At 70.3% G+C, this 115,343-nt stretch carries 71 protein-coding genes (2 of these 71 running past the window's edge); 37 read left to right on the forward strand and 34 right to left on the reverse strand.

The genetic code is table 11. The features are described from left to right. Window positions 1-377, reverse strand: the 5' end (the start) of a protein-coding gene (locus OV427_RS44270; protein WP_267862273.1) for an ADYC domain-containing protein. The gene continues 859 nt to the left of window position 1, outside the view; 377 of the gene's 1,236 nt are visible here — the first part of the coding sequence; it begins with the start codon at window positions 375-377; its stop codon lies beyond the left edge, outside the window. Between the two features lie 59 nt (window positions 378-436). Then, window positions 437-2,236, reverse strand: a complete 1,800-nt coding sequence (locus OV427_RS44275; RefSeq protein ID WP_267862274.1) for a sigma 54-interacting transcriptional regulator — start codon at window positions 2,234-2,236, stop codon at window positions 437-439. A gap of 209 nt (window positions 2,237-2,445) precedes the next feature. On the opposite strand from OV427_RS44275, the gene OV427_RS44280 reads away from it, so the two are divergent. Next, on the forward strand, window positions 2,446-3,540 hold the full coding sequence (locus OV427_RS44280) for a hypothetical protein (protein WP_267862275.1): 1,095 nt from the start codon (window positions 2,446-2,448) through the stop codon (window positions 3,538-3,540). An 18-nt stretch (window positions 3,541-3,558) separates the two neighbouring features. Continuing rightward, on the forward strand, window positions 3,559-4,374 hold the full coding sequence (locus tag OV427_RS44285) for a hypothetical protein (protein ID WP_267862276.1): 816 nt from the start codon (window positions 3,559-3,561) through the stop codon (window positions 4,372-4,374). A 104-nt stretch (window positions 4,375-4,478) separates the two neighbouring features. Here OV427_RS44285 and OV427_RS44290 read toward each other — a convergent pair whose 3' ends face one another. Then, complete coding sequence (locus OV427_RS44290; RefSeq protein ID WP_267862277.1) at window positions 4,479-5,444, reverse strand: bifunctional helix-turn-helix transcriptional regulator/GNAT family N-acetyltransferase; 966 nt, start codon at window positions 5,442-5,444, stop codon at window positions 4,479-4,481. A gap of 548 nt (window positions 5,445-5,992) precedes the next feature. On the opposite strand from OV427_RS44290, the gene OV427_RS44295 reads away from it, so the two are divergent. Further along, complete coding sequence (locus tag OV427_RS44295; protein ID WP_267862278.1) at window positions 5,993-6,568, forward strand: PepSY domain-containing protein; 576 nt, start codon at window positions 5,993-5,995, stop codon at window positions 6,566-6,568. Between the two features lie 102 nt (window positions 6,569-6,670). Here OV427_RS44295 and OV427_RS44300 read toward each other — a convergent pair whose 3' ends face one another. Both OV427_RS44300 and OV427_RS44305 read right to left on the reverse strand, forming a co-directional pair. Next, window positions 6,671-6,868: a DUF6289 family protein gene (locus OV427_RS44300; protein ID WP_267862279.1), complete on the reverse strand. Its 198-nt coding sequence runs from the start codon at window positions 6,866-6,868 to the stop codon at window positions 6,671-6,673. Window positions 6,869-7,020: 152 nt separating this feature from the next. Continuing rightward, window positions 7,021-8,142, reverse strand: a complete 1,122-nt coding sequence (locus OV427_RS44305; protein WP_267862280.1) for a hypothetical protein — start codon at window positions 8,140-8,142, stop codon at window positions 7,021-7,023. Between the two features lie 415 nt (window positions 8,143-8,557). Between OV427_RS44305 and OV427_RS50665 the strand changes: the two genes are divergently transcribed. Together OV427_RS50665 and OV427_RS44320 are read left to right on the forward strand one after the other, a co-directional pair. Further along, the gene (locus OV427_RS50665) at window positions 8,558-9,481 is read left to right on the forward strand and encodes a response regulator (RefSeq protein WP_324290033.1); all 924 of its coding nucleotides are present in this window, start codon (window positions 8,558-8,560) and stop codon (window positions 9,479-9,481) included. 123 nt (window positions 9,482-9,604) lie between these two features. Then, window positions 9,605-11,413, forward strand: a complete 1,809-nt coding sequence (locus tag OV427_RS44320; protein WP_267862281.1) for an invertase recombinase-like protein — start codon at window positions 9,605-9,607, stop codon at window positions 11,411-11,413. A gap of 33 nt (window positions 11,414-11,446) precedes the next feature. On the opposite strand, the gene OV427_RS44325 is transcribed toward OV427_RS44320, so the two are convergent. The 5 genes from OV427_RS44325 to OV427_RS44345 form a co-directional block, all read right to left on the reverse strand. Further along, window positions 11,447-12,466, reverse strand: coding sequence for an RNA polymerase sigma factor (locus OV427_RS44325; protein ID WP_267862282.1), 1,020 nt, complete (start codon window positions 12,464-12,466; stop codon window positions 11,447-11,449). Next, window positions 12,463-13,014 (reverse strand): dihydrofolate reductase family protein, encoded by a 552-nt coding sequence (locus OV427_RS44330; protein ID WP_267862283.1) that lies wholly within the window; start codon window positions 13,012-13,014, stop codon window positions 12,463-12,465. Before OV427_RS44330 ends, OV427_RS44325 begins: the two co-directional genes overlap by 4 nt. A 239-nt stretch (window positions 13,015-13,253) precedes the next feature. Then, window positions 13,254-14,099 carry a fatty acid desaturase family protein gene (locus OV427_RS44335; RefSeq protein WP_267862284.1) on the reverse strand — a complete coding sequence of 282 codons (846 nt, stop codon included), beginning with the start codon at window positions 14,097-14,099 and terminating at the stop codon, window positions 13,254-13,256. Further along, complete coding sequence (locus tag OV427_RS44340) at window positions 14,096-15,529, reverse strand: cytochrome P450 (RefSeq protein ID WP_267862285.1); 1,434 nt, start codon at window positions 15,527-15,529, stop codon at window positions 14,096-14,098. The genes OV427_RS44335 and OV427_RS44340 overlap by 4 nt, the downstream gene beginning before the upstream one ends. Window positions 15,530-15,540: 11 nt before the next feature. Further along, window positions 15,541-17,568, reverse strand: coding sequence for a lipoxygenase family protein (locus OV427_RS44345; RefSeq protein ID WP_267862286.1), 2,028 nt, complete (start codon window positions 17,566-17,568; stop codon window positions 15,541-15,543). Window positions 17,569-17,645: 77 nt separating this feature from the next. On the opposite strand from OV427_RS44345, the gene OV427_RS44350 reads away from it, so the two are divergent. The 4 genes from OV427_RS44350 to OV427_RS44365 all read left to right on the forward strand — a co-directional run bounded on the left by OV427_RS44350 (window position 17,646) and on the right by OV427_RS44365 (window position 30,390). Beyond that, window positions 17,646-19,709 (forward strand): lipoxygenase family protein, encoded by a 2,064-nt coding sequence (locus tag OV427_RS44350; protein WP_267862287.1) that lies wholly within the window; start codon window positions 17,646-17,648, stop codon window positions 19,707-19,709. Between the two features lie 117 nt (window positions 19,710-19,826). Continuing rightward, complete coding sequence (locus OV427_RS44355) at window positions 19,827-21,608, forward strand: RCC1 domain-containing protein (protein WP_267862288.1); 1,782 nt, start codon at window positions 19,827-19,829, stop codon at window positions 21,606-21,608. A gap of 379 nt (window positions 21,609-21,987) precedes the next feature. Next, window positions 21,988-23,190 carry a sensor histidine kinase gene (locus tag OV427_RS44360; RefSeq protein ID WP_267862289.1) on the forward strand — a complete coding sequence of 401 codons (1,203 nt, stop codon included), beginning with the start codon at window positions 21,988-21,990 and terminating at the stop codon, window positions 23,188-23,190. Window positions 23,191-23,406: 216 nt separating this feature from the next. Next, window positions 23,407-30,390, forward strand: coding sequence for a non-ribosomal peptide synthetase/type I polyketide synthase (locus OV427_RS44365; RefSeq protein WP_267862290.1), 6,984 nt, complete (start codon window positions 23,407-23,409; stop codon window positions 30,388-30,390). Between the two features lie 25 nt (window positions 30,391-30,415). On the opposite strand, the gene OV427_RS44370 is transcribed toward OV427_RS44365, so the two are convergent. From OV427_RS44370 to OV427_RS44385, 4 genes are read right to left on the reverse strand one after another with little or no spacing between them, the layout of a single operon-like run. Further along, window positions 30,416-31,816: a DHA2 family efflux MFS transporter permease subunit gene (locus OV427_RS44370; protein WP_267862291.1), complete on the reverse strand. Its 1,401-nt coding sequence runs from the start codon at window positions 31,814-31,816 to the stop codon at window positions 30,416-30,418. Between the two features lie 14 nt (window positions 31,817-31,830). Then, entirely contained in the window at window positions 31,831-35,028 is a 3,198-nt protein-coding gene (locus tag OV427_RS44375; protein ID WP_267862292.1) for a DUF4215 domain-containing protein, read from the reverse strand. 8 nt (window positions 35,029-35,036) lie between these two features. Next, window positions 35,037-36,335 carry a hypothetical protein gene (locus OV427_RS44380; protein ID WP_267862293.1) on the reverse strand — a complete coding sequence of 433 codons (1,299 nt, stop codon included), beginning with the start codon at window positions 36,333-36,335 and terminating at the stop codon, window positions 35,037-35,039. A 17-nt stretch (window positions 36,336-36,352) separates the two neighbouring features. Continuing rightward, the gene (locus OV427_RS44385; protein WP_267862294.1) at window positions 36,353-39,250 is read right to left on the reverse strand and encodes a serine/threonine protein kinase; all 2,898 of its coding nucleotides are present in this window, start codon (window positions 39,248-39,250) and stop codon (window positions 36,353-36,355) included. A gap of 300 nt (window positions 39,251-39,550) precedes the next feature. Here OV427_RS44385 and OV427_RS44390 point away from each other — a divergent pair, with 300 nt between their 5' ends. Further along, entirely contained in the window at window positions 39,551-40,066 is a 516-nt protein-coding gene (locus OV427_RS44390) for a hypothetical protein (protein ID WP_267862295.1), read from the forward strand. 59 nt (window positions 40,067-40,125) lie between these two features. After that, a complete protein-coding gene (locus OV427_RS44395; protein ID WP_015349436.1) occupies window positions 40,126-40,290 on the forward strand; it encodes a ribbon-helix-helix domain-containing protein in 165 nt (54 codons plus the stop codon). A gap of 27 nt (window positions 40,291-40,317) precedes the next feature. Here OV427_RS44395 and OV427_RS44400 read toward each other — a convergent pair whose 3' ends face one another. Then, window positions 40,318-41,166, reverse strand: a complete 849-nt coding sequence (locus OV427_RS44400) for a tRNA pseudouridine synthase A (RefSeq protein WP_267862296.1) — start codon at window positions 41,164-41,166, stop codon at window positions 40,318-40,320. Between the two features lie 44 nt (window positions 41,167-41,210). Here OV427_RS44400 and OV427_RS44405 point away from each other — a divergent pair, with 44 nt between their 5' ends. The 3 genes from OV427_RS44405 (at window position 41,211) to clpX (ending at window position 44,334) form a co-directional block, all read left to right on the forward strand. Continuing rightward, on the forward strand, window positions 41,211-42,149 hold the full coding sequence (locus OV427_RS44405; protein WP_420718331.1) for an AgmX/PglI C-terminal domain-containing protein: 939 nt from the start codon (window positions 41,211-41,213) through the stop codon (window positions 42,147-42,149). Window positions 42,150-42,176: 27 nt separating this feature from the next. Next, the gene (locus OV427_RS44410) at window positions 42,177-42,833 is read left to right on the forward strand and encodes a hypothetical protein (protein WP_164001921.1); all 657 of its coding nucleotides are present in this window, start codon (window positions 42,177-42,179) and stop codon (window positions 42,831-42,833) included. Between the two features lie 223 nt (window positions 42,834-43,056). After that, complete coding sequence (clpX, locus tag OV427_RS44415; protein WP_164001923.1) at window positions 43,057-44,334, forward strand: ATP-dependent Clp protease ATP-binding subunit ClpX; 1,278 nt, start codon at window positions 43,057-43,059, stop codon at window positions 44,332-44,334. A gap of 66 nt (window positions 44,335-44,400) precedes the next feature. Here clpX and OV427_RS44420 read toward each other — a convergent pair whose 3' ends face one another. Beyond that, on the reverse strand, window positions 44,401-45,777 hold the full coding sequence (locus OV427_RS44420) for a sensor histidine kinase (RefSeq protein WP_267862298.1): 1,377 nt from the start codon (window positions 45,775-45,777) through the stop codon (window positions 44,401-44,403). A 365-nt stretch (window positions 45,778-46,142) separates the two neighbouring features. On the opposite strand from OV427_RS44420, the gene OV427_RS44425 reads away from it, so the two are divergent. Continuing rightward, the gene (locus tag OV427_RS44425) at window positions 46,143-48,146 is read left to right on the forward strand and encodes a protein kinase domain-containing protein (RefSeq protein ID WP_267862299.1); all 2,004 of its coding nucleotides are present in this window, start codon (window positions 46,143-46,145) and stop codon (window positions 48,144-48,146) included. A gap of 22 nt (window positions 48,147-48,168) precedes the next feature. Here the strand turns inward: OV427_RS44425 and OV427_RS44430 are convergent, their stop codons facing one another. Next, window positions 48,169-49,689: an Hsp70 family protein gene (locus OV427_RS44430; protein ID WP_267862300.1), complete on the reverse strand. Its 1,521-nt coding sequence runs from the start codon at window positions 49,687-49,689 to the stop codon at window positions 48,169-48,171. A 276-nt stretch (window positions 49,690-49,965) separates the two neighbouring features. Here OV427_RS44430 and OV427_RS44435 point away from each other — a divergent pair, with 276 nt between their 5' ends. From OV427_RS44435 to OV427_RS44460, 6 genes are all read left to right on the forward strand, one after another. After that, a complete protein-coding gene (locus OV427_RS44435) occupies window positions 49,966-52,212 on the forward strand; it encodes a PrkA family serine protein kinase (protein WP_267862301.1) in 2,247 nt (748 codons plus the stop codon). 139 nt (window positions 52,213-52,351) lie between these two features. Then, window positions 52,352-53,230 (forward strand): S1 family peptidase, encoded by an 879-nt coding sequence (locus tag OV427_RS44440; protein ID WP_267862302.1) that lies wholly within the window; start codon window positions 52,352-52,354, stop codon window positions 53,228-53,230. Window positions 53,231-53,323: 93 nt separating this feature from the next. Then, window positions 53,324-53,776, forward strand: a complete 453-nt coding sequence (locus tag OV427_RS44445; RefSeq protein ID WP_267862303.1) for a deoxycytidylate deaminase — start codon at window positions 53,324-53,326, stop codon at window positions 53,774-53,776. A 295-nt stretch (window positions 53,777-54,071) separates the two neighbouring features. Next, window positions 54,072-54,689, forward strand: a complete 618-nt coding sequence (locus OV427_RS44450; protein WP_267862304.1) for a histidine kinase dimerization/phospho-acceptor domain-containing protein — start codon at window positions 54,072-54,074, stop codon at window positions 54,687-54,689. Window positions 54,690-54,770: 81 nt separating this feature from the next. Beyond that, on the forward strand, window positions 54,771-56,210 hold the full coding sequence (gene nla6 / locus OV427_RS44455) for an enhancer binding protein Nla6 (protein ID WP_267862305.1): 1,440 nt from the start codon (window positions 54,771-54,773) through the stop codon (window positions 56,208-56,210). Window positions 56,211-56,485: 275 nt separating this feature from the next. Next, window positions 56,486-58,453: an ArsA family ATPase gene (locus OV427_RS44460; protein ID WP_267862306.1), complete on the forward strand. Its 1,968-nt coding sequence runs from the start codon at window positions 56,486-56,488 to the stop codon at window positions 58,451-58,453. 207 nt (window positions 58,454-58,660) lie between these two features. Here OV427_RS44460 and OV427_RS44465 read toward each other — a convergent pair whose 3' ends face one another. Further along, window positions 58,661-59,347 carry a tetratricopeptide repeat protein gene (locus OV427_RS44465; protein WP_267862307.1) on the reverse strand — a complete coding sequence of 229 codons (687 nt, stop codon included), beginning with the start codon at window positions 59,345-59,347 and terminating at the stop codon, window positions 58,661-58,663. A 93-nt stretch (window positions 59,348-59,440) separates the two neighbouring features. On the opposite strand from OV427_RS44465, the gene OV427_RS44470 reads away from it, so the two are divergent. From OV427_RS44470 to cmk, 3 genes are read left to right on the forward strand one after another with little or no spacing between them, the layout of a single operon-like run. Next, window positions 59,441-60,409, forward strand: a complete 969-nt coding sequence (locus OV427_RS44470; RefSeq protein ID WP_267862308.1) for an acetyl-CoA carboxylase carboxyltransferase subunit alpha — start codon at window positions 59,441-59,443, stop codon at window positions 60,407-60,409. Window positions 60,410-60,432: 23 nt separating this feature from the next. Further along, on the forward strand, window positions 60,433-61,524 hold the full coding sequence (hisC, locus tag OV427_RS44475) for a histidinol-phosphate transaminase (protein ID WP_267862309.1): 1,092 nt from the start codon (window positions 60,433-60,435) through the stop codon (window positions 61,522-61,524). After that, entirely contained in the window at window positions 61,521-62,213 is a 693-nt protein-coding gene (gene cmk / locus OV427_RS44480) for a (d)CMP kinase (protein WP_267862310.1), read from the forward strand. The genes hisC and cmk overlap by 4 nt, the downstream gene beginning before the upstream one ends. A 21-nt stretch (window positions 62,214-62,234) precedes the next feature. On the opposite strand, the gene OV427_RS44485 is transcribed toward cmk, so the two are convergent. Further along, window positions 62,235-64,373, reverse strand: coding sequence for a transglycosylase SLT domain-containing protein (locus OV427_RS44485; RefSeq protein ID WP_267862311.1), 2,139 nt, complete (start codon window positions 64,371-64,373; stop codon window positions 62,235-62,237). 354 nt (window positions 64,374-64,727) lie between these two features. Here OV427_RS44485 and OV427_RS44490 point away from each other — a divergent pair, with 354 nt between their 5' ends. Next, a complete protein-coding gene (locus OV427_RS44490; protein ID WP_164001952.1) occupies window positions 64,728-64,961 on the forward strand; it encodes a hypothetical protein in 234 nt (77 codons plus the stop codon). A gap of 84 nt (window positions 64,962-65,045) precedes the next feature. Here OV427_RS44490 and OV427_RS44495 read toward each other — a convergent pair whose 3' ends face one another. Together OV427_RS44495 and OV427_RS44500 are read right to left on the reverse strand one after the other, a co-directional pair. After that, a complete protein-coding gene (locus OV427_RS44495) occupies window positions 65,046-66,563 on the reverse strand; it encodes a CAP domain-containing protein (protein ID WP_267862312.1) in 1,518 nt (505 codons plus the stop codon). Continuing rightward, window positions 66,560-66,859 carry a DUF721 domain-containing protein gene (locus OV427_RS44500; protein ID WP_267862313.1) on the reverse strand — a complete coding sequence of 100 codons (300 nt, stop codon included), beginning with the start codon at window positions 66,857-66,859 and terminating at the stop codon, window positions 66,560-66,562. The genes OV427_RS44495 and OV427_RS44500 overlap by 4 nt, the downstream gene beginning before the upstream one ends. 178 nt (window positions 66,860-67,037) lie before the next feature. Between OV427_RS44500 and OV427_RS44505 the strand changes: the two genes are divergently transcribed. Then, on the forward strand, window positions 67,038-69,650 hold the full coding sequence (locus OV427_RS44505; protein ID WP_267862314.1) for a carboxypeptidase-like regulatory domain-containing protein: 2,613 nt from the start codon (window positions 67,038-67,040) through the stop codon (window positions 69,648-69,650). 117 nt (window positions 69,651-69,767) lie between these two features. Next, window positions 69,768-70,643 carry a GGDEF domain-containing protein gene (locus tag OV427_RS44510; RefSeq protein WP_267862315.1) on the forward strand — a complete coding sequence of 292 codons (876 nt, stop codon included), beginning with the start codon at window positions 69,768-69,770 and terminating at the stop codon, window positions 70,641-70,643. A 47-nt stretch (window positions 70,644-70,690) separates the two neighbouring features. Here the strand turns inward: OV427_RS44510 and OV427_RS44515 are convergent, their stop codons facing one another. Together OV427_RS44515 and OV427_RS44520 are read right to left on the reverse strand one after the other, a co-directional pair. Then, the gene (locus OV427_RS44515) at window positions 70,691-72,937 is read right to left on the reverse strand and encodes a lysophospholipid acyltransferase family protein (RefSeq protein WP_267862316.1); all 2,247 of its coding nucleotides are present in this window, start codon (window positions 72,935-72,937) and stop codon (window positions 70,691-70,693) included. A 2-nt stretch (window positions 72,938-72,939) separates the two neighbouring features. Next, window positions 72,940-73,902, reverse strand: a complete 963-nt coding sequence (locus OV427_RS44520; RefSeq protein WP_267862317.1) for an SDR family oxidoreductase — start codon at window positions 73,900-73,902, stop codon at window positions 72,940-72,942. A gap of 102 nt (window positions 73,903-74,004) precedes the next feature. On the opposite strand from OV427_RS44520, the gene mutL reads away from it, so the two are divergent. From mutL to OV427_RS44545, 5 genes are all read left to right on the forward strand, one after another. After that, window positions 74,005-75,885, forward strand: a complete 1,881-nt coding sequence (gene mutL / locus OV427_RS44525; protein WP_267862318.1) for a DNA mismatch repair endonuclease MutL — start codon at window positions 74,005-74,007, stop codon at window positions 75,883-75,885. Between the two features lie 162 nt (window positions 75,886-76,047). Further along, window positions 76,048-76,203 carry a hypothetical protein gene (locus tag OV427_RS44530; protein WP_267862319.1) on the forward strand — a complete coding sequence of 52 codons (156 nt, stop codon included), beginning with the start codon at window positions 76,048-76,050 and terminating at the stop codon, window positions 76,201-76,203. Window positions 76,204-76,240: 37 nt separating this feature from the next. Continuing rightward, window positions 76,241-76,957: an outer membrane beta-barrel protein gene (locus OV427_RS44535; protein ID WP_267862320.1), complete on the forward strand. Its 717-nt coding sequence runs from the start codon at window positions 76,241-76,243 to the stop codon at window positions 76,955-76,957. 109 nt (window positions 76,958-77,066) lie between these two features. Continuing rightward, complete coding sequence (locus tag OV427_RS44540; RefSeq protein WP_164001966.1) at window positions 77,067-78,065, forward strand: tetratricopeptide repeat protein; 999 nt, start codon at window positions 77,067-77,069, stop codon at window positions 78,063-78,065. Between the two features lie 112 nt (window positions 78,066-78,177). Beyond that, complete coding sequence (locus OV427_RS44545; RefSeq protein WP_267862321.1) at window positions 78,178-78,690, forward strand: hypothetical protein; 513 nt, start codon at window positions 78,178-78,180, stop codon at window positions 78,688-78,690. Between the two features lie 6 nt (window positions 78,691-78,696). Here OV427_RS44545 and OV427_RS44550 read toward each other — a convergent pair whose 3' ends face one another. From OV427_RS44550 to OV427_RS44585, 8 genes are all read right to left on the reverse strand, one after another. Then, on the reverse strand, window positions 78,697-80,328 hold the full coding sequence (locus OV427_RS44550) for a carboxypeptidase-like regulatory domain-containing protein (RefSeq protein ID WP_267862322.1): 1,632 nt from the start codon (window positions 80,326-80,328) through the stop codon (window positions 78,697-78,699). Then, window positions 80,325-80,885 (reverse strand): hypothetical protein, encoded by a 561-nt coding sequence (locus OV427_RS44555; protein WP_267862323.1) that lies wholly within the window; start codon window positions 80,883-80,885, stop codon window positions 80,325-80,327. The genes OV427_RS44550 and OV427_RS44555 overlap by 4 nt, the downstream gene beginning before the upstream one ends. A gap of 26 nt (window positions 80,886-80,911) precedes the next feature. Continuing rightward, entirely contained in the window at window positions 80,912-82,801 is a 1,890-nt protein-coding gene (locus OV427_RS44560) for a sigma 54-interacting transcriptional regulator (RefSeq protein ID WP_267862324.1), read from the reverse strand. 22 nt (window positions 82,802-82,823) lie between these two features. After that, window positions 82,824-83,831: a tetratricopeptide repeat protein gene (locus OV427_RS44565; RefSeq protein ID WP_267862325.1), complete on the reverse strand. Its 1,008-nt coding sequence runs from the start codon at window positions 83,829-83,831 to the stop codon at window positions 82,824-82,826. Continuing rightward, window positions 83,828-85,795 (reverse strand): serine/threonine-protein kinase, encoded by a 1,968-nt coding sequence (locus OV427_RS44570; protein WP_267862326.1) that lies wholly within the window; start codon window positions 85,793-85,795, stop codon window positions 83,828-83,830. Before OV427_RS44570 ends, OV427_RS44565 begins: the two co-directional genes overlap by 4 nt. 21 nt (window positions 85,796-85,816) lie before the next feature. Beyond that, on the reverse strand, window positions 85,817-86,914 hold the full coding sequence (locus tag OV427_RS44575; RefSeq protein ID WP_267862327.1) for a 6-phosphofructokinase: 1,098 nt from the start codon (window positions 86,912-86,914) through the stop codon (window positions 85,817-85,819). Between the two features lie 140 nt (window positions 86,915-87,054). Beyond that, window positions 87,055-87,540 (reverse strand): hypothetical protein, encoded by a 486-nt coding sequence (locus OV427_RS44580; protein ID WP_267862328.1) that lies wholly within the window; start codon window positions 87,538-87,540, stop codon window positions 87,055-87,057. Between the two features lie 116 nt (window positions 87,541-87,656). After that, window positions 87,657-88,211 carry a hypothetical protein gene (locus tag OV427_RS44585; protein ID WP_267862329.1) on the reverse strand — a complete coding sequence of 185 codons (555 nt, stop codon included), beginning with the start codon at window positions 88,209-88,211 and terminating at the stop codon, window positions 87,657-87,659. Between the two features lie 106 nt (window positions 88,212-88,317). On the opposite strand from OV427_RS44585, the gene OV427_RS44590 reads away from it, so the two are divergent. Next, the gene (locus OV427_RS44590; protein ID WP_267862330.1) at window positions 88,318-88,998 is read left to right on the forward strand and encodes a hypothetical protein; all 681 of its coding nucleotides are present in this window, start codon (window positions 88,318-88,320) and stop codon (window positions 88,996-88,998) included. A 1-nt stretch (window position 88,999) separates the two neighbouring features. On the opposite strand, the gene OV427_RS44595 is transcribed toward OV427_RS44590, so the two are convergent. After that, a complete protein-coding gene (locus OV427_RS44595) occupies window positions 89,000-89,554 on the reverse strand; it encodes a hypothetical protein (protein ID WP_267862331.1) in 555 nt (184 codons plus the stop codon). A gap of 357 nt (window positions 89,555-89,911) precedes the next feature. On the opposite strand from OV427_RS44595, the gene OV427_RS44600 reads away from it, so the two are divergent. The 4 genes from OV427_RS44600 to OV427_RS44615 all read left to right on the forward strand — a co-directional run bounded on the left by OV427_RS44600 (window position 89,912) and on the right by OV427_RS44615 (window position 93,282). After that, window positions 89,912-90,220, forward strand: a complete 309-nt coding sequence (locus tag OV427_RS44600) for a hypothetical protein (RefSeq protein WP_267862332.1) — start codon at window positions 89,912-89,914, stop codon at window positions 90,218-90,220. A 143-nt stretch (window positions 90,221-90,363) separates the two neighbouring features. Further along, the gene (locus tag OV427_RS44605; RefSeq protein WP_267862333.1) at window positions 90,364-91,689 is read left to right on the forward strand and encodes a S1C family serine protease; all 1,326 of its coding nucleotides are present in this window, start codon (window positions 90,364-90,366) and stop codon (window positions 91,687-91,689) included. Beyond that, window positions 91,677-92,645: an FHA domain-containing protein gene (locus tag OV427_RS44610; RefSeq protein ID WP_267862334.1), complete on the forward strand. Its 969-nt coding sequence runs from the start codon at window positions 91,677-91,679 to the stop codon at window positions 92,643-92,645. The genes OV427_RS44605 and OV427_RS44610 overlap by 13 nt, the downstream gene beginning before the upstream one ends. A 106-nt stretch (window positions 92,646-92,751) precedes the next feature. After that, on the forward strand, window positions 92,752-93,282 hold the full coding sequence (locus tag OV427_RS44615; protein WP_267862335.1) for a hypothetical protein: 531 nt from the start codon (window positions 92,752-92,754) through the stop codon (window positions 93,280-93,282). 53 nt (window positions 93,283-93,335) lie between these two features. Here OV427_RS44615 and OV427_RS44620 read toward each other — a convergent pair whose 3' ends face one another. Then, on the reverse strand, window positions 93,336-94,979 hold the full coding sequence (locus OV427_RS44620; RefSeq protein WP_267862336.1) for a cyclic peptide export ABC transporter: 1,644 nt from the start codon (window positions 94,977-94,979) through the stop codon (window positions 93,336-93,338). 28 nt (window positions 94,980-95,007) lie between these two features. Beyond that, window positions 95,008-115,343, reverse strand: the 3' portion of a protein-coding gene (locus OV427_RS44625) for a non-ribosomal peptide synthase/polyketide synthase (RefSeq protein ID WP_267862337.1). Its footprint extends 13,558 nt past the window's final position; 20,336 of the gene's 33,894 nt are visible here — the last part of the coding sequence; its start codon lies off the right edge, out of view; its stop codon occupies window positions 95,008-95,010.

Below are 115,343 nucleotides of genomic sequence, written 5' to 3' on the forward strand. Positions count from 1 at the left end.
TCGTAGCGGACCTGGATGGGGGTGCTGAGGACCACCGTGTCCTCGGCTCCGGACCAGAGCCGCCCCTTGAGCCGCACGCTGCTCACACCGTCCCCCCTCGCCGGTTGGTTCTCGAAGGACTCCGGGCAGAAGCGCAGGTTGCTCGCGGGGTAGAGCCAGAGGCAGTAGCTGCCGGTGTCGGAGACGTAGATGCCGGGACCGTTGCCGTCGCCCGGGCAGGTCGTCCCTCCGGGACAGTGCGTGGCGAGCTCGCTGACCTCCGGAGTCCCGCCGTCCGTCGCCGTGCTCGTGATGCTTCCGTGGGCCGTGCACCCCACGAGTGAAACCAGGATGGCCATCAGCGCCACCGCGCTCCGCTGGTCGATTCCGTCCTTCATGACCGTTCGCCCTTTCGTGCTGTTCGCGGAGGCGGATTGCATGAGGCGTGCCTGCGTCATCACTCGCGAGCCGCGCGAGGGCGCGGGAGCTGGTAGCGCCGGGCCTTGAACTTGAAGGTCCGCAGCGGCATGCCGATGAGCTGCGCGGCGCGCGTCTGTACGCCGCCGGCGGCCTCCAGGGCCTCTCGCATCCGGCGGTCCTCCAGCTCGCGGACCTCCTCGGCGATGGGGCGGAAGCTCGCGGGGGCCGTGTCCGGGGCGGGCGCCGTGGGCGGTAGGGGAGGGGCTTCCTCTCCCGGGGGACGCTGGAGGGAGTCCGGCAGGTGGGAGGCCTCCAGCAGGGGGCCGGTGGCGGTGGTGGCGGCGTACTCCATGACGTTCTTCAATTCGCGCACGTTGCCCGGCCACGGGTGTGCCCGGAGCACGTCCATGGCGGCGGCGGAGATGCGCGGCGCCGTCCTGCCCGCGCGGGCCAGGGCCTCCTGGAGGAAGCGGGTGGCCAGCAGCGGCAGCTCGCGGGGACGGTTTCGCAGGGGCGGCAGCACGACGACGGAGGCCGACAGGCGGAAGAAGAGGTCCTGGCGGAAGCGGCCGGCCTTCACCTCGTCCGCGAGCACGCGGTGGGTGGCGGCGACGATGCGCAGGTCCACCGGGCGCTCGCGCGAGTCTCCCAGGCGGGTGATGCGCTGCTGGTCCAGCGCGCGCAGCAGCTTGGCCTGCACGGACAGAGGCAGCTCCGCCACCTCGTCGAGGAAGAGCGTGCCCCCGCTGGCCCGCTCCAGCAGGCCGGCCCGCGAGGCCACCGCGCCGGAGAAGGCGCCCCGCTCGGCGCCGAACAGCTCGCTCTCCACGAGGCTCTCCGGCAGGGCCGCGCAGTTGAGGGAGATGAACGGCCGCTGCGCGCGCGGCGACCAGTGGTGGACGGCCCAGGCGGCGTTCTCCTTGCCCGCGCCCGTCTCGCCATGGATGAGGACGGGGATGGGGCTCGAGGCCAGCCGTCGGAGCAGCTCGAAGAGGCGCACCATGGCCTCGTCCGCCACCATCACCGAGCGATCTCCGAGCGCGAGCTGGTACAGGTCCGGGCCGCTGATGCGAAGGCCGCCGGAGGGCGCTGTCAGTGCCACCGCCCGTGCCGCGGAGATGAGGGTGTCCGCGTCCAGCCCGTCCTGCGGGGCACAGGCCACGCCCGCCCGCACCTCGGGCGCCAGCGGGACGAGGCTCTCCAGCATGGGCTGGACGACCTCCTCCGCCTCCTCCGCCGTCAGCTCGGGCAGCAGGACGAAGAGCTGCGTGGGCCCGCCCCGTCCCACCAGGTCCATCAGCCGCAGGCCGCCGCCGAGCGCCCGGACCAGCTCCTCCAGGGGGACATCCGTGGGTCCCAGGGCCAGCGCGACGACGCTCAGCGCGCGCTCGTAGCGCAGCACCCGCTCCAGCTCCTCCGCCAACCTGTCCCGCAGCGGGGCGGCGCCCAGCAGGAGCCGCTGTGGCGGGGGGATGTCCCTCCGGTGGAAGACGAGCGTGACGTCTCCCAGCATCACCACGTCTCCGCTGCGCAGCACCTGCTCGCCGGAGATGAGCTCGCCGTTGACGCGGACGCCGTTGTGGCTGTCGAGGTCGGTGATTCGGGCCTCGCCTTCCACCACGCTCAGCCGGGCGTGGCGCCGGCTCACCGAGGCGTCCTGTACGAGGAGCTCGACGCCCGCGCCGCGGCCGATGGTGAGCGCGCCGTCGCGAGGCAGGGGCACAATCGAGGACGAGCTTCCCTCCATCACCAGCAGGGAGAGGCGTTCCGGCTCGCCGGGAGAGGCGCGGCGCTGCTGGCCCGCATCCACGGTTTCTTTCGCGCTGGGGGGCTCCATGGGGGAAGCAAACCACGGCGGGCCCCCTGGGCGGGGCAATGGTTGCCCCATGGGCAAGACCTGCCTCGCGCGGGGGCTACGCGAAGGGCCGTTATTGCCTCTCCTGCACGAGCGGGATGGCGCTCCAGGGGGCACGAGCCACTGGCAGGCCGGCTGCAATGGCCCTCCCCGCGGGCGACCTGCCGCCCGGCTTCGCAAAGGACACACACATGAAGGCACATTCCTCCAGCCGCCCCGCGTCCCGGAAGTGGGTCGTGGGGCTCGCGCTGGCCGCGGTTCCTCTCTTCGGCTTCGACCGGGGCTGCGTCACCCAGCCCCAGACGGACATCCTGGTCACCAGCTCCTCGGTGAACGTCCAGGGCTACATCCAGCGGTTCGACGACAACACGCTCCAGTGGCAGGAAAACATGGCCGGCTGGGCCCACCTGCGCGTCAACGGGGGCGGATTCATGGTGTGGGACCAGACGGACGCCAACAACGTGTGGCAGCAGTCGGGGGTGCCGCTCTCGCTCGGCGTCAACGTGGTGGACGGCGAGACCTGGCGCGCGACGCCCAACGGTAACGTCGTCGGCAGCATCGATGCCTTCATCCTCGAGCGGAAGAACGACCTCGCCGCCAACGGCAGCCAGCCGGTGTTCCTCGACTGGTCCGCGTCCGGCCTCGACGCCGAGCTCAAGGCGATTGCCACGGGCACGCTCAACGGGCCGCTCACCGCCGCGCAGCAGACCGCCTTCGTCAACGACGTGAAGGCGGGCGTGGCGAGCTTCTTCGCCAACGCCTACGCCGGCACGGCCATCACCCTCGTCAGTGCCCCGGGCACGGGCGTGCACACGGTGAAGTTCCTCATCGGCAACAAGCCCGGCCTCTTCGGCGTGTCACCGGGGGACTACAAGAACACCAACAAGACGCAGACGTCGCAGGTCTACATCGACACGTTCCGCTCCGTGCTGGTGGACCGCCTCGTCTCCACCACTCCCGCGGAGCTCACCGACACGCTCGCCATGCGCGTGAAGGATGTGTCGACGGCCATCGGCCGCACCGCGGCGCACGAGGCGGGCCACAGCTTCGGCCTGGTCTCCATGGGCCCGACGCGGCTGCAGGGCTGCGAGGATTCACACAACTGCGAGGCCTATGACGACGCGAACCCGTCGGACCGCTTCGACGTGGGCCACCACATCATGGACCCCGGCGGCAAGTCGCTGCTCTACGCCCGCATCGGCCAGGCGAACCCGACCACCCGCGCCACGAAGACGCCGTACTTCGAGCGCTACGGCAAGAGCTACCTGAAGATCATCCACCCCTGATTCCAGACGAGGCATTCCATGAAGAAGCAATTCCTGTTCAGCTTCATTCTCTGCATGACCCTTCTGCTGGGCGCGGGCAAGGCGCTCGCGTTGGACATCCCTCCCGGAGGCGATGCGCTCGGCCTCCAGCTGGTGGCCTCCCAGTCCGCGGTCATCGCGCAGCTGACGTCCAACAGCGGCACGGCGATGGGCTTCACGACGTCGGTACAGCTCACCGGCCAGACGCCCACCCAGTTCCAGCTCACGCATGACACGTACACCGCGGACAGGCAGCTCGTGCCGGGCAGCTCCTACCTGCTCTTCCTCTCGAGGGACGCGGCGGGCGCGCTCCAGCTGGCGGCCAGCGCGCACTCCATCGTGGCCGCCGACCCGCAGGAGGCCGCGAGCTACAGCGCGGCGATTGCCAACTACCAGCAGACTTGGAGGGACCCGCAGGCGTTCAAGCCGGTGGCGCTCGCGCAGCTCGACGCGTCCGTGCCCTACCTGCGCTACAGCGCGATGGCGGACCTGACGCACCGCGGCCTCTTCACCGCCGCCGACGGCGCGCTCCTCTCCCGGCTCGCGGCCTCCAGCACCTCCTCGCAGCCGGAGGTGCGCAAGCTCGCGCTGATGCAGCTCGGCGGCCTGGGGCTCGTCGCGTACGCGGAGCAGCTCGGCGCCGTGCTGGGCAACGCGGCGGAGCCCACCTCCATCCGGCTGGCCGCGCTGGACGGACTGCGCTTCATGGGCCGCACCGATGTGATTCAGCGTCAGGCGGCCTCGGTGGGGGACAGCCCGAGCCCCAAGCTGAAGGTGCGCATGCTGGAGGCGCTGGAGCAACCGCAGCCGCAGTAGCCCCCGTGCTCCGGTCGCGCCAGCTGCCAGGGTATGAAGACAAACGCCCTCTGCCCTCGTCCGGTGGGGCAGGGGGCGCACTGGCAGATGGGGGTACCGCATCGTCACCCACGACAGGGGCTCCGCCGATACGCCATCGCCACGTCGCATCGCTCGTACCGCGCGCCGAACAGACGCATGATCTCGGCGTCGTGGACGAAGCCCAGCTTCTCGTAGAGGTGGATGGCCGGCCCGCACTTCTTGTTGGTCAGCAGGTAGACCTTGTCCATGCCCAGGCTGGCGGCCCGCTCGAGCGTCTTGGCCAGCAGGAACTCGCCGACCTTCAGGCCCCGGGCGCTCTTCAGGACCCCCATCTTGGTCAGCTCGACCCAGCCGTCCTTGGAGACCATCAGGGCGCAGGTCCCGACCACGCCCAGTTCCGGCGTTTCGGCGAACAGCACCACCCCGCCCTTGTCGAGGATCAGTTCGCGCGGCCGCGACAGCAGGGCGATGTCGTTCTCCTCGAGAACGAACATGTCCTGAATCCATTCGGCGTTGATCCGGTAGAAGGCCTCGGCCAGGTCGTCGGAGAAGTCGCGCGCCCACATCCTGGGCGGACCGGCGGACTCGATCCGGCGCAGCAGCGATTTCTCGGCCAGCCGCGCCTCCACCTTGGCCAGGTCCTGCATGAAGCCGCCGGACAGCCCTTCAACCAGTTCGGCGGCGGCGGGCTCGATGCGCGGCATCAGCACGGTCTGGATACGGACCACCAGGGCCTCGCCCTTCGCCGTCAGGGCCAGTCGTTTCGTGCGCTGGTCGCCCGGCGAGCGGCGCGCCTCGACGAAGTCCCCCAGCGTGCCGAGTGCACGAGTGACGGTGGGCTGGGCCAGTTGCAGGCGTTCGGCCAGTTCGCCCACCGTGATCGGCCCGTGCAGGCGGATCGTCATCAAGAGCGACACCTGGGCCGGCTGCACCGGCAGGTCCAGCGACCGTGCCACCTCGGCCGCGTCGGCCTGCATCCGCTCGGCCAGTCGCTTGAGTCGGCTGCCCAGGAACCCGACGCCAAACCCCGCCAGAAGATCGACTTCCATGCTCGCGCCTCCGTTCTATAGCGCGCTATATAGCTAACTATGGAGTGGGGTCGGGCGCAAGGGGGAGCGGGGGCCAGGGTGAACGAGCTTCCCTACGGAGCTTCGCGACGAAGCAGTCGGGCAGTACGCCGCGAGATCGGGGCGCGTGGACAGCGAGCGACGCTCGCGCCGATAGACGTCGAGAGGCGCCGCATCGCGGAGCGCGAGAAGCGGGGGATGCCCCTCCCCGTCCCGGCGGCCTGGCAGCCCCCGCGACGAACAGCGTGGGTGACCCAATTGCATTCACGCCACACAATGTCTATAGCAACGCAATTCATGAAGTTCCAGCCATCCCGAATAATTCTCACGAGAAAGACTTTCACCAAATCCTCTCGCGAGGCTGTTGTGTTTGGCGTTACGCGCCGCTTCGGATTGTGGCCTCTTTGGTCACTGCCTCGCGGGGAACCCGAGGAAATTCCAGACACCCGGCGCCGGCATGGCGCTTGCGATTGAGAAGCGTGCCGCTCACATCAGGGGCGGTTGCAATCTCTTACAATTCGAGGTGTCCCGTGAACGGTCCCAAGTCTCTTTCCAAAGTTGTGGTTGCCTTGGTCTGTCTGAGCGCCAGCACGGCCCTGGCCCTCCCCCGCATCAGGGCCTGCTCGGCCTACAAGAGCTGGGCCACCGGCATCATTCAGCTCTCGGAGCTCAGTCCCCAGAACGACCAGGCCGCGTATGGCCTCGCGCTGAACCGCTGCTACAACCTCTGGCGGGACAAGGGCGGAAACGACCTGACCTGGGCCAATGCTGGAAACACCGCGAAAGCGTGGCGGTCGTCGTCGAGTGCCACCTACGAATACCAGTGCCTGATCTGCCTGGACGCGGGGGGCCCGCCCATGGCGCGATGGCCGGGGATCGAGCTGATGGAGGCAGTCGAGAAGGTCCGGACGCGCCTCGGGGGACGCATCGTCTCCGTGACTCCCCGGATTCCAGAGGAGAGCGAAGGGCTGGAGGCGTACTACGAGGTGAGTGTGGTCGTCGGAGATCACCAGACGCAGGTGTTCGTGGACGGCAGCACGGGCGAGGTGCTCGTTCCCGAGGTCACCACCTCAATCGAGGAAGTCCCCGAGAACGTCTGCAGGTAGCGCGAGAAGCCACGCATGCTCGAACGCCCCCGTCGGACTCCTCCTGCCGAGGGGGGCGCTCCTCGCGTTGGCCGCTGCACTGGCGTAGCGGCGCTGCAATGGCTAGCACTCCAGGATGTACTCGATGTACTGCGTGCCGGTGCCCCAGTAGTACAACCCGCCGCACCAGCACCCCCATTGCCCGACCAGGTTCGTGTGGGCAGCGTCGCTGTAATAGTTGCGCAGATTGTCCGGGCTGACGGAGCAGTCGGGAAGCGGGGCCTTCTGCGACTCCAGGTCCAGGGCGTCCTCCTGCTCCATGGTTCCGCCACATCCCACCGACATCAAAGCCGTCGCAAGCAGACCACCGAATTGCATTGTTCGCATGAGTCCTCCGTGAGGGGTACTGCCCAAATCATACGCGGAGAGTGTCTGCCGTGGGTATGCCTCACGGAACCTCGCGCAGACGAACTTCAGAACTTCGGATCTACGGCCGCGGGGTTGCGACGCACGGAGTCGATGGCCTGCGCGCGATCCAGGCCGCCGCTGTCCATGAGGAAGAGTACGGTGGGCTGTCCCAGCCACGAATAGGGCAGGAAGGCCTTCGCGAAGCTGCGCTCCGCCGACGGCTGCTTCTCCATATATTGGACCGACTCTTCGATCTCTCGCACCACCTCCGCCAGCGAGTCATCGAAGGCCTTGCGCAGCAGCGGTTCCCCGGGGGAGGCACAGTAGTGCCTGGCCTCGAACTTCTTGATGATGCGGGCACGGGTCAGCTGATCGTTGAAGAGGCGCACCGGGTTGTCGTCGACGATGATCACCTTGTCCGAGACCGCGTCGTCCTTCTCGGGATTGTCGACATTGAAGATGCGCAGATCCTTGGACGGCCCGATGACGGGATTGCCCGTCTTCGGCCCCTCGGCCTTGTCCTGCAGGATGAGGTGGCTGTTGGTGAGGATGCCGGCGATCTCGGGGGACTGGGTGAGCGGGGTACCGTGGAACTTCCACTGCGCCAGCCGCGCGAGGGTGGGATCGTCCAGGTTGGCGGAGAAGAGGACCACGGCGCCGCCCAGCGCCCGGATGCGCTCGAAGGCCTGCTGCCAGCCGGGGATGAGCTTCACGTTCGGCGTGCCGGCGGCCAGGGGCTCCTGAATGACGAAGTCGGCGCAGGTGACGGGCACCTTGTCCGGGTGGTACTGGCTCCAGAGCGTCTCATCCAGGTCGAACACGACGATGAACTTCGCCTGGCGGAGCTGCTCCACATCCAGGCGGCGTTCGAACTCGTTGCTGCGCACCCGCTCCAGGGCCACGTCGAAGGCCTGCTTCGGCTCGGTGTTGGGCCTGGCGCGCAGCTGGTCCCGGTAGTGATTCTGCAGCTCGACGGCCTGCGCGCGGGTGAGCGAGTAGCGCTCCATGAGCCGGCGGATGGCGAAGGACGGCGGAGGAGGCGTGTCGGAGTTGGAGTACTTGTCGGTCCACAGCGGCAGCGGCTGCAGGACGAGATCTCCGAGCGGATCGCAGTGGCAGGCCGCAGGGGTCGCGGGCCGTTGGGTTTCGGCGCCTGCCACGCAGCCAGCGAGCGGAGCGGCAGACATGAGGGCAACGAGCAGCGGCATCGACAGCGCGGGGAGCCGGTTCAGGGTACCTCCCGGGGTTGAGGGAGCCGCCGTTTTATGTCCGCTCGGAGTATGTGTATAGATTCCCTCCGCCTCCAGTGCCTGGGAGATGCCGGGCGCGACCCAGGCCGCGTCCGCCTCCCAGGTCGAGATTCTGTTACTGTTGTTTCAACGATACGGAAATGTCTGGAATGACTTACCGTTGGTGGAGGCCACGTAGCCGTAGGGACGCGCCTTGGGCAGTTTGGTTCGCGTCCAGCCCTTGCCGTCGTGGGTCAGCAGGCGGTTTCAGCGCGAGGCATACTCGAGCGCACGGGAAGGCGGCCGCTCCCCTGGCTGCTCAGCGGACGTGGGGCCCGGCCCTGCGATGTACGGAGTGCCTACCCTTTGGGGCATGACACGCTCAGACACGGAGACAGCCAGCATCCTGCTGGTGGATGACATCCCGGCCAACCTCGTGGCGCTGGAGGCCATCCTGGCGCCGCTGGGTCAGCGCCTGGTGCTGGCTCGCTCGGGGCGGGAGGCGCTGGCGGCGCTGTTGCAGCAGGACTTCGCCTGCATCCTGCTCGACGTGCAGATGCCTGAGATGGACGGCTTCGAGACGGCCCGGCTCATCAAGGGGCGGGAGCGCACGCGCCACGTGCCCATCCTCTTCATCACCGCCTTTTCCGGCGAGGATTCGCTGATTCAGCGGGGCTATGCGCAAGGAGCGGTCGACTACATCGTGAAGCCCTTCAACCCGGACATGCTGCGCACCAAGGTGGCGGTGTTCGTGGACCTCTACATCCAGTCGCAGCACCTGATCCGGCACGCGGGGCTGTTGCGCGACCGGGAGCGTGAGGTGATGGGGCGCGAGGCCGAGGAGCGGCTCAGGGCCGCGGCGCTGGACGAGCTGCAACTGGCCCCCGAGCCGCTGGTGCTCACCGATGCGCTCATGGCCGCCGCCCCGGTGCCGATGGCCATCCTCTCCCCGGAGCTGCGCGTGCTGCGCGTCAACGACGCCTGGGCCCACCTGTGGGAGACCAGCGCCGCCATCCTCGCCGGACGCCGGGTGAGTGAGGTGGCGCCTGTTCTGGCCCAGGACCTCGAGGTCCCCGTATTCCAGGTCCTCTCCTCGGGGCGGCCCCTGACCGACCTCCACCTGGTGCCCGCGCAGCGCGACGGCGCCCGCCGCAACGACCGCCTGCTGGCGAGCTACTTCCCGCTCTCGGCGCGCGAGGGCGCCCCGTCCGCGGTCGGCGTGCTCTTGCGCTCGGAGTCCGGCGAGCTCGCGCAGCCCTTCCACCCCGAGGCCCACCCCTCGCGCAGCGTGCACTGAGGCTGCCGGGGGCGGGGTCGAGGCCTTCAGCTACGCTGGGCGCGCAGCAAGGCTTCGGCACGGCCCCCCGCTCGAAGGAGAGTGTGGTACGAAAGATCCGTTTCTGTGAAACGGAGGCTCGTGGTGACGTTGTTTCGAGTGTATCTGGCTTCGCTGCTGGTCCTGGTGGCCGCCTGCGGTGATTCGAATCCTGATGTGACGCCTGACGCTGGACAGACCCTTTCGGACGCAGGCTCCGAGACGGTGGACGCGGGCGACAAGACACCGGACGCAGGCTCCGAGACGGTGGACGCGGGCGACAAGACGCCGGATGCAGGCGAAGTGACGCCGGACGCGGGAGTCGAGATTCCCGACGCAGGCGACGTGACTCCGGACGCAGGAAACGAGACGCCGGACGCAGGCGACGTGACTCCGGATGCCGGAAGCGAGACGCCGGATGCAGGCGAAGTGACTCCGGACGCCGGAAGCGAGACGCCGGATGCAGGCGAAGTGACGCCGGACGCAGGCGACCAGACGCCGGACGCGGGAGACCAGACGCCCGACGCAGGCTCCGGGACGCCCGACGCAGGCTCCGAGACGCCGGACGCGGGCCCGCATCCCGAGGTGAGCGTCATCGACAACTGGGGCTTCGAGGAATGGCCCGGTGCGCTTCCGGAGAAGTGGTTCGGGAGCACGTCGAATATCGACATCGGCGGAGTGCAGAAGGTGACGACGAACGCCTTCGAAGGCGTGAACGCGGTCCGGCTGGCCAACTCTTCGACCACGCACAAGCGCTTCAGCACCCTGGCGAAGTCGATGCCCGCCGGCCACTACTCCTGCACCTACCAGGCGCGGGGCACCGGTGACGTTCGAAACGCCTTCTTCGACGACGACTACTCCACGTACTCGGGCTACACCACGGTCGACTCCGCGCAGTGGAAGAAGCTGGCGTACAACTTCAACCTCGCCGCCGACGTCTTCGACACCTTCGAGATCATCTTCAGCGTCCGCAATACCAGCGGCGAGAATCTGCTCATCGACGACGTGCGCTGCGTGCGGGCCGCCGAGCCGTGTGACGCGGTCAATTGCGAGGCCTGGGAGCGTTGCGAGAATGCCACCGCCACCTGCGAGCCGCTCTCCGGTCGCTGCAACGACGCTGCTGACTGCAGCGAGTGGCAGGCCTGCGATGATACCCACACCTGTGTTGTCGCTGAGGGGCGCTGCACCCGCCACGCGGATTGCGCGAGTACCCCGGAGACACCGGTCTGCGAATCCGCCACGCACCTCTGCGTCGAGGGCGACCCCTGCGCCGGTGTCATCTGCAGCAACCCGGCGACGACCTGCAACCCCACGAGTGGCGTGTGCGAGCTGGCCGAAGGGGCCTGCAACACCACCTACGACTGCCTCGGTGCGCTGCCTGCCTGCGACCCGGCAACCCGGCGCTGCGTTTCCGCCACTCACTCCTCGAACATCATCCGCAACGGTGGATTCGAGGACTGGGACACCTATTACATCCCCTACTACGGGGACAACTACATCCCCGACTACTGGTACGGCATCGACAACGGCGTCAGCGACCCGGGCACCGAGATCAAGCCCTCGCGCCTCGTGCACTACACGAACGTGGTGCACGGCGGCTCGACGGCGCTGCAGTTCGTTGTCCCGATCCAGGTGGCCGAGCGCTTCACTTCCGAGAAGTTCGACGTCCCGAGCGGCAACTACTTCTGTTCGTATCGGGTGCGAGGCCACGGCAGCATCCGGCATCGCAGCTATTCGAGTGCTGGCTGGAGCCCGCAGACCGACTTCCTCGTCGTCGACAGCGACGAGTGGCAGCCGGTGTTCTTCCGCTTCACCGGCAACGTGCACGACTGGCGCTTGTTCTTCTATCCGAGCCGCAGCGAGGCCGACCGCGACCACCTTCAGGTCGACGACGTCGTCTGCACGAAGGGCTAGGAACACCGCTCCCAGCCGCGCTCCGTCCCTCTCCTACGGGAGAGGGGCGGGCGTAGGCGCCGCTCCCGGCCAGTACCGATAGCCGTTCACCTGGAAGGGGACGTCGAGCTCGGCGCAGATTTCCGCAATCACGTCCGGGGTGAAGAAGTAGTTGCGGACCCGGGCGATGCGGTCGCCATCCGTCTCCATGGTCATCACCGTGCGGACCCTGGGACCCTGCGAGTGCTCGTACCAGAAGAGCAGGACCCAGGCGTCGCGATGCCGGCGCACCTCGCAGCGCGGGATGGTGCCGAGGTAGCCCGCGAGCAGCTCGGCCGGGACGCCGCCGCGCTCGTCGTAGGTGATGGGGGACATCGTCCCCGCGAAGGAACCGGTGCGCGGGTCCTTGGGCGCCTCGGGCCCGTATTCGGTGACCACGCCCACGATTTCCACGGTCGCGCTGTCGAGCAGTAGCGCCGTGAGGCGCTCCATGTCCCGGGCGTTGAAGGCGTCGCAGAACGCGTCCAGGGCTCCGGGCGTGGGCTCGCGGGTGGGCGCTTCGTCCAGCGGTGCCGCCAGCCGCCCCCGCCCGCGGTGGAGTGCGGCCTTCACCGCACCCACCGTCGTGGAGAGCGTGTCCGCGATTTCCTCGAGCGAGAAGTCGAAGACGTCCTTGAGCACCACCGCCGCGCGCTCCTGGGGTGGGAGCCGCACGAGCAACGTGCCGGCTGACTCGCGCGACGCGCGGGGCTCCTGGCCGGGCTCGACGACTGGATGCGCCGCGGCGGTCAGCTCGAGTCGCGAGCGGCGCACGCGGTCAATCCAGAGGTTCGACGCCGTCCGGAACAGCCAGGCCCTGGGCCGTGGGACGTCGCTGAACACAGTCCCAAGTGTCACGAAGGCGCGCATGAGCGCCTCCTGCACCAGGTCCTCCGCGTCCCACGCGTTCCGGGTGAGGTGGCGGCAATAGCGGTAGAGCTCGGGCCGGAGCGTCTCCACGAGGTCGAGGAAGCGCTGCCATGACGTCTTCACGTCGTCCCTGAGCGCGTCGATGGTGGGCGGGGGCTTGTTCATGTCCGGTGAGGCTCGTAACAAAGCACGACGAGGTTGCGGCCCAGTTGGGTCGTGCGGACCAGGTCCAATTTCTGACGGAGCCCCGTGGGAGGAAAGAGCGGCGTTCCCGAGCCGAGCAGCACGGGATGCACGATGAGTCGGTACTCGTCGATGAGGTCGTGCCGCGCGAGAGTGGAAACCAGCCCTGCGCCGGCCCACGCCACGAGCGGCTTGCCGGGCTGACGCTTGAGCTCGGTGATGGTCTCCGCGACACGGTCGCGGACGATGCGGGTGTTGTTCCACGCCGCCTGCTCGAGCGTCCGTGACAGGACGAGCTTCGGCAGGGCATTCATCTTGCGGGCGAACGCGAGGTCTGCCGCCGAGCGGGGGTTCACTTCGGCGTTCGGCCAGTAGCCCAGCATCAACTCATACGCACGTCGGCCATAGAGCGCGAGGCCGACGGAGTCGATCATCTCGTCGCAGTACTGCTCGAACTGAGGGTTGCCATCGTCGAACCAGTCCAGCTCGCGGTTCGGCCCCTCGATGTAGCCATCGAGCGACACGATCATCGAAACGAAGAGGCGCCTGACAGGGGATTGGGTGGTCGTCATGCAGGGGAGACGAACCAGGGCGCGGAAAAGATACGGCGCCGTGTTTCCTCGGGCACCCGGAGCGCGCGCTGGACGCGCGCTGCCCCAGCCCCTCGACATTCGAAGCAGGCGCCCGGTGTCCGCCTGCCGGCCTGGCCGGCGTCCCCACCCCGGGCGCCCCCCCGCGAGTTGCGCCTTCCAATTCGTGCAGCGGAGCCTCAGCGAGCCAGGGGCTCGACCTCTCCGGGGCTCAGTTCGATCTGCGCCTCCGCGCCGGACCACACGAACGGAATGCCGGGCTGGCGGTAGAGCGTGACGGGAATGTCCCGCGAGAGCTGCGCGTGGAGCGCGGGGAGCTGGGACCAGTGCAGGCCATGCCGCGCGTGGTGGGCGGTGTGGTAGCCCAGGTTGCCCGTCACCAGGTTGTAGCCCCGATGCACGATGTTGTACGAGGCGTGGGTGTGCTCCGCGGCGTCGAGCCCCGCGTGGTGGAAGTACGTGGCCCAGACCGTCACGTAGAGGGACACGCACATGGGGAGCAGGAACACCCAGAGCGCGTTGTACCAGTCATGCCAGAAGAGCAGGCCGAGCAGCGCCACCTGCAGCGCGCCCATCCCCAGGAAGATGCGGAAGGCCCGCGGGTGCTCCCGCCCCACGCTGAACGCGCGAGGATAGGCCGTGAGCGTCGTGATGATGGAGAACTCCTGCTCGCCCATCGCTGTCCCGTCGCGGCGCTTCCAACGGGCCTCGTCCTTCTCCTGGTCGAGGTAGTTGCGATGGTGGCCGAGCACATGGTGCAGGAACCATCCATGTGACGTCGCCCCGGTCTGGAAGCCGAACACGATCTCCAGGAGCCGGTTGGGAAGGGCGTGGCGGAACATCGACACGTGCTGGTGGTGGTGGTTCCACGCGCAGATCCACCCCTTGGGAATCACCCACAGGGCGAGCCACAGGATGGGGAGCCACCAGCTTCGCGCGGTGAAGTACACCGTCAGGTCCAGCGCGAAGGCAGTGAAGAACAGCAGGACGGGGATGCGGTCTCGGGGATGTCGGAACAGGGTCATGCGCTCTTCGATGCGGGGGATGGACGGGCTCGGATGGAATGTTGATCGTACTCGGACTGCCGGGATCTCAACCTCCCGGTGACGCCCTTGGGAAGGACGACGCCGAAGAAGAAGCCCTCCTCGAAGGGCTCCGTCGAGTCGACTTGGACCTGGACGCGGGAGGCAATCGTCGTCAGCGCCGTCTGGAGGTACAGCATGGCGAAGTCCCCGGCCACACAGGCGCGGGGGCCACGGCCGAACGGGAAGAAGTGGCCGCTGCCGAGCGGATCCCTTGCGGCGCCGCCGTCCAGCCAGCGCGCCGGCTCGAAGACCTCCGGGTTCGCCCAGTGGGACGGATCCCGGTGCAGGTGCTGGTTCGAAATCATGAGCGTCGTGCCAGCGGGCCACGTTACTCCCGCCAGCTGCGTCTCGGCGGACGGCGTCCGGAGGAAGATGCGGACCGCGGGCAGGATTCGCAGGGCCTCGTAGGCGACGGCCTCGGACCACGGCGCTCCGCGCAGCCGCTCGACGCTCAGGGGCGCGTCCGCGAGCGAGGTGGCCTCGGCGGCCAGTCGCGCCTCGGCCTCGGGGTACTTCTGGAGCTGGTGGAAGGCGCCGACCAGGGTGGTGCTCGAGGAGAAGACGCCCCCGAAGAAGAACCCGCCGAGCAGGTGGGCATGCACCGTGTCGTCGAGCTCCGGCATCTCGCGCAGCGTCCACGACATCAGGTCCACCCGATGGGGGGCCGGAGCCGCGCGCGCCGCGCGAATCTTCTCGGCGAACAGCCCGTAGAAGCGCTCCCGGGCCGCTGCGAAGCCCTTGGGCGGAGAGATGAACTTCAGTGGGAGCTTTGCCTGGATGCGCGCGTCGGCGGCCGCGGCCAGGAGCATGAAGTCGTCGTAGACCGGGGTGGGGATCTTCTCTCCCACGGTGGCCACGCAGAAGGCATCGAAGGTCAGCCGGCGCAGCGCGGGCGTCAGGTCGATGGACGGCTCGCTCAGCAGGGCCTCCACCGATTCGGCCACGGCGGCCCGCAGCGGTTCCACCTGGGCGGCCCGCCAGGCGTGGGTCCAGGGCTGTGCCAGCGGGTCCATCCCATGCTTGCGCGACCAGTCCTCGCCCTGCTTCGCGATGAAGGGCGTGTCGTCCGTGGTGGAGTGACGGATCTGCTCGCCGATGTTGCCCTTCTCGAACTCCAGCCGGCGGGTTTCCAGCACCTCCTCGATGAGCGCGGGGTCGTTGAGCACCAGCGCCGGGCCAGGCCCCATCCAGATGAGGGTGCGGCCTCCGTACGTGCGCCCGTAGCGCGCGCAGACGTCCCACGGCGGGGCGCCGAGGAAGTCTCCGATGTTGCCCAGCAGGCCGGGTGGGGGCCCGGGCAGGCTCGCGTAGGCCTTGCGCCGCGCGCCGAAGAACAGGTTGAACAGACCGCGGGAAAGCAGGTTGGGCAAGGGCGTGCGCCTCAGACGGTGATGCCGCAGGGAATCCTGTCGGGACGCAGGACGGTGTAGGGGACCTCTGACTTCGCGTTGCGCGCCTTCACCACCTCGAGCTGGGTGCGCAGCCGATCCTGGAACCTGTTGCGGATGGCCGCGAGCTCCGGCTCCTGGAAGTAGTCCTCACGCCAGCCGCTCTCGTGGAGGAGGTACTCCTCGTCGTCACCGAAGCTGGACAGCGCCCGGCCGATGGCGACCTGCCAGAGCGTCTGGGACTTGCTGGGAATCATCGCCGCGATGTCCTCCGGGCCGATGACGCCCTTCTGCCTCGGCGGCTCCCGGCGCAGGCAGAGCGGGGCGTTGGGCACGAAGGCGTAGTGCTCGTACTGGAGGTAGTTCACCGCGGCGTGGTGGACGCTGACCGTGAAGAGGACCGTGGTCAGGATGTCCACGAGGTCATCGACGCGCCGGAGCTCCCGGCAGGGCAGCTTGTCGACAGGCAGCCCCCGCTCGGTGAGGTCCGTCCACCAGTGCCGCAGCTCGGCGTCAGCCGCGAGGTCCGCGTCGGACCGGTAGAAGTGCCGGAGCGTGCCACCGACATACTCCTCGAAGGCGTCCCACAGCGGCAGGGCGTCGTCCCGGTAGGGGTAGTAGGGGAGGACGGCGGGGTCGAGGACGCCGCGGCGCTCGAGGTCCAGGCGGGGCTTGTTGTCGGACAGCTTCCAGCGCTGGAAGCCCTTCTTGCCCAGCTGCAGGTGCCCCTTGTCGGGGCCGCCGGTGGCGATGAAGTCGTCGAAGACGCCGCCCTCGGAGAGCAGGCCCTTTCGCGCGCCCTCGTTGATGGCGAGCGTGTAGCGGAAGTGGCGGCGGAGCAGCTTGTAGACGGGGTGCGGGTCCGGGAGGTTTCGCATCGTCGCCATGACGAACGGCTCCGCCACGAAGTGGGTCCGCAGCGCGTGCCCCACCATCTGGTGGGTGTTCCCCTCGCTGCAACGGACGGAGACCTTCGCCGCCAGCCAGTCGTATTCGCCGTCATTGGGCGTGAAGACCGGGGCGGTCTCCGCGTCCCTCCCGAGCTGGATGGCGATGGGCCGCAATTGGCGCGTGTCGTCCAGGTACAGCAGGCACCGGGACGCGGGCGCCCAGCGCCGCTCCTCGACGCCGTCCTCGCCAACCTTCCGGAACATCCGGATGCCCTCGAGGATTTCGAAGTCGATCAGGAACAGGCGCTTCGCCTCGAAGGCGCGCGCCAGCGTGTCGCCCGGTGCCAGCACGCCGTGGACGTCCGCCTCTGACAGGGGCATGCCCGCTGGCAGGTGGGTGATGGACTGGATGTGGAGGGGATTGATGCCCTGGACGGCCTGCCGCGCGAACTCCAGGTCGTCCTTCCAGCGCTGGGCGAGCTGGGGCATCTCGATGCCCTTGAAGAAGTCGAAGATGTCGACGAGCCCGTTCCACGCCTTGGACAGCACGGGCAGGTGCAGCTTGATGGACGCCAGCGTCTTGGCGATGACGACCTCGTAGCTGCCCTCGCTCAGGCCCCGGTACAGCTCGTCCTTCGGAAGTGGTCGCTCCTTGCTGATGTCGAGCGCGCCGGGAAGCCCGGCGGTCGCCTCGGCGGGGCGCCAGGGGTACATGCGCTGGCGGGCCTGGAGTTGCTCGTGACGGGCCCGGGCCTCGCGCTCGTTCTTCACCTGCTGCGGCAGCCTCGCCGAGCCCTCGAGGACTTCCGTCGTCGAGCCGCCCGGGACCCACCGGTAGAAGGGGAAGAACCAGCTCCTGCCGCCCGACGTCACCCAGACGGTGTCGAGGAGCCAGTCGCCCGCGACGCCTCCGGAGTTGCTGAACCGCAGCAGCACCAGCTCGCCCACATCCTCCGCGACGACGGTGTAGACGTCCTCGGCACCGGCCTCGAAGTCATTGTGGAAGCGCTTGTCCAGCGTGTGCGGACCGCTCTCTCCCCGCGTACCGACCAGCACGACGGAAATGGTGGAGTCCGTCCCCGCTCCGAGTCGCGAGTCCGTGCGAATCGTGAGCTTGTATTCGACAGTCATGGAACCCTCGGCCTGGCGCGGCCAGAAGGTAGGTCGGACAAAGTGAACACTGCAAGCCATGGTACTCTCGATGGAAAATGCTCACCGCGCTGCGACGCCTGATGGAGTCCCTGGGGGTGGGGGGACGGGGGAAGGGCAACGAGGTCCTCGAGCCGGAGGAGCTTGCCCGGTGGTACTCCGGCCTGGCGCTCGAGGAGCGGTTGGCCCTCAGCCGCGAGCTGGCACCCCGCGTCCGCGCGCCCCGCCCCAAGAGGGAGCAGGCGAGCCTTCCCGCTGTCGCCGTGGGGCGCATCGTCTTCCAGCAGGACGGCCCGCACGGCCCCATGCCCCTGCATCACCTCAAGGTCGAGCTCTGGGACCGGGACTTCGGCGCTCCCGACGACTTCCTGGGCGAGTGCTTCACGGACTCCGAAGGCGGCTTCTCCATCCGTTATGACCCGGAGGATGCGGGCGCTGGAGACCTGCCGGACCTGGAGGTCCGCTTCTTCGAGCCCCAGCACACCTTCCGCGAGGATGGCCGGGTGGTGGAGACCTGGCGGCGCATCGGCTCGGAGCAGGGGCCTGACAACCATGGTGGGCTCCATCACGACTTCGGCACCCTGCGGCTGCCCTACTGGGAATATGCGCCGGGGACACCGCTGGCCCGGTTGTTCGTGACGGAGGAGGGGACGCCGCCGACGGCGTATGCCCCGGGCCGGGCCCTCGCGATGCTGAAGGCCGTCGCCCCCATCGAGCTCGTCAAGCGCCAGCACCTGCTCCAGGCCCGCCTGGGACACGCGCCGGGCCTGGACCGCATCCAGGCCGACTACCCGGAGTCGATGACGGTCCGCATGGAGCGGGAGGCGCCTGGCTCCACCCGGAGTGACGCCTTCTTCGGAGAGCGGCTGCTCAACGGCATGTTCTCCACCATCCTGGACCGCGACCCCGAGGTCCCCGGGGATGCCCACGCGTTCCGGCTCTACCTTCCCTGGAACGCGTACGAGCAGGACGGCATCCACTGTCTGCCCGACGTGGACGTGAGGCTGCGGCTGGTGGAAGGCCGGCTCATGCCGGTGCGCATCATCCTGGGGATGCGCGAGCCCGGCGCGACGGCGCCCGGCTCACCCGTGACACGCCGGACCTTCACGCCCGCGGACGGCGCGGACTGGGAGGCGGCCAAGCGCATGGCCCGGGTGAGCGCGACGTTGGACACGGAGCTGGGCAACCACCTGGGGCAGTGCCACTTCAACGTCGAGCAGTACGCTATCGCGGCCCACCGGAACCTGCGGCACAACCCCCTTCGCTGGCTGCTGATGCCCCACCTGCGCGAGGTGGTCCTCATCAATCACGCGGCCGATGGGTTCCTCGTCGGGCCGACGGGTTACATCACCCGGGCCAGCGCGCTGACCGAGCGGGCCATCGAGTCGCGACTGCAACATCTGATGGGCAGCTACGATTGGCGGGGCTTCGCGCCTGCTCCGCCCGTGTGCGAGGGGCATCGGTATGCCCAGGCCGCGGGACTGTTCTGGAAGCTGCTCGGCGAGCACGTCGACGCCTTCTTCGCGGAGCACGGGGCCGAGGTGGAGGCGCGGTGGATCGAGGTGCGGCGTTTTTCGGACGACCTCGTGGCCCACTCCGCGCCCGCCTTCGTGTGCCGGTACCTTCGGGCGACGGTCCCGGGGAAGGACGCTCCCTGGTTCGTGCGCTCGGAGCGAATGGACCTGGATGAGAAGGCCGTGGAGCCGACGCCGAAGGCAGTCAGCGCGGTGACCCGGACCGACGTGCCCCAGCCAGGGGAGATGGACGCGCTCAAGCAGCTCTGCCGCTACGTCATCTACTTCGCGACCTTCCGGCATGCGTGGGCCAACAACCTCCAGTGGGAGGACGCTGGCGAGGTGCTCTACACCTGTCTGGGATTGCGCTGGGGAAAGGGCGGGGCGTTGTCGACCGAGGCCGACCTGGATGTCGCGCCTCCGCCCGACGCGGCCACGGAGATGCTGTGGATTTCGTGGATGCTCTCCAAGACGAACTACGGACTCCTCCTGGCCAACGAAGAGGCCGACGTGCACCCGCGCTTCGTGGAATTGCTGCGGACCCACGCCTCCGAGTTCGCCGCGCTCGGCCTGGATATCCGGACGGTCAGCTCGCGCATCAACATCTAGGCCAGAGGAGGATAGATCTCGGTGACTCCCTGTCCGTTCATCTTGCCGGAGCAGTTCCCGCGTGCCGGAAGGAGTAGGGCGTACAGCCCATGCGCGCCGACCGTCGAGAGGATTTCCGTGCTGAGGTTCTGCGTGAGCTGGCTGCTGGTACCCCTGATCATGCTCGTCGCCAGCCCCGCGGCGGCGGATGACGTGGCGTGGGGGAAACCGGTGAAGGGAGTGCAGCTCGGCCTGTCCATCGTCCCTGGCAGCGGGCCGCTGCCCACCGAGCTGGAGCTCGAGGCCGTAGCGCGCAACGTGACCTCCGAACCCCAACAGCTCTCCGTCGAAGCTTGCGACACCGTGCGCTGGACGGCCTTCACCCTGCTCCATGTGCGCACCGCCAGCGGGCGCGTCTTCAGCTACCCCATTGGCGATAACGTCGATGTTGCCAACGTTCACCCTCATGGACCGGTGAACCTTGCGCCCGGTGAGACGCTCCGCGAGCGCTTCTCCCTGAAGGATGTCGTCCGGAAGCCGACGGAGAACCCCGGGGACGCGGAGCTGTGGACCCTCCTGGAGACACCACAACAGGTGGAGTTGTGGATGGAGCTCGTGGGCGGCGTCGGTGTGCCTCGCATGCTCGGTGGCCACCTGAAGCACCGCCTGGGTCTGCCCTCCACGAGAGCGCCATCGCAGGCAGGGCGCTGCGTGTCCCAAATCTCCGCGGGAGGAAGTGCGGCCTGCGCGCTCCTTCGCGACGGCACGCCCTGGTGCTGGGGCTCCAGCCCGCCTGGCGCTCACGGCACCGCGGAGAATACCCAGGACAAGAGGGGGCTTTCGCCACGACCGCTGCCGCTGCTGGCGCGCGGCGCCGTCGAGCTGCGCACGGAGCTCAACATCGCGTGCATGCGGACCTCCACGGGCGCGGTGTACTGCGCGGGGGGCAACCTCGACGACTCCGTAGCGTCCTACGGGGAGCCGGGCGGACATCCCGTGCGCATCCATCGCCTGGAGGGAGCCGCGGAGCTGTATGGAGCGCAGTGCGCCCGGGTGGCTGATGGCACGCTGGCGTGCTGGAGCCTGCTCGGGACTCCCCCACCCACCCCCGACGGGCTTGTCGCCATCCGTTGGGAGGAGTCCGCTCCGGGAGTAGTGCAGGTGGCCACGGGCGGCGGTTTCACCTGTGCGCTTCGGCGGGATGGAACGCTGTGGTGCTGGGGGGCCAACGAGAGCGGTCAGCTCGGCGTCGGAGATGTCACGCCACACACGGGGCCGACCCGGGTCTCCAAGCTGCCTCTGGAGGTGGTCTCTGTCGCCGCGGGGACGAGCCACGCGTGTGCGGCCCTGCGCGACGGCTCCCTGTGGTGCTGGGGGCGCAGCGAGTACGGCGCCCTGGGACTGGGAGATGTCCACTCCAGCTCCGTGCCCACCCCTGTCTCCGGAATGAGCGAGGTGGTGCGCGTGGCAGCGGGTTTCCAGAAGACGTGCGCCTGGAAGAAGGACGGCTCGCTCTGGTGCTTTGGAGATCTCCTGATGGAAGCACCTTCCCAAGCGCTCGCCATGGTGCCGGTGGAGATGAAGGAACTGGGCCGCGCGGTCGAGGAGGTGGTGTTTGGCTTCCGCCACGCCTGCGTGCGCACCTCGGGCAAAGGAGGGGAGGGGAATGTCCTCTGCTGGGGCGAGAACACGGAGGGCCAGAGCGGAGGCCCCGAACCTCGTGCGCTCGCGTCTCCCCTGCGCGTGTCGGGGCTGAAGGGCCAGGCCGTCGCGTTGACCGCCGGAGACTCCTTCACCTGCGCCATCACCACCGAAGGCTCAGCCTGGTGCTGGGGCCGCGGCACCGGCGGAGAGCTCGGCACGGGGCGCAAGAGTTCCAGCGCGCGTCCCATGCGCGTCCGGTTGCCCTGCCCGGACTGACAGGCGCACCACGCGGTCGGCCCCTCCGCTCCAGCCCTCGTCCCCAACAGGGCTCTCCACGAGGTCCTGACAGTCGGTGCTCCTGGCGCTCGGCGTACACCGGGTCCAGGTCCACTCACTCTGGCGGCGTCGGCAGGCTGTACCCAGCGTGCGACGGCCTCACGGCCCTCGGAGGGGGCAACCGAGGACGGCTGTGCGATGCTTGTATCAGATGAAGACAGTCACACGACAATGGCTTCAGCGGCTCGGTGGTTTCGCTTCCGCTGGAGGTGAGCGCGTTCCCGGCCGCCTCGACGCCATCCGCGCCGGGTACGTGTTCTGCGGAATTCTTTGTATCGCCTGCGTGGTCCTGGACTGGGCCATCCTGGGTCGGGTGACCTTGACCACGCTGCCGGTCCGGTGCGTCTGGGGCGGCACGATGATCGTGCTCGGGCTGCTCAGCCGGGCCCCGCTGGATGAGCATTCCTGGCATGCGACGCTCGTCGCGGTGGTGACGGCGTTCTGCTTCCCGGTGATTGTCCTCCAGACGGGAGGCTCGAAGAGCCCGCTCTTTCTCTGGAACATCGCCATCCCGCTGTGCTTCATGGCGATTGCGCATGGTGACCTGCGCGCCGTTGTTGTCAGCACCGTCCTCAACGCGGTCGGCATCATGGTCATCGTCGGGAGTGGCGGCGTCGGCGTGGGCGAGGCCGCGCTCTGGGGCGGAATGAGCGTGGTGGCCGGCCTCATCGGGATGTACGGCACCTACGCGCACCACCGGCTCATCCAGGACAAGCTGCGCCACGAGCGGGAACGCGCGGAGACCCTGCGGCAGCTCGCCGAGAGCGAGCGGCGCAGAGGCCGCTCCGAGCGGCTCGCGCTACTCGGGCAACTCGCCGCGGGAGTGGCGCATGAAATCAACAACCCCCTTACCTTCGTGAGCTCGAACCTGCGCCATCTGGAATCGCTGCGAGCGAGCGGCGAGGCGTGTGCCCCTCAGGAGCTCGCGGAGATTCACAGCGAGACGCTCGAGGGGGTGCGGCGCATCCACCAGATTGTCCGGGACCTGAAGAGCTTCTCGCGCGATGACTCGAGCGATGGCGACACCAGCTCCGCCGCCGAGGTGGTCGCGGAAGCGCTCCGGCTCGGGAGACCGAAGCTGCACGGAGGCGTGCGCGTCATCGACGAGGTTCCCTCCCAGCTTTCGCCCGTGCGGCTCGGAAAGGGCCGCTTCGTGCAGGTGGTGCTGAACCTGCTGACGAACGCGGTGGACGCGACGGCCGCCACGGGAGCCCCCAACGGGTCAGAGATCCGCATCGGTGCGAAGGAGCAGGCGGAAACGGTGGTCCTCCACGTCGAGGACAACGGGCCGGGAATTCCCGAGCACGTGCTGGAGCGCATGTTCGAGCCCTTCTTCACGACCAAGCCCGCCGGGGTGGGGACCGGGCTGGGGCTCGCGCTCTGCCGCGAGTACGTCGAGCGGGTGGGAGGAGCCATCACCGCCGAGAACAAGGCGAGTGGTGGCGCCCGATTCATCGTCACGTTGCCGATAGAACGCCCGGCCAGCCAGGCATCCGCGAACGGCCATGGCGTCGCGGCCTGAGCACATACCCCTGGTGGCTCGCCCGCTCAGGCGGGCGTTCAATGGGCGTCTCGGCGGCTCGTCCGGCAAACGGACAAGAGAGCCCCAGGCCGTTAGTTTTCTCTGAACAACAGCCAATGCGTGTTCGGGGTCGGCTGGCCGAAAGGCGTGTCGCCCCGAACCCAGCCCCGTTGGCAGCGCACGTCGTTCCCGACCCACCAGCAGACTTGAGGGCGAATGCCGCATCCCGTTGAGTCGCAGTCCCACCACGCCACGGGCCTGGAGTCGAGCAGCGGGCCCCTCTCGTACAACCAGCAAGCACTGTGGTTCGCCTCCAAGCTGGACCCCATCGCGTACAACCTCGCGTACGGGTTTCGACTCAGGGGCGCGTTGGACCCGGAGCTGCTGAAGCGCGCGCTGGCGCTGCTCGTGGCTCGGCACCCCGTGCTCCGCACGACCTTCTCCGAGACGGAGCGCGGGCCGCACCGGGTCCTCCATGGCCGGATGGACTTCGAGTTCCAGCACGTCGAGGCGGCGCACCTCGACGAGGCCGCGATGCTCCAGCGGCTGTATTCCGACGCGGCCCGCCCCTACGACCTCCAGCACGGGCCGGTGCTCCGAAGCGCGCTCTACACTCGCGGCCCGGGCGAGCACGTGCTGCTGCTGGCCTGTCACCACCTCTCGCTGGACGGCGGTTCGTTGGGCCTGCTGCTCCAGGACCTCCAGCGCAGCTACGTCGCCGTCGCCAGCGGTCGCGAAGTCGACCTCGGGCCCCCGCCCACGCGGGACTATGGCGAGTTCGTGCAGTGGCAGTCGGAGTGGCTGACCAGCGTCGAAGGTGAACGGGCGCGCACGTGGTGGCGCGAGCAGCTCGCGGGATGCACGCCGGTGCTGAACCTGCCGACGGACCGTCCCCGGTCGGCCCGGCAGAGCTTTCGTCAGCACACCCACGTGATGACGCTGGACGAGCCCCTGGCCCAGGCGCTCGCGGCGCTGGCGAAGGGGGAGGGCACCAGCTTCTATGCGCTGCTGCTCGCGGCCTTCCAGGCCCTGCTCCATCGGCACAGCGGACAGGAGGACCTGCTGGTGGGAGTCCCGTCCTCGGGGCGCAGCGAGGAGTGGCACTCGCGGGTGGTGGGGTATCTCGTCAACACGCTCGCCGTGCGCTCCCGGGCTTCGGCGGACGCGTCCTTCCGGTCCTTCCTCCAGAACACCGCGCGCACGCTGCGCGAGGCGCTGGCCCATGGCAGCTACCCGCTCCCCAAGGTGATTGAAGAGCTGAAGCCGCCGCGCGACGCGGGCCGCTCGCCGCTCGTGCAGGCGACGTTCACCCAGATGCCGCGCCTGCGGCTCGATGCGTCCTCGGCGCCGCCCCCGTTCGAGCTCGAGCGGCTCACCGCCTCCAACGTCGGACTGGCCGGCGATCTCTCCGTCCACGTCCACGCCACCCGCGACTCCGGGACGCAACTGCTCTGGGCGGTGAATGCCGATGTCTTCGAGCCTGCCACCGTGGAGCGCCTCGCCGCGCGCTACGTCACGCTGCTGGAGTCCCTCCTCACCGGGCTCGACCAGCCCCTCGCCGCGCTGCGCCTGCTCCCGCCGCAGGAGGAGCACCAGCTCGTCGTGGAGTGGAATGCGACCGCGACGGACGTCGAGTCGGAGGTCTGTCTCCACGAGCTGTTCTCCCGGCAGGTGGCGCGGACGCCGGACGCCGTCGCGCTCCTGTTCGAGCGCGAGGCGCTGACGTACCGGGAGCTGGACGCGCGCGCCAACCACCTCGCCCATCGCCTGCGGCGGCTCGGAGTAGGGCCCGAGGTCCGCGTGGGGCTGTGCGTGGAGCGCTCGCCGGAGCTGATTGTCGGGCTCCTCGGCGTGCTGAAGGCGGGGGGCGCCTACGTCCCACTCGACCCGGCCTATCCCTCCGAGCGCCTCGCCTTCATGGTTGCGGACGCGCGGCTCACGGCAATCGTGACGCAGCGCTCGCTCGAGGATCGGCTGCCAGCGAGTGACGCCGCACGGCTCTTCATCGGTGCGGGAGGGGAGGACTTGACGGGCCCGTGCGACGCACCCGACAGCGGCGTGGGCCCTGGCAATGCGGCCTATGTCATCTACACCTCGGGTTCGACGGGCCGGCCCAAGGGCGTCACCGTCGAGCACCGCCAGGTCAGCAACCTGCTCGCGACACAGCCCCGGGTGTTTCCCCTTGGTACAGGGGACACCATGCTCCAGTTCGCCTCGGTGAGCTTCGACATGGCGGTGCAGGAGATCTTCTCGCCGCTCGTCTCGGGGTCCGCCCTCTGCCTCGCGCGGCGGGAGTCGCTGGTGCCCGGACCGGAGCTCGCGAGCCTCCTGCGAGAGCGGCGCATCTCCGCCGCCATCCTCTCCCCGTCAGCGCTCGCGGCGCTGCCCGCGGGGGAGTATCCGGCCCTGAAGACCATCATGGTGGGCGGCGAGCCCAGCCCGGAGCCCCTCGTGGCGCGCTGGAGCGCGGGCCGCCGCTACATCAACGGCTATGGGCCCACCGAGGCCACCATCTACGCCACGTGCGCGCCGTGCACCTCGGGCGCGCCGGTGACGCTGGGCCGGCCCATCGGCAACGTGCGGGTGTACCTGCTGGACGCACGGCTCCAGCCGGTGCCGCGTGGGGTGGCGGGTGAGCTGTACATCGGCGGCGCCGGAGTGGCACGTGGCTACCTCGGTCGCCCCGAGCTCACCGCCGAGCGCTTCATCCCGGACTGCTTCAGCGACACGTTCGGGGGCCGCCTGTACCGGACCGGCGACCTCGCGCGCCAGCTGCCCGATGGCCGGCTCGAGTTCCTCGGACGGGTGGACCATCAGGTGAAGCTGCGCGGCTTCCGCATCGAGCTCGGAGAGATTGAGTCCGGGCTGCGCGTGCACCCGGACGTGCGCGATGTCGTGGTGCTCGCCCGTGAGGAGCCCTCCGGTGGGAAGTTCCTCGTGGCCTACACGGTGGCTCACGAGGGCCGCGAGCTGGAGGAGGTCGGGCTGCGGGCCTTCCTCAAGCAGTCCCTGCCCGAGTACATGGTGCCCTCCACCTTCGTCGCGTGCGAGCGCCTGCCGCTGACGTCCAACGGGAAGGTGGACCGCGCGGCGCTGCTCGCCATCCCCGTGCAGCGGGTGCGCGTCCCCCGCTCTCGGCCGCCCGCGAGCGAGGCCGAGCGCACCGTCGCGCGCATCTGGCAGGACGTCCTCAATCTCGACCAGGTCGGCGCGACGGAAAGCTTCTTCGACCTCGGTGGACATTCGCTGCTGCTGACGCAGGTGCGGGCCCGGGTGGGGCAGGCCTTCGGTCGCGAGCCGTCCATGGTGGAGCTGTTCGAGCACGTCACCGTCGAGTCCCTCGCGGCGCACCTCTCCGCCCAGCCCGCGCCGGAGCTCCCGAGCGCCAGGGCGCTGCCCCCGGCGGAAGGGGGACATGCGGTGGCCATCATCGGCCTGGCAGGACAGTTCCCGGGGGCGAAGGACCTGGAGCAGTTCTGGCGCAACCTCGCCGCGGGCGTGGAGTCCATCTCGCAACTGAGTGACGAAGCGCTGGCCGGGGCCGGCGTCCCCGCCGCGCTGTCTGGCCGCTCCGGGTATGTGCGGGCCAAGGGCGTGCTGGAGGGTGCGGAGTTGTTCGACGCGGACTTCTTCGGCGTCAACCCGCGCGAGGCGAGCCAGATGGACCCGCAGCAGCGGCGCTTCCTCGAGTGCGCGTGGGAGGCCCTGGAGGACTCGGGCTATCCGCCCCAGTCGCTCGGCGCCTCCGTCGGTGTCTTCGCCACCTCCAGCGCGACGAGCTACCAGCCGCTCCCGGCCTCCGAGGAGCCCGCCGACACCTACCAGCTCAAGCTGGGCCTGGAGAGCGACTTCCTGGCGACCCGCGTCTCCTACAAGCTGGACCTGCGTGGGCCGGCGATGACGGTGCGCACGGGCTGCTCGGGCTCGCTCGTGGCGGTGCACCTCGCCTGCCGTAGCGTGCTCTCTGGCGAGTGCGACCTGGCGCTTGCGGGAGGCGTGGCCATCTCGGTGCCGCTGGCGGGCGGGTACGTCTACCAGCCCGGGATGATTCTCTCGCCCGACGGCCACTGCCGGGCCTTCGACGCACGGGCCGGGGGCACGGTGCGGGGCAACGGCGTGGGCGCCGTGGTGCTCAAGCGGCTCGACCGGGCCCTGGCCGATGGGGACACCGTCCACGCGGTGATTCGCGGCTCCGCGCTCAACAACGACGGCGCGGGCAAGCTCGGCTACACCGCGCCGAGCATCACCGGACAGACCGAGGTCATCCGCAGAGCACACGACGCGGCTGGTGTCCTGCCCCACGAAGTCTCGTTCGTGGAGACCCATGGGACAGGCACGCCGTTGGGGGACCCCGTCGAGGTCGCCGCACTGGCGAAGGCCTTCCAGCGTGGCACCGGCCCCCGGGGCTCCTGCGTGCTGGGCGCCACCAAGCCCAACATCGGTCACCTGGACTCGGCGGCGGGAATCGCCGGGCTCATCAAGACGGTGCTTTGCCTGCGCCATCGCCAGCTCCCGCCCGTCGTGCACTTCGAGCAGCCGAATCCCGCGCTGGGGCTGGGCGGGACGCCCTTCTCGGTCAACGCGCGGCTCTCGGACTGGACTCCGCCCGACGGCCTGCCGCGCATCGCCGGGGTGAGCTCCTTCGGCATCGGCGGCACCAATGCCCACGTGGTGGTGGCCGAGGCCCCGGTCATTCCCTCCGTGGAGGAGACGGAAGGCTGGCGGGTGCTGCCCCTGTCCGCGCGCACTCCCGCGGCGCTGGCCGCGACGGCGAGGCGCCTGGGGGAGGCCCTGGCCTCGCGCACGGAGGTGTCTCTGGTCGACGTGGCTTACACGCTCCAGCAGGGGAGAACCGCCTTCGAACATCGCACGGCGCTCGTCTGCCGGGACGTGCCGGGCGCGAGGCGGGACCTGGAGCGGTTGGCGCGTGAGCTCTCGGAAGGGGAGCGCTCCGCGAGCGTGGTTCGGAGCAGGGAAGTGGTGTTCCTGTTCCCCGGTCAGGGCGCGCAGTACCCCGGCATGGCGCGCGGGCTCTACGCCGCTCACGCCGTCTTCCGTGCCGAGGTGGACCGGTGCTCCGAGCTGCTCCTGCCGCACCTGGGCCAGGACGTGCGCGAGTTGCTCCTCCTGGAGGACGCCTCCGACGAGCGCATCCACCAGACGGTGCTCGCGCAGCCCTGCCTCTTCGTCATCGAGTACGCGCTGGCCCGCCTCTGGATGTCCCTGGGGCTGACCCCGACGGCGATGGTGGGCCACAGCCTTGGCGAGTACGTGGCCGCCTGTCTCGCCGGTGTGTTCTCACTGGAGGACGCGCTGGGGCTCATCTGCGCCCGGGGCCGGCTGATGCAGGCCGCGCCCGCCGGAGCCATGCTCGCCGTCGGGCTGGATGCCGACGCCCTGCGCCCGCTGTTCGACGAGCACCTCTCCATCGCGGTGTACAACGCGCCCGCGCAGACGGTGGTGGCGGGCACGGTGGAAGCCATCTCCGGGTTGCAGCAGCGGCTGGAAGCGCGCGGCATCGTGTGCAGGCGCCTGCGGACCTCGCACGCCTACCACTCGCCCATGATGGAGCCGGCGCTGGAGCCGTTCGCCGAGCAGGTGCGGCGCATCCCGCTCGCGGCACCGGGCATTCCCCTCGTCTCGAACGTCACGGGGACATGGATGACGGCGTCGCAAGCGATGGACCCGGATTACTGGGTCCAGCACCTGCGCCAGCCCGTGCGCTTCACCCAGGGACTGACGTGTCTACTGGAGGGGGCAGAGCGGTTGTTGTTGGAGGTGGGCCCGGGCCAGGCCCTGGGCGGACTCGTCCGCCAGTGCTCGGGATTCGGCGCGTCCCATGCCGTGCTTTCGTCGCTTCCCAACCCGCGCACCGGGGCCGACGACACGGAGTTCTTCCTGGCCCAGGTGGGCGAGGCCTGGAGCCGCGGGGCGACGGTCGACTGGCGGGGGCTGACTCCGGGCGAGCGGGGCCGGCGCGTCTCTCTACCGACGTACCCGTTCGAGCGGCGACGCTACTGGGCCGAGCAGGCGTCGCCGCACGCCGTCCCTTCGCTGCCGCCCAACCGCCAGCATATCGAAGTGCCAGCGCCAGTCCTTCCGGCGACCGCGAGTGCTTCGCCCACGGAAGCAGACCCTACGCACGAAGCCCTGACGCGCATCTGGCGCGAGCTGCTGGGCATCAGCACGATGGGCCACCACGATGACTTCTTCGACCTGGGTGGCCACTCGCTGCTTGCCGTGCAGCTCGGCACCCGGATTCGCGAGACGTTCCAAATCGACTTTCCCCAGCAGCGGGTGCTCGAGCACCGGACGATTGCGCGGCTGGGCTCGTTCATCCAGGAGGCCACGCGCGCGACACCCTCCGCGACACCCTCCAGGGACTCGTCGCTGCTCGTCGAGCTGAACCGGGGAGATGCCCGAAGGCGTCCGCTCTTCCTGCTCCACCCGGTGGGCGGCACCGTCTTCACGTACCAGTCGCTGGCGCGCATGCTCGATCCGGGCTTGCCCATCTACGGCGTGCGTGCGCGAGGGCTGGAGCCCGGGGAGGCCCATGCGGGGAGCATCGAGAGCATGGCGGCCCTGTACCTGGAGGCCGTGCGCACCCGACAGCCGTCCGGGCCCTACCTGCTCGCGGGGCACTCCTTCGGGGGCGTGGTGGCCTACGAGATGGCCCAGCAACTGCTCGCGCGGCGTGAGCAGGTGGAGCAACTCGTGCTCATGGACTCCCCCGGTCCAGGGCAGATGCCGGTCAGCCTGGGCTCGCATGAGGAGATACAGGAATACTTCCGCCGCATGGCGCCCGAGCTGTTCCGCGAGCTCTTCCTGAGCAACACCGGGAGCGAGGGCTCTCTGGAGACCTTGCTGCCTCGCAGCGAGGTGTTCCTCAAGGTGTTCCAGGAGAACGCCGCGGCCATGTTCGCGTACGCCCCGCGCCCATACCCGGGCCGGCTCGTCTTCTTCCATGCCCGGGAGCGTGACACCACCAACCCACCGCATCCCGAGCTGGCGTGGATTCCGCTCGCCACCGAGGGCGTCGAGGTCCACGTCGTGCCCGGCAACCACGTCACGATGCTGGCGGAGCCCCACGTCAGAAGCCTCGCGAAGAAGCTGCGCGGTGCGCTGGAAGAGCGACGGGAGTTCCCCGTTCCCCCGCCCGTCTCGGCGGAGGCGCGCTCGGAGCTCGCGAGGACAGGGTAGCGGTACCGGGACTGGCCGGAGGCGCTCAGCGTCCGGCGACGTCCGGCGCTCGCACCGCGGCCGCGAGCGCTCCGAGGGCGGCCAGGGCCGAGGCCACCTGGAAGCCCCGGTCCACCGCCCGCGTGAGTGCCTCGGCCGAGTCCGGCTCCGCGCGTCCGGCGAGCATCGTCGTGAAGATGGCGCCGGAGAGCCCCACGCCGAGCGCCATTCCCGCGTAGCGCGAGGTGGCCAGCACTCCAGAGGCGATGCCCTGCCGGTGGCGCGGGGCCGCGCCCAGCAGCGCGCTGTTGTTGGGAGCGATGAACATGCCCGCGCCCAGCCCGCACACCGCGAGCCCCACGGCCACGTGCGAAAGCGGTGTCGAGGCGCCGAGCCGCGACAGCAGCAGGAGCCCACCCGAGAGCACCGCCATGCCCACCATCGCCGGCCAGCGCGAGCCGATGCGGTCCGACAGAGACCCGCTCAGCGGCGCGGCCACCATCATCACCACCGGCTGCGCCGTGAGGAGCAGTCCCGCGTGGGCCGGGTCCAGCCCGCGCGCCTGCAGCAGGTAGAAGGGCAGCAGGAAGACGAGGCTGTAGATGCAGATGTAGTTGAGCAGCGCGGTGGCGCTGGCCGCGCGGAAGGTGACGTTCCTGAAGAGGCTCAGGTCGAGCATCGGCACGCGCAGCCGCCACTCCAGCGCGACGAAGGCGCCCAGCACCACCGTCGCGCCCGCGAGCAGCCCCACGATGCCCGGCGAGCCCCAGCCCCACGCATGGCCCTGGTTGAGCCCGAGCAGGAGCGCCACCATGCCCGCGAGGAAGAGCACCGCGCCGGTCCAGTCGAAGGGTTCGTCCCGGGCGATGGGCGCGTCACGCGGCACGAAGCGCAGGCTCAGCCCCATTGCGAGCAGCCCCACCGGCAGGTTCATGTAGAAGACGGAGCGCCACCCCAGGTGCTGCGTGAGCCAGCCGCCGAGCGACGGCCCCACGATGAGCCCCAGGTACGTCATCATCGCCTGGAGGCCGAGCACCCGCCCGCGTCGCTCGGGCGGGAAGCTGCCGGTGAGGATGGCCGCCGAGTTGGAGAGGAGCATCGCCGCTCCCACGGCCTGGAGGGCGCGGAAGGCGATGAGCGCTTCGACGCCGGGAGACAGTCCGCACAACGCGGAGCTGACCACGAAGCCGCCGAAGCCCAGCACGTACACGCGCTTGTGCCCGTGCGTGTCCCCCAGCCGGCCGAAGCCGAGCAGCAGCCCGCTCACCGCCAGCAGGTACACCGTCACCACCCACTGGATGGTGGCCACGTCCGTGCGCAGCTCCGCGCGCAGCACCGGAAGAATCGCGTTCACCACGCTGCCGTCCAGCGCGGACATGAACGTGCCCGCGCCCACCGCGAGCAGTACCCATCGTGCCGAGCGCCCCCCGTGCACGGGGGGCGTCACGGTGGACGTGGGCTTCAGGGCGTGCCGCACAGTCCGTCAGCGCCGCAGGTCAGCCCGTCCTCACAGTCCGCGTTCTTCGTGCAGCCGACCCCCTCCGGGCAGTCCTGTCCCAGGCCACCGGTCATGCTTTCCACCGTGAAGCGGGCGTTCTGCACGAACTCGATGGCGGGCTGGTTGCCGAAGGCGCCGCTCCGGTCATTGACGAGCTCCACCGTCCTCGAGTTCGCCTGGGCCGTGGCCGTGATGTCGAGGGTGGAGGCGTTGTTGATGGCCGTCACGATGCCTTGCGCTATCTGGGCCTCACTGGTGTTGTTGGAGACGGCGACGCGGACGTTACCCGGATAGGTGCTGCCGTTCCTGTCGAACTCGAACACGACATAGGGGTTGCGACCGTCGGAGATGATGAAGAGCTCCGCATCCAATATGTCCCTGCTGGCGACGGCATTGATCCTTCCCCGGGCCGGAGCCAACTGGACGCGGGTGCACGTGGTATTGCAGGTGCCGCAGGTGTCGATGTTGCCGTCGTCGCACGTCTCTCCGGGGTTCAGCACACCGTCACCGCAGTACGCTCCGCTCAGCACCAGTGACTGCGAGCAGTCGGCCGCGCAGAGCGTGCAGTTCTTCTGGCCATAGGGGCACTCGGTCTCGTCGACGTTGTTGCCGTCGTCGCAGACCTCGCTCGCGTCGTTCTTCGAACCGTCGCCGCAGAAGGGGCCGGACAGGCTCAGCTCCCCATTGCAGGTGGAGTTGCAGGCCACGCAGTTGCGCGTGCCGTAGGCGCAGGAGGTCTCGTTGGTGGTGTTGCCGTCGTCGCAGACCTCGGTGCTGCTCTTGAAGCCGTCGCCACAGACGGGGCCGGTGAGCTCCAGTACCTCCATGCAGTCGGACCTGCACAGGGTGCAGCTCGCCGTGCCGTAGTCACAAGAGTCCTCCGTCGTCGTGTTGCCGTCGTCGCATGCCTCGTTGCCGTTGCGGATGCGGTCGCCGCACACCGGGCCCGTGAGGCTCAGCACGCCGGTGCAGGTGGAGTTGCAGGCGAGGCAACTCTGGGTGCCGTAGTCGCACGTGGTCTCATTGGTGTTGTTGCCGTCGTCGCACGCCTCGCTCGGATCCTTCCGGCCGTCGCCGCAGAAGGACCCGGTCAGCTCCACCGGGGCCGTGCACGTGGCGTTGCACTTCGTGCAGGTGCGGGTGCCGTAGTCGCAAGAGGTCTCCGTGATGGTGTTGCCGTCGTCACACACCTCGCGCGGGTCGTTCTGCTGGCCGTCGCCGCAGTAGCGGCCGGTGAGGTTGAGGGACGCGGAGCAGGTGGCATCACACGACCGGCAGTTCTTCGTGCCGTACTCGCACTCCGTCTCCGTCACTTTGTTGCCGTCGTCGCACGCCTCGCTCGCGTCGTTCTGGCTGCCGTCGCCGCAGAAGCGGCCGGTGAGCGTGAGGGGCGCGCCGCAGGTGCTGTTGCACAGCGTGCAGTTCGCGGTGCCGTAGGGGCACTCGGATTCGGTGTTGGTGTTGCCGTCGTCACACACCTCGCTGTCGTCGTTCTTCGCGCCGTCGCCGCAGAAGCGGCCGGTGAGCTTGAGCGACGTCGCGCAGGTCGCATCACACGTCGTGCAGTTGCGGGTGCCGTAGACGCACTCGGACTCGGTGGTGTTGTTGCCGTCGTCGCACACCTCGCTGTCGTCGTTCCGGGCGCCGTCGCCGCAGTAGCGGCCGGTGAGCGTGAGGGGGGCCGAGCACGCCGCGTTGCAGCGCGTGCAGTTACGCGTCCCGTAGGTGCACTCCGTCTCGGTGAACCGATTGCCGTCGTCGCACGCCTCCACGGTGGGGCCTTCCAGGTCCACGAAGCTGTCGCCGCAGGTGTTGCGCACGCAGCCCTTGAGGCAGTCGTCCTCCTCGGTGTCGTTGCCGTCGTCGCACTCCTCGCGCGCGGCCGCGTTGTGGTGGCCGTCGCCGCAGAAGGCGGGCGTGCAGTCGGAGTCACAGAAGGAGGAGTCTCCGCCGGAGTCGCACGCCTCGTTGGCGTTTACGTTGAGCAGGCCGTCACCGCAGAGGGGCAGGGTGCAGTCCGAGTCGCAGGTGATGGAGTTGCCGCCCGTGTCGCACTGCTCGCCCCGCGCGGGGTTGCGGAAGCGGTCACCGCAGAAGGCGATGGTGCAGTCGGCGTCGCAGTTGGCGGAGTTCACCGCGCCCTCGTTGTCGCACTGCTCGCTGGCGCTGACGTTCACGAAGCCGTCGCCGCAGGCCTGCACGGTGCAGTTGGCGTTGCACTCCGGTGACTCGCCCGCCGTGTCGCACTGCTCCAACCCGGGGGACTGCCGGTCGGTGACGCCGTCGCCGCAGCGGGGCAGCTTGCAGTTGTGGAGGCAGTTGTCGGTGTCGACGGCGTTGCCGTCGTCGCACTCCTCGTCCAGGTCGCGCACGCCGTTGCCGCAGCCCTCGCCCGAGCGGCAGTCGGAGGCACAGCCGTCGCCATCCGCGGCGTTGCCGTCGTCACACACCTCCCCGGCCGCGACATCAATGATGCCGTTGCCGCACGACTCGTCGGAGCGGCAGTCGGAGCCGCAGCCGTCGCCGCTCTCGTTGTTGCCGTCGTCGCACTTCTCGCCCCGGGCGACGTCGACGATGTTGTTGCCGCAGCTCTCCTCGGAGCGGCAGTCGCCGCTGCACCCGTCGCCGCTGTCGTTGTTGCCGTCGTCGCACTTCTCGCCGCGGGTGACGTCCACGTAGCCGTTGCCGCAGAACTCCGTGGAGAGGCAGTCCGCGCTGCAGCCGTCGCCCGAGCGCGAGTTGCCGTCATCGCACTTCTCGCCCACGCTGCTGTCCACCGTGCCGTTGGCGCACATCTCGCTGGAGCGGCAGTTGGCGCTGCAGCCGTCATCGTTCTGGGTGTTCCCGTCGTCGCAGACCTCGTTGGCGACGACGTCCACGGTGCCGTTGCCGCAGGTCTCGTTCGAGCCACAGTCCGCGCTGCAACCGTCGCCCGCGAGGATGTTGCCGTCGTCGCAGTCCTCACCGGCCTGGACGATGCCGTCGCCACAGGAGTCTTGGATGCACACGTCCTGTCGGGCCGCGCACTGCTGGCCGGAGGGACAGACGAGGCCCGAGGGGCACGTCACGCTCTCCGGCTTCACGCAGGAGAGGAACGGCAGCACCAGCGCGAGCAGGACGAGCAGCCCGGGGGACAGGGAAGGGGAGGCGTTGCGTCGCATGGTGGGCCTCAGAAACGGAACGTCGCGGAGGCGCCGCCGCCGCCAGCGCCGAGGAGGGGGGTAACGCTCGCCGACGGCTTCGTGGCCTCGGACGGGTCGACCTGGTGGGGTTGGAGCCGGTTGAGGTAGACGAGCACCGCGCCCGTCACCAGTGCCGCGCCGCCCACGGCGTATCCGGCGAAGGCGCCCTTCTGGAAGGTGTCTCCGCGGGTGCGCTGGTCCGCGACGGCGGGCTCCGGCACACAGCCCCCGCAGCTTGCAATCGCCGTGTCGAAGCGGGAGTAGTCGTCACGGGCCATCATGTGCAGCAGTCCTCCGCCCGCCGCGAGCGCAGCGCCAGCGCCCACCACCGCCCAGGGCTTCCACGCGGACCACTTCCTCCGATACTGGATGAGGTCCTCGGAGGTGAACATCTTGAGGTCCAGCGTCACCTTCTCGCCCGGGGACATCGTGCGGCTCTGCTCCTGGGTGAGGTAGCCCTCCCCGGTGGCGACGAGCGAATGCGGGCCAGCGCGGACCCAGCCCGAATGGCGTCCGGGGCCCATGAACAGGGGCCTGCCGTCCATCACCACCGAGGCCCCCGGTGTCTCGCAGGAGATGTCCACCCAGGCGAGCTGCTTCTCGACGAGCGCCTTGTACGCGCGGGCGCTCTCCAGCTTCTCGGCGTCCAGCGGTGCCTCGCCGTAGCGCATCGCCGCCTCCAGGTGCTCGCGGACCTCGATGGGCTGGTCCAGGTTCAGCAGCGCCAGCGCCAGGTTGTAGTGGATGGCGGGGTGGTCCCACGACGCGAGCGCCTGCCGGTACTGCTCCGCCGCCTTCAGGAAGAAGGACTCCTTCAGCAGCGCGTTGGCCGAGCGGAACAGGTCGATGGCGACCTGCTGCTTCGGCTGGGGCACGCCCCGGGCCCAGGGGCGCTCGTCGCCGGACAGCACCACCGACGAGCGTCGCTCGGCGGGCGTGATGTCCGGAGGCGTGGCGGCGGCCGCGGACGCCTCGGGCGCTGTCACCTCCAGGGGCTCCGCAACAGGTTCGGCGGTGGGCTCGGCGGGAGTGGCCGCCGCGCCCTTGCGGAGGCGGCGCTTCGTCGTCTTGGCGGCGCGCGGAGCGTCCGGAGCCAGCGGGTCGGAGGACTTCGCGGCCTTGCGCACGCGCTTCGTCCCGTTCGCGGAAGAGGAAGGCTTCACGCCCTTGCGCACTGGCTTCTTCGTCGGGGCCGAGGCCGGGGACTCGCCCTGCGCGGCGGCCGGAGTCGCCACGGGCACCAGGAGCGCGAGCGACAGGAGGAGTCCGATTGTGGAGCGCTTCATCACCATTCCCGTGGGCTTCACTTCAACTCGTCGATGACGGGGCTGCCGAGCTGGGTCTGCAGGCGCTGGACGCGCTCCTGCTCCCGGCGCAGCAGGGACTGGAGCTGCTTCGCGGCATGGATGGCTTCATCCTGGGCCTTGCGCGCGGCCACGGCGTTCTTCTCCGCGTACCGCTTCGCGAAGCGCGCCTTGAGCTGCGACTTGTTGGCGTTCTCCAGCGCGTCCAGCAGCTCGTCGTTCTTGCGCTGCAGCTCGTCGTTGGCGACGGCGACCTGGGCATTGGCGGCCTCGGCCTCTTCCTGGGCCTTCTGCCGCTGCAGCTCCTTGGCCTGTACCTCGGCCAGGCGCGTGCGCGCCACCGTCTCCGCCTCGCGCGCCTCGGACTCGGCGCTCTTGGCGATGACGGCCTGGCGCTCGGCTTCCTGCTGCGCGTTGCGGATGACCACCAGCGCAATCACCGCGGCGAGCGCCAGGATGCCGAGGAACGCCGTGCTGCCGATGACGAGCGCCCGGCGGCGGCGCGCGGACTTGAGTTCCTGGGCGAGGACGTGCTCCAGGAAGTCCCGCTGGAGCTTCGGCAGCTCCCCGCGGTAGCGCCGCTGGAAGCGCCGCGCCTCCTCCACCACCTCACCGCGCCACAGCAGGCCGGCGTCGAAGCCCTTCGCCTGCCACTGCCGGGCCGCGTTGCGCAGCTGCTCCAGGAAGGCCGTGTCCTCCTGGCCCTCGTCCAGCCACCGGCGCAGCGTGGGCCAGCTGTGCAGCAGCGACTCGTGCACCAGTTCCACCGTCGCGCCCGTGGCGCCGCCTCCCGTCTGCACCACCAGCAGGCGCGCCTGGACGAGGTGGTCGATGAGGCGCTGGATTTCGCCCGCGTCCTTCGCCAGCTCGCGCAGCTCCCCCATGGAGACGATGGCGCGCGTGCGCTCCGGCGTCACCAGGCGCAGGAAGACGGCCCGCACCAGCGCCTGCTGCGCGTGGGACAGCTCCCCGAGGACGCTGTCGGCGTGGGTGGCGAGCGCTCCGGCGATGCCGCCCATGGACTGGTAGCTGCGCTCGGTGAGCACCTTGCTCGCCGTGTCGCGCTGCTCCCACAGCAGCGTCGCCGCGAACTGGAGGAGCGGCAGTGCGCCCTGCGTCGCGTCGAGGTGCTCGAGCATGTGCTCCACGAGCTGCGGCGTCTCGAAGCGGTAGCCGGCCATCTCCGCCGGCTGCACCAGCGCGTCGCGCAGGCCCTCGCGGTTGGGCGGAGAGAGGAAGAAGAGGCCCTGGCTCAGCTCCGCCATGAAGCGCTCGTCCTCGGACACCCGGTCCAGGAAGTCGGAGCGCAGGGACAGCACCACGCGCACGGGGGACGTGGCGTCGTCCGCGAGGCCCGCGAGGCACGCGGTGAAGGCCAGGCGCTCCTGCGCGTCCGGCACCAGCGTGTAGAGCTCCTCGAACTGGTCCACGAAGAGCAGCAGCTTGCGGCGCGAGCGACGGGCGCGGCTGCGCAGCACGGTGCCGACGTAGCCGGGCTCCTGGGCCAGGCGCTCGACGAGCTGTCGCTGCTCCTGGATGTCGCCCTCCAGCGTGGTGGAGCTGCTCACCAGGGGCGCGACGATGCTGGCCAATGCCGCCAGCGGCTGGCGGCCGGGGCGGATGACGAGCGACTCCCACTTCTCGCCGGAGCGCTTGAGCACGGGCACGAGCCCGGCGCGTACGAATGACGACTTGCCCGTGCCAGAGGGCCCGACGATGGCCAGTAGCGGCCGGTCCTGGATGCGGTTCACCAGCGCGGCGATTTCGCGCGAGCGGCCGAAGAAGCGGTCCGCGTCCGACTCCTGGAAGGAGCTGAGGCCCGCGTAGGGGCTCTCGTCGACGCGCAGCTCCCGGCTGTAGCGGCCGGGGAGGAAGGGCTCCAGCGCCTGCAGCAGCGACGCCGCGTCCGGGAAACGCTCATCCTTGGGCTTGTAGAGACAGCGGTCCACGACGGCCGCCAGGTCCGGCGGCACGTCCGGACACATGTCGCCCAGGCGGGGCATGGGCTCGTCGAGCTGCGCCGTCACCATGAGCTGCGGGCCGTACAGCGGGTCCAGCGGGTGCTTTCCGGCCAGCATCCGGAACAGCATGATGCCCACCGCCCAGATGTCCGTGCGGTGGTCGATGTCCACGCCGATGCCCCACTGCTCCGGGGACATGTACGGCATGGTTCCCATGATGGCGCCGGTGCGCGTGAGCTCGGCCTTCTCCCGGCCACCGTCGGCGTCAGCGGGTGCGGGCTCGGCGGGCCGGGCCTCGTCGAGGTCCACCTCCACCGAGGACTCCGCCCCCTGGAGCACCTTGGCGATGCCGAAGTCCAGCACCTTGATGCCGCCCGAGTCGGTGACGATGACGTTGTCGGGCTTGAGGTCACGGTGGACGATCTTCCGCTCGTGCGCGCACACGAGGGCGCGCACGACGGGCACCATCAATTCCACGGCGCGCGAGGGCGGCAGGCGTTGGCTGCCCTTGACCAGCTTGTTGAGCGGCTGGCCCTGGAGGAACTCCAGCACCATGTACGGGCTGCCCTGGAACTCGCCGACCTCGTAGATGATGACGATGTTCTCGTGGCTGCACAGCGCGGTGGCCTGCGCCTCGCGGATGAAGCGCCGGGTGACGTCCGGGTCCGTCGTGTGCAGGAACTTGATGGCCACGCGGCGGCCCAGCCGGGTGTCACGCGCGAGGAAGACGGTGCCCATGCCGCCACTGCCGAGCTGGCGGATCAGCTCGTAGTGGTGGATGCGCGTACCGGGCCGGGGCAGGTGCTCCTGTCCCTCCGACGGCGTGTCCCCGTACGACGGGCTGGAGGAGATTTCCCCCGTGCCCGAGCCGGTGTTCGGCGTGAACAGGGAGTCCACGTCGGCGGCGATGGTTCGCTCTTCTGCTTCGAAGGCCACGGCTTCCTCGTGCCCCACTGGGCGCTCGTCCCCCTCCCACCGTGGCTTCCAACCTGGAAGACCTTGGTGAAGGGGCTACACGCCGTTTCAGGAATGGCGGCATTTTCATCGTCGCCTCACAGGAACCGCAAGACGCGGAGCGCTAGAGCCCGGTGTGACTTCAAGTGGGGGTCAGCAGGGGAGGGGACGCCTGCTCCACTCATGGCCGGCGAACGCTGGTAGAACGCGCGCCCACCGATGATTCCCGAGCGCCGCGTGATGACTGGATGGGGGTCCTGGCTGACACACGGGGTATCCACGATGCTCCCGCTCCTCGTGGTGGCGCTGCCCTCCGCGGCCTCGGCCGCGGAGCCCGTCGACACGCCCTACTACGAGGACCGCCGCGCCCTCTCGCTGATCCTCGGACCGGGCGTCGCGTACACCGAGTACATCGACCGGGGCGACGGCGACGCGGAGAAGGGCGCGGACGCGCACCTGGACCTCGCGGGCACCCGCACCGTGGGCTACGACGGGGACGAGGTCTTCGTGCTGATCCGCGGCAGCCTGCGCGGGCCGGATCTGTCGTTCGCCGGGGGCTACCGGAACTTCTTCGGTGTCGACGCGTGGCAGACCTTCTTCGACGTGGGCGTCCTCGTGAGGCCGTTTTCTGGGCCGTGGGTGGGGCCTCGCGTAGGTTTGGGCCTCAGACACACCTTCTCCGAGCGGCTCGCGGTGTTCGGCGGGCTGGGACTCACGCTCGGGTTCGGATCAGGCCTGCGCGGGGATGCCGAAGCCTTCACCGGGGTGCAGTGGATCTTCCCGGTCGGATCGCAGTGAAAAAATTGCGATCCCCGAGGTCTGTGAGATGGTGTGCGCATCTGTAGGAGGTCGCGCACTTGGACATGAATCCCCGCCTCACCTCAGTGGTCTTCCGGCTGAACCGCGAGAAGCTCGATGCCCTGAAGGAGCTGTCGCGCTCCACGCGCATCCGTCAGAGCGAGTACCTGCGGGAGGCCATCTCGGACCTGCTGGCGAAGTACGAGGAGCGGCTGGTCGACTGACGACCGCTGCTCGGACCCCGCCGCGCGTCACCCCGAAACGAAGGGTGGCTCCAGCGGAAGCCCCGGAGGGTGGAGGCGCTCTGCGGCGGTGAAGGGGTCCAACCCGGGAGGGTAGCGCACCTCCCAGAGCATCAGGCCATGCGCGGGCGCCTTGAAGCCCTCCACGGCCGACCCCGTCTCCAGCGCCGCCATCCACGCCTCTTCTGGCAGCAGTCCCGCCGCCACCTTCAGCGCGCTCCCCACGAGGTAGCGCACCTGGTAGCGCGCGAAGCCGTCCCCGCCCAGCTTCGCCTCGTAGAGCCCCCCGCCCAGCGCCTGCAGGGTGGCGGACTCCAGGGTGCGCGGCTTTCGGGGGCTGGACTTCTCATGGAAGGCGATGAAGTCCCGCGTCCCCACCGCCTGGCCCAGCAGAGCCTCCAGCCGCTCGGGCGTCACCCGTGCGCCGCGCTGCAAGAGCGGCTCACCGGCGACGTCCAGCGAGTAGGGCGCCCACGCAGCGTCGGGAGTCCCGCCCAGCCGCAGCCGGTAGCGGTACGCCTTGCCGCTCGCGCTCCACTGCGCATGGAAGGAGCCGGGCCGGCGCACCGCGCACAGTCCCAGGCCATCCGGCAGGCGGGCGGGCAGCCGCTTCTCCAGCGCTTCCGCCGAGTCCCCCGGCTCCAGCCGCACGCTCACCACCTGCATCCGCGCGTGGACGCCCCTATCTGTGCGCCCCGCAGGCATGATGGTGGCCGGCACGCCGACGGACGCCAGCGCCTCCTCGAGCGACGCCTGCACGGTGGGCCCCTCCGGCTGACGCTGGAAGCCACGGAAGTTTCCGCCGCGGTACCAGATCCACAGTGCGACGGGAATCCGCTTGGAAGTCGATTGGAGCACGGCGTTGCGAGTGTGTGGGGGAACACGGGATACTCGCGCGCGAAATGGCGGCCGGACAAGACTTTGTGGTGGATGTGGAAGGACATTGGCTCTTTCGACAGGGGGACCTCGTCCTGGGGCCCGTGAGCGGCGGGCAGATTGTCGAGAAGCTCGTCTCGGGGGAGCTGACCCCGGACACGCCGGTGGCTCCCGCGGGGGAGCGCCACTTCCAGCGCATGGCGGATGTGGACGCCTTCCGGGTGCACGTGGCCCGCGCGGAGGCCCGCGCGCGCGTGGACGCCGCCGTCCTGGTGGAGCGCGAGAAGTCCCGCAAGCGGCTGACCTATCTTGGTGCCGGCGCGGGCGTGCTGGTGGTGCTGCTGGGCGTCGGTGGACTGTGGGTGGCGCGCAACGCCGCCGTCTACGGGTGGCTCGGCGGTGAGGAGGAGTTCGACGGCATCGAGATGGAGCCGCCCACCATCCGTCTCGCCCAGGCCCGCGCCGACGAGGAGGAACTCTTCGAGTACCCCACCAACGGCACGCGCCGTCCGGGGACGGAGCCGGGCTCCACCACGAAGCCCGCCACCGGCACCACCGGCACCACCGGTACCGGCAAGACGGCCGTGGCCTCCGCCACCCGCGCCGACCCGAAGCGCCCGCCGCGCCCGGCCGGCAGCGTGAGCACGGACCCGGACGGCCTGGAGATGACGCAGCAGTTCGACCAGTCCGCCATCAACCGGGTGGTGGCCGGCAACAAGTCCACGCTCTTCAAGTGCCTGAAGGACGAGGCCGAGCGCACGCCGGGCCTCTACGCGAAAATCCCCCTGGAGTTCGTCATCGGCAACGACGGCAAGGTGTCCAAGCTCTGGGTGGACAACCCGCAGTTCAAGAACGGGCCCCTCTACGAGTGCCTCTTCAAGGAACTGCAGAAGTGGCCCTTCCGGGCGTACGAGGGCGAGCGCGCCACGGTGGGCCTGTCGTTCACCATCGGCAAGCGGGGGTAGGGACACTTTCTTGCCCACCCCCCGGGCATGGCCGATACCAGGGCCATGTCCGCTGCTTCCGTTGCCGAGGTCGAGATTGCGAAGAAGGCGCTGAGCGTTCCCCCGGGGACCTTCCGGCACACCGTGCTGGTGGCCGCCAAGCGCTTCAAGTCCACCTGGGCCGAGCTGGGCCAGTTGCTCGTTCAGGTCCGGGACGAGGCCAAATTCGAGGAGTGGGGCTATCCCACCTTCGAGGCCTACTGTCTCAAGGAGCTGCACATCAAGAAGCAGACGGCCCTGAAGCTCACCCGGTCGTTCAGCTTCCTGGCCAAGCACGAGCCCGAGGAAGAGCTCAAGGCGCAGGAGTTCCCCGAGAAGGCGCCTGCCTTCGAGGTGATTGAAGTCCTGGCCGACGCGGAGGAGCGGGGGCAACTCTCACCCACCGAGTACAAGTCCCTCCGCGACAGCATCTGGAGCCCGGAAAAGTCCCCGACAGAGCTGAAGAAGGAGTTCACCGAGCGCTTCCCGCGCCCGGCCCCCGAGCCCCCGCCGGAGAGCGCCCAGGTGCGCAAGCTGGCGCAGATGGCTCGGAAGCTCGCCAGTGAGCTGGCGGGGTGCCGTCGGATCCCGAACGCCGTCGCCGAGCGAGCGTCCGCCCTGGCCGAGGACGTGGAGGACATCGCCGCGGGCGTGACGGACGCCTGAACCGCTGTTACTGAACGCTGACCCGTGGCCGGGCATGTACGCTCGGCAACGGGCCTGTACCGCCGGGCTTCCTGCCCGAAGGGGAGGGCCCTATAGTGGTTCAGGGCCCCATGTAGGTGGGCCTGACGGCTGTTCGAGACGTGGGCAGGCCGTGAGGGTAGGGGAGCGGTGGACGGCGTAGTAGGCTCCGGGGGACCCGGGGTCGGCGAACTCGGAGGCGGCAGTGAAGAAGGAGCACCACGTCAACCTGTCCTGTTCGTTCTGCGGAAAATCGCAGCGCGAGGTCCGCAAGCTGATTGCCGGGCCGACGGTCTACATCTGCGACGAGTGCATCAAGCTCTGCAACGACATCATCGCGGATGAGAACGAGCGAGAGGAAGGCAAGCCCCAGGTCTCCCTGCCGACACCGGCGGAGATCAAGGCGTTCCTCGACGACTACGTCATTGGCCAGGACCAGGCGAAAAAGGTCCTCGCGGTGGCGGTGTACAACCACTACAAGCGCATCTACCAGAAGAAGCCGGCCGCCCGGCCGCGCCCCGGAGTGAAGAGTCCCGGCGGCGAGGACGTGGAGCTGAGCAAGAGCAACATCCTGCTCATCGGTCCCACGGGCAGCGGCAAGACGCTGCTGGCCCAGTCCCTGGCGCGCTTCCTCAATGTTCCCTTCACCATCGCCGACGCGACCAGCCTCACCGAGGCCGGCTACGTGGGCGAGGACGTGGAGAACATCATCCAGAACCTCCTCCACAACGCCGACTACGACGTGGAGAAGGCCGCGCGCGGCATCGTCTACATCGACGAGATCGACAAGATTGCCCGCAAGGGTGACATGCCGAGCGCCACCCGCGACGTCGGCGGCGAGGGCGTGCAGCAGGCCCTGCTGAAGATCATCGAGGGCACCCGCGCCAACGTCACGCCGCGCGGCGGGAAGAAGTACAACCAGCAGGAGTACGTCCAGGTCGACACGACGAACATCCTCTTCATCTGCGGCGGTGCCTTCCACGGCATCGACGGCGTCATCAAGCGCCGCGTGGGTGAGAAGGGCCTGGGCTTCGGCGCGAAGATCACCCACCGCGAGGAGCGCAGCGTGGGCGAATTGCTGGCGCTGACGGAGCCGGAGGACCTGATGAAGTTCGGGATGATTCCCGAGTTCATCGGCCGCCTGCCCATGATCGCCACGCTGAACGACCTGAAGGAAGAGGACCTCGTCATCATCCTCTCGCAGCCGAAGAACGCGCTGGTGAAGCAGTACCAGAAGCTCTTCGAGATGGAGAAGGTGAAGCTGACCTTCACCAAGGAAGCGCTGCGCGCCATTGCCCGCGAGGCGATGCGCCGTCACTCCGGAGCGCGCGGCCTGCGCGCCATCCTGGAGGACGCGATGCTGGAGATCATGTACGACGTGCCGTTCCGCGAGGGCGTCAAGGAGTGCAAGATCACCGAGCAGGTGATCACCAAGCACGAGCCTCCGCAGCTCGTGATGGAGAAGGAGAAGAAGACGGCCTAGCCGCCGCGCTTCTCCTCGAAGCAAGAAGGCCCTTCTTCCCAGCCGGGAAGAGGGGCCTTCGCTATTTCAGGCCGCGGAGGCCGCGGCGGGGGCGGGCAGGGTGATGATGAACTCGGCGTACTCGCCGGGGGCGCTCTCCACGCGAATCTCGCCGTGGTGCTCCTGGACGATGTCGTGGCACAGCGACAGGCCCAGGCCGGTGCCCACGCCCGCGGGCTTGGTGGTGAAGAACGGGTCGAAGAGCTTCGCGCGCACGTGCTCGGGGATGCCGGTGCCGTTGTCGCGCACGCGCAGCTCGACCTTGTCTCCGAGGCGGCGGGTGCGGATGTGGACGGACGGGGTGAAGCCGACGCCGGCCTTCTGCTGCTTCTGCAGCGTCGCGTAGAAGGCGTTCTCGAGGATGTTGATGAACAGGCGGCTGATGTCGCTGGCCACCAGTTCCACCGTGCCCACGGTGGCGTCCAGCTCGGACTCGGTCTGCACGGTGGTGCCGCTCGAGCGGCTGCGCAGCCCCTGCACCGCCAGGCCGAGGCTGTCGCGCACCAGCGTGTTGAAGTCCGCGCGCGAGCGCGTCCCCTCGGAGCGGCGTGAGTGGCGCAGCATCGTCTTGATGATGTCCGACGCGCGCTTGCCGTGGGTGTGGATGCGCTGCGCATTCTGACGCAGGTCCTCCACGAGCCCCAGGGTGTCCTCCAGCGCCTCGGCATCCAGCTGGCCGCCCCGTCCGCGCAGCGTCTCCTCCAGCTCGATGGCCAACCGCGTGGACAGGTTGGAGAAGTTGGTGACGAAGTTGAGCGGGTTCTGCAGCTCATGGGTGATGCCGGCGGTGAGCGCGCCCAGGGACGCGAGCTTGTCCTGCGCCACCAACTGCTGCCGCAACTCCTCGACGTTGCGCTCCAGCGCCTCGTTCCGCTCCTTCAGGCGGGCGCACAGCGCGGCGTTCTCCAGGCAGACGGCGGCGTGGCGCGACAGCAGGCGCAGCAACGCCTGCCGCTCGTGCGTGAAGGGCCCGCGTGCGGCGTCGTTCTCCAGGTAGAGCGCGCCGGTGGCCGAGCCCTCCTTCACGAGCGGGCTGCACAGCAGGGACGCGGGCCGCGCGGCGCGGAGGAAGTAGGGGTCCTCGGAGAAGGCCTCACCGGACGCCATGTCGTGGAGGAGGACCGCCTCGCCCGTGCGCATCACGTGGAGGATGACGGAGGCCGGGAGCACGGTGCACGACTCCACCGGCACGGCCTGCTCCACCAGTACGTCCTCGGCCTCCGCCGAGCCCTCGGCCGCGATGATCAGGCCCTCGGGTTTCTTCAGGACGAGGACGCCGCGCCGCGCGCCGGTGTGCTCGAGGGCCCAGGTGAGCAGCCTGCCCATCAGCCTGCCCGGGACGAGCTCGCTGGAGAGCGCGCACGTCAGCTCGATGACAGCCTGGTAGCCGGGGACCTCGGTCATTGCTCCACCCGTGCGCGCCCAGGGGCGGCCCCCCGTGAGGTGCGAGGCTATCCCTGCCTTCCGGGGCTCGCAACCCAACCCGGTGTGGAGGGGGATGGAAGCACCCCGGGGCCCAGCATGCCCGGGCCCGGGCGTCGGGAATGATCCAGACGCGGGCGCGAGTACGCCGTGTCGGGTAGGGCGCGCTGACGGTGTCCCCTGAATGATCCGCCTGCCCGTCTGGCCAGGAAGGCAGGGTGATACCTGCGTGACGCAGTACCCCCGATAGACAGGGTGTGCGAAGATTCGCGCGTCTTTGCGGGAGCCCCCCACTCCCGTCGCACGGGGCGGACCCCCCCGAGGCCACCACCATGGATGAACACGGCATGTCCGATCGCCAGACCGTTGGCGGCAGGTACGTCCTGGAGCGACGCATCGCCGGTGGCGGCATGGGCACCATCTGGGTGGCGTTGGATCCCAAGCTCCAGCGTCACGTGGCGATGAAGCTGATGGCGTCCCACTGTGCCCCGGCTCCGCTCGCGCGCCAGCAGTTCGAGTGGGAGGCGCAGGCCATTGCCCGGCTGCAGAACCCGCACGTCATCCAGGTCCACGACTGCGACCTGTCCGGCGACACGCCCTACATCGTGATGGAGCTGCTCGACGGGGAGGACCTGGAGGCGCTCCTCAACCGCCGCGAGCGGCTGTCCCTGGCCATGGTGGACCGGGTCCTCACCCAGGCGGCCCGCGCGCTGACGGCCGCCCACGCCGCCGGCGTCATCCACCGCGACCTCAAGCCCGCGAACATCTTCCTCGCCCGCTCCGCCAGCGGCGAGCTGGTGAAGGTGCTCGACTTCGGGCTCGCGCTCCTGATGTCCGGGGGCGCGGCGAAGCCCCACCCGGACGAGGAGATGGCGGGCACGCCCCGCTACATGAGCCCGGAGCAGTTGCGCGGCATCGAGCCCCGGTTGGACCACCGCTGCGACCTCTGGGCGCTGGCCGTCGTCGCGTACCGCGCGCTCACCGGGCAGCACCCGTTCGCCCTCGAGTCCCTGCGGCAGATGCGCCTGGGCCAGGTGCCCCCGCCGCCTCCGCCGCCCTCCAGCATCGTCCCCGAGCTGGGCGCGGAGGTGGACGCCTTCTTCGCGCGCGCGTTGGACCCGGAGCCCTCGAAGCGCTACCAGTCCGCGCACGAGCTGGCCGCGGCCTTCACCTCGCGCGTGGACGCGGGCCGCCCGTCGCGCCCGGCGAAGGTGCTGGTGGTGGACGACGAGCCGGACATCGTCGTGCTGATGGAGCAGAGCTTCCGCAAGCAGATCCGCCGCTCCGTCTACCAGTTCCTCTTCGCCGCGGACGGTGAAGAGGCGCTGGAGCAGCTGCGCCAGCACCCCGACGTCCAGGTCGTCCTCTGCGACATCAACATGCCGCGCATGGACGGGCTCACCTTCCTGTCGCGCGTGGGCGAGGTCAGCTCGTTGACGCGGGTGATCATCGTGTCGGCCTACGGCGACATGAACAACATCCGCACGGCGATGAACCGCGGCGCCTACGACTTCATCACCAAGCCCATCGACTTCCCGGACCTGGAGACGACGCTCGTCAAGACGCTGAAGCACGTGCGCGAGCTGCGCAGCACCATCCGCTCCACGGAGGAGAACGGCCTGCTGCGCATGTTCGTCCCCGGCGGTGTGCTGGAGCGGCTGCCTCCGCTGCTGCAGGGCTCGGACGCGCTGGCGGGGGAGCGGGTGGAGGGCTCGGTGGTGTTCGTCGACGTGGACGCCTTCACCCCGGTGCTCCACCAGGAGCCACCCGCGGAGTCGCTGCGCCGGCTCAACGCCAACTTCGAGGCCATCGTCCCGGAGGTGCTGTCGCGGGGCGGTACGGTGGACAAGTTCATCGGGGACGCCGTCATGGCCGTCTTCCGGGGGCCGGGCCACGCGGACCGCGCGCAGGAGGCGTGCATCGCCATCCGCCGGCAGCTCGGCACGCTGGCGGACCGCGGCGGCGAGAGCGCCCCGTACGCCCACGGCGTCTGCATCGGCCTGGACTCGGGAGAGCTGGTGTCCGGCAGCATCGGTGCCAAGGCCTCGGGCCGGCTGGACTACACGGTGCTGGGCGACGTGGTGAACACCGCCTCGCGCCTCGCCGCCGTGGCCGTGCGGGGACAGGTGCTGGTCAGCGCCCGTGCTCGTGAGCTGGCGAAGCAGCCCTTCGAGTACACGCCCCTGGGCGAGCAGGCCCTGCACGGGGCGGGTGCGCCGGTGGCCGTCTTCGAGTTGGTGCGCCGCGAAGGCGACACCCGCGTGGCCCCGGACGAGGCCACGCCCTTCGTGCCGTCCCAGCCCCACGACGAGCCGGGGACGGCGGTGCGGGCGGCCGGGCCCTCCCGATAGCAGCGGGGGAGGGCAGGGCGCTTCAGCTCTGCGTCACCCGCACCGTGGTCTTCATCTCCTTGCCCGTGGACGGATCACGCGCGCGCATGGTGAGGATGCCTTCCACGTTCACGTCGAAGGTGATCTCCACCTGCACGCCGCCGGCGCGGGCCTGCTGGATGCCGGAGAAGGTGAACTCGCCGAGCAGGTCATTGCGCGCCACCAGATCGTGGTCGCCCTGGTAGATGCGCATGGCCAGCTCGGTCTGGTTGTCCATGCTGGTGGTGGCCAGCAGTTGCTTGGCGTTGGGGATGGGCGCGTTGCGCGGGAAGACGGTGTGGAACGCGCCGCCCGCCTTCTCCAGGCCGATGGCCATGGGAATCACGTCCAGCAGCTGGATGCGCAGGTTGGTGTCGTCCTGCAGCGAGTGCGCGTAGAGCGCCGCGCCAATGGCGACGGCCTCGTCCGGGTGCACGCCCTTGCTGGGCGGCTTGCCGAAGAACTTCGTCAGCCGGTCCTGGACGATGGGCATGCGCGTCTGCCCGCCCACCAGCATCACCTCGTCGACGTCCTTCGTGGACAGCCCGGAGTCCACCAGCACGCGCGCCACCATCTGCAGCGTGCGGTCCACGAGCTGGTTGGTGAGCTGCTCCAGCATCTTCCGGGTGAACTTCATCTCGATGTTCAGGGGCTGGCCCTGCGACGTCATCGTGATGAAGGGGATGTTGAACGGCACCTCCTCGCGCGCGGAGAGGTCGATCTTGGTGCGCTCGGCCAGGTCCTTGATGCGCTGCATGGCCACCGGATCCGTGGCCAGGTCGATGCCCGTCTTGGCCGCGAAGTCCTTGAGGACGTGGTGGATGATGGCGTTGTCGAAGTCGATGCCGCCCAGGAAGACGTCGCCGCCGGTGGACTTCACCTCGAAGACCCTGTCGCGGATCTCGATGATGGACACGTCGAACGTGCCGCCGCCCAGGTCGTAGATGACGACCTTCTCCTTGAGCCCCTTGCCCACGCCGTACGCCAGCGCCGCGGCGGTGGGCTCGTTGATGATGCGCACCACCTCCAGGTCGATGAGCTTCCCCGCGTCCTTCACCGACTGGCGCTGCCTGTCATTGAAGTAGGCGGGGACCGTCACGACGGCCCGCTTGATGGGCATCTTCAGGTAGTTGGAGGCGACCTCGCGGATCTTCGCCAGGATCTTGGCGCTGATCTCCTGGAGGGTGAACTCCTTCTTCCCCACGTCCAGGGTGACGTCGTTCTTCTTGCCGGGGCGCAGGTTGTACGCCACGACCTTCTTCATCGTCTCCACGACTTCGCTGCCGTAGGGCCGGCCCACCAGGCGCTTCGCACCGTAGACGGTGTTGCGCGGGTTGAGCTGCCACTGGCGCTTGGCCTCGTAGCCGATCAGCTCGTTCCCCTTGTCGTCGATCGCGAAGATGGAGGGGATGGTGTACTCGCCCCCCTTGTAGGGGATGAGCTTGACGTTCCCGCTGTCCTCGACAATGGCCGCGCACGAATTCGTCGTGCCGAGGTCGATGCCGATGATGGGCTCCTTGTGCATCGTACTTGGACTCCGGGGTGGGGGGGCCGCAGGGAGGAAGAATGGACGCTATCTCACCGCGAACACCTGCGCGAGTATGCTTACACCCTGGTCCCCTGCTCCCCCGGGTGGGAGGCATGGCCCCTCGCCAGGGTGGACCGCGTGGCCCCGAACAGACGCCCTGACGGGGGCTGGACATCCGCGCGGCCGGCGGAAAAGTTCGTGGCGTGACGGGGCCGTGCGGCCGTCCGGCGCCATGGCTAGATCGAACTGACCCCGTACCGAGGAGAGACACCCGTGGACGCGAAGGGCTATCTGCAGGAAGTGGGCGCGCAGGTGAACGCCGACTTCGTCAAGAACCGGTCGATCCTGTCCTTCGAGGAATACCTCTCCCTGTTCTTCAACGACCCGAAGGCCCAGGCGCGCAATGCCGCCCAGTACCTGCGGGACGTGATGGACCACTTCGGCACGGTGACGGCGCCGCATCCCACCGGCACCATCCGGCGCTTCAAGGTGTTCGACGCCCCGGGGGGCGACAAGGGCGACCGGGTGGCCGGCCAGGAGGAGGTGCAGAATTCCATCTACCGCCTGCTCGGCAACTTCGTGCGCGCCGGCCGCATCAACAAGCTCATCCTCCTGCACGGCCCCAACGGCAGCGCCAAGTCCACCCTCGTCAACGCCCTCAAGGAGGGCATGGAGGCGTACTCGCGGCAGCCGCAGGGGGCGCTCTACCGCATCGCCTGGGTCTTCCCGTCGGAGAAGCTCATCAAGGGCTCCATCGGCTTCGGCGAGCGCGACACCGGCCAGGAGGAGGTGACCACCTACGCGCACCTGGACGCGGAGTCCATCGACCTGCGGATGCCGTGCGAGCTCAGGGACCACCCGCTCTTCGCAGTGCCGCCAGGCGAGCGTCGCAAGCTCCTGGAGACCGCCCTCAAGAAGAAGGGGCTGGGCAACGGGGACGGGGAGACGGGCGACTTCATCCTCTCCGACTACGTGCGGGACGGGGAGCTGTGCTCCAAGTGCCGCCGCATCTACACCGCGCTGCTCAACTCGTACGGCGGGGACTGGCTGAAGGTGATGCGCCACGTCCAGGTGGAGCGCTTCTACGTCTCGCGCCGCTACCAGGTGGGCACGGTGACGGTGGAGCCGCAGATGAGCGTGGACGCCATGGTCCAGCAGATCACCGCGGACCGCACCCAGCTCAACGTGCCCGCCCCCCTGCACAGCACCGTCCTCTACGAGCCGCACGGCCCCCTGGTCCACGCCAACCGGGGCCTCATCGAGTACGCGGACCTGCTCAAGCGGCCGCTGGAGGCCTTCAAGTACCTGCTCGGCTTCAGCGAGACGGGCGAGGTGCCATTGGAGCCCTTCGTCCTCCAGTTGGACGAGGTGCTCATCGCCTCCGCCAACGAGAAGCACCTGGGCGCCTTCAAGGAACTGCCGGACTTCGCGTCCTTCAAGGGGCGCATCGAGCTGGTCCGCGTGCCGTACCTGCGCCGCTACCGGACGGAGCAGCAGATCTACGACGCGCAGATCACCGCGACCACCGTGGGCAAGCACGTGGCACCCCACGCCACGGAGGTCGCCTCCATGTGGGCCGTGCTCACCCGCCTGAAGAAGCCCATTCCGGATCGCTACCCCAACGACGTGAAGGAGCTCATCGACCACGTCACGCCGGTGGAGAAGCTGCACCTCTACGAGGAGGGCGCCCCGCCGGACCGGCTGAGCCTGGCCAACACCAAGGAGCTCAAGAAGCTGCGCGAGGAGCTCTTCACGGAGTCGGACGCGTACCCCAACTACGAGGGCCGCTCGGGCGCCAGCGCGCGCGAAATCAAGACGGCGCTGTTCAACGCCGCGCAGAACCCGGACTACAAGTGCCTCAACGCCCTGGCCGTGCTGGAGGAGCTGGAGGCCATCTGCAAGGACAAGAGCGTCTACGAGTTCCTCCTGCAGGAGGTGGTGGACGGCTACCACGACCATGACGCCTTCGTGCGCGTGGCGGAGGCCGAGTACCTGGACCGGGTGGACGGCGAGGTCCGCGAGTCCATGGGCCTGGTCTCCGAGGGGCAGTACCGCGAGCTGGTGGAGCGCTACATCCAGAACGTCAGCCACTGGGTGCGCGGCGAGAAGATGCGCAACCGCATCACCGGGGAGATGGAGAAGCCGGACGAGCAGCGCATGGCCGAGGTGGAGGCCATCGTCATGCCCAGGGGCGAGGAGGCCGCCGAGTTCCGCCGAGGCCTCATCTCCGCCATCGGCGCGCACCGGCTGGACAATCCGGACCTGGAGATCGACTACCCGCGCATCTTCCCGGACATGTTCCGGCGCCTGAGGGACCACTACTTCGAGGAGCGCAAGCGGGTGCTGCGCAAGAACAAGGAGAACGTCCTCAAGTACCTCTCCGAGGACCGCAACCAGCTCACCCCGCGCGAGCAGACGCAGGTGCAGAGCACGCTCAAGACGATGTCGGAGCGCTACGGCTACTGCGAGTTCTGCGCGAAGGACGCCATCCTGTTCCTGATGAAGAAGCGCTACGGGTGAAACACACCTTCGCATGAGCGGGCAGGCGGACGGGGCCACGCCGGACGCCTGCTTCCAATGCCGGGAGAGGCCCGGGATGATTCGGGCTGCAAATGAGTTGAACCTCGCAGCGCAGCCGTCCCCCCTCGCCGGAGAGTCGATGAGCCGCTTCTTCCCGGGTGTCCCCGCCCTGCTTGCCCTCGTGTCTTGCGCCAGCGCTCCCTCGCAGCCGGCCGCCAGCGCTCCCGCGCCCCTGGCGGCTCCGGTCGTGGAGCGTGTCGTCGCGAAGGTCGAGGCCCCGCGTCCCTCGCGCAAGGAGCAGGTGCGGCGCATCCTCCCGCACAACGTACGGCTGCAGATTGCGGAAGGCGGCAAGGCGCGCAGCACCGCGTCGGGCGTGGTGGTGGGCTCCGAGCGTGACGAGCAGGGCAGGGCGGTGGCCTGGGTCGTCACCAACGCGCACGCGGTGGAGATGGACCACCTGAAGGACCCCGTGCTGCACGTGCTGGTGGACCGCCAGGGCGACGTGCTCGAGCACACCGGCGAAGTGGCGGCCACGGGCCACGTGCCGGAGCTGGACCTGGCGCTGGTGCGCGTGCCGGGCCTGGAGCTGCCGGCGGTGGAATTGGCGGACGACGCGGAGCTGGAACTGGGCGAGGACGTCGTGGTCGCGGCGTCCCCCTTCGGCCGCGCGCTGTCGCTGTCCGGCGGCATGCTGTCCCAGGTGGAGTGGGACAAGGAGACGAAGCGCCCGAAGATGGTGAAGACGGATGCGCCCATCGGCTACGGCGCGTCGGGCGGCGGCATCTTCAGCCTGGAGACGGGCCGGCTGCTGGCCATCGTCGAGGGCTACCGCACCGCGAAGGTGGACTTCGCGGTGCAGGAGCAGAACTACAGCTTCGACGTGCCCATGCCCGGTGAGACGTTCGCCGCGCCCAGCGCCAAGGTGCGCCAGTTCCTCCAGGGAAAGGGCTTCGCGCGGCTGCTCGAGCGCGCGGCCGCCACCGAGGGCGGCGTGGCGCAGGCGGCCGGGCGTTAGGCAGCCCACGAAGCGGGCTCCGGGGCCGTCCGGGCCCCGGTGGAGAACTGGAATCCCGTCCCGGCCGGGTTACACCCCGGCCGGGAGGTAGGGATGTCCGGACGCGTTTCGTGGGATCAGTACTTCATGGACATCGCGAAGCAGGTGGCCACGCGGGCCACGTGTGATCGCAAGCACGTGGGCGCCGTCATCGTGCGCGGAAGGACAATCCTTTCCACGGGCTACAACGGCTCCATCCGCGGCCTGCCGCACTGCGACGACGTGGGCCACATGATGGAGAACGGCCACTGCGTGGCCACCGTCCACGCCGAGGCCAACGCCATCATCCAGTCGGCCACCAACGGCGTCAGTATCGACGGGGCGACCATCTACACCACCGCCAGCCCCTGCTGGCCGTGCTTCAAGCTGATCGCCAACGCGGGCCTGGTGCGCATCGTCTTCGGCGAGTTCTACCGGGACCCGCGCATCTTCGAGTTCGCCGCCCGGCTCAAGCTCGAGCTCGTCGGCCTGGGCGAGGCCGCGCGCCCCCCGCCGACGACGGCGTGAATCGTACCTTCGTCCAATGCCAAACACCGGGCCGCCCGCGCTGATCGCGGATGGCCCGGATTCGTCGGCTGACGGACACTCGGGAGCCCCTCCAAGTGGGCGTCCCTCCACGGGAATTTGCCGCTTCCGGCAAGAATTACCGACCCAGGGTTGACGTTCCGGAAGGGGCTCCCTAACTCTTGGCACCGGTAAGGGCGGCGGCGTTGGAAGGCGGCAAAAACCCGAGGAGTTTCCGTTGGTTAGCTCGACGGCTGTGTCCAGTTCCGCACCTTCTGTCCAGGAGTCGGTGGACCCCATGGTGGGCGCGGCCCGCTATGGCGCGGTCCCCACGCTGATGGACAGCCTGATGCACGACGTGCGCAACCCGCTGAACGCGCTCGCCATCCACCTGGAAGTCCTGTCGGAGAAGCTGAAGGCGGAGACGGGGCAGGTGCCTCCGTCGCAGGAGAAGAACCTCAAGGCCATGCGCGATCAGATCCAGCGCGTGGACGGCATCCTGAAGTTGTTCTCCGAGTTCGTGGTCCACCGCGTCGCGACGCCGGGTGAGGCCGACCTGTCCGAGGCCACCACACGCGCGCTGGGCGTGCTGGGCCACGAGGGCCGCAAGCGCCGGGTGCAGGTGCAGTCGGCGGTGGAGGCCGGGGTGCGGGTGCGGCTGCCGGACACGTCGGACGTGGGCTTCTTCCTCGTGCAGTCGCTGCTGCGCGCCTTCCGACGGGCGGAAGGGGGCGGGTCGGTGCGGGTGCTGGTGCGCGCGGACGGGCCCCATGCGGTGCTGGAGGTGGAGGACTCGGGCAGCGCGGCCGAGCCCATGCCGGAGGTGGTGGCGGCGCTGGAGCTGCGCTGTGCGCAGCTGGGCGTGGAGCCGCAGATCCGCGGCGGTCAGTGCCGGCTGGTGTTCCCTCGCGGCTAGAGCGCCGTTCCTGGCTCACGGCGGCGTCTTTTTCGGATTCAGACAACTTCGCGTCACGACGCAGTACGGGAGGTCTTCATCTTGGGTAGCGCACGAATCCTGGCCGTGGATGACGAACGCGACACGTGCGAGGCGCTGGCGGAGATGCTCAGCACCTGGGGTCACAAGGTCGAGATCGCATTCGACGGGCATGACGCCCTCCGCAAGGCGGGCGAGTTCCGGCCGGACGTCGTCCTGTCGGACCTGGCCATGCCGGAGACGGATGGCCTGTGGCTGCTGCGCAACCTGAAGGAAGAGCTGCCGGATTGCCCGGTGGTGTTCCTGACGGGACGCGGCACCATCGACGCCGCCGTGGAGGCCATCCGCGAGGGCGCCTACGACTTCATCGTCAAGCCGCTCGACACCGCGCGGCTGAAGGTCTGCATCGACCGGGCGCTGGAGAAGAAGGAGACGATGCGCGAGGTGCAGACGCTGCGCAGGCGGCTGAAGCAGCTCGGCTCCTCGGACCTCATCGCCCAGTCCGCGAACATGCGGAAGGTCATCGAGCTGGTGGAGAAGGTGGCCCCGTCCAAGGCCAGCGTGTCCATCAGCGGCGAGTCCGGCACGGGCAAGGAGGTCGTGTCGCGCGCGGTGCACAACCTGTCCCTGCGCCGCGACAAGCCCTTCATCGCCATCAACTGCGCGTCCATTCCGGCCACGCTCATCGAGTCCGAGCTGTTCGGCCACGAGCGCGGCGCCTTCACCGGCGCGGATCAGCGCCGCCCCGGCGTGTTCGAGATGGCGCACGGCGGCACGCTGTTCCTGGACGAGCTGGGCGAGATTCCCCTGGAGCTGCAGGCCAAGCTCTTGCGCGTCCTGGAAGAGGGGAAGCTGCGCCGGCTGGGTGGCAAGGTGGAGATTGAGGTCGACGTGCGCGTGCTGTGCGCCACCAACCGCGACCTCAAGCAGGAGATCAAGGCGGGCCGCTTCCGCGAGGACCTCTACTTCCGCCTCAACGTGTTCCAGATCCACCTGCCGCCCCTGCGCGAGCGGCGCGAGGACGTCCCCATCCTGGTCCAGCACTTCGTGGACAAGTACCGCGGGGACTCGGCCAAGCGCGTCAACGGCGTGCACCCCGAGGCCATGGAGGTCCTGAAGAACTACGAGTGGCCGGGCAACATCCGCGAATTGCGCAACGCGGTGGAGCGCGCGGTGATCCTCTGCGACGGGGAGCTGATCACCCGCGAGCACCTGCCGCCGGACATGGCTGGCAAGGCCCCGGAGCGCCACACCTTCCGGCTGCCCTTCGGCTTGAGCCTGGACGCGGTGGAGCGCGAGTACATCCTCGGCAGCCTCCAGCGCAACGGGAACAACAAGGCCCGGACGGCGGAGGTGCTCGGGGTGAGCGAGAAGACGCTCTACAACAAGCTCAATCGCTACGCGGCCGAGGCCCGGGCGCAGCAGCCGGGAGGCCACGGCGGCCCGCTGGGCGGGCAGGGAGGCGACGGACCCATGGGCGCCAACAGCCTGGTCGTTCGCTGACCTGTCAGGTAGGAATTCCCCTCCGGATTCCGCACGCTTGGCGGGACTCGGAGGGGGCTCGAAAGGTGAGCCCGAACAGGGCCCTTCCAGCCTCGAAACCCCGCGTCAATTCTTGACTTTTGACCTCTGGACGGGGGATTCTGCGGTAATCTCCCACCCACAGGGAGGGCCCGGCCGCAGGACGTACGCACCGGGCAACTCCGACGCCTTTCTTCAGGCCGTCCAGGAGTGTGCATCAGGTGCCGCCGGGGGGGCACAAGGAAGGCCACAACCCAATGAGCGACGCGCGAGTTCTTCACTTCTTCGGCGGCAAGGGCGGGGCAGGCAAGACCACGCTCGCGGCAGCGTACGCGTTGCGGTTGTCGGAGGACGCGCCGAAGGAACGGGTGCTGCTCGTCTCGCTGGACCCTGTGCGCTCCCTGTCGGACCTGGTGAAGAAGAAGCTCACGGCGAAGCCGACGAAGCTGGTGCCGGGCAAGGGCGAGGGCGGCGTGTACGCCCTGGAGCTCGAGCCCGCCACGCTGATGAAGCCCTTCCTCGCGGACTACCTGCCCGCGCTGCAGAAGGCCGCGGCGAAGGGCACGCACATCTCCGAGGAGGACATGGGCAAGCTGTACCAGCAGGCCATCCCGGGCCTGGAGGAGCTGGTGGGGCTCTTCCACGTCGTGGAGCTGCTGGAGGGCAAGGAGAAGGAGTTCGACCGGATCATCGTCGACGCCTCGCCCACGAGCCACACGCTGCGGTTGTTCGATCTGCCGGTGGGGCTGCGCAAGTTCCTGGGCTTCGTGAAGGCGGGCGCTGAGAAGCCGGCCGCCACGGGCAAGGGCAAGAAGGCCGCGGAGCCGGCGGTGCCGGGCTTCCTGGAGCAGCTGGGCCAGAAGGCGGAGAAGCTGCTGGCGCTGCTGAAGGACCCCGCGCGCACGGCCTTCCACCTCGTGGCGCTGGCCGAGCCGGTGCCCGAGGCGCAGACGCGCATGCTCTTCACGCAGCTTCGCGAGCGCGGGCTGCCGGTGACGGAGATCATCGTCAACCAGGTGGAGGACCGCGACGGCTGTCCGGCGTGTATGGGCCGCCGGGGCCTCCAGGCCCCTCACGTTCGCAAGTACCAGGCGCTGGACAAGGCCGTACCGGTGAACCTGCTGGGCCGGCGCGAGCTGGCGCCGCGCGGGCTGGACGGGCTGGCCCTGCTCGCCAAGGCGTGGGCGGGTGGCAAGGAGACGAAGGCGCTGGAGTTCGCCGCCGCGGAAGGGCCGCCGGCCCTGGTGCGCGCGCCGTCCATGCCGCCCATCGCCGCGCCGCCGCTGCCGCCCACCCGGCTGATCTTCTTCGTGGGTCAGGGTGGCGTGGGCAAGAGCTCGTGCGCCGCCGCGGCCGCGGTGACGCTGACCGAGAAGGAGGGGCCGGTGCTCCTCATCTCCACGGATCCGGCGCACTCGCTGTCGGACGTGCTGCAGAGCCGGCTGACGGACACCGAGACGCAGGTGAAGGGCACCAAGGGTCTGTACGCCCGCGAGCTGGACATCTCCGGCTGGTTCAATGCCTTGCGCAAGCGCCTGAAGGAGAAGGCGGAGAAGGCCTTCGAGGGCGCGCCCAAGGCGGGCAGCGAGGTTCCGGCGGATCTGCTCTACCTGCGCAACCTGCTGGACTGCGCGCCCCCGGGCATCGACGAGCTGGCGGCGCTGTCCTGCCTCACGGACGCACTGGTGCAGGAGCGCTTCAAGCGCATCGTCGTGGACTCCTCGCCGGTGGTGACGGCGGTGCGGGTGGTGGAGCTGGCGGGGACGGCCACGACGTGGCTGAACGCGCTGCACACCGTGCTGAGCAAGCACCGCGCGAAGGGCCTGGGTGATCTGGCGGACGACATCGCCGCGATGATCAAGCACGTGAAGCGCTTCGAGGAGGCGCTGGCCTCCCCCAGCGAGGCGCGCTTCGTCGTCGTCACGCGCGGCGAGGAGCTGGCCGCGGCGCGCACCGAGCGGCTGGTGGAGTACCTCAAGGAGAAGAAGCTCCCGGTGGAGCGCGTGCTCGTCAATCGCGTGGGCCCCAAGTCCACCTGCGAGAAGTGCGAGAACCGGCGCAAGCTGGAGCTGAACGCGGCGAAGGCGATTGAAAAGAAGATCGGCCTGCCCGTCACCATGGCTCCGGCGCTCGGCCGTCACCCGGCGGGCCTGCGCGAGCTGAAGGCGTTCCGCACCGCGTGGTACGCGCTGTCCCCGCCGGCCGCGAAGATCAAGGCAGCCTGAGGCGGCCTGCCGGTGAGTCAAAGGGGGCCCGCCACCCGCGTGCCTCCAGCCCCGTTACTGCCCCGAAAAGAACTGCCGCCCCGCCCCCGCTGCGCACGATGACCACTTGCGTCGTGGGCGCCAAGGGCCGCCTGCCCGCTCGCCGTGTAAGCGTGCGGGCCCCATCACCCCGAGTGGTGGGCCGCCGTCATTCCCCGCCGGGGTGTCTCAGGCATCGCACTCGGACGGTGAGTCGGTGAACGTGCCCAGCTCGGGAAAGGTGAGGGCGCCGGTGTCGGTCAGCGTCCCCACCAGCGGCGCCCGGCCCTTCAATCGCAGCTCCACCTGGCGGCCTCGGACGACGTAGGTGCCGGGCACCTCGCCGGGCCGGGGCTTCCCGTCGTCTCCCACCTGCTTCGTCCAGAGCACGGCCCTGCCGTTGGCCTGGAAGCGCAGGCCCTGGGTGGTGCCGTAGACGCCCACGCCCGGGCCGAACCAGGAGACGGCGGGCAGGAGGCGGGGCACGTCGGCCTCGCGCTCCGGGGTGCGGCCCAGCAGCCGCTGCCAGCCGAGCGTGTCGCGGATGGCGTCGAAGTCCCGGTCCACCTTCGCCCGGGCCAACCGGCGCGCGTCCAGCTTCACCGCCTGGGTGAGGTGCTCGACGATGACGTCCCGGTGGGCGCTGTACTCGCACACCTTGCCCTGCTTGCGCAGCAGGCCCAGGGTGGCGGCGACGTTGTAGCGGGCGAGCGCATAGTCCGGGGCCTCCCGGGCAGCCTCCTGGAACTTCTCCAGCGCCTCCGGATAGCGGCCGGCCTGGTACAGGCGGAAGCCCTCGGTGTTCAACGTCCTCGCCGTGGGGGTGGGAACGGCGGCCGTCAGGGCCAGGGCGAGCAGCAGGGGGGAGAAGAGCATGGCGTCCTGTGGATGGCAGGGCCCGCCGATTCCGCGGGGTGCGTAACCTCTTGCGCGTTGAAAGCGGACATACCCTGGTGCTAGTCCCGCGCCATGGCAACCAGTACCAGCTATGCGCTCGACTTCGAGCGACCCCTCATCGAGCTGGAGAAGAAGATCGAGGAGCTCAAGGTCCTCTCCACGAGCGGCTCGGTGGACTTCTCCTCGGAGATCTCCAAGCTCGAGAAGAAGGCCAAGAAGCTCCAGACGGAGATCTTCAGCGATTTGACGCGGTGGCAGGTGGTGCAGATGTCCCGCCACCCGAACCGGCCGTACTTCCTGGACTACGTCCACCACCTCTTCACGGACTTCGTGGAGCTGTGCGGAGACCGGCACTTCGGCGAGGACCCGTCGATTGTGGGCGGCTTCGCGCGCTTCGACGGCAAGCCCGTCATGGTGATGGGCCACCAGAAGGGCCGCAACACCAAGGAGAACATGGCGCGCAACTTCGGCATGCCGCGCCCGGAGGGCTACCGCAAGGCCCGCCGGCTGATGGAGCTGGCCGAGCGCTTCGAGAAGCCCATCCTCACCTTCGTGGATACGCCGGGCGCGTACCCGGGCATTGGCGCGGAGGAGCGCGGGCAGGCGGAGGCCATCGCCGTCAACCTGGAGGTGATGAGCGGGCTCAAGGTGCCCATCATCTCCACCGTGGTGGGCGAGGGCGGCTCGGGCGGCGCGCTGGCCATCGGTGTGGGCAACCGCGTGCTGATGCTGCAGAACAGCGTCTACTCGGTCATCTCTCCGGAGGGCTGCGCCTCCATCCTCTTCCGTGACGCCAGCAAGGCGGACAAGGCGGCGGACGCGATGAAGCTCACGGCGAAGGACCTGCTGGAGATGAAGATTGTCGACGAGGTGGTGCCCGAGCCCGCCGGCGGCGCCCACCGGGACGCGGCGAAGATGGCCGAGGCCCTGGGCAAGACGCTTCGCAAGCACCTCGGCCAGCTCGCCGAGCTGTCGCCCGATGAACTGGTCAAGGACCGGTACGCGAAGTTCCGCGCGCTGGGCGTGTTCTCCGGGCGCTGAAGACATTACCCCTGGCCCTGCCCATGCGACCTCTCGTTCCACCCTACGTCGAGACCCTCAAGCCCTACGTCCCGGGCAAGCCGATTGAAGAGACCGAGCGTGAGTACGGCCTGAAGGGGGTCATCAAGCTCGCCTCGAACGAGAACCCGCTGGGCCCCTCGCCCCGTGCCGTGGAGGCCATGCGGACGGCCTCCACCGCGACGCACCTCTACCCGGACGCCACGTCCTTCCACCTCGTGCGCCGGCTGGCCACGCACGTGGGCGTGCGCCCGGAGGAAGTCGTGCTGGGCAGCGGCTCGAACGAGCTCATCGAGCTGCTCATCCGGACCTTCACCACGGCGGAGGACGAAATCCTCCTCTGCAAGGGCTCGTTCTCCGCGTACCGCATCTCCGCGCAGGCGCACGGGCGCCCGTTCGTGGAGGTTCCCATGAAGGCGGGCTACCAGTACGACCTGGACGCCATGGCGAAGGCCGTGACGCCGCGCACGCGGATGGTGTTCCTGGCCAACCCGGACAACCCCACGGGCACGGCCTTCTCGCGCCAGGCGCTGGAGGCCTTCCTCGCCGCGGTGCCCCCCGAAGTCCTCGTGGTGCACGACGAGGCCTACTTCGAGTTCGTGGAGTGGCCCGAGTACGCCAGCGCGGTGGAGCTGTTCCGCCAGCACCCCAACCTCGTGGCGCTGCGCACCTTCAGCAAGATTCACGGGCTGGCCGGCGTGCGCCTGGGCTACGGCATCATGGACGCGAAGCTCGCGGGCTACGTGCACCGCACGCGCATGCCGTTCAACCTGACTGTGGTGGCGCAGGCGGCGGGCATGGCCGCGCTGGAAGACACCGAGCACGTGCAGCGCACGCGCGACAACAACCGCCAGGGCCTGCGCTACTACGCGGAGGCGCTGCCGAAGCTGGGCGCGACGCTCACGCACAGCCACGCCAACTTCGTGTTCGCGGACTTCCACCGGCCGGCCGTGGAGCTGTACGAACTGTTGCTGCGCAAGGGCGTCATCGTCCGGCCCTTCGCGAGCCAGGGCTTCCCCACCTGCCTGCGCATCTCCGTGGGGACTCCCAGGGAAAACGAGCGTTGCGTGGTGGCACTGAAGGAGATTCTCACGTGAGCACGCGTCCCTTCATCGTCGCCATCGACGGCCCGGCCGGCGCGGGCAAGTCGTCCGTGTCCAAGCTGCTGGCGCGGCGGATGGGCTTCGCGCTGGTGGACACCGGCGCCATCTACCGCTGCGTGGCGCTGATGGCGACGCGTGAGGGGATTGCGTTCGACGATGACGCGGCCTTGGAATCACTGCTGAGCCGCGTGCACATCCACTTCCAGGTGGTGGGCGAGGAGAACCACGTGTTCCTGGCCGGGCAGGACGTGTCCGGGGACATCCGCACGCCGGAAATCTCCATGGCCGCGTCGCGGGTGTCCGGCCGTCCGGTGGTGCGCGCGGGGCTGTTGCAACTCCAGCGGCGGCTCGCGCTGGAGGCGGGGAAGGGCGCCATCCTGGAGGGGCGTGACATCGGCACGGTGGTCTTCCCCGACGCGGACGCCAAGTTCTTCCTGGAGGCCAACCCCGAGGTGCGCGCGCGGCGCCGCTTCGAGGAGCTGTTCCAGAAGGGCGTGGAGAGCACGCTGGAGGAGGTGCTCGCCGACCAGATGAAGCGCGACAAGGACGACTCCGCGCGCGCGGTGGCCCCGCTCAAGGCCGCGGAGGATGCCCTCCGCGTGGACTCCAGCAGCAGCCCCCTCTCCGAGGTGGTGCACTCGCTGGAGGCCGAAATCCTCCGCCGCATGGCCGCGCGGAAGTAGCTCCCGCGCGGCCGTTGCGTCTCAGAAGGTGACGCCCTCCACCGAGGGCTCCGGCACCTTGAGCGACAGCCGCAGGCCCTTGCCATTCGCGTCGTAGAACGCGTGGTAGAGGAACAGGTCCGCCACCACCTGCTTCACGTAGCCGCGCGTCTCCTTGAAGGGAATCGTCTCCACGAAGAGGTCCAGGGGCAGCGTGCCGCGCTCCTGCGCCCACTTCACCGTGGGGCCCGGGCCGGCGTTGTAGGCCGCGGCCGCGAGCACCGGGTGACCGAAGCGCTCCATCAGCCGTGAGAGGTACCAGGCGCCGTAGCGGATGTTTCGCTCGGGGGAGAAGAGGTCCGCGGGCGCGGGGGCCGGCTCCGACAGGCGCTCGGCGATGGCCGTGGCGGTGGGAGGGATGATCTGCATCAGCCCACGCGCGTCCGCCGCGCTCATGACCTCCGGGCGGAAGGCGCTCTCGCGCCGCATGATGGCCCAGACGAGGAACGGGTCCACCTTCGCCTGCGCCGCGGCCTGCTCCACCGCGTTGGGGAAGGCGCGTGGGTAGAAGGCCGCGAGCGCATCCGGCTCGCGCGAGCCGAAGGCGCGGCCCCAGAGGTAGCGCGCCGCCACCGCGTGCGCCTGGCCGTACTCGCCCAGCTTGAGCAGGGCGTGCGCGAAGGGCAGCGCCTGGTCCGCCGTGCGCAGCCGGGCCGCGTGTGCCTCCACCTCGTCCGCCGCGTCGCGGAACAGGCCCGCGCGCGTCAGCTCCATCGCCAGCTCCAGCTCCGGCGGGCGGGGCAGCTCCAGCTGCTTCGGCGGCAGCGGGAAGTGGACGGGCGGCGTGCGTCCCAGTTCCTTCAGCCGCTCGGCCGCCATCAGCGCGTAGAAGGACGCCGGCGCGGTGGTGATGAGGGCGTCGTACGCCGGGCCCACCACGTCCGCCTTCGCACCCTCCAGCTCTCGGCTGCGAGCCACCCAGTAGCGGGCCTGCGGCACCATGCTGCTGCGCGGGAAGGCGTCCACCAGCGACTCCAGCGTCGCGCGGGCCTTCGCGTAGTCCTCCAGTCGCAGGTGCGCGAGCGCCCGGAACCACAGCCCCTCGTCGCGGCGGCGCGAGCGCGGGTAGCGCGTGTCGAAGGCGGTGAAGGACTTCACCGCGTCAGCGAAGCGACCTCCCTGCAAGTCCAACCAGCCCGCGAAGAAGGCGCCTTCATCCCCCGCGGCCTGCGCGGGGTACTTCGCGTCCAGCGCCGCCATCAGCGTCCGGGCCCGCACGTTGTCGTCGGAGCGCAGCGCGCGCCGCGCCACCACCAGCGCCGCCTCGGAGGCCACGTCCGGCGGGCCCTTCTCCGCCACCGCGAGCGCCTTCTCCGCGTCCTCCAGCCGCTTCAGCCCGAAGTAGGCCTGCGCGCGCAGGAGCGCCACCTTCGCCTGCTGGGGCTTCGCCAGCTTCGGGCCCTTCTCCAGCGCGTCCAGCTCGTCCAGCGCCCGCTGCGCCGCGCCCGCGTCCAGGAAGCCGTCCGCGCGGCGGGTGCGCTCGGCGAAGCCCAGCTTCGCGGCGGGCTTCGTGCCCTCGGTGAGCCACTTCACCGCGTCATCCGCGTAGGGGTGCGTGGGGTAGCGCAGCGCCACCGCGAGCAGGTCCGCCACCTGGCCCGCGCGGTTGCCCGAAGCTCCGCGAGAGATGCCACGCTGATACAACAGTTCCGGAGTAGGCGTGGCCTTCGCGGCGCCTTCAAGCACCGCGGACGCCTCCTTCGCCTTGCCGGCCTCGAGCAGGGACTCGCCCAGGCGCGCGCGGGCGCGAGCCGCCAGCTGCGCGGGGGGCTGGGCCACCAGCACCCGGGCGAAGTCCGCGGCGGCGCCCACCGGGTCCCCGGCGTAGAAGCGCGCCTGGCCCAGGTAGAAGGCGTGGTAGGGCGCGAGGGCCTCGGGGGCAGGGTGAGCGGACAGGAGCTCTCTTGCCTCGGCCGCCTGCCCATCGGAGAGGGCCAGCGTGCCCGCCAGCAGCGCGAGCCGCCCGGCGTCCGGGCACTTCTTCGCGACACAGGCCGCCAGCTCGTCCCGCGAAAGACTCGCCGCCTCGGATTTGTGCAGCCGCACTGCCTCCAGCGTCGCTGGAGACTGCCCCAGGGCCACCCCGGCAACCAGACCCGCCACCAGCCCGGTCCAACTCATGTGGTCTTCCTTTCCTGACGCGGCTTTGCGGCCTGCCAACGAGATGCGAAGCCCGATCATTCCCCTTGCATTCCCAGGGGGGTGGTTTGACAGAACGAGCGACAAGTCCTAGATCCCCGCGGCGTCGAGGCGGTCCGGACTGTTCGTCACCCGTCAACATTCGCCGAAAGCGTCCAGGCGATTACGTGCACTTGGGTAGGAGAAGTCGGCCCATTGCGTCACCTGGAGTGAATCACTACTTTGCGCGGCCGTTACGCGCCACTCCGGTCCGCCCACCAAATAGGTGGGCACGTCGTCCGGTAGCACTGCTCGTTCACAGCGCTCGGGGGGGAAACAGCTCAGAGGGAGGGCTCCATGAAGCCGTGTCCAGCCGATCTGCCGCAAACCATCAACCCCGAGGCCGGGCCGAAGCGTGCCGGCGTCGAGACGCATCGCAACCTCAACTGCCATCACTATGACAACTGCCTGGACGAGGCCGTCCGGCGGGGTTGGCAGTCCTTCACGTGCATGAAGTGCCCCATGTACCAGCACGTGGCGCCGCCCCAGATGGGGCTCGAGGCCTACGCCACACAGCGTCGTCCCGTCTAGCGAGTGTTGCTCCACGTCCCGGGGTCGCCCCTGCTCCCACGAAGAGGGGCGTCACGCCGGTGACGGCCGCAGCCCGGCTGCTTTTCAGCGGACCGCGGCGTAGATGACGGCCACCCAGTATTGTTTGACGCCGAAGCGACGGGAGTCTCCCCGCACCACGCCTACGCCCACCCGGTTGTTGGTGGCGTCCGCGAGACTGCGAGACTCCGGCAGAGCCGTCGGGTCCGACACGACGAAGAAGTCCACCGCCGCCGTGCCCGCGTCCGGCAGCACCTGGAACACCCGCTCGTGCAGCGGCGCCCCACCGGGCTGCGCCGACGGTTGGTCCAACTCCAGCGCGCGCCGCGCGTGGGCCTGCGCCAGGGCGTCCAGCGCCTGGCTGCGCTCCAGAGGTGGCAGCTTGCGCGACGTGCGCCAGCGGGCGAGCGTGTCGTAGGCCTCCTGCTGCGGGTCCCCGATGTTCTGCGCCGCGGGGGAAGCGGCGGTGTAGACCTCGGTAAGGATGGCTTCTTCCCGTCCGTCCACCTTCCGGAAGGTGACGCCCACGCCCATGAAGCGGAAGCCGGAGTCCAGCAGGTTGCGGCGGTGGCCGGGGCTGTGCTCGATGCCGAAGTGCGCGGCGAGCGGCCCGGACGCGAGGCCCAGGTTCTCCCCGGCGCGCACGTAGCGGGCGTCGTCCGGCAGCCGCTGCGTCAGCGTGGAGCCGTCCGGTGCCACGTGGGCGAAGAAGCCCTCGGACGCCATGCGGTCGCTGTACGCCTGCGCCACGCGGTCCAGCACCGGGTCCGGCGCCAATTCCGGCAGGCGGTGCGCGCGGCGCAGCGAGTTGATGCGCTCGTACACGGCCGCGCGGGCCTCGTTCAGCGTGGTGGGCTCGGTGTCCTCCGCGCGCGCGCCGCGCTGGCGGGGCGCGCCGAGCTGGGTGAGGAAGAGGGCCGCCACCTCCGGGCCGGCGCCCGCCTTGCCCACGACCTCCACCGTGTAGCTGCCGGGCGTGGCGAGCTCGAGGCGGGCGCAGAACTCCCCGTTGGGGCCGCGGCGGGTGATGGACACCCGGTCCACGTCGCCGTCCGGGCGGGTGACGTAGACGTCGGGGTTGCGAAGGGGCGCCACCAGGGTGCCGCAGAGCGTGCGCGAGGCGCGCTCGCCGCCGGCCAGGTTTCGCGGGAAGGGCTGCAGCTCCGCCTTGCGGTCCGACAGCAGCAGCACGAAGGCGGTGCGCTCGCCCACCCGCGCCACGCCCAGGCCGAAGTGGGAGGCCCGCTCGGTGTTGAAGTCCGAGCGCGCGAGGAACGTCTCCAGGCCGTTCCTGGGCGTCCAGGCGCGGATGACGAGCGTGCGCGGCGTCGGGTCCGCGCCTCCCGCGTCGCTGACGGCCTCGGTGAGGGAGAACAGGTCCGGCGCTCCGGTGGTGTCCCCGGTGAGCGCCTCGAGGGCGAGCCGCCGCGCCGCCGCGCCCAGGGTGGCGTCCTGTGCGGGCGCACGACGGCCCACGCGCTCGAACTCGCGCACCACGTGGCGCGCGCCCTCGGCCTCCATGTCCCCCACGGACGCAGAAGGGGCCGCGGCCAGGAAGGCGCCGAGCGCGAGCAGGGCAATCATCGGCTCTCCATCCGGAACGTGAGGGCCTTCACCGAGTCCGCCCCGAGCCGCGCGTTGAGCTGCTCGCACAGCGAGGCCGCCTCGGCCTCCAGGCTCCGTGCCCACTCCTCGCCTTCCACCGTCACCACCAGCGTGGTGCCCTGCAGGGCATGGGGGCGGGTGTGGCGGGCGAGGTGGGGGCCCACCACCGAGGCCCACACGGGCGTCAGCGCCTGGCCACGGCCGGACTCCTCCGCGAGGCGGGCCAGCACACGGGGGAGGAGGCTCTCGAGGGTCTTCGGCTCGCTTCGCGCCATTGTGGGCGATTGTGATTCCCGGCCACCCGAAAGCCAACCCTCGCTTCGTGTGCCAGGGGAGATAGCGGGCGGGCGGGCACCGTGGCTGTTGGAAGGGAGGCGGTGGATGTCGGCGACCGTCGCACGAAGGTCGGCCTGCCTGTAAGGTCGCGGACGGTCCCCCCTGGAGCCGCACCCCATGAGCCCCTCACCTCGTTCCCACCCGCTGGTCGGCCCCGCATGCGCGCTGCTGCTGCTGGCCCTGGCCGGCTGCGCGTCGGACGAAGACATGGGGCCCCTCATTCCAGGAGACACGCCGCCGCCGCGCACGTGCGCGGTGGACCAGGACTGTCCGAACGCGGCGCTCTTCTTCTGCGACACCGCCGTCGCGCGCTGCGCCCCCGCGTGCCGCACCCCCAGCGACTGCCGCGCGGACCGGCGCGGCGAGTACGCGCTGCCCGAGTGCGACGGCTCACCCCTGGGCTGTCAGTGTGACTTGAACCGGTGCCTGCCGGGCGTGTGCGCGGCGGACGCGGACTGCGGTGCGGAGAGGGTGTGTCGCGATGGCGCCTGCGTGACGCCACCCTCCGCGGACCTGGCGGTCGCCTGCGAGGTGACGCCGGACGTCGTCGTGGGCCGCCCGGGCATGTCCGTCGAGTTCAGCGTGTGGGCCCGGACGCGCGAGGGCACGCCGCTGGTGCCGCGCGAGGGCGCGACGTGGCGCTCGCTCGCGCCGGCCGTGAAGGGTGGGGGCACGGGGCATGGCGCCGCCTTCACCCTCGCCGAGCCCGGCGACGAGCGTGAGGCGGTGGAGGCCCGCGTGGGAGGCGCCACCTGCCGTGCTCGCATCACCGTGCTGCCCGCGGAGGTGCCGCCAGGCGGCGTGCGCGTGCTGGTGGTGGATGAGCTCACCGGACGCCCGGTGCCGCTGGCCACCGTGGCGGTGTCCTCCACGAAGGACAGCGTGACGGCCAGCACGGTGACGGGGCCCCAGGGCGCCGCGTGGGTGCCGGCCACGGGAGAGGTGGCCTTGTCCGTCTTCCACCCGAGCTACGGCTACCTCACGCTGGCGCGCCATGACGCAACGGGCGCGCGCGACGTGCGGCTGGCCCTGCGGCGCAACCCGCTGGACCGCGCTGGCGGCGTGCGCGGCGCCTTCGACGCGGGAGAGAAGCCGGATGCGACGGCGCAGGCGCTGAGGATGGGGGTTGCGGGCCTGTCCGTGCCGGGGCTCCCCGCCGAGCTGTCTCCGGAGGCCTTGCTGGGGCCCGAGCGCGAGGTGGAGGTCGGCCTGGGGACCAGCCGGCGGCGCCTGAAGCTGCCTTCGGGCGCGGGCGTGTGGCTGGCCGGCACGCCGCCCCTGGAGGTGCGCGCGCCCGGCGTGGCGGGCGTCTGTGACATGTCCCCGGACGGCGAGCTGGAGCCGGAGGCGGCGGTGCGAGAGGGCGCCTGTGGCACCCGCGCCGCGTGGGCCCTGCAGGGCGCGTTGCCGCTGCGGGAGCTGCCGCTGAATGCGCTGGAGCCGGGGACGGACCCGTTGTTGCTGCTGGGGCAGTTGGTGCCGGGCTCGCCGCGCTTCGCCTCGACGGTGCTGCGAGACACGCGCTTCTCCCTGGCCCCCACGCCCGGTGGCGACACCGGGACGCCGGAACTGGACGCGGTGGAATACCCGCGCGCCGTGTCCTTCGAAAAGGGCGGCGTGCGGCTGGCCTTCCCCTTCGCCGTGCGCGTGCCGGAGCTGCCGCGCTACCGCGACGCGTACCTGGACCGCGCCTACGTGCTGGCCACGGTGGCCGCGCCCGGCCGGGGCCTGGTGCCGCTGGGGCTGGGCGCCGCGACGAACGTGGCCCCGGCGGACCCCAACACGGACAAGGACGCGCGGCTGTCCGATGCCGGGCTGGTGCTGGTGCGCATGGCCCCCGCGCACGGCGGCCTGGAGGGACAGCCGTACCGCCTCGTCGTGGCCGCCACCTCTGGAGCCGCGCGCGACGGCGCGGCCTCGGCCGTGGCCACCACCACGCTGGTGGCGGAGCTGCCGGCGCTGGACTTCGACCCGACGGGCGCCCGGCCCGTGGACCTGCGCTCGGGCTTCCTCGGCATCCCCGAGGACGCCCGCTACAACTTCGACCCCGCCACGTACCAGGGGCTCGCGGGCCGGCAGTTCCGCGCCGACGTGGACGAGGACGCCAGCCTGGTGCGCGTCGTCTTCACCGACCGCGCCGGTCGCCGCTGGACGGTGCTCGCGGACCCGGCGTCCGCCCGTGAGGGCTTCCTCGTGCCCCGCCCGCCGGCCGGCTTCGAGGACCGCACCGCCTGGGGCGACGTCCTGGGCTCGCGCGCGCGCCTCCAGGTGGAGGTGCTCGTCGTGGGCGGCCCCGCGTCCAAGGACAGGCTGGGCCCGTCCCGCCTCGCCGCGGCGGATGGCCCGGGGCTGGAGCACGTGAGCGACTTGACGCGCGCCGTGTCCGCGCTGGATGTGGGGCGTCCGGAGGTGACGTGGTTGTACCCGGAGCTGGAGGGCCAGGGGCTCGTCCGGGGAAGCGCCGTGCGCGTGCGCGTCACCGGCTTCCGGGTGGGCTCGGGCGACGACGCTGACGGCCAGGTGCGCCTGTCCCTGCGAGGGGGCTCCGGCTGCGCGGGCACCGTGCTGCTCGGGGACGAGGACGTGTCCCAGGGCCAGGGCGAGGTGGAGCTGCAGCTGCCGGCCACCTGCTCGGGCATGGGGGTGACACTCACGGCCGAGCTGGCGGACCCCGACGGCGTCCCCCTGCGCCCGCCCGTCGCCGCCGTGCGTGGCGTGGATATCCCCTGACGGGGTAGGGCGTGGTAGGTCGCCGCTGCACCCTCGGGAGGGCTCCGCCCGGACTCCCGTGTGTGACTCGCTTTCAGGATTTACCGGGTGGTAGCGTTGAAGCCCTCGGGAGGTAAGGTGCAGAAGGAGACGGTCGTCACGGTCATCTCGAAGATCTCCGACCGGCCGGTCAACCTCGACGCGGCGCTGGTGGTGATCTACGGACTGGACCTGGGGCGGAAGTTCGACCTCACGCGCGAGGAGACGCTCATCGGGCGCTCGTCGAAAGCGGACATCCAGATCGACCAGGAGTCGGTGAGCCGCAACCACGCGGGCATCACCAACACGCGCGAAGGCGTGCGCATCCGCGACCTGGGCTCCACCAACGGCACGTTCATCAACGACGAGCTGGTGGAAGGCACCCGGGACTTGCGCAACGGCGACCTGGTGAAGATTGGCCGCACCATCTTCAAGTACATCGCCGGCGGCAACATCGAGGCGGCGTACCACGATGAGATCTACCGGCTGACCACCATGGACGGCCTGACGCAGATCTACAACCGCCGCTACTTCGACGAGCAGCTGGACCGGGAGATGTCGCGCAGCCGGCGCTACGAGCGCGTGCTGTCGCTGGTGCTGCTGGACATCGACCACTTCAAGAAGGTGAACGACCAGTTCGGGCACCTGGCGGGTGACTCGGTGCTGAAGCAACTGGCGTCCACCGTGCGCACGAAGATTCGCCGCGAGGACGTCTTCGCCCGCTACGGCGGCGAGGAGTTCGCCATCCTCCTGCCCGAGGTGGGGCTGGGGGGTACGCGGCAGCTCGCGGAGAAGGCGCGGCGACTGGTGGAGAAGCAGCGCTTCGAATTCGACAAGCAGCCCATCCCCGTCACCGTGTCGGTGGGCATCGCCACGCTGGAGCCCCAGCACCGCGAGTCCGGTGACCTGGTGCGCACGGCGGACGAGCGGCTCTACGAGGCCAAGACGGCGGGCCGCAACCGCGTGGTGGGCTGAAGCAGACGTCGCGGGGCCCCGTTGAACCCGGGGCCCCCTGGGCGTGCTCAGCCCGCGAAGACGGAGCGGCGCTCGCGCAGCAGTGACTGGAGCATGCCCATGATGGACTCACGGGTGCGCTCGGTGATCCGCTGCACCTCGCCCGGGTCGTCCGCGGCCTCGGGTGGCAGGCCCTCCATTCCGAGCGGCTCGCCGAAGCGGATGCTCCACTTCGCGGGCAGGGGCAGGGGGCCCAGCGGGGTGAGCGGCACGTAGGGCAGGCCCAGGAAGGATGCTGGCAGCCGGCCCAGCAATGGAGACGTCTCCTCCGCGCCGACGATGGCCACCGGGACGATGGGCGCGCCCGTGCGCAGCGCCAGCTTCACGAAGCCGCCGCGCCCGAAGCGCTTGAGGCGGTAGCGCTCCGCGAAGGGCTTGCTGAGGGCCTGGTAGCCCTCGGGGAACACCACCAGCGGGCGGTGCTCGTCCAGCAGCCTCAGCGCATTCTCCGGGCAGGCCCGCACCGCGCCCAGGCGGTTGAAGAGCGTGCCCAGCACCGGCGCGTGGAAGACCTGGTCCTCCACCAGCCACCGTGGCTCTCGCAGGTCCGGGCGCTCGCGGGAGATGGCCAGTGACATCACCAGCCCGTCGTAGGGCAGGGCGCCCGAGTGGTTGGCCACCAGGATGGCCGCGCCCTGGGGCACGTGGTCCACGCCCTGCACCAACACGCGCCAGTATTGCGAGTAGAGGAACTCCAGCACCGGGTCCAGGCGCTCCACCAGCGACGGGTCCTTGCCGTACTCGTCGATGCTGGTGCCGCCGCCCGTGCCCAGCCCGGCGCGCAGCGCGTCCACCAGCCCGTTCATCGCGCCCATCGCCCGGCCGAGTCCCTGGCTCGCCAGCGCATGGCCGGCGATGTCCCTGGCGAGTGACAGCATCCCCGCGGCGCGCTGGGCGAGGGGACGCGGGCCTTCCGGCTCGCGGGCCTGGTCCGTGAAGAACGGCTCGCGCGGTGCGCTTCCCTCGTCAGTGGGGGGCACCAGCGACAGCGGCGTCCGGCGGCCCAGGGGCAGCTCGTCGCGCGAGGCGTCCGGCACCTCCTCCTCCGGCTCCAGCGTCGAGGCATCGCGGTCCTCGGGGTCCTGCACCGAGAGCGTCACGGACAGCTCCAGCCCGGACGTGTCCCACGGAGAGGTGCCTTCCGCGTCCTCCTCTTCCTCCTCGTCGTCCTCGCTGGGGCCGAAGCCTCCCTCCGCTTCCGCCTCCAGGTCGTAGCCCGCGCCGTCCGCGCCCTCGTAGGCGTCGGCGGCGCGCTCCTCCAGCTCCCCGTCCTCGGTGAGGGTGGACGTCGCCTTCGCGTTGGCGTGGCGGTCGAGGACCTCGGCCACGGCGACCTCGGCGGCAGCCTCGGCCACCTGTGCGGCCACCGCGGCGGCGAGCTCGCGCTCACGCTCCGGACGCTGCGAGGGCGGGCTGTGGCCGAGCACCTGCTCCACGGCGGCCCCGGCCAGCTCGGTGGCCATCTCCGTGGCCATCAGCCGGTCCGCGTCCTGCTCCTCGCCGGGCCGGCGATCCAGCGCCTCGTCCACCGCGGCCCTCGCCGTGGCCTCGGCCACCTCGGCGGCCAGGGCCTCCGCCAGCGCGTGGTCCACCTCGCGCTGCCGCTCCGTGCGCGCGCCGGGTTCTTCCGCGAGCACCGGCTTGCGAGGAGGCGGCGGCTTGCGCGGGGAGACGGGCGCGGCGGGCTCGCGCAGGGGGAGGCCTGCGTCGTCGTCCACGGGCGCGGAGGTCTGCCCCGTGTGCGCGGTCCCCGCTCCGGGCTGCTGCTCGCGGGTGCCTCCGTTCCTCTTCGCGCCAGCCGTCACGGGCTCCCGGTTCGAGGACTCGGGTGTGAGCTCGGACGCCATGGCTCCCTCGGCCTCGTGTGCCGCGGGCTCCTTCCGCACCTTGCCGGCCGAGCCTCCGGTCTTCGCCGCCGCCGGCTGCTTCGTGGGCGTCGACGCGTCCCTGCCGCTCCCGGCCTTCGCATCCACCGGAGGCTTCGTGGCGGACGCCTTGCCGCTCCCCGCGTGCGCCGATGCGGCCTTCATGGACGCCGCCGTCGCGCCACCACCGGCCTTCGCCCCCTTCGCGGACGCCGCCTTCGCACCGCCGCCGGCCTTCGCGCGCGCGGGCGTCTTCGCCGGGGCCTTCTTCGCGCCCCCCTTGTTCGCGGGCTTCGCGCTCGCGTCGTCGGCGGCCGCCTTCCCACCGTCGCCGGCGCGAGTCGCGGCGCCGCGCTGGAAGGGGTCGTTCCCGAGGACTCCCTTGGCCATGACTAGCTCCTCCTCAGCGCCGCAGCGGCGTCCCTGACGTGGTGGAAGGGGATGAAGCCGAGTCCGGATTCGGCGCGCTCGCCGTCCGCGACCCACGAGTAATGGATGTAGTCGAGGAGGGCCATGGGCAACGTGCCGGCCCCCACGACGTCCAACGTGCGCAGCGCGGCCCGGAACAGCGGCCCCGGCAGGGGGAGCGGGCGGGCACCCGCCTGGTGGATGAGGCCGGACAGCGGCAGCACGCCCCGGCCCACGATGTTGAACTCGCCAGATGTCTCCGCGCGCAGCGCCAGGTGCAGCGCCCGCGCGGCGTCCTCTTCATGCAGCCCCTGCCAGAGCGGGTCGTACCCCAGCAGCGTGGGCACCACCCCGTGCTTGAGCAGTCGCGTGGCGGGGTTGTCCACCGAGGGGCCGAGCACCGGCGCGAAGCGCAGCACCAGCACGCGCATGTCCGGGTGGCGCTCGCGGAAGGCGCGCACCTGGCCCTCCACCTCTACCTTGTCGGTGACGAAGCGGCTGTGCGGACACCCCTGCAGCGGGGAGTCCTCGCGCAGGAGCGCCGGGTTGTTGCCGCGCGCGCCGTACACGGCGGTCATCGATGGCACCACCAGCCGCGGAATCCGTGCGCGACCCGCCGCGGTCAGCACGTTCATGGTGCCGATGACTTCCAGTTCGTGCGCCAGCGAGCCGTTGCGGATGGGCCCGAAGAGGAAGGCCAGGTGGTAGAGCGCGTCCACGGGGCGGTCGGTGAGCGCGTCGTGCAAATCACCCTCCGCGTCGTATCGCGTGAGGTCCACCCGGTGGTACTCGACCTTGGAACCCTCGGGACGTGCCACGTCCAATACGAGGATGCTCTCCACGTCTGGATCGCGCTCCAGCCGATGCATGAGCAGCTTTCCGTAGTCTCCGCTCGCGCCGGTGACCGCGATGCGAAGCCGCCCCTTGCCTGGTCGTGACACGTCCATACGCGGTGTCGGGTGTTAACCCAGCCGCTCGGGAATGTCAGCCAACACCGGTGCCGTCGCGCTTTACAACGTCTTCCGGGTGGCGGAGGGTGAACGATCGCCATGGCTCGCATCGCCCGTCTCAGTGACGTCCTCATCAACAAGATCGCCGCCGGCGAGGTGGTGGAGCGTCCCGCCTCCGTGGTGAAGGAGCTGGTGGAGAACTCGCTCGACGCCGAGGCCAGCACCATTCGCGTCGAGCTGGAGGGCGGGGGCGTGGACCGCATCATCGTGTCCGATGACGGGCACGGCATGGGACGCCAGGACGCCGTCGCGTGTCTGGAGCGTCACGCCACCAGCAAGCTGCGCGAGCTGGACGACCTCTTCCACATCGACTCCATGGGGTTTCGGGGCGAGGCGATTCCGGCCATCGCCTCCGTCTCCCGCTTCACACTCCACACCGCGGAGGTCGGCGCCGAGGTGGGCACGCGCGTGGTGGTGGAGGGCGGAGGCCCGCCGCTGGTGGAGGACGCGCCGCCGCGCACCGGCACCGTCATCACCGTGGAGGACCTCTTCTTCAACGTGCCCGCGCGCCGCAAGTTCCTCCGCCGGGGCGACACCGAATTGAAGCACGCGGAGGAGGCTGTGGTGCGCCTGGCACTGGCGTACCCGGAGGTGGGCTTCTTCGCCTCGCACGAGGGCGCCACGCTCTTCTCCAGCGCGGCCTGCCCGGACGACCCGCGCGAGCGCATCGCCGCGGCGCTGGGCCCCACCGCGCACCCGCACCTGTTCCCCGTGGAGGAGCGGCGGCTGGGCGTCACCGTCACCGGGTACGCCGCGTCACCTGAATTCACCTTCAACAACGCGCGCGGCCTCTACACCTACGTCAACCGGCGTTACGTGAGAGATCGCGGACTCATCGGCACCATCCAGCGCGCGTACCAGGACTTCCTCGCGTCGGGCCGGCAGCCGGTGGTGGTGCTCCACATCGACGTGGACCCGCGCGCGGTGGACGTCAACGTGCACCCGCAGAAGCTCGAGGTGCGCTTCGCCGACGCGCGCGGCGTGCAGGAGGCGCTCACCGCCGCGCTCACCCGCATGCTGCGCGCCGCCCCGTGGCTGGGCGCCGCGGCGGACGCCAACGTTCCGCAGCCGGGCCAGCCGCGCGAGGCCGCCCACTACGCGCAAGCCGTGGAGCGCTTCCTCACCCGCGCCCAGGAGGCGACGTGGGGCGCGCCGTTGCCCACCGCGATGGACGCGCCGGGTGCTCCGTCCGCGCCGCCGCGCGCGCCACTGGGGCCATTTCCCACGGGCCCGGCGGGGCAGGGGGCCCGGCCGGGAGCGCTGCCCTTCGCGCCGGGCGCGGGACAGGCGCCTGCCTTCGGTCAGGCGCAGCCGCAACTCAACGAGGCCCCGCCGCCCGGCTACTTCGCGGCGCTGCGGCCCATGGGCCTGTTGGGCGGACGCTTCCACGTGTGCGAGGGCCCCGGTGGCACGCTGGTGGTGTTGGATCCGCACGCCGCGCTGGAGCGGGCTCGGCTGACGGGCTACCTGCGCGCGCTGGAGGACGGGAAGGGCCCCCCGGCGCCGTCGTTGTTTGGCACCACGCTGGAGATGCCGCTTCCGGCGGCGAAGGCGCTGGTGGAAGGACGTGAGGCGCTCACGCGGCTGGGCTTCGACGTGGAGCCCTTCGGCGGCACCACGGTGGCGCTGAAGACGGCACCGCCGGGGCTGGAGGGCGCGGATGCGCGCTCGCTGCTGGAGGCACTGGCCCGCGCGCTGCCGCCCAAGGGAGCCACGCTGGACGCGGTGTCCCTGGCGGAAGCGGTGCGGGTGATGGCCTGCCACGCCGCGCGCCGCGCCAGCGCCACGCCCCTCACCGACGCGCAGCTCCGCGCGCTGCTGGGCGAGCTGGACCGTGCCGACTTCCACCCCCCCTGCATCCACGGCACGGTGGTGGTGCTGGAGATGCCGCTGCTGGAGCTGGAGCGCCGCGCCCGCTGACGGGTACGTGCCGGAATCCCCAGTGACGCCGCGTGCTTGCGCCCGCCGGAAAATTGACGCGTGGGAGTCCCCTGCTACGGTGCGCCACACGCCTGTAGCACCGGGCGGACCCTGCAAGGACGTACGCGACGGACACCCACGGCAACGCACAGGAGCGGGCACATGCGCGGTGTGATCACCCTGCGGGACGTGGTGGCCAACCTGGACGTCGTGCTCCGCGAGTTCGGCGCGTTGTGCGTCGTGCGCTGCCTCCTCGCGTCGCTGCGTCGCAAGCAGACCACCTTCCTGGAAATCGCGCTGCGTCCCAAGCGCCCCTGAAGCCCCGGCCATTCGCCAGGGCCCCCAGAGTCCATTGATGCTCCGCCGCCTCCTCCCGCCGCTCGCCCTGCTCATCGCCGCCCCCGTTGCCGCCCAGGACTCCGACGAGTCTGAAGAAGAGGTCCCCACGTCGCTGGACGGGGTGGGGCGCATCTCCATCCAGGGCGGCTACCGCTTCACGTCCAACGAGACGTTCTACAAGAGCTGGTACAGCCGCGACCTCAACAAGGACCTGCCGCGCGCCCGCGAGGCCACGGGCGGTCCGCTGGCGGTGGGCACCTTCGCCTACGCCATCAACGACCTGGTGGAGCTGGGCATCGACCTGTTCGTCACCGGCGGGCGGCTCTACGTCAACTCGCCCGAGGGCGAGCAGCCCATCGACACCCTGAGCTACGGCGCCGCCGTGGGCCTGCGCTTCCAGACGGTGCTGCCGGAGGTGGGCCCGTATGGACTCCTGCCCTTCGCGGGCATTGCCACCGGACCCTCGCTCGCCTCGTCGAAGCGCAAGGGAGAGACGGTGCAGGAGACCACCACCCAGATCTGGATGGGCTCGCTCGGGACCACGCTGCGCCTGTCGCCGCGCTGGGGCGTCACGGCCGAGTACCGCCTCGCCTTCCTCCGCGGGCCCGTGGGCCCCAAGGACGACAAAGGGGCTCGAATCGGCAGCTTCAGCAATGGCGGTAGCTGGTTCTCCGTGGGCGTGACATACAGCTTCCCAGCCGAGCCGACGCGGCCCCTGTCTGGAAGATTGTAGGGGAGGCGGGCGGGCGTGGCCCGTCTGTCTGCTTTCCGGAAATGGACTGGCCGCGCGGGGCTGTTCCGCTCCGGAATTTATCGCCATACGCCCCGGAGAACTCCTTACGATGCGTGAGTCGGCCGAAGTCGTTTCCGCGCCCAGGAAGATGTCCATGCCAGAGCAGCCGAAGACCGATGTGGAGAAGGAGCTGGCGGATCTCCGCCGCGAAATCGTCGAGGCCCGCAACCTCGTCATCAAGAGCGACAACCTGCTGAAGAACCTCCATGCGGAGGTGAAGGCGGTTGGCAAGCGTCACGAGGACTTCCAGAAGCGCCAGTGGCTGTCGTCCGCCGTGGCCTACGTCCTCTTCGCGGTCATCGCCGTGGGCGCCGCGCTGATGATCACCAGCGCGCGCAGCTCCAGCGCCACCAACGAGCGCGAGCGGCTGGAGAAGATGGTCGCAGACCTGTCCTCTCAGCTGGAGAAGCAGCGCGGGGATGTGGCCACGCACCAGACGGCGCAGCGCGCCGCGGGCGAGGTCTACAAGATGATGACCACGCTCCCCGGCGACGAGCGCCTCAAGGGCATCGACGCGCTGGTGAAGCTGGACACCTCCCGCCTGTCCTCCCTGGAGCGCCAGGCCCTCAACGACCGCGCCACCGCGCTGCGCCGCGAGACGGGCGACGCCGCCTTCGAGCGCGGGAAGATCGCCTTCCGCAAGAACGAGATGGCGAGCGTCATCTCGGAGATGGAGCGCTTCCTGGCCATGAACCCGCCGCAGGAGCAGGCGCTCGACGCGTCCTTCTTCCTCGGCACGGCCTACAACAACTCCCGTCAGCACGACAAGGCGGTGCCGCTGCTGGCCCGCTTCGTCGAGGGCGACAAGGCCTCCAAGACGCGCGACTACGCCATGCTGCTGCTGGCCCAGTCGTACCAGGAGGTCGGCCAGATGGAGAAGGCGCTGGAGACCGCGCGCGACGCGGCCGGCACCTATCCCAACAGCCAGTACCAGCCGCAGTTCCGCGGCCGCATCGCCACGGTGAAGCGCGCCATGAACCCCGAGGCCGCCGCGGCCCCGGGCGCTCCCGCCGCCGCGCCCGCGGTGGCCACGCCCGCCGGCCAGTAGGGCCTCCGGGCGGCCGGGCCCCCACGAAGGGGCCCACAACCTCCCACCGGATGACGGTGGAGGCCACGGAAGCGTTGCCACACGGGGTCCACGGTCGTAAGACCTGGGCCCCGTGTCCGTTCCCGACCCCCGGAAAGACCCCCGCTTCCGCCGCTACCGCGGTGGCGCGTACGGCGTGTACATCCTGCTCACCACGTTGTTCTCGGTGTGGATCCTCTGGAACGTGGGCCGCTCGGTGGCCGCCATGACGCCGGAGAGGCCGCCCGCCGCCGCCCAGTTGCTCACCTTCCGCGAGTGCCTGGACGGCGCGCAGGCGCTGTGGGCGGAGCTGGAGTCCGAGCGCGAGAAGCTGGTGCGCGTGTCCCCCGCCCGCAACGTGGACCGGCAGTGGATGGGCTTCCGCACTGCCTGGTTGGAGCGGCTGCGCCAGCGCGAGTCCATGTGCGGGCTCGACTCGAGAGATCGCGAGTCGCTGCGCGTGGTGTTCCGCCGCCTGGAGGGCGTGCAGGACCTCTACACCATCCACGCGGTGCAGTACGCGGGCGAGGTGGGCGGCGCGGTGGACGCGCTGCACGCCGCCTTCGCCACCGCGCGCAAGAGCCCGGGCGCCGGTCGGCTGCCCTGAGCGCCTTCAGCGCACCGGCATCAGCGCGGTGTAGCGGCCCTGCTGGTCCGACACCGCCTGCGACAGCAGCACCGTGGTGGGCCGGCCCTCCAGCGTCACCACCCGGTAGAAGCGGATGGAGGCATAGGGCACGACGTGCGAGGTGCCCGCGTCCGCATCGCCCTCCGTCACCCGGCCGCTGACGGTGCGGCCCTTCTGCAGCGGGAAGGTGGCCAGCACCTGCGGCGTGTCGTCCTCGCCGGGCAGCACGGTGACGGTGCGACTGACGCGCGGCAGGTTCTCCGTGGGCACGAAGTCCACGCGGTACACGGCCGGGTCCAACCGCAGCTTGAAGGCGCCCAGGTTGTCCGTGGTACCCAGCGCCTCGCCGCCCGCGGGCGGACGCGGCCAGCCCGGCACCTGGCCCACCGGCTCCGCCACCACGCGCACGCCCGGCGCCGGGTTGGTGGTGTCCGGCAGCAGGAGGGCGCCCTGGACGATGCGCCGGTCCGGGCAGAGGACGTCCGGCAGCGTGGCCCCGGTGCGCGGCACCTCCACCGACTGCACCGTGAGGCCCGAGGTGGCACCCGGCGGAGGCACCACCACCAGCGACAGCGTCCCGCCCGGTGCGGACGGCAGCGTATCCGCGGTGAATCGCCCCTCGGCGCCGGTGGTGGCCAGCGGACCGCGGAAGGTGCCGCCTCCGCCCACCTCGCCCTGGAGCGAGACGGTGGCGCCCGCCACCGGCCGGCCGTCCAGGCCCACCACCCGGCCCGTCACCCGCACCGGCGTGCCGTAGTCGCCCAGCGTCAGCGGCTCGGTGAGCGGCGCGCGCGGGTCCACGGTGAAGGTCTTCTGCGGCACCCACGGGGCCGTGCCGGTGGCCGTCACGCGGAGCAGGAGCGCGGTGCGCCGCGCCGCCTCGCCAGGGATGACGATGGTGAAGGCGCCCGTGCCGCGCGTCACCGGCACGCGCTGGGACAGGGCCGTGAGGTCCGAGTCCAGGGCCTGGATTTCAAGGGACGCGTCCACCAGCACGCCTGCCTGGCGCTCCACCTTCCCGCTCAGCCGCGCCAGCGTGTCCGCGGCGGGCAGCACCATGTCCAGCGGCACCGTGGCGCCCGGCTCCACGTGGCTGGTGCCCCGCACCGGAGGCACCTCCACGTCGTCGGCCGTCAGCGTCACCGTGTACCCGCCGGTGCCCACCGGAAGCGCCCAGGCGCCATTGATGGGCACCAGCGCCGCGTCGTACTGCCGCACCACGCCGGGCAGCAGGAGGCTCTCGCCCGTGGCGCGCAGGTGGAGGGGCTCGGAGTAGGGGCGCATGGCGACCCCGCCGTCCTCCGCTGGCAGCGACGTGGCGCGCATCACCCGCCCCGCCACGGCGCCGGGGGCGAACAGCTCCAGGTTCTGCTCCGGCCGCAGGCCCTCCACGCGGAAGTCCTGCGCGTTGCGCCGCTCCTGGGGGTTGGGCACCACCTCCACGACGATGTCGCGGCCCGGATCTCCACAGCCGTCCGGGAAGCACACCTCGTCGACGCCGCACTCGTCATCCGAGCTGCACACCAACTGGCTGGGGTCCGGCTCCTCTTCCAATAGCGCGCAGCCGGCGCCCGCGAGCACCGCCAGCAGCGCGAGCCCCGCGCCCCGGCGAGTCACCGGCAGTCCCCCTGCACCGTGTTCACCGCCCACGCGTAGGTGGTGACGAACCCCGGGTTCTGGATGAGGGTGCCGTCCGGCAGCTCCACCGTCTCCGAGCGCGGCACGCGGTCCACCAGCTGGGAGTCGCTCACGAGCGCCTCCACCAGATGGGGGCCCGGCGTGGCCAGCGGGTTGTTGGCGGACGCGAGGCTGATGAGCAGCGTGCCCCGGTCCGCGCGCCGGGGCTCGCGGGTGTTCGTCAGCTCGTATTGGCGGTAGGCCTGGCGGGGGTCCTGCGGGTTGTAGTCCACGTACCAGTGCACGACGATGCGGTCGTCCACGTCCGGGTCTTCCACCACCACCTCGAAGGTGAGGTCGCACTGGCCGGCGCCGAAGTCGGAGATGATGCGCGCCTGCGGCGACACCAGGCTCTCCACGATGCGGGGGGGCCGGTTCATGAACTCGGGCACGCGGTCCAGTTGCGTGTCGTCCTGGGGAATGAGGCAGCCGGTGGCGGCCCACGCCGCGGCCACCAGCAGCACCGCCCAGGTCTGTCGCCGCGTCGTGCGTTCCATCGTCCGTGCGGGCCGCCCCTCTGGGACTAGAGCAGCTCGTCGCCCTCCTCGGGCGGCAGGGGTCGGCCAGACTTCTCCGCCTCCAGTTTCTCCAGGTGGCGGAAGATGGTGCGCGGGTCCACGCCCAGATCCTTGGCCGTCTTGGTGCGGTTGCCGTTGTTCCGGGCGAGCACCTCGTTGATGTAACGCTTCTGGAATTCTTCCTTGGCCTGGAGCAGCGGCATGATGGGCTCCAGGTTCTCCGGCTTGAGGTCCAGGTCGTCCGGGCCGAGCAGCGGCTTGTCCGCGAGCACCACCGCCTTCTTCAGCCGGTTCTCCAGCTCGCGGATGTTGCCGGGCCAGCCGTACTTGCGCATGGACACGGCGGCGGACGGCGTGAAGCCCCGGGCCTTGGAGTTGAACTCGCGCGAGTACTTCGAGAGGAAGAACTTCCCCAGCACCACCACGTCCTCGCCGCGCTCGCGCAGAGGCGGCAGCTTCAGCGTGACGACGTTGAGCCGGTAGTAGAGGTCCTCGCGGAAGGCGTTCTTCTTCACCTCGTCCTCGAGGACCTTGTTGGTGGCGGCCACCACGCGAATGTCCACCGGCTCGCCTCGGTTGTCGCCCACCTTGTAGACGATCTTCTCCTGCAGCGCGCGCAGCAGCTTCACCTGGAGCTGGAGCGGCATCTCGCCAATCTCGTCCAGGAAGAGCGTGCCGCCGATGGCCGCCTGGAACTTGCCCGCCTTGGTGGCCACCGCGCCGGTGAAGGCGCCCTTCACGTGGCCGAACAGCTCGCTCTCCAGGAGGCTCTCCGGGATGGCGCCGCAGTTGATGGTGATGAAGGGGCCCTTCACGCGCGGCGAGCGGCGGTGGATTTCCCGGGCGATGAGCTCCTTGCCGGTGCCCGTCTCGCCGGTAATCAGCACGGAGATGTCCGTGGGGGCAATCTTGTCGATGCGCTTGTACACGTCGCGCATGCCCTGACACGCGCCGACGATGTCACCGTAGCGCTGGTCCTCCAGCTTCCGGCGCAGCTCGGTGTTGTCGAGCTTGAGGTCGTTCACCAACATCGCGTTCTGCAGGACGAGCGACGCCTGCGCCGCGAAGATGGTGAGCATGTCCGCGCTCTTCGGCTCGAAGCGATTCACCAGCCGGTCATTGCCCACGTAGATGACGCCGAAGAGGTCGCCCTTGTGCATCAGCGGCACGCACATGACGGAGTGGACGCGGAGGTTGACCACGGACTCGCTGGCCTTGAACTCGGGGGCGTCCACCGCGTCCGCGACGATGATCGGCTTCTGGTCCTTCACCACCTTGGCGATGATGGAGTCCGACAGCTTCTCCACCGCGTCCTCGATGTTCTCCCGGGCCACGTTGCGGGCCACCTTCACGCGGGGCTCGCCGCTCTCCATGAGGATGAGGAAGCCCTTGTCGGCGCGAGTCACCTCGATGGCCTCGTCCATCAGGCCCTCCAGGATGCGCTCCACGTCGTAGAGCCCCAGCAGCCGCTCGCTGAACGCGGTGAGGCGGCGCAGCAGCACCAATTCGCGGCCCGGCACGCCGGGCAACTCCGACGTGTGCGAGTCCTCCGGGCTGGAGGTGCGGCTCACCTCGCGGGGCGCGGTGGGCGGCGGAGGCGGCGCGCGGGGCGCGTCCTCGCGGGCGAACGTCAGCTCGGTGCCGCCGACGCGGACCACGTCGCCGGTGGACAGGGCGTGCGCGTCGCGCTTCTTGCCGTTGACGTGGAAGGTGGCTCCGAGGCTGCCCACCTCGTAGCGGCTGCCGTCATAGGTGACGTGGAGGGCGCTGTCGGGCACGCCCGGGTCCTCGAGCTGCACGTCGTTGTCCGGGCCCCGGCCGATGCTGGTGATGCGCTTGAGCAGGGAGACCGAGCGGACCTTGCCATCGGGAGAGCGGACGGTGAGGCTGGCCATGGCGTCGCGTACCTGGAGAGGCTCAGAAGAAGAGGGTGAGGCCGGCGCCGAGTCCGCCGGAGGTGGAGTACAGGCTCAAGCGCGGCGGAGGTGTGGGTGCCTCCACGCGCGGCGGGCCGGGAGGGTTGGGCGAGGGCGAGGGCGCTTCCGGGCGGGGCTCCACCGTGGTGCGGATGACCTGGTCCTCGTGGTGGTACAGCGCGTCCACCACGCCCAGCGCGTAGATGGTGTAGAAGCCCGCGGCCGAGGACAGCTTGAGCAGTTGCCAGGTGTCGCGCTGGCGGCTGCGGCTGGTGGGGATGTAGCGGACCCGCACGGAGGCCTTGCCATCCGGGTCGAGCACGTTGTCCAGCGGGATGACCTGCTCCTCGAAGAGCGAGTCGTAGGCGAAGAAGGAGATGATGCTCGTCACCGCGAGCGCGCCCTCGGTGGCGGCGAAGACGATGCCGAGGCTGTTGCGGCCCTGCTGGAACTGGCCGGCGCCGAAGGGCACGAAGTTGACCAGGAAGTTGCGCTTCTCCACGGTGCGCACGGTGACCTGACTGGCCAGCTCCTCGGCGCGGCGGCGCTGCACCTCGGCCTCCACGCGCTCTCGCTCGCGGCGCTCGGCCTCGGCCTTCTCGCGCTCCTGGCGCAGGCGCCGCTCCTGGCGGAGGAACTCCAGCTCGCTGGACATCTCTTCCTTGAGCGCATCCAGGAAGGCCACCGCCGGGGGCGGGACGACGAAGGGGTCCAGGCCGTAGTCCGGATCCAACCGGAGCAGGGCGCGCAGGTGGCGCGTGGCGTCCTCGGTGCGGCCGAGGTTGAAGGCCGCGAGGCCCGCCAGCTTGTGCAACTCCACCAGGTCGTCCTCGGCCAACCCGCCGCGGTCGATGCGGGCTCCCGCGCGATCCATCACCTCGGCGTACTTGCCGTACTCGAAGCTGGAGCGCAGGGCGTCCACCTCCGGGTCTCCGGAGTCCTGGGCGAGCGCGGCGGGCGCCGCGAGGACGAGCGTCCACAGCAGGAGCAGGAAGCGTCCGCGGCTCATTCGGGGCGGAGGCTCCCTTTCAGGGTGGCGGGCTTGCCGGGCCGCAGGTGCACCACGCGCCGCTCCGGCTGGAAGCCGGTGCGGGAGATCTCCACCACGACGGTGTGCTGGAAGCCGGCGGGGCCGCGCGGGGAGCGGACCTCGAAGGGCTTCTGGAGGCTCTCCTGCGCGGTGCGCTCCTCGTCGCCGATGCGCACGGTGGCGTCCGCGGGCTCGTAGTCGAGGGAGAGCATCGTGGGCTTGGGCTGGGCGCCCATGTGGAAGACGTTCTCCCCGTTCGCGCTCACCTCGATGGTATCCACCACGTCGTCGCAGTAGTCGCAGGAGATGGTGACGGTGTGAAGCCCTGGCGTCACCTCCAGGTCGTGCTTCTGGAGCGGCTGGGCGCTCGGCGCGCCGTCGCCCACCCGGATGATGCCGTACGGCCGCACCAGGATGGACACCGGCACCTTGCGCACCAGCGGCTTGCGCAGCGCGGCGTCGTCCGGGGCGGCGAGCGCGGGGCGCGTGACACCGGTGCGCGCACCGCCCGGGGTGGGGGAGGCGTCGTTGCGCGGAGTGAGACCTCCCGGAGGCGTGGGGCGCGAGCCTGGCGAAGAGGGGGAGGCGATGGGCGCTGGAGTTTCTTCGTCCTTCTGGGACGGCGGCTGCGCCATCGCGGGAGGTCGCGGCGCGACAGTGCCCGTGTCCGTCGCGTTGCTCCCAGCGGAGCCCTGCGGGGGGCGCGCGTCCGTGCCGGTACCCGGCTGCGTGGGTGCGCCCGTGCCGTTGCCCCGCGTGTCCTCCACGGAGCCTGGGATGTCCTGGCCGGCGCGCGCCTGATGGACCTTCCAGCCGCCCAGTCCGAGCAGGCCGAGGGTGGCCAGGCCGATGCCCGCGCGCATGCCCCGGCGGCGCCACGTCTTGATGCGCTGGGCGCGCTGCAACCCCTTGAGGAGCGCGAGCGCGCGGGCATTCGTCGCATCCAGCGCGAGCACGTGGTTGAGGCTGCCCAGCGCGCGCGGCGTGCGCTTCTCCGCGAGCAGGCGCTCACTGCGCTCCAGCAGCGACGCGACGATGCGCTGCCGCGCCAGCTTCTGGTACGAGTGCGGGTCCGCGAAGAAGGACACCAGCTCCTCGCCCACGCGAGAGAAGCCCAATCCGGCGAGGTAGTCCGCCAGCGCGTCGCGCAGCTTCGCCGCGTCCGGGTAGCGCCGCTGCGGATCTCTCTGGAGACAGGTGCCGCAGATCTCCGCCAGTTCGTCCGACAGCGTGGGCACGCGGCGGCGCGGGTCCTCGTAGTCGCCGTCGAGGATGCGCTTGAGCGTGGCCGTGGTGTTGGCCGCGGTGAAGGGCAGCCGGCCCGTCATTGCCGCGTAGAACATGATGCCCACGCTGAAGACGTCCGCCTCCGGGCCTGCCTCCAGGCCCTCGATGATTTCCGGAGCCATGTGGGCCGGCGAGCCCACCAGCGTGCCCGTCACCGTCATCCGCTCCTCGATGTCGAGCAGCCTCGCGATGCCGAAGTCCATGAGCTTGAGGACGCCGTCCTCGCGCACCATGACGTTCTCCGGCTTGAGGTCGCGGTGGATGACGCCGGCCTCGTGCGCGTGGGCGAGCGCCGCCGCCAGCTCGTGGATGACCATGGCCGCCAGCTCCGGCGGCTCCATGGGCCCCTCGTCGAGGAAGGTCTTCAGCGTCACGCCGCGGATGTACTCGGTGACGATGAACGCGTCCTGCGCTTCCGCGGAGGAGAAGTCGAAGACCTCGAGGATGTTGGGGTGGTGCAGCTTGGCCACCGCGCGGGCCTCGCGCGCGAGCCGGCGGCGGGACTCGTCCTTGCCGGCCAGGTGCGGGTGCAGCACCTTCACCGCGACTTCGCGGTCCAGGGCCGTATCCAGGCCCTTGTACACGACGCTCATGCCCCCCGAGCCGAGCTGCTCGAGGATGCGATAGCGACCGATATGGCGGCCGACGAGCGTCATGGTGTGCGGCGGTCCTCCCCCTCAGTCCCCGAAGCTGATGCCCATGGACTTCGCGAAGCGCACCAGCTCTCCAGATGGGTCCACCCGGCGCTCCTTGCGCGACTCACTCAACGGTACCGCGACCACCTCACCGGCGCGCAGCGCCACCATATGGTTCCACTGTCCGTCACGCACGAGATCCAACACCTTGCACCCGTAGCGCGTGGCCAGCACCCGGTCCGCGGCGCTCGGGCTGCCGCCGCGCTGCAGGTGGCCCAGCACCGTCACGCGAATCTCCGCCTCGACATGCCGCGCCAGCAGGTCCGCGCACACCTTGCCGGAGCCGCCCAGCCGCACCACACCCCGCCCGGGCACGTCCTCGGCCTTCTCCAGCACGGCGAGCGCGCCGCCCTCGGGGAAGGCCCCCTCGGAGATGGCGACGATGGAGAAGCTGCGCCGGCGCGTGGAACGGCGGCGGATCTTGTCGAGGATGGACTCCACCCGGTAGGGAATCTCGGGGATGAGGATGACGTCCGCGCCGCCGGCGATTCCGCTCTCCAACGTGAGGAAACCGGCGTGGCGGCCCATGATCTCCACCACCATCACCCGGTCATGCGCCTCGGCGGTGGAGTGCAGCCGGTCCAGCGCCTCGGTGACGATGAGGCGCGCGGTGTCGAAGCCGAACGTCTGGTCCGTGCCGGAGAGGTCGTTGTCGATGGTCTTCGGGCAGCCCACGACCTTGAGACCCTTGGCCGCCAATCGGTGGCCAATCGAAAGCGTTCCGTCCCCGCCGACGGCGACGAGCCCGTCCAGCTTCAATTCCTCGCACCGGCGCAGGACCTGGTCGGACACGTCCCGCTCCACCCAGTGGCCGCTCTCATGGAAGGCGTAGGCGAAGGGATTGGCCTTGTTCGACGTGCCGAGGATGGTGCCGCCCTTGGGGAGGATGCCGCGCGTGTCCTCCTCGGTGAGTGGGTGGGCGAGCCCCGGCTCGACCAGGCCCATGTAGCCATTCTCGATGCCGACGAACTCGTGGCCGAACTCGTGCGTGCCCCGCTTCACGAGGCCGCGGATCAGCGCGTTGAGCCCGGGACAGTCGCCACCACCGGTGAGGACGCCGAGTCGGAGGGATTGGGGCATACAGGTCGGACGCGGGTGTCAGAGGGACGGGGTGACACCATGACAGCGACGTCGGACCTGATTCTAGGGGTGCCCTCCGGGGGGTGCAACGCGCGAATCACCCGGTACGGCGGAATTGCGAGTGAAGACGGGCTCTTCCATCAGTCGCGCTTGAGGCGGCGCCGCGAGGCGACCCTGTCGAGCAGGGCCTGGAGGCGGGGTTCCGCATCCTTGGGGAGGGCCTTGTCTGTGGGGGACTGTAGGGGCATCTCGCGCGCGAGAGCGTAGAGCTCGATCAGCCGCTCCTTGAGCAGCTCGCTGTCCGGGCGCTCCTGGAGTGCACGGCGGTAGGCGGCGGCGGCTCCCACGTAGTCCCCGAGGGCGAAGAGGCGCTCGCCCTCCTGCACGGGTGAGGAGGGGGCCAGCGGCAGGGACGCCTCCTCCTCGGGGGGACGGGAGGCCTGGAGGGCCTGGAGCTCCGAGGGCTGGAGCGAGTCGCGCAGGTTGGCGAGCTTGAGGGCGAGCGCCGTGTCGTCGGGGAAGGCCCGGGCGAGCGACTCATAGAGGTGGAGCGCCTCGGCGAGCTCGCCCCGGCGCAGGGCGCGATCGGCGCGTGCCTCCATGTCGGCCCGGGCTCCTGGGGTCATCGGGCCGGGGAGGTTACCCGCGACGTCGGGGGGATGTCACAACGAAGGCATGGCGGCGTCGCACGTCTGGAGAAGACCCGGGACGGCAGGGTGAGGACCGCCCCGGGAGGCTCACCTCAGCCCCGCGGCGTGATGTAGCAGAGGTTCGAGGCGTAGGGGCAGTCCTGGGGGCAGACGGTGGGGTTCTCGCGGCAGCAGACGCGGTCGCCGCACCTGTTGCTGCCGCAGTCCTCGGGGCAGCTGTAGGCCTCCGTGTTGATGTCGCAGATGTCATCGCCGCACTCAGGGACGCAGATGCGGCTGGGCGTGACGCTCGGGAGCTCCTGCTCGCCGACGAGATGCTCCGGGGCTTCGCCCGTCAGGTCGATGGGAGTGAAGTAGCAGGAGTTCGAGGCGTAGGGGCAGTCCTGGGGGCAGACGGTGGGGTTCTCGTGGCAGCAGATGCGGTCGCCGCACGTGTTGCTGCCGCAGTCCTGGGGACAGCTATAGGCCTCCGTGTTGATGTCGCAGATGTGGTCGCCGCAGACGGAGTAGCAATAGACGTTGGCGTCGCGGGTCGACCGCGGCTCGCCGGGGCTGTCGTCCGTGGCACCGGGCGTCGCCGTGCCTCCACATGCCAGGAGGAAAAGGCAGGCTGCCAGGGACAGGACTCGAGTCTGGAACGTGCGCATCGGAGGCTCCTTGCTGCGGGGAGCCTCGCGAATAGCACGGATGGGATGGATAACGTGGATTCCCTGGAGGGGTGGTCCGGGGTCGGCAGGAGGGACGTGGCGCCCTATGCTTGTCGCCGTGCACTCCTCGCTCTGGGCCCTGGGACTGGTGGCGCTGTCTGGCGCGCTCGGCTCCGAGCTGCGCCGTGACGGCTACCAGTTCCGTCCGCCCGAGGGCTTCCACATGGTGCGCTGGGAGCAGTACGCCGGCTCGCGCGCGGGGACGGTGACGCTGGAGGCGGATGCGCCGCGAGCGTTGTCCGCCGCGCTGGCGGATGGCGAGGGCCCGGAGGCGGCGACGCTGCTGGTGTCCGTGGTGGAGCGGGGTTTCTCCGCGAGCCCCTCCGCGCGGGACGAGTTCGCTGCGGCGGTGATGCAGCACTTCCAGAGGGACCTGGGCCTGACACTGTCACCCGAGCGAGTGGAGCGGCTGGGCGGAGCGGTGCCTCGCGTGGAGGTGCTGGGCACGCTGCGCGAGGCGGGGCAGGTGCGCACGGTGCTGGTGGTGGGGCTGGCGTCGGAAGGCCGTCACGCGGTGGTGGCGGTGAGCGCGCCCGCGGTGCGGTGGGAGGAATTGGAGCCCCGCGTGCGAGCTTCGCTGGAGACCTTCCGGCTGGAGCCGACGACGGCCGCGGGGCCCGTGCCGCGCAGGCTGCTGGGAGCGCTCGCGGGGGCCCTGGCGGGAGCGCTGGTGGCTTCGTACACCGCGTGGCGCAAGCGGAGCGTGCGCCACGGCTCGGGGGGGTGAGTCAGCCCGTGAACTGGAAGCGATAGAGACACTCCGCTTCGCCCTTCGAGAAGCCCTTGAGGCGCTCGGACTTCACGTTCTTCGCGCCGAGCACTTCCAGCCCGCGCTTCATGAAGCCCATGGTGATGTACTCGAAGTACGCGTGTGGCCTGGGGACGCCGGTGATGCGCAACTCCGCGTAGCCCTCGCCCGTGTCCACGTGCGCGAGGCCCGCGCTGAAATACGCCTTCCACACGCCAGGGAAGAACTGCAGGAAGCGGCGGTAGTCGGCCTGGGCGAACATGGCCTTGAGCTGTCCCTTCGTGAGCGCCTGCTCCACTGCGTTCTCACCGAAGGTCCAGTACGCCATGGGGTTGTTCTTGTAGAAGCGCGCGAGCAGCGCCTCCGAGAAGCGCACGTAGGACTCCACCGGAATCCACGTCATGGGCATCACCGGCTTCGTGAAGACGGCGTCCTTCTTCGCATACTCCGTCAGGAACGAGCGCCACGCATCCGCGCCGAAGTCAGCCACCACGGAATCCTGCCTCGCGAGGAATGCCGTGCCCTTGATCTCCATGTCTTCGTCATCTCCCAATGTGTGAAGGCGGGCGCCAGGCCCTGCTTCATGCGGAGGCGCATTCTTCTCGCGCGTCGCCATTGAATGCGAGGGCAGGCACCCAGGCGTGGAAGCCCGCCCGCCCCCTGTCACGAGGGGACCCACGCGCGCTCGCCCTGATCACTCCACTGCGGGTCCGGGCAGGCGAACCTTGATAGAAGTCGCGCGCATGAGAGAGGGAAAGCCGAGCCAGACCGCGTCGATGGTGGCCTTCTTGCGCGCGCTCGCCGACCTCGGAGTGACGAGCGCGAAAGGGTTCCAGGACCCCACCGCGCAGCACCTGCTCCCCGCACCGTGTGGCTCTGGGAGGGCGTGGTGATGTATCTGACCTCCACCGCGATGCGCGCCACGCTGCGGGTGCTCGCGGCTCGCTCGGTGGAGGGGGCGACGGCCATCATCCAGTACAACACCCGACCCTCCGGCCCCCACGCGCTGAGCCTGCTGCTCCGCTTCTGGAGGGAGCCGCAGATTTCCCTCCACACGCCGGAGGTCATGGCGGCGGAGCTCGGCGCCGTGGGCTTCCACGTCATCGCCGATACGGGAACGGACGAATGGGCCCGGCGCTTCAACGCCACGTCTCCGGGGGAGATGCGGCAGGGCGCAAGGGTGGTGGTCGCGACGAAGTAGGCGGGCCCGCACTCCCGGCACGGGAGGCCGGGCGTGCACGGAGAGCCCGTCCCGGGAGCAGGCCACCGTCCTGTCCGTCGCGGACACTCACCCGCCGCTCCGTACCCCCCGAGCCAGGCGGGGTGGGGTAGGGTGGGACGCACATGTTCGCCTTCATCCTCGCCGCCGTGCTCGCGCAGGCGCCGGTGGCTCCCGTGGAGCCCGGCCCGTCAGCGCCGGATGCCGGAGCCCCCGAGGCCGCGCCGCCGGTGCCCATCTCCGCGCTGCCGCCCGCCACCCATGAGCTGTTCCAGCGCATCCAGGGCCGCGTCGCCCAGGTGCGCATCATCGAGCGCCGCTCGGGGACGCGCTCGTCCATCGGCTCGGCGTTCTTCGTCTCCGCCGCCGGCCACGCGGTGACGAACTACCACGTGGTCTCCGACGTGGTCATCCACCCCGAGGACTACACCGCGGAGCTGGTGCTGAGCGGCAGTCCGGAGCCCGTCCCCGTGCGCCTGGTGGACGTGGACGTGGTGCACGACCTGGCCGTCATCCAGATGGGCACGCCGGTGACGGACTTCTTCGCCCTCGAGGACCGCGAGCCGCCGCAGGGCGCGCGGCTGTTCGCCATGGGCAACCCGAGAGACCTCGGCACCACCATCGTCGAGGGCACGTACAACGGCTACATCCAGGACGCCCTCTACGAGCGGCTCCACTTCAGTGGCGCCATCAACCCCGGCATGAGCGGCGGGCCCACGCTCACCGGAGAGGGTCGCGTGGTGGGCATCAACGTCGCCACCATGGGCAACCAGGTGGGCTTCCTCGTGCCAGTGCGCTACGCGCGCGAATTGCTCGCCCGCGCGCTGAAGGAAACGGCGGCGGACCCGCAGGCGCTGCTGGACACGGTGCGCACGCAGCTCATGGACAACCAGGAGCGCCTCACCGAGCGGCTCATGGAGGCGCCGCTGCCGAAGCAGGCGCTGGGCGGCTACCAGGTCCCCGGCCGTTGGAGCCCCTTCCTCAAGTGCTGGGGCGACACGCCGCACGACCCGGAGGTGCCGTACACGGTGACGAACTACCAGTGCTCGTCCGAGGAGGACATCTACGTGTCCTCGAACCACCGCACGGGCGTGGTGGCCTACCTGCACCAGCACGCCACCAGTCAGAAGCTGGGCGCGCTGCGCTTCTCCGCGCTCTACAGCGCGCTGTTCGCCCAGGACCCGGACGCGGTGGAGGCCACGCGCCAGGACGTCACCAACTACCGTTGCAAGTCGGAGTTCGTGGACGTGGGCGGCCTGCCGGTGCGCGCCGCGCTGTGCCTGCGCGCGTACCGGAAGTTCCCCGGCCTCTATGACGTGGTGCTGCGCGCGGCCACGCTGAACGCGGGCACCAGCGGCGTGGACACCTCGCTGACGCTCGCCGGCTTTACCGCGGACAACGGCCGGAAGATTGCCCGCCGCTACCTGGAGGGGCTGTCGTGGACGAAGTGATCTTCCTGGAAGTGCTGGAGGGCGACGCCGTCCATGCCCGCCACCGCCTGGAGCGCTTCCCCGCCAGCGTGGGGCGCGGCTACTCCAACGACGTCATCCTCGACGACCCGAAGGTGTCCGCCGAGCACCTGCGCATCGAGCGCCGCGAGGACGGCGTATTGATGTTGCGCGACGTGGGCAGCCACAACGGCACCTTCCGCGTGGAGCCCTGGGCGCCGCTCGCCGAGCTGGAATTGACGTCCGACACCCGCGTGGCGGTGGGCGATACCGTGCTGCGCTTCCGCGCGCGCAACCACCCGGTGGAGGACACCGTCGTCGGGCCCGCGCCCACCGCGCCGCGCCCCCGCGTCTTCGAGCAGCCCCGCACCTTCGCCCTGGCGCTGGTGGCCCTGGTGGGCGCGAGCCTCCTGGAGGGGTACCTCACCAACTACGGGCGCACTGACTGGGGCGAGTTGACGGTGGCGGTGGTGGCTCCGCTGGCCCTCATGTTCGTGTGGGCGGGTGGCTGGTCCGTGGCGAGCCGCATCGCCCGCCGGCAGTTCCACTACCGCACGCACGCCGCCATTGGCACGCTGGTGCTGCTGGGCTCCATCGTCATTCCCGCGCTGCTCACGCTGGTGGCCTTCAGCCTTGCGCTGGGGGGCGGGCTGCCGGGAGTGCACTACCTCGCCTTCCTCGGGCTGATGGGGTGGGGGCTCTACTGGCACCTGCGCTACGTGACGCGGTGGGACCCCCGGCGGTTGATGCGCGTGCTCACCGTCGTCACGCTCGTGTTCGGCGCGCTGTCCCGCGCGGGAGACTGGTTGGGCAACGAGGGCTTCAGCGACGGGCTCGACTTCCCTCGCACGCTGCTGCCCCCCGCCTTCCGCCTCGCCCGCGCGCAGCCCGTGGACGCTTTCTTCGAGGACACGGCGGGGTTGCAGGAGCAGGTGGACGCGCTGACGAAGGAGGAGTGAGCGCAGCCGTCCCAGGATTCACACAGAAGTGCATTGCGCGAAGTCCCGGGAAAGGCTCCCATACGTGTGAGTCGGGAATGACCCCGACTCCACACCTGGAGCTGCCATGCGTTCCTCCCTGCGTTTCTCGGCGTTCATCTTCGTGACTTCCCTCCTGGGCCTGGGCTGTGGGGCCGCGCCGCAGCCGGAGTCGCAGCCGGCGGCCGAGGCCGTGCCTGAATTGGTGGAGGTGGAGCAGGGCGCGGTCGGCGACTCGCTGCTGCGGTGTGAGCAGCCGCAGGACGGCACGTACCTGGAGGTGGTGCAGACGGCCACCGGCTATGAGGCCGCGCACGTGTCCGAGGAGTACGACCCGTGGGATTGCCGCTGCACGTACACGAAGCGCACGGTGCTGGGGCAGTACACCCGTTGTTACAAGTCCACGGTGGACCCGCGCATCATGAACTGCTTCCGCATCGAGCCCAACGGCACGACGGGCAAGGTGGTGCTGTCCACCACGCGCGTGCAGAAGACGCAGATGGTGATTGGCAGCACGCAGACGGTTTCCTACAGCGAGCTGAGCATCGCGGCCATCAACCAGGACCCCGGCCAGACGCCGCGCCAGGACTTCAACTACAACCTGGGCGACTGCCAGTAGGCGGGGGGCCTGGCCGCGCCGTCCGGGCGCGGCCAGGCCTCGGTCGCGCGCCTTCAGGTCGTGGCGAGCCGGGGGACCGCCTGGTCCGCGCCTTCCGGGAGGAGCTGGCCGTACTCCAGTCGGAGGATCCGGTCGGCCTTGGAGAAGTAGCGGTCATCGTGGCTGATGACGATGACCATCTTGCCTCGGCGCCGCAGGTCCGCCAGCAGCTCCTGGTAGAAGATGTCCTTGAAGATGGGGTCCTGGTCCGCGGCCCACTCGTCGAAGAGGTAGATGGGGCGGTCCTCGAGGTTGGCGGTCAGCAGCGCCAGGCGCTTGCGCTGGCCGAGCGACAGGTCGGTGGTGGACAGCGCGTCGCGGGTGATGCGCACCTTGGCGTCCAGGTGCAGACGCTCCAGGTAGCCCTGGGCCGCGCGCGTGGCCTCCTGCGTGAGGCCCATCAGCCGCTCGAAGAGGTAGAAGTCGGCGAAGATGGCGGAAAAGAGCTGGCGGTACTGCTCCCGGCCCGGCTCAGTCACCGGTTGGCCGTCGACGAGGATTTCCCCGGACTCGGGGGTGTAGAGGCCGGTGAGCAGCTTGGCCAGCGTCGTCTTCCCGCTGCCGTTGCCGCCCACCAGGAAGACGACCTCGCCGGGACGCAGGGTCAGGTTCACCGGGCCTAGCATGAAGCGCTCATCCTGCTGCTCGCGGTGGTAGCTGTGGGTGACGCCCCGCAGTTCCAGGGTGGAAAAGCTCCGCGGGGCGGCGGCGGGCGCCGCAACCGGCTCGGCTTCCTGGGCCAGGGACAGGCCCAGCGCCTCGATTTTTTGCGCGGCGACGCTGCCCCGTCCCAGCGGGGGGACGAAGTCCATCATCGTCTGCAGGGGCTGCTGCAGGTAGAGGATGGTGAGGGTGTAGCCGAGCAACTGCACTGGGTCGACGACGGCCAGCCGGGGCAGGCCGTACAGGAGCAGGCCGATGAAGACGAAGAAGAGGAAGAAGCCCCAACCGCTCGCGACGGCGTAATTGCTGCTGCTGGAGATGGCCAGGTCGCGGAGCTGCTTCGTGGTGGGCTCGAGGTCCTCCGAGAGGAAGGCCTGCCGGCGGGGCCCGTGCAGCTTCAGCTCCTTGATGCCCTCGGTGACGGCGCGGAAGTGCTGGTAGAGGGTGTCCTGGATTTCGCGCACCTTGCTCAGCAGGCGCGTGGAGCGCCTGGTGAGCAGCCGGAAGGTCAGCGTTCCCACCATGAGGAAGCCGGTGAGCCCGGCGAAAAGGGACAGGGAGATGGTGGCAAGCCAGACGAGGCAGCCGAAGAGGATGGCGGCGCTGATGAGGAAGTAGGGCATCACGGACATGCCCATGCCCACCGTGACGATGTCATCCGTGAGGGTGGCCAGCAGTCGGTGGCGCCCCAGCGTCTCCAGCCGGCGCAGGGGCGCGGCGAGGATGTTGCGGCTGAGCCGCAGTCGCAGGTGGAAGAGGGCGCCCTGGTGGAGGCGGGCGAGCAGCACCTGAGCGCTGATGCGACTGAGCAGCGTGCCCAGACCCAGGAGGGCGAACATGGCCGCGCCGCCGGAGACGGAGGTGTCGCGGGCGGCGAGGGTGTCATTGATGAGGGCCAGCAGGCCGGCACTGCACGCGCCGGAGATCAGACCGCAGAGGACCGCGAGCAGGACGCGCCCGCGGGATTGCTTGAGCATCAGGAGGAAGAGCTTCACGGTGGAGTCCTCAAGTGCAGCATGTTCTTCAACCGTGCCGGGTCGCTGGGAGCTGCTCCGCCCGACGCTCGCGGCGTAGCTCGTCAATGCACAGCGTGAGCAGCTCGGCGGCCTTCTGGACGTGCGGCGCGCGCAGCATGCCGTAGTGGTCGCCGGGCACATCGAGGAGCGTCAACCCCTTCGGAGCCAGTGGGCCCCAGCCCAGGTCCGCCGCCCGCTCTCGCCCCTGCGACTCGCTGGCGCGCAGCACGACGACGGGGCCTTCGTACGGCTGGTGCTGGTAGCTGCTCACCGCGCGCAGGTTGCTGGCGAAGACGTCGAAGAGCGGGCGCAGCTGCTCCAGCCCCATCGCCTTCGGGAAGAGGCCCGTCTGGTGCCCGCGCTCCAGCAACTGGCGCAGCACCGCGTCCCGCTCGCCGGGCTCGGGCATCCATGCGTCCTCACCCGCCAGCCGGGCGTGGTCTCTCACGAAGAGTGCCGCCACCAGGGCCGCATCCTGCGTGTCCACTCCGGCCCAGTCCGTGTTCACCGGCGTCGGGTCGATGAGGGCCAGCAGCTCCACCGTCTCGCCCTGCTGGCGCAGCTGGCGCGCCATCTCGAAGGCCACGACGCCGCCCAGCGACCAGCCACTGAGCTGGTACGGGCCGTGAGGCTGCACCGTGCGGATGGCCTCGACGTAGCTGGCCGCCATGGCTTCGATGCGCTCCAGTGGCGGCTGGCGCCCGTCGAGCCCCTGGGCCTGCAGGCCATAGAGGGGCTGTGACGGACCCAGCAGCCGGGACAGCTCGGCGTAACAGAGGACATTGCCGCCAATGGGGTGGATACAGAAGAGAGGCCGCTTGTCGCCGCCGCGCTGGATGGGCACCAGGGGTGAGTAGGGCGCGGGCGCCTCGCCCAGCATCCGCGCCAGGGCTTCCACGGTGGGGGCCCGGAAGAGGGCGGAGAGGGGGAGGTCGCGTCCGGTGCGCTCGCGCAGGGCGGCCATGAGGCGCACGGCGAGCAGCGAGTGGCCGCCCAGGTCGAAGAAGTGGCTGGTGGCGCCCACCGGGTGCACGCCGAGCAGCTCCTCCCAGAGACGGGTCAGCTCCAGCTCCAGTGCGTCGCGCGGGGCCACGTAGGCCTCGCGCGCCATGGAGGCGTCAGGGGCGGGCAGGGCCTTACGGTCCACCTTGCCGTTGGGTGTCAGGGGGAAGGCCCCGAGCACGACGAAGGAGGAGGGCACCATGTACTCGGGCAGCTTCGCGCGTACGTGCTGGCGCAGGGCGTCCACCCCGGCGGTATGGCCTCCGGCGGGCACCACGTAGGCGACCAGCCGCTTGTCACCCGAGGCCTCCTGGCGTGCCATCACCACCGCGCCGGCCACCGAAGCGTGGTCTCGCAGGGTGGATTCGATTTCGCCCAGCTCGATGCGGAAGCCGCGCACCTTCACCTGGAAGTCGAGGCGGCCCAGGTACTCCAGCTGGCCATTGGCCAGCCGGCGCGCCAGGTCACCCGTGCGGTACATGCGCGCGCCCGGGATGGCGGAGAAGGGGTCCGGCACGAAGCGCTCGGCGGTGAGGTCGGGCCGTCCGAGGTAGCCGCGGGCGAGGCCGGCGCCAGCGAGGAACAGCTCGCCGGGCACGCCCAGCGGCTGCAACTGGCCGTGGGCGTCCAGGACGTAGGCGGACGTCTCCGGCAGCGGCACGCCGATGGTGGGCTCACCGGGGCCGTCCTCCACGCGGATGAAGGTGGAGTAGGTGGTGTCCTCGGTGGGGCCGTAGAGGTTGAAGACATGTTCCACCGTGCCGGTGGCGTACAGGCCGCGCACCAGCGAGCCCGGCAGGGCCTCACCGGCGAGGTTGATGGTGCGCACGGACGCGGGGATGGCGCCCTGGCGCAGCAGCTCGGCGATGGCGGAGGGGACGGTGTTGACCAGTGTCACCTCGTGGGCGGCCGGCAGGGACGGCAGCGCGAGCGCGTTGTCGGCCAGGATGACGGTGCCGCCGCACCAGAGCGGGGCGAACAGTTCGAAGACGGACAGGTCGAAGCAGATGGACGTGGCCGCCAGGGTGCCGGCGAGCTGGGCCGCGGAGAAGGTGCGTGTGGCCCAGTCGAGGAAGGCGGTGGCGCTGGCGTGGGTGATGGCCACGCCCTTGGGCCGGCCCGTGCTGCCCGACGTGTAGATGACGTAGGCGAGGTGGTCTTCGGAGGCCACGGGCCGCGGGGCCGTCGTGGACTGCGTGGCGAAGGCGTCACGCCGCGAGTCGAGGCAGAGCGTCTCGAGCCCGCGCGTGTCCAACCCCAGGCCGTCCAGCAGGGACTGGTGGGAGAGCAGCAGGCACGCGCCGGAGTCCACCAGCGTGAAGTCGAGGCGCTCGCGGGGATAGGCCGGGTCCAATGGGACGTACGCGCCCCCCGCCTTGAGGATGGCCAGCAGCGAGAGGAGCAGGTCCTCGGAGCGCTCCAGGCACACGGCGACACGGGCCTCCGGTCCGACACCGAGCGAGCGCAGATGCCGGGCGAGCTGGTTGGAGCGCGCATCGAGCTGCCGGTAGGTGATGCGCGCTTCACCGACGACGAGAGCGGTGGCGTCGGGGGTGCGGGCGGCCTGGGCCTCGAAGAGGTGGTGGATGCACGAGCGCTGGAGGACGGTGCGCGTGTCGTTGAGTTGCGTCAGCAGGTGCTGCCGCTCGGCGGGCGTGAGGAGGGGCAGGGTGGAGAGCGGGGCTTCCGGGTGCTGGAGGGCGGCTTGCAGCAGCACCTCGAGGTGCGTGGCGAGCCGGCGGATGGTCTCCTCGCGGAAGAGGTCGGCGCAGTAGTTGATGGAGCCGCGCAGGCCATCGGGCGATGCGGAGAAGACAAACGTGAGATCGAACTTCGCCACCGGCGAATCCAGCTCGACGGGCTGGACGGAGAGCGCGCCCGCGGAGCTGCTCACGGCCTCCGGTGTGTTCTGGAGGACGAGCATGGCCTGGAAGAAGGGCGAGCGGCTCAGATCGCGCGGAGGCCGCAGCTCTTCGACGAGCTTCTCGAAGGGGACGTCCTGGTGGGCGTAGGCATCCAGCAGCGTCTCGCGCACGCGACGCAGCAACGTGCGGAAGGACGGGGCGTCATCCAGGCGGGCACGCAGGGCCAGGGTGTTGACGAAGAAGCCGATGAGGCCCTCCAGCTCGAAGACGCGGCGGCCGGCGATGGGCGAGCCGATGACGATGTCGTCCTGGCCCGAGTAACGCGAGAGCAAGGCGTGGGTGGAGGCCAGCAGGGCCATGAAGAGGGTGGCACCCTCCTTCTGGCTGAAGGACTCCAGGGCGCGCGTGAGCCCGGGCGGGAGCTGGAAACGGACAGCGCCCCCACGGAACGACTGCTGAGGCGGGCGCGGGAAGTCGCCAGGCATCTCCAGGGCATGAGGCGCGCCCGTGAGCTGCTGCTTCCACCAGGCCACCTGCCGGGCGAGCACGTCGTCCTTCAACCACCGACGCTGCCAGAGGGCGAAGTCGGCGTACTGGAGCGGCAGCTCGGGGAGCGGAGACGGCAGCCCCTGACGGAAGGCGTCATAGAGGGCCACCACCTCCCGCACCAACACGCCCATGGACCAGCCGTCGGACACGGCGTGGTGCTGGTTGAGCAGCAGCATGTGCTGGTGCGCGGACAGCCGCAGCAGCGAGGCGCGCAGCAGTGGGCCCCGGCCCAGGTCGAACGGCTGGACGGCGTCACGCCGCACCTGCTCGCGGGCCTCTGCCTCTCGTTCTGGCTCGGGCAACCCGCTCAGGTCCACCACGGCGAAAGCCATCCGGCCGGCCGGGTGGATGACCTGGATGGGCTGGCCATCCCTGGTGGCGAACGTGGTGCGCAGGGACTCGTGACGGCGCACCAGCTCCGAGAAGGCCCGCTCCAGGGACGCCACGTCCAGCATGCCTTCGAGCCGCAGCGCGGTGGGCATGTTGTAGGAGGGTGAGCCGGGCTGCAGCTGCTCCAGGAACCACAGCCGCTGCTGGGCAAACGACAGCGGCGGCGGCACCTCGCCCCGAGGCAAGGCACGCAGCGGCGGAAGACAGGTGCCAGAGGCGGCCACCTCGACGCGCCCGGCGAGTTGCTCCAGCGTGGGCGCCTCGAAGAGGGCCCGCAGGGGCAGCTCCACCCCGAAAGCCGAGCGGATGCGGGCCATCACCTGGGTGGCCAGCAGGGAGTGGCCGCCCAGCTCGAAGAAGTGGTCATTCAGTCCGACGCGCTCGATGCGGAGCACCTCCGCCCAGAGCGTGGCGAGCCGCTCCTCGGTGGGCGTGCGCGGGGGGACCCAGGCACGGGCCAGCGACGCGCCATCCGGCGCAGGCAGCGCCTTGCGGTCCACCTTGCCGTTGGACGTCAGCGGCAGGGCGTCCAGCGCCACCAGCGCGCCGGGTACCTCGTAGGCGGGGAGCCGCTCCTGGAGGAAGGCGTGGAGGGCGGCGGACTCCGGCACCGGGCCCTTCGAGGTGAAGTAGCCCACGAGGCGCTGGTCTCCCGGCGAGTCCTCGCGGACGAGCACCACCGCCTCGCGCACGGCCGGGTGGCCGGCCAGGGTGGCCTCGATTTCACCCAGCTCGATGCGGAAGCCGCGCAGCTTCACCTGGAAGTCGAGGCGGCCCAGGTACTCCAGCGTGCCGTCGTCCCGCCAGCGCGCCTTGTCACCGGTGCGGTACATGCGCGCGCCGGGCGTGGTGCTGAAGGCGTCGGGCAGGAAGCGCTCGGCCGTGAGGGCGGGACGGGCGAGGTAGCCCCGTGCCAGGCCCGCGCCAGAGAGGAAGAGCTCTCCGGGCACCCCCACGGGCACGGGCCGCAGGTCCGCATCCAGGACATACGCCCGCACGTTGAGCAGCGGCCCGCCCAGGGTGGGCTGCGTGCCGGCGACGAGACGGAAGGTGGTGGCGTCGACGGTGCACTCGGTGGGGCCGTAGACGTTGAAGGTGCGGGCCCGCTCAGAGGAGGCCAGCGCCTGCCACGTGGCCGCGTCGAGGGCCTCGCCGCCGGGGACGAGCAGCTCCGGCGTGTGGGCCCCTTCCAGCAGGCCGGCCTGGAGCAGCAGCCGCAGCAGCGACGGTGTGCAGTCGAGAGCATGCACACGGTGGTGCGCCAGCCAGGCGACCAGGGCGCCGGGGTCCTGGCGCAGGGCCTCGGGGATGATGAAGAGGCAGTGTCCATCGAGGAGCTGGACGAGCTGCTGGACGGACGCGTCGAAGGCCAGCGGAGCGTTGAGGCTGACGCGCGAGCCCGAGGACAGCCCGGCGTAGACGGTGCGGCGCAGGGCGCGGTGGAGGTTGAGCACCGCGCCGTGCCGCACCATCACGCCCTTGGGCGTGCCGGTGGAGCCGGAGGTGTAGATGACGTAGGCGAGGTGCTCCGGCGAGGCCACCGGCGCGAGAGCCCCGGAAGGCAGCGACGCCGGCAGCTCCGCCGGAGTGTCCAGGCACACGACGTGGACGCGGTCCGGCTTCCACGCGGCGACGAGGTGCTGCTGGCTGAGCAGCACGGGCGCGGCGCAGTCCTGGAGGGCGAAGTCGCGACGCTGGACAGGCCAGGCCGGGTCCAGCGGCACGTAGGCTCCGCCCGCCTTCATGACGCCCAGCAGGGCCACCACCATCTCCACGGAGCGCTCGAAGCAGAGCGCGACGCGGACGTCGGGGCCCACGCCCAGCGAGCGCAGGTGCCAGGCGAGCTGGTTGGCGCGCGAGTTGAGCCGCGCGAAGGAGAGAACGGAGTCTTCGAAGCTGACGGCGGGCGCGTCCGGGGTGAGGGCGGCACGGCGCTCGAAGGCATGGTGGAAGCAGTCGTCGGGCGAAATCTGCGCGGCGGTGTCGTTCCACTCGCGCAGCACCTGTTGGCGCTCGCTGGCCGTCATCAATGGCAGCTCGCCGAGGCGCTGCTCCGGCTGGGCGGCAATGGCCTCCAGCAGCACCTGGAGGTGCCGCGCCATGCGGACACCGGTCGCCTCGGTGAAGAGGTCGCTGCTGAGCTGGAGCCCGCCGACGAAGCCGTCCGAAGTCTCTGACAGGCTGAGGGTGAGCTCGAACTTCGCGGTGGAGGTGTCGGTCTCCATGGGCCGCAGCGACAGGCCAGGAAGGGCGAGCTCCCGCGTGGGGGTGTTCTGCAGGACGAAGAGGGCCTGGAAGAGGGCGGTGCGGCTCAAGTCACGCACGGGCTGCAGCTCCTCGACGAGCTTCTCGAAGGGGACGTCCTGGTGCTCATAGGCCCCCAGCGTGGTCTCCCGCACCTGACGCAGGAGCTGGAGGAAGGAGGCGCGGCCGTCCAGTTGCGCGCGGAGGACGAGCGTGTTGACGAAGAAGCCGATGAGCCCTTCCGTCTCCGCGTGGCGGCGGCCGGCGATGGGCGAGCCGACGACCACGTCTTCCTGGCCCGAGTAGCGGGAGAGCAGGAGCTGGAAGCCGGCCAGCAGCACCATGAAGGGCGTGGCGCCCTCGCGCTTCGCCAGCGCGTTGAGGGACTCGCTCAGCTCGCGTGACAGGCGCATGGGGACCACGGTGCCGCGCGATGACAGCGCCGCGGGACGCGGGTGGTCCGTGGGCAGCTCCAGGTGCGGAGGGGCGCCGGAGAGCTGCTGCTTCCACCAGGCCACCTGGCGTTCCAGCACGTCGCCCTGGAGCCAGTCGCGCTGCCACACCGCGTAGTCGGCGTACTGCACCGGCAGCTCGGGCAGGGGCGAGGGCTGGCCAACGGCGAAGGCGCGGTAGAGCGCGCCCAGTTCGCGCACCAGCACTCCGCGCGACCAGCCATCGGAGATGATGTGGTGCATGCCGAGCAGCAGCAGGTGCCGCCGCTCCGCCAGCCGCAGGAGGGTGACGCGCAGCAGGGGGCCACGCGCCAGGTCGAACGGGCGCAGTGCGTCCTCGGTCGCCAGGCGCGAGGCCTCGGTCTCACGGGCTTCCCCGGGCAGCTCCCGCAGATCCATCACCGAGAGGGGCAGCCGGGAGTCCGGGTGGACGACCTGGATGGGCTGGCCTTCCTTGATGGAGAAGGTGGTGCGCAGGGACTCGTGACGGCGCACCAGCTCCGTGAGGCCGCGCTCCAGGGCCGTCGTGTCCAGCGTGCCCTCCAGCCAGAGGGCGGATGGGACATTGTAGGTGGCGGAGTCAGGCTGGAGCTGATCGAGGAACCACAGCCGCTGCTGCGAGAAGGACAGCGGGAGCGGCCTCTCGCGTCCGGCCCGCTTCAGCGGAGGCAGGCCCCGGCTCGGCCCGCTCGACGTCAGCCCGTCGATACGCGACGCCAGCGCTTCCAGCGTGCGATGCTCGAAGAGCGCGCGCAGGGGGAGCTCGATGCCGAACGCGGCGCGCACATGCGCCACCACGCGCGTGGCCAGCAGCGAGTGGCCGCCCAGCTCGAAGAAGTCATCCCGGGCGCCGACCGTCACCACCCGCAGCAGCTCCGCCCAGATAGCGGCCAGCCGTTCTTGCGTGGGAGTGACTGGGGCGATGTGCTCGGCAGACGTGGCTGCCGTGGCCCCCTGGGGCGCCGGGAGGGCCTTGCGGTCCACCTTGCCGTTGGGCGTGAGCGGCAGCGCGTCAAGCACCAGCAGGGCCCAGGGCAGCATGTACTCGGGCAGCCGCTCGCGCAGGGCGCGGCGCACGGCGTCCACCTCCACGCCTTGAGCGCCCGCGCGGCCCGTCACGTACGCCACCAGCCGCGGCTCGGCGCCACCGTCGGCTCGTGCCACCACCACCGCCTCGGCGATGCGCGGGTCCGCGCGCAGCGCCGCTTCGATTTCACCCAGCTCCACCCGGAAGCCGCGCACCTTCACCTGGAAGTCGACGCGGCCCAGGAACTCCAGTCGTCCGTCCGGCAGCCAGCGTACGCGGTCTCCCGTGCGGTACATCCGCGCTCCGGGCTCCGAGGCATACGCGTCTGGCACATACCGCTCCGCCGTCAGCTCCGGGCGGCCCAGGTAGCCGCGCGTCACCTGCGCGCCGCCGATGAACAGCTCTCCGGGGACGCCTCGCGGAACCGGCAGCAGCGAGCCGTCCAGCACGTACAGCCGCGTATTGGCCAGGGGGCGGCCCAGCGGCACGGTGGCGGGCAAAGGCTGCGCGGGTGGCAGTTCCACCCGGCCCGTCAGCACGCCCACCGTCGTCTCGGTGGGGCCGTAGTGGTTGAACACCTCGCACTCGTGTGTCAAGGCCCGCACCTGGGAGAGCAGCTCCCAGGTGGAGGACTCGCCGCCCAGCACCAGCCGCTTGCGAGGCAGCACGTGCCGAGGCTCGGCCGCGGTGAGCAGCGCCGCCAGGTGCGAGGGGACAATCTTCAGGCAGTCCACCGGGTGCTGCTGGAAGTACTCGGCCACGCCCGCGGGGCTGGCGGCGCGCTCCTGGGACAGTACGTGCAGCAGGCCGCCGGTACACAGGGCGGGGAAGAGCACCGTGTTGCCCAGGTCCGCCGCGAAGGTGGACACCAGCGCGAAGCTCCGGCACTCGCCCAGGCCCTGGTTCTCGGTGACGGACTGGACATAGTTGAGCAGCTGCGCGTGCGCCACGGCCACGCCCTTGGGCCTGCCGGTGGAGCCGGAGGTGAAGAGGACGTAGGCCACGTTCCACGGCGACACGTCGCAGGGCGGGGTGTCGATGCGCTGGCGCGAGAGCGCGTCGGCCTCCACGTCCAGCAGCACGAGGCGCGCTGAAGTGCCCGAGAAGGCGGCGGCATGGTGCGACTCTGTCACCACCACGGGGGCGGAGACTTCGGCCACCATCATCCGCAGGCGCTCGGCGGGCTGGGTCGGGTCCAGTGGCGCGTAGGCACCGCCGGCCTTCCAGACGCCCAGCAGGGCCACCACTGTGTCCACCGAGCGCTCCAGGCCCAGGGCAACGCAGGACTCAGGACGCACGCCCAGGGTGCGCAGGTGCCAGGCGAGCTGGTTGGCGCGGGCCTCCAGTTGGGCGTAGGTGAGGGTGCGGCCCTCGGAGGCGACAGCGGGGCGCTCGGGGTGGAGCGCGGCCTGCTGCTCGATGAGGGCGTGCACCGAGCGCTGGGGCGCGAAGTCCCGGGCCGTGGCGTTGAAGTCCACCAGCACCTGCTGGCGCTCGGCCGCGGTGAGCAGGGGCAGCTCGCCGACGCGCGCGTCCGGATGGGCGACAACGCCCTCCAGCAGCACGCGCAGGTTCGCCACCAGTCGCTCCACCGTCGACCGCTCGAACAGGTCGGTGCTGTAGCCCAGCTGGCCCACGAAGCTCTCGGGCTGCTCGAACAGGTGGAGGTCGAGGTCGAACTTCGTGGTGTGGCTCTCCAACGCCAGGGGCTGGAGGGAGAGGCCGTCCTCGCGACGGGCCAGGCCCGCCGCGGGCTCGCTCGGGGCATTCTGGAGGACGAGCATGACCTGGAAGAGGGGAGAGCGGCCCAGGTCGCGCTGCGGCTGCAGCTCCTCCACCAGCTTCTCGAAGGGCAGGTCCTGGTGCGCGTACGCGCCCAGGGTGGCGTCACGCACGCGGCCCAGCAGCGTGCGGAACGAAGGGGCGTCGTCGAACCGGGTGCGCAGGGCGAGCGTGTTGAGGAAGAGGCCGATGAGGCCCTCCAGCTCGGCGAAGCGGCGGCCGGCGATGGGCGTGCCGACGACGACGTCGTCCTGCCCGCTGTAGCGGTGCAGCAGTGCCTGGAAGCCGGCCAGCAGCACCATGAAGGGCGTGGCGCCCTCCTGTCGGGCGAGATTCTTCAACGCACCGGTCAGCTCACGCGACAGCTGCACCGGCACGGTGGCACCACGGGAGGACTGTGCAACCGGACGCGGGAAGTCGGTGGGCAGCTCCAGCGCGGCCGGCGCGCCAGAGAGCTGCTGCCTCCACCAGGCGAGCTGGGCCTCCAGCATCTGGCCTTGCAGCCAGGCGCGCTGCCATACCGCGTAGTCGGCGTACTGCACCGGCAGCTCGGATAGCACGGGCATCTGTCCGGCGCGCAGGCCCTGGTAGAGGGCCGCCATCTCGCGCACCAGCACGCCCATGGACCATCCGTCGGAGACGATATGGTGCATGGTCAGCAGCAGCACGTGCTGGTGGGGGTTCAGTCGCAGCAGGGTGGCACGCAACAGCGGGCCCCGTGCCAGGTGGAAGGGGCGCCCGGCTTCTTCACGGGTGAGGCGTAGGGCCTCGGCCTCGCGGGAGGCCTCGGGCAGCGAGGTCATGTCCACCAGCGACACGGGGAAGGGAGCGGGCGGGTGGATTCGCTGCACCGGCTCGCCGGCCTCGTCATGCAGGGTGGTGCGCAGCGACTCGTGCCGGCGCACCAATTCGGTGAAGGCACGCTCCAGCGTGGCCACGTCCAGCGCGCCCTCCATCCTCAGGGCCGTGGGCAGATTGTACGCGGCGCTGCCTGGCTGCAACTGCTCCAGGAACCAGAGGCGCTGCTGCGCGAAGGACAGCGGCAGCGCCCCCGTGCGCGGCGCCGGTACCAGTGGCGGCGCGGAGGACACACTCCTCCCGGTGCTGTCGATGCGGCGGGCCAGCTCACCCAGCGTGGGGGCCTCGAAGAGGGCGCGTAGAGGCAGCTCCACGCCGAAGGCGGCGCGCACGCGACTGACCACCTGGGTGGCCAGCAGCGAGTGGCCGCCCAGCTCGAAGAAGTTGTCGTGTACGCCCACGCGCTCGACGCGCAGCACCTCGGCCCACAGTGCCGCCAGCTTCTCCTCCGTAGCCGTCCGGGCGGCGATGAAGCTCCTGCTCGCGGCCGTCATGTCGGGCGCGGGCAGGGCCTTGCGGTCGAGCTTCCCGTTGGGAGTCAGAGGTAGCGCGGGGAGCAGGACGAAGGCCGACGGCACCATGAAGGCGGGCAGGCGCTGCTGGAGGTGCGCGCGGAGCCCGGCGACGTCGAAGGCGGAGTCCTGGACGAGATAGGCGACGAGGCGCTTGTCGCCCGGTACGTCCTCTCGCACCAGCACGGCGACGTCGCGGACGGAGGGAAGGGAGCGCAGGGCGTCCTCCACCTCGCCGAGCTCGATGCGGAAGCCGCGCAGCTTCACCTGGAAGTCGAGGCGGCCCAGGTACTCCAGCGTGCCGTCCGGCTTCCAGCGCACCTTGTCGCCGGTGCGGTACATGCGAGCGCCCGGGGTGGAGGAGAAGGGGTCTGGGACGAAGTGGCTGGCAGTGAGGTCGGGGCGGCGCAGGTAGCCCCGAGCGAGGCCTGCGCCGGAGAGGAACAGCTCGCCGGGCACGCCCGGAGGTTGGGGATGGCCGTGGGAGTCGAGGACGTACGCCTGGGTGCCGGCCAGGGGCCTGCCGATGGAGGGTGGCAGTGCGGAGTCGTGGGGTACGAGGCAGTAGGTGGAGTAGGTGGTGTCCTCGGTGGGGCCGTAGAGGTTGTAGACGCCGTGCACGGAGCCGGAGGAGTAGAGCGCCTGGGCCAGCACCGAGGGCAGAGGCTCTCCTGCGAGGTTGACTGTGCGCACGCTGGAGGGAAGAGCCTTCATGCGTACCAGCTCGGCCATGGCGGAGGGGACGGTGTTGACGAGCGTCACCTCCTGCGCGGCGGGCAGAGAGGGCAGTGCCAGGGCGTTATCGGCCAGGTACACGCGGCCCCCGCACGCCAGGGGGACGAAGAGCTCGAAGACGGACAGGTCGAAGCACACGGAGGTGGCGGCGAGCACGCCGGAGAGTTGCTCGTGGCTGAAGGTAGCCAGAGCCCAGTGGACGAAGGCGACGGCGGAGCGGTGCTCGAGGGCGACGCCCTTGGGCCTGCCGGTGGAGCCGGAGGTGTAGAGGACGTAGGCCAGGTGGTAGGGGGAATTGAGGCGAGAGGGCCGGAGCGTCGGGTGGTGAGCGACGGCCGCGAAGCCGTCCAGAAGCACCTGGTGGGTGCCGGCCATGCGCAGGCCTTCGGCCAGCGAGCGCTGAGTCACCAGCACGGGGCTGCGAGAGTCCTCGCGGGTGAAGGCGATGCGGTCCGCGGGGTAGGAGGGGTCCAGGGGGACATAGGCGCCGCCGGCCTTGAGGATGCCGAGCAGGGCGACGACGAGCTCGGGGGTGCGCTCCAGGCACACGGCCACCGGGACCTCGGGGCGCACGCCCAGAGAGCGCAGGTGGTGGGCGAGCTGGTTGGAGCGCTCCTCGAGTTGCCGGTAGGAGAGCCGCTGGGTGCCCACCACCAGCGCGGTGGCGTCCGGGGTGCGCTCCGACTGGGCTTCGAAGAGGAAGTGCAGAGCGCCGTCCTGGGGAGGCGTGGGGCCGGTGCGGTTCCAGTCCACCAGCACCTGCCGTCGCTCGGCCCCGGTCTGCAGGCTCCAGGTCGACACGGGCCGCTCCGCGTCCGTGGCCACCGACTCCACCAGCGCGACGAAGTGCCGCGCCATCCGTGCCACCGTCGCCTCGTCGAAGAGGTCGGTGTTGTAGCCAAGCGTGCCGGCGAAGCCCCCGTCCCGCTCCTCGAGGCTGAAGCCCAGCTCGAACTTGGCCGTGGTGTCCTCCACCGCCTCCAACTCCAGCTTCAGCCCGGGCAGTGACAGCTGCGAGCCCGGGGCATTCTGCAGCACGAACATCACCTGGAAGAGCGGGCCGCGGCTCAAATCGCGCTGAGGCTGCAGCTCCTCCACCAGCCGCTCGAAGGGCACGTCCTGGTGCTCGTACGCCGCCAGCGTCGTGGCGCGCACCTGGGCCAGCAGCTCGCGGAAGGAGGCCCGCGTGTCAATGCGCGCGCGCAGCACCAGCGTGCTGACGAAGAAGCCGATCAGCCCCTCCGTCTCGGCGCGGGTGCGGTTGGCGATGGGCGAGCCGACGCTGACGTCGTCCTGGCCCGAGTAGCGCGACAGCAACAGCTGCCAGACCGCCAGCAGCACCATGAAGTCGGTGGCCCCGTGTTTCTGGGCCAGGGCCTTGACGGCCTCGGTCACCGCGCGGGGCAGCGTCACCGGCACGGCGGCGCCGTTGAAGGTCTGCACCGCCGGACGCGGCCGGTCGGTGGGCAGCTCCAGCGCGGCCGGAGCGCCCGTGAGCCGCTCGCGCCACCAGGCCAGCTCGCGCCGCAGGGACTCGCCCCGCAGCCACTGCCGCTGCCACACCGCGTAGTCCGCGTACTGCACGGGCAGCGCCGGCAGCACCGGCACCTGGCCCTCGCGGAACGCGCGGTACAGCTCACCCAGGTCCCGCACCAGCACGCCGACAGACCAGCCGTCGGAGACGATGTGGTGCAGCGTCAAGAGCAGCAGGTGATGCCGGGGCTCCAGACGCAGCAGCAGGGTCCGCATCAGCGGTCCGCGCGCCAGGTCGAACGGACGCCACGCCTCCGCGAAGGCGCGCTTGCGGGCCTCCCCGGTACGCGACTCCGCCGGTACGTCCTCCAGGCTGATGAGGGACAGCGTCGTGAGGCCCTCGGAGTGGATGTGCTGGACGGGCTCGTCGCCGTGGACCTGGAAGGTGGTGCGCAGGACCTCGTGGCGCAGGGCCAGGGCGCGCAGCGCGCGGTCCAGGGCGTCGGTGTCCAACTCGCCCTCCAGGCGCACCACGCTCGGGACGTTGTAGGTGGCGCTGCCGGGCTGGAGCTGCTCCAGGAACCACAGGCGCTGCTGGGCGAACGACAGCGGCAGCGGGCCGGTACGCTCCACCGGCACCAGGGCGGGGCCGGTGGCAGCGCGACCTCGGGTGGCGAGGCGCTCCGCGAGTCGGGCCACCGTGGGGGCCTCGAACAGGTCACCCAGTGGCAGCTCCACTCCCAGCGCGGCCCGGAGGCGGGAGACGACCTGCGTGGCCAGCAGCGAGTGGCCACCCAGCGCGAAGAAGTTGTCGTGGACGCCGATGCGCTCCACCCGGAGCACCTGGGACCAGATGGACGCCAGCCGCTCCTCTTCCGGCGAGCGGGGGGCCACGAAGGCGTCCTCGGCCCCCAGGGACGTGGCCTCCGGCGCGGGCAGGGCCTTGCGGTCCAGCTTGCCGTTGGGGGTCAGCGGGAGCGACTCCAGCGCCACGAAGGCGGCGGGCACCATGTACTCGGGCAGGTGTTGGCGCAGGCGCTCACGCAGGGGCGTGGTGTCCACCGCGGGCGTGACGTAGGCCACCAGCCGGGCATTTCCGGGCACATCCTCGCGTAGCAGCACCAGGGCCTGCTGGACGCTCGCGTGCCGGCGCAACGCGGCTTCGATTTCGCCCAGCTCGATGCGGAAGCCACGCAGCTTCACCTGGAAGTCGATGCGTCCGAGGAACTCCAGCGTCCCATCCACCCGACGGCGGACACGGTCCCCGGTGCGGTACATACGCGCTCCAGCCAGGGTGTCGAAGGGGTCGGGCAGGAAGCGCTCGGCCGTCAGCGCGGGGCGGTCCAGGTAGCCCCGGGCCAGGCCCGCTCCGGCGATGAACAACTCCCCGGGCGCACCCACGGGCAATGGCCGCAGGTGCGCATCCAGCACGTAGGCCCGCACGTTGAGCAGCGGCGTCCCCAGCGTGGGTTGCGTCTGCTCACGCACGGCGAACGTGGTGGCGTCCACGGTGCACTCGGTGGGGCCGTACACGTTGAAGGCCCTCGTGCGGCGGGCAGTCGCAAGTCGCGTCCACGTCGCCTCGTCGAGCGCCTCGCCGCCGGGCACCAGCACCGCCGGCGCGATGTCGCCGTCCAGCAGGCCCGCGTCCAGCAACACCTTCAACAGCGACGGCGTGCAGTCCAGCGCGTCCAGCCGCTGCTGTCGCGCCCAGGCCACCAGGGCCTCCGGGTTCTGCCGGGCATCCTCCGGCACGATGCAGAGGCAGTGTCCATCCAGCAGCTGCACCCATTGCTGGACCGAGGCGTCGAAGACGAGTGGTGCGTTGACGCTCACCCGCGCTCCGGCGGGGAGGCTCGCGTACACGGTGCGCTTCAGCGCCGTATGCAGGTTGAGCACCGAGCGGTGCGTCACCATGACGCCCTTGGGTGTGCCGGTGGAGCCCGACGTGTAGATGACGTAGGCCAGGTCATCCTCGGAGCCGATGGGTGCGACGTCGTCCATGGGGCGCGAGGCCAGGGGCTCCACGTCGGACTCCACACCGAGGACCTCCACTGCGGACGGGCACCAGGTGGCGCGCACCTGACGGGACGCCAGGAGGATGGGGGCCGCGCAATCCTTCAGGGCGAGCTCCCGGCGCTGGACGGGCCAGCCCGGCTCCAGCGGGACGTACGCGCCACCGGCCTTCAGGACGCCCAGCAGCGCGACGACCATGTCCACGGAGCGCTCGAAGCAGAGCGCGACGCGGACGTCAGGACCCACGCCCAGCGAGCGCAGGTGCCACGCGAGCTGGTTGGCCCGGGCATTGAGCCGCGCGAAGGAGAGCTCCTCCCCGCCGAAGCGCACCGCGGGCGCGCCCGGCGTGAGTGCGACCTGACGCTCGAAGGCGGCGGGCAGCCGAAGGCCCTCGGCCAGCGGCGCGCGGGTGTCGTTCCAGGCCTCCAGCAACCGCTGCTGCTCCTCGCCGGCGAGCAGCGACTCCTGCTCGTACCGGTGCTCGGGGTGGGCCGCCAGCGACTCCAGGGCCCGCAGGTATGTCCGTCCCAGCCGCTGGAGCTGCTCGGCGTCCTCGGGCGCTCCGGTGTGCTGCAGGGACAGCGAGAGCGTCCCCGTGTCCGGGTTCTGCATGAACGTCGCGCCACGAGGCAGTTCCGTCCAGGCCGCGCCCCAGGGCTCCTCGACGAAGCGCACGCCCTCCAGGCGCGAGACGCCGCCAGCCACGTGGAAGTGGACGAAGTTGAAGAGCGTCTGGACCAGGCGCTGGCCTCCCCACTGCCGCTGGAGGAGCGCCATGGGGTAGCGACGGTGCGGATTCATCTCCGCTTCCTGGCGGGATACCGCCTGGACCAGCTCGAGCCACGTGCCTCCGCGCAGCTCCAGGTGGAAGGGGACGCTGTTGAGGAACAGGCCCACCATCCGCTCACCGTCCAGGACCTCTGGACGGCCGTTGGCTACCACGCCGGTGATGACGCCCGGGCCGCCCTCCATGACGGACTGGACGCGGAGATGCGCGGCGAGGAGCACCGTGCGAATCGAGACTCCGGCCTCCCGCGCCACGCGCTGCAAGGCCTCCTGGAGCGGCGTGGGCACGCGCACCACTTCCTGATGGAACTCGCGCGCCTGCGCCGGGGCGGAGGCGGGGGGCGTCTCCGCGTTCGCGATCAACTCCCGCCAGTAACGCTCACTCTGGGCAGAGGCGATGGCCCGCCGCTCCAGCGCGACATACTGCTGGAAGGACGCCGAGAGCGCGGGGGGGCGCCGGACGATGCCCTTGCGCAGCTCCACGTAGCGCTGGAACAGCTCGCTGAAGACGACCGACAGGCTCCAGCCGTCCATGATGGCGTGGTGGAAGATGAGCGTGAGCTGGAGCGTGGTGTCAGCGCGCCGGTGCACGAAGAAGCGCAGCAACTGCGCCCGGCTCCAGTCAAAGGGACGGCACCGCTCCTCCTCGGCCCAGCGCCGCAGCCAGCCGTCCTGCTGCTCGGCCGGCATGGCGCGCAGGTCCTCCAGGACGAGCGGCGGGGTGACGTTCCGGTGGACCCGCTGCAGGGGCTCGGTGTGGCTGCCCAGGTCGAAGCTGGTGCGCAGGATGGCATGGCGCTCCAGCAGCTCCTGGACGCACTGGCGCAGCAGGGCCTCGTCCAGCTCCATCTCCAGATGGAGGCTGAACAGGTCGTGGTACATGCCCACCACGCCGTGCAGCTCGCTCTCGAAGATCATGCCCGCCTGGAGCGCGGTGGCGGGGTAGGCGTCCTCCACGTCTTCGGGGAGGGCGTCGCGCGAGCCGGTGTAGAGCGCGAACGGGGGGAGCGCCTCGAGCGCCGGCTCTGAGGCGGCGGAGGCCTTCAGCCTGGGCGCCAGCGCGCGGATGGTGCCGTTTTGCAGCAGGTCCATCATCGCCAGCTCGAAGCCCAGGGCCCGCACCCGGGCCACCACCTGGATGCTTCGGATGGAGTCTCCGCCCAGGTCGAAGAAGCTGTCGTCGATGCCGACCGCGTCGACGCCCAGCACCTCGCTCCAGACGGTCGCCAGCGCCTGCTCGGCCGGCGTGCGCGGTGCCTCGAAGTGGGTGCGCAGCTGGGGCCGCTCGCTTCCCGGAGCCGGGAGCGCGCGGCGGTCGACCTTGCCGTTAGGCGACAGCGGCAGCGCGTCCAGCGTGAGGATGAACGCAGGCACCATGTACTCGGGGACGCGGGAGTGGAGGTACTCCCGCAGCTCCTCCTGAGACGGTGCCGCGTCGGGCTCCGTCACGATGTAGGCCACCAGGGACTTGTCGCCAGCGACCTCGTGGAGGGTTGCGGCGGCGTCCTGCACGCGCGGGTGCTGCCGGAGCTGCTCCACCACCTCGCCCAGCTCGATGCGGAAGCCGCGCAGCTTCACCTGGAAGTCATTGCGGCCCAGGAACTCCAGCGTCCCGTCACCGCGCCAGCGCACCCGGTCGCCGGTGCGGTACAGCCGCGCGCCCGGCTCAGAGGAGAAGGGGTGGGGGATGAAGCGCTCCGCCGTGAGCTCGGGGCGGTGGAGGTAGCCCCAGGCAAGTCCCTCGCCCCCGACGAAGAGCTCTCCGGCGAGGCCGACGGGGACCGGCCGCAGGGCTTCATCGAGGACGAAGGTGCTGGAATGCGCGATGGGACGGCCGATGGGGACCGACGGAGGCACCGTGTCGCCGGGCCGCATGAGGTGCGTGGCGGAGAACGTGGTGTTCTCCGTGGGGCCATAGCCGTTGATGAGCGTGGCGTCGGAGGGCAGCCGCGCCAGGTGCTCGCGGACGCGCGAGGCGGGCAGCACGTCTCCGCCCGCGAGGAGCTGACGGACTCCGGCCAGCGCCTGGGGCTGGTGCTGCGCCATCTGCTCGAAGAGCGCCGCTGTGAGCCAGAGGGTGGAGACACGGTGGCTCACGAGCAGGGACGCAATCTCCTCCAGGGACGTGGTCCGCGCGGGCGCGAGGACCAGGCGCGCGCCATGCAGCAGCGCGCCCCAGAGCTCCAGGGTGGACGCGTCGAAGGAAACGGGCGCGAGCAGGACGAAGGTCTCCTCGGGCCCGAAGCGCATGAAGGAGGTGTCGCGCACGAGGCGGACGACGCCCCGGTGCGGGATGCAGACGCCCTTGGGCGTGCCGGTGGAGCCCGAGGTGAACATCACGTAGGCCAGGTCATCCCCACCCATCTCGAGGGTGCCCATGGGCTCCTGGGCGCGGGAGCGGATGCGCTCCCGGTCCGCGTCCACGCACAGGGGCAGCACGTCCTGTCCCAGCGGCAGCTCGTCCGCGAGCTCCTCCCGCGTGACGAGCACGCCCACCCGGGCCTCCCTCAGCAGCAGGGCGATTCGCTCGGCGGGGTACGTCGGGTCCACGGGCACGTAGGCCGCGCCCGCCTTGAGGATGCCCAGCAGCGACACCACCAGCTCCAGGGAGCGCTCCAGGCATACGCCCACCCGGGTCCCCCGGCCGACGCCGGAGGCGCCCAGGTGCCGGGCGAGCTGGTTGGAGCGGGTGTCCAGCTCCGCGTAGGTGAGGGTCGTCCCGCCGTCGACGAGCGCCACCGCGCTCGGGGTGCGCGCGGCCTGCTCGCCGAAGAGGACGTGGATGGGCGTGTCGTGTCGTCCCGCCGCGGGGTTCCACTCCACCAGCACCTGGCGCTGCTCCGCCTGGGACAGGAGCGAGTGCGTCGCGAGGGCCGCCTCGGGTGCCGCGACGAGGGACTCCAGCAGGGTGGACCAGTGACGCACCATGCGCTCCGCCGTGGAGGCGTCGAACAGGTCCGTATTGTAGTTGAGGTAGCCCTCGAATCCGGACGCACCCTCCTGGGCGCTGAGGCTCAGGTCGAACTTCACCGTCCGCAGCGGGACGTCGACGAGCTCCAGCGTCAGCCCGGGCAGTCGCAGCGTCAGCTCGGGCGTGTTCTGGTAGGTGAACGTCGTCTGGAACAGCGGCGAGCGGCTGGTGTCGTGGGGAAGTTGGAGCGTGTTGACCAGCTTCTCGAAAGGGACTTCCTGGTGGGCGAACGCGTCCAGCGCCGTCTGCTTCACCCGAGCCAGCAGCTCGAGGAACGATTCGTGCGGATCGATTCGCGAACGCAGGGCCAGGGTGTTGATGAACAGGCCGATGAGCCCCTCGAGTTCGGGCCGCGTGCGGCCAGCGACGGGCGAGCCGACCACGATGTCCTGCTGGCCCGAGTAGCGCGACAGCAGGAGCTGCCAGCCGGCGAGCAGCATCATGAACGGCGTGGCGCCGTGGCGCAGCGCGAGCGCCTTGAGGCCCTGTGACAGGAATGCCGGCAGGTGGAAGGCCCGCGTGGCGCCATGGGGGGTCTGCACCGCGGGCCTGGGCCTGTCGGTGGGCAGGTCCAGCGAAGGGGGCGCTCCGGCGAGCTGCTGGCTCCAGAAGTCGAGCTGGGCCCGGAGCGCATCGCCCCGCAGCCAGTCCCGCTGCCACAGGGCGTAGTCCGCGTACTGCACGGGCAGCTCGGGAAGCGTGGGCTCCTGGCCCGAGCGGAGGGCCTGATAGGTGGCCGCCAGCTCGCGCACCAGCACGGCCAGGGACCAACCATCCGAGATGATGTGGTGCTGCGTCACCAGCAGGACGTGGCGCTCCGGGCACAGCCGCAGCAGGGCGGTCCGGAAGAGGGGGCCCGCCACCAGGTCGAAGGGGCGGTGGCCCTCTTCATCCGTGAGCCTTTGGACCTCCGCGTCGCGCAGGGCCTCCGGCAGGGTGCCCAGGTCCACGAGCGGCAGGTCCACTCGTGCCTGCTCGTGGATGCGCTGGACGGACTGCATGTCCACGGTGTCGAAGGTCGTGCGCAGCGACTCGTGCCGCCGCACCAGCGCTTCGAGGCTGGCCCGCAGCGCGGAGATGTCCAGCGCGCCTTCGATGCGGAGGGCGGCGGGGATGTTGTACGTCGCGGCCCCCGGGGCCAGCCGGTCGAGGAACCAGAGGCGCTGCTGCGCGAAGGACTGCGGGACGGGCTCCGTGCGCGGCTGACGCTCAATCGCGGGGAGCCGCGTGGAGGCGGCTGTTGCCAGGGCGCTCTGCTCGGACTGTCCGGAGGACGCCGGCCCCCGGTCCTGACCGAGCCGGAGCGCGAGCTGCGCCACCGTGGGCGTCTCGAAGAGCTCCCTCAGGGGCAGCTCCACCTTCAGCGACTCGCGCACGCGTGCGCTCACCCGGGTGGCCAGAAGCGAATGGCCTCCCAGCTCGAAGAAGTTGTCGTGGACGCCCACCTGGTCGATTTCCAGCACCTGGGCCCAGATGGCGGCGAGGGCCTGCTCCATCGGGGTGCTCGGCGCGACGAATTCACGCTCCAGCGCCGGGCGGGCGCCGTCGGGCTCGGGCAGGGCCTTGCGGTCCAGCTTGCCGTTGGAGGTGACGGGGATGGCCTCCAGGGGCAGGAAGGCCGAGGGCACCATGTACTCGGGCAGCTTGCGCGTGACCCAGCGGCGCAGCTCGGACACGGTGG

This window comes from Pyxidicoccus sp. MSG2 (genome assembly GCF_026626705.1).
GTDB lineage: Bacteria > Myxococcota > Myxococcia > Myxococcales > Myxococcaceae > Myxococcus.

Bases quoted from the DNA above. Each gene is read 5' to 3' on its own strand.
- OV427_RS44590 (WP_267862330.1), top strand. From the start codon at position 88,318: ATGCTTGTCGCCGTGCACTCCTCGCTCTGGGCCCTGGGACTGGTGGCG.
- OV427_RS44380 (WP_267862293.1), bottom strand. From the start codon at position 36,335: ATGAAGCGCTCCACAATCGGACTCCTCCTGTCGCTCGCGCTCCTGGTG.
- OV427_RS44505 (WP_267862314.1), top strand. From the start codon at position 67,038: ATGAGCCCCTCACCTCGTTCCCACCCGCTGGTCGGCCCCGCATGCGCG.
- OV427_RS44330 (WP_267862283.1), bottom strand. From the start codon at position 13,014: ATGATCGTGTCGCTCGATGGCTACATCGAGGGGCCGAACCGCGAGCTG.
- OV427_RS44325 (WP_267862282.1), bottom strand. From the start codon at position 12,466: ATGAACAAGCCCCCGCCCACCATCGACGCGCTCAGGGACGACGTGAAG.
- OV427_RS44575 (WP_267862327.1), bottom strand. From the start codon at position 86,914: ATGCCCCAATCCCTCCGACTCGGCGTCCTCACCGGTGGTGGCGACTGT.
- OV427_RS44555 (WP_267862323.1), bottom strand. From the start codon at position 80,885: ATGGAACGCACGACGCGGCGACAGACCTGGGCGGTGCTGCTGGTGGCC.
- OV427_RS44350 (WP_267862287.1), top strand. From the start codon at position 17,646: ATGCTCACCGCGCTGCGACGCCTGATGGAGTCCCTGGGGGTGGGGGGA.
- OV427_RS44570 (WP_267862326.1), bottom strand. From the start codon at position 85,795: ATGACGCTCGTCGGCCGCCATATCGGTCGCTATCGCATCCTCGAGCAG.
- OV427_RS44600 (WP_267862332.1), top strand. From the start codon at position 89,912: ATGTATCTGACCTCCACCGCGATGCGCGCCACGCTGCGGGTGCTCGCG.
- OV427_RS44615 (WP_267862335.1), top strand. From the start codon at position 92,752: ATGCGTTCCTCCCTGCGTTTCTCGGCGTTCATCTTCGTGACTTCCCTC.
- OV427_RS44490 (WP_164001952.1), top strand. From the start codon at position 64,728: ATGAAGCCGTGTCCAGCCGATCTGCCGCAAACCATCAACCCCGAGGCC.
- hisC (WP_267862309.1), top strand. From the start codon at position 60,433: ATGCGACCTCTCGTTCCACCCTACGTCGAGACCCTCAAGCCCTACGTC.
- OV427_RS44470 (WP_267862308.1), top strand. From the start codon at position 59,441: ATGGCAACCAGTACCAGCTATGCGCTCGACTTCGAGCGACCCCTCATC.
- OV427_RS44500 (WP_267862313.1), bottom strand. From the start codon at position 66,859: ATGGCGCGAAGCGAGCCGAAGACCCTCGAGAGCCTCCTCCCCCGTGTG.
- OV427_RS44275 (WP_267862274.1), bottom strand. From the start codon at position 2,236: ATGGAGCCCCCCAGCGCGAAAGAAACCGTGGATGCGGGCCAGCAGCGC.
- OV427_RS44365 (WP_267862290.1), top strand. From the start codon at position 23,407: ATGCCGCATCCCGTTGAGTCGCAGTCCCACCACGCCACGGGCCTGGAG.
- OV427_RS44440 (WP_267862302.1), top strand. From the start codon at position 52,352: ATGAGCCGCTTCTTCCCGGGTGTCCCCGCCCTGCTTGCCCTCGTGTCT.
- OV427_RS44345 (WP_267862286.1), bottom strand. From the start codon at position 17,568: ATGACTGTCGAATACAAGCTCACGATTCGCACGGACTCGCGACTCGGA.
- OV427_RS44520 (WP_267862317.1), bottom strand. From the start codon at position 73,902: ATGGACGTGTCACGACCAGGCAAGGGGCGGCTTCGCATCGCGGTCACC.
- OV427_RS44535 (WP_267862320.1), top strand. From the start codon at position 76,241: ATGCTCCGCCGCCTCCTCCCGCCGCTCGCCCTGCTCATCGCCGCCCCC.
- OV427_RS44280 (WP_267862275.1), top strand. From the start codon at position 2,446: ATGAAGGCACATTCCTCCAGCCGCCCCGCGTCCCGGAAGTGGGTCGTG.
- OV427_RS44460 (WP_267862306.1), top strand. From the start codon at position 56,486: ATGAGCGACGCGCGAGTTCTTCACTTCTTCGGCGGCAAGGGCGGGGCA.
- OV427_RS44425 (WP_267862299.1), top strand. From the start codon at position 46,143: ATGTCCGATCGCCAGACCGTTGGCGGCAGGTACGTCCTGGAGCGACGC.
- OV427_RS44540 (WP_164001966.1), top strand. From the start codon at position 77,067: ATGCGTGAGTCGGCCGAAGTCGTTTCCGCGCCCAGGAAGATGTCCATG.
- OV427_RS44565 (WP_267862325.1), bottom strand. From the start codon at position 83,831: ATGAGCCGCGGACGCTTCCTGCTCCTGCTGTGGACGCTCGTCCTCGCG.
- OV427_RS44285 (WP_267862276.1), top strand. From the start codon at position 3,559: ATGAAGAAGCAATTCCTGTTCAGCTTCATTCTCTGCATGACCCTTCTG.
- OV427_RS44305 (WP_267862280.1), bottom strand. From the start codon at position 8,142: ATGTCTGCCGCTCCGCTCGCTGGCTGCGTGGCAGGCGCCGAAACCCAA.
- OV427_RS44585 (WP_267862329.1), bottom strand. From the start codon at position 88,211: ATGCGCACGTTCCAGACTCGAGTCCTGTCCCTGGCAGCCTGCCTTTTC.
- OV427_RS44595 (WP_267862331.1), bottom strand. From the start codon at position 89,554: ATGGAGATCAAGGGCACGGCATTCCTCGCGAGGCAGGATTCCGTGGTG.
- OV427_RS50665 (WP_324290033.1), top strand. From the start codon at position 8,558: ATGACACGCTCAGACACGGAGACAGCCAGCATCCTGCTGGTGGATGAC.
- OV427_RS44465 (WP_267862307.1), bottom strand. From the start codon at position 59,347: ATGCTCTTCTCCCCCCTGCTGCTCGCCCTGGCCCTGACGGCCGCCGTT.
- OV427_RS44560 (WP_267862324.1), bottom strand. From the start codon at position 82,801: ATGGCCAGCCTCACCGTCCGCTCTCCCGATGGCAAGGTCCGCTCGGTC.
- OV427_RS44405 (WP_420718331.1), top strand. From the start codon at position 41,211: ATGGCGGCCGGACAAGACTTTGTGGTGGATGTGGAAGGACATTGGCTC.
- OV427_RS44450 (WP_267862304.1), top strand. From the start codon at position 54,072: ATGGTGGGCGCGGCCCGCTATGGCGCGGTCCCCACGCTGATGGACAGC.
- OV427_RS44375 (WP_267862292.1), bottom strand. From the start codon at position 35,028: ATGCGACGCAACGCCTCCCCTTCCCTGTCCCCCGGGCTGCTCGTCCTG.
- OV427_RS44580 (WP_267862328.1), bottom strand. From the start codon at position 87,540: ATGACCCCAGGAGCCCGGGCCGACATGGAGGCACGCGCCGATCGCGCC.
- OV427_RS44495 (WP_267862312.1), bottom strand. From the start codon at position 66,563: ATGATTGCCCTGCTCGCGCTCGGCGCCTTCCTGGCCGCGGCCCCTTCT.
- OV427_RS44410 (WP_164001921.1), top strand. From the start codon at position 42,177: ATGGCCGATACCAGGGCCATGTCCGCTGCTTCCGTTGCCGAGGTCGAG.
- OV427_RS44290 (WP_267862277.1), bottom strand. From the start codon at position 5,444: ATGGAAGTCGATCTTCTGGCGGGGTTTGGCGTCGGGTTCCTGGGCAGC.
- OV427_RS44515 (WP_267862316.1), bottom strand. From the start codon at position 72,937: ATGGCCAAGGGAGTCCTCGGGAACGACCCCTTCCAGCGCGGCGCCGCG.
- OV427_RS44485 (WP_267862311.1), bottom strand. From the start codon at position 64,373: ATGAGTTGGACCGGGCTGGTGGCGGGTCTGGTTGCCGGGGTGGCCCTG.
- OV427_RS44430 (WP_267862300.1), bottom strand. From the start codon at position 49,689: ATGCACAAGGAGCCCATCATCGGCATCGACCTCGGCACGACGAATTCG.
- OV427_RS44300 (WP_267862279.1), bottom strand. From the start codon at position 6,868: ATGGAGCAGGAGGACGCCCTGGACCTGGAGTCGCAGAAGGCCCCGCTT.
- OV427_RS44335 (WP_267862284.1), bottom strand. From the start codon at position 14,099: ATGACCCTGTTCCGACATCCCCGAGACCGCATCCCCGTCCTGCTGTTC.
- OV427_RS44530 (WP_267862319.1), top strand. From the start codon at position 76,048: ATGCGCGGTGTGATCACCCTGCGGGACGTGGTGGCCAACCTGGACGTC.
- OV427_RS44420 (WP_267862298.1), bottom strand. From the start codon at position 45,777: ATGACCGAGGTCCCCGGCTACCAGGCTGTCATCGAGCTGACGTGCGCG.
- OV427_RS44390 (WP_267862295.1), top strand. From the start codon at position 39,551: ATGCTCCCGCTCCTCGTGGTGGCGCTGCCCTCCGCGGCCTCGGCCGCG.
- OV427_RS44605 (WP_267862333.1), top strand. From the start codon at position 90,364: ATGTTCGCCTTCATCCTCGCCGCCGTGCTCGCGCAGGCGCCGGTGGCT.
- mutL (WP_267862318.1), top strand. From the start codon at position 74,005: ATGGCTCGCATCGCCCGTCTCAGTGACGTCCTCATCAACAAGATCGCC.
- OV427_RS44445 (WP_267862303.1), top strand. From the start codon at position 53,324: ATGTCCGGACGCGTTTCGTGGGATCAGTACTTCATGGACATCGCGAAG.